The sequence below is a fragment of the Amycolatopsis sp. 3B14 genome, assembly GCF_050958625.1.
GTDB lineage: Bacteria > Actinomycetota > Actinomycetes > Mycobacteriales > Pseudonocardiaceae > Amycolatopsis_E > Amycolatopsis_E thermoflava.
The window spans coordinates 110,887-221,439 of sequence record NZ_JBHZEN010000003.1; the positions used below are offsets into that span (position 1 = coordinate 110,887).

The window sequence follows — 110,553 nt, forward strand, 5'->3', positions numbered from 1 at the left end:
TTCGTCACCCTCGTACTGGTCCAGGGCCCGCGCGGCCAGCTCGTCGCCGCGGTCCAGCTCGCGGGTGAAGTTCACCGCGTCCACCACGGTCACCATGGTGTCCAGCCGCGCCCGCGGCAGGAACGTGAACGTCGCCGCGACCGGCATCGGCTCGGAGATCCCGCTCGACTCGATCAGCACGTGGTCGAACCGGCCCTCGTCGCAGAGCCGGCGCACCTCCTCCAGCAGGTCGTCCCGCAGGGTGCAGCAGATGCACCCGTTGGTCATCTCGACCAGCCGCTCTCGCGTGCGGACGAGCGCGGCGTCGATGTTGACCTCGCTCATGTCGTTGACGATCACCGCGACCCGCGTGCCGTCGGTGTTGCCCAGCACGTGGTTGAGCACCGTCGTCTTGCCCGCGCCGAGGAACCCGGACAGGACGGTGACCGGGAGCGTCACCGCGCCAGCCGGTGAAAGTGGCCGAGCAGCCTGCGCGGCACCAGCTGCTCCTTGCCGTCGATCACCACCGGCACCAGATCCGGCTTCACGGCCTTCCACTGGGCGCGGCGGTGCCGGGTGTTGCTGCGCGAGGTCTTGCGCTTGGGAACGGCCATCACTTCCGCCTTCCGTAGCGGCGGTGGAACTTCTCCACCTGGCCCGCGGTGTCCATGATCCGGCGCGCGCCCGTCCAGAACGGGTGCGACCACGCGCTGACGTCGACGAGCACGAGCGGGTAGGTGTTGCCGTCGCTCCACTCGATCGTCTTGTCCGAGGTGATCGTCGAGCGCGTCAGGAACGCGTCGCCGGTCGCGGTGTCCTGGAACACCACCGGGTGGTAGTCGGGATGGATGCCCGGTTTCACTGCTTCTCCGTTCCGGACGTGACGTTCACGTCCTGCGTCTCGTCGGTGTCTTCGCACGGCTCCTCGTGCCAGGCGCCGAACGGGTCGTCGTAGGTCAGCCACTCCCGCTGCCCGGCCGCGAGCTCGGCGTCGGTGAGCAGCGCCCCGGACAGGGCGTCGTCGATCTCGGCCGGCGTGGCCTGATCCGTGACGACGAAGATCTCCGAGGCCCGGTCGCCGAACACCGGGTGCCAGCGCAGCGACGCCAGCGTCCGCCGCTCCGGGGACACGTCCGTCCACGCCGGACCGTCCGGCGCGTCCAGCCACGGCCCGGCGTGCCCGACGCCGAGGCCGCCGCCCGCCGACTCCAGCCACAGCGCCATGTCCGGCTGGCTGGCCACCCACACCCGGCCGCGGGTCCGCACCACCCCGTCGAGCAGCACGTCGAGCGCGTCGTGCAGGCGTTCCGGGTGGAACGGGCGCTGCGCGGTGAACAGCAGCGTCGCGACACCGCAGTCCGCGCCAAGCGGCGGCTCGCCGTGCAGGAGCGGGCCGTGCATGTCGGTCACCTCGCCGCGTCGCGCGTCCCGGGGAACCTCGGCCAGGCGCGAGGTCCGCAAGGCCGCGGGCGCGACCCGGTCCAGGACGGCCGCGGTCTTCGCGTCGGTCCAGGCGTCGGCCGTGCCGGTCAGCACGAGCACGTCGGCGAACTCGGCCTGGGACAACGCGACCTGCGCGACGGTCCGCTCGTCGTCCTGGCTCGCCTGCAGCCCGCGCTCCTCCAGGGTGTCGTCGCCGGTCGCGTCGGCCAGCCAGGAGCCGCGGTCCAGCACCGTGTGCACGCCGTCGATCGTCACGAAGTCGATCACCGGCCGGTCCCCGACGAGGACGTGCCGGATCGCCCAGCAGACCGGTTCCGGCTCCATCGCCTCGTCCAGCCGCACCACGATGTGCCGCACGCCGGGCGCGCCGGCGAGGCGGCGCAGCAGGGGGAGCAGGTCCTCCCGCAGCGTGCAGGACACGCAGCCGTGCGCGAGTTCCAGGACGGTCGTCTCGTCGCGGTCGCCCAGCCGGAGCCGCCGCCGCACGACGCCGCCGCGGATCTCGCGCAGGTCGTGGTGCACGACCGCGGTGCCGGGCCGGGCCGCGCGGGCCTGTTCGGCGAGGTCCGCGGTCGCCGCCGGGACGAGGCCGCTGATCAGGGTGAGGGGCACCCGGGTGGTGCCGGTCGTTTCGGGATCCACGCGTTGTAGAGTAGGTGATAATGAAAATCGATACCAACTAGGGAGGGTGGATGTCGGCGGTCTGCCAGGTCACCGGCCGCAAGCCGGGCTTCGGCAAGCAGGTGTCCCATTCGCACCGGCGGACGTCGCGGCGGTGGGACCCGAACGTCCAGCGACGGCGCTACTGGGTGCCGTCCGAGGGGCGCTGGGTCACGCTGCGGGTCTCGGCGAAGGGGATCAAGACGATCGACAAGCGCGGGATCGACGCCGTCGTGGCCGAACTGCGCGCGAAGGGGGTGAAGCTGTAGTGGCCCGCAACGACGTCCGGCCGATCATCAAGCTCCGCTCGACCGCGGGGACCGGCTACACGTACGTGACCAGGAAGAACCGGCGCAACGACCCGGACCGGATGGTGCTGCGCAAGTTCGACCCGGTGGTGCGCCGCCACGTCGAGTTCCGGGAGGAGCGCTGATGGCGAAGAAGTCGAAGATCGCCCGCGACGAGCAGCGGCGCGCCGTCGTGGCCCGCTACGCCGAGCGCCGGGCCGAACTGAAGGCGGTCGTGTCCTCACCGCGGTCCACTCCGGACGAGCGGGCGGCCGCGGTGGTGGCGCTGCAGAAGCTGCCCCGCGACGCCAGCCCCACGCGGCTGCGCAACCGCGACACCGCCGACGGCCGCCCGCGCGGCTACTTCCGCAAGTTCGGGCTGTCCCGGGTGCGGCTGCGCGAGATGGCCCACCGCGGCGAGCTGCCCGGCGTGTCGAAGTCGAGCTGGTGAGCGCCGTGCCCAAGTACGTCAAGGACCGGCCCGGCCGCCGTCGCCGCAACCTGCTCGCCGAGGCGGACGTGTCCGTTGTGGACTGGAAGGACGTGGACCTGCTGCGCAAGTTCATCTCCGACCGCGGCAAGATCCGCGCCCGGCGGGTGACGGGCTTGTCGCCGACGCAGCAGAAGCAGGTGGCCCAGGCCATCAAGAACGCGCGCGAAATGGCCTTGCTGCCGTACCCTTCGTCGGCGCGCTGACCCGGTGCGGGCCGTCCGGCCGGACGGCCCGCACTAGGGTCGACGTCATGAGCGAGCCGTCCGACGAGATGATCGAGCTGTGGAGCCGGGTCTTCCAGATGGCCAGGGAGGGGCAGACGGAGACGCTGGCCGCCTACGTCGACGCCGGCATCGCCGTCAACCTGACCAACGACCGCGGCGACACGCTCGTGATGCTGGCCGCCTACCACGGCCACGCCGGGACGGTCAAGGCGCTGCTCGACCGAGGCGCCGACCCGAACCGGCTCAACGACCGGGGCCAGAGCCCGCTGGCGGGCGCGGTGTTCAAGAACGACCCGGACGTGGTGAAGGCGCTGCTGGAGGGAGGCGCCGACCCGGCGGCGGGCACACCGTCGGCCGTGGACACCGCGCGCATGTTCGGCAACACGGAGATGCTGGGGCTTCTGGGGCTCGCCTAGAAGCTTGCCGAACGGTGCGGGACAAGGACCGAAGCCGTTGGGCTCATCGTTACTTCGGTAGCAGCGGCTCGACTCTGGCGGCCAGGTCCCGCGCCAGCGCCTTCCGGCCGTTCACGGTGGTGTCGGTAGCGTCCGGATCGGATCGCCGGAACTCCGCAAGTCCGTGCACGGGATCCAGGGTCAGGCCATTGCTGCCGAGGCCAGACTTCTGATCCGAATCCACGCCGGCCTGGAAGGGGCTCCCGCGAGCCGAGCAGGTCATCAAGCTGACCGGCTGGGGACGTTGCGGAACCACTCCGCTCGAGACCGGTGAGGAGCGCAGGCAATACGGAGTTGCTCACACTCCCGCAGCCCTGAGGTGTTTTCGCGCCACCGAGCAGGCATGCTTGTCCGCATGCCTGAAGACCAGCACTACCTCGTCGGCCTCGACCTCGCCGGGCGGCGCGTGGTGCTCGTCGGCGGCGGCACCGTCGCCCAGCGCCGGCTGCCCCGCCTGATCAGCGCCGGCGCCGCGGTCGAGCTGATCTCGCCGTCCACCACCCCGGCCGTCGGCGGCATGATCGACGCCGGCGAGGTCGTGTGGCACCAGCGCCGCTACGCCGACGGCGACCTCGACGGCGCGTGGTACGCCCTGGCCTGCACCGACGACCCCGAGGTCAACGCCGCGATCTGCGCGGAGGCCGAGCGGCGCCGCATCTTCTGCGTGCGCGCCGACGCCGGCATCGAGGGCACCGCCGTGACCGCCGCGGTCGGCCGCCACGAAGGCCTGGTCGTGGGCGTCCTCTCCGGCGGCCAGCCGCTGCGCTCGGCGGCGGTACGCGACAACATCGTCGAGGCCCTGCACACCGGCGCGATCGCCGACGACATCACCCCGCCGGACGCCGCCGAACTGCCCGGCGTCGCGCTCGTCGGCGGCGGCCCCGGCGATCCGGAGCTGATCACCGTCAAGGGCCGCAGGCTGCTGGCCCGCGCCGACGTCGTGGTGGCCGACCGGCTGGCCCCCCGCGAGCTGCTCGACGAGCTGCACCCGGACGTCGAGGTCGTGGACGCCGCCAAGATCCCCTACGGCCGCGCCGCCAGCCAGGACTTCATCAACGCCACCCTGATCGAACACGCCAAGGCGGGCAAGTTCGTGGTCCGGCTCAAGGGCGGCGACCCGTACGTGTTCGGCCGCGGGTTCGAGGAGCTGCTCGCGTGCGCCGAGGCGGGCGTGCCGGTGACCGTGGTGCCGGGCATCACCAGCTCGATCGCCGGCCCCGCGGCGGCCCGGGTGCCGGTCACCCACCGCGGGGTCGCCCACGAGGTCGTCGTCGTGTCCGGGCACGTCGCGCCGGACCACGAGAGCTCCCTGACCGACTGGTCGGCGCTGGCGAAGCTGCGCGGCACGATCGTGCTGATGATGGGCGTGGAACGGCTCGGCCAGTTCGCCGCCGCGCTGCTCGACGGCGGCCGCCCCGGCGACACCCCGGTCGCGGTCGTGGAGAACGGCACCATGCCCACCCAGCGCGTGCACCGCTTCACCCTGGCCACCGCGGCCGAGGACGCCAAGGCCGCCGGGGTGCGCCCGCCCGCGGTGATCGTGATCGGCCCGGTCGCCGGCCTGCTGCCGGACGACCTGCGCTGACCGCGGGCGCCGCGCCCGGGGCCGGAAGCCGTCAGGCGGCGTAGCAGCGCCGCACGAAGTCCAGGATCGCCGCGGTCAGCCGTTGCGGGTCGAACCGCAGCTCGACCGGGCTGCGCGCCTGCACGAACTCGGCCGCGGGCAGGTCGGCGGCCAGCGTGTCGGCGTCCCCGAACGGGTGAACCGGGTCGCGCTGGTGCCCGATCACCAGCGCGGGCACCTCGATCCGCTTGCGCACCGACCGGGGCGGCGCGATCCGGCCGAAGAACACGCCGTGCAGCAGCGCCGCCATCGACGCCGGCCGCTGGTCGAGCGTGTCGGTGACGACGTCCACCCACTGGCTGCCCTGCGGCACCAGGCCGGCCACCTTCGCCACCGCCTGCACCCCGAACGGCACGAACCGCGCCGCGAACAGCAGCGGCGTGAACGCCAGCAGGCCCGCGACGATCGCGTTGTCCAGCACCGGCATCTCCACCACGACCCCGCGCAGCCGCTCCGGCGCCTTGACCGCCGCCTCCAGCGCCACGTTCGCGCCGAGCGACGTCCCGCCGACCACGGCCCGGTCCACGTCCAGGTGGTCCAGCAGCGCCAGCACCTGGTCGCCGAAGGCCGGGATCGAGTAGTGCCACGACTCGCGCGGCCGGTCGGAGTCGCCGTGGCCGAGCAGGTCCAGCGTGACGACCCGGAACCCCTCGGCGGCGAGCCCGCGCGCCAGCGGCGCGTGCATCCGCCGGGTGAACATCAGGCCGTGGGCCAGCACGACCACGCGGTCGCCGGTGCCGAACTCGGTGTAGCAGAGCCGGTGGCCCTCGAAGGTGAACGCGGCGGCCAGTCCGGTGGTCTCCAGGGGACGGGTCAGCATGACGATCAGGAAACCACCCCCGGGGCGCCCCCGCACAGGCTTGTGCGCGGGATCGTGTCCGGATGCGTCAAGATGGCCGCATGACTGACACCGCCGACAAGCTCCCGGACCTGGTCTCGCTCGACGTCGAGCGGACCGGCCCGGTCGCCCGCGTGACCCTGCTCGGGCCGGGCAAGGGCAACGCGATGGGCCCGGACTTCTGGCGCGAGCTGCCGATCGTGTTCCGCACCCTGGACGCCGATCCCGCGGTCCGGGCGATCGTGCTGACCGGCAGCGGGAAGAACTTCTCCTACGGCCTCGACCTGCCCGCGATGATGGGTGGCTGGGCGCCGCTGCTCGCCGGCGACGCCCTGGCCGGCCCGCGCACCGAGTTCCTCCGCGAGATCCGGGTGCTGCAGGACAGCGTCACCGCGGTGGCGGAGTGCCGCACCCCGGTGATCGCCGCCGTGTCCGGCTGGTGCATCGGCGGCGGCGTCGACGTGATCGCGGCCGCCGACGTGCGGCTGGCCAGCGCGGACGCGAAGTTCAGCGTGCGCGAGGCGAAGGTCGCGATCGTGGCGGACCTGGGCAGCCTGCAGCGGCTGGCCGGGATCATCGGCGAGGGTCACCTGCGCGAGCTCGCCCTGACCGGCAAGGACATCGACGCGGCCCGCGCGGAGCGGATCGGCCTGGTCAACGACGTGTACGCCGACCAGGACGCGGTGCTGGCCGCGGCCGACGAGCTGGCTCGCGAGATCGCCGCCAACCCGCCGCTGGTCGTGCAGGGCGTCAAGGAGGTGCTGTCGCTCAACACCGAGCGGCAGGTCAGCGACGGGCTGCGTTACGTCTCCACCTGGAACGCGGCCTTCCTGCCCAGCAAGGACATCCAGGAAGCGGTGCGGGCGTTCATGGAGCGCCGGGCGCCCGAGTTCACCGGCGAGTGAGGAGCAACGCCATGAGCAGTGTCCATTCAGCCGCTCACCAGCGGTTCCGCGAGGCCCGCGACTTCCTGCTCGCGCACCGCGAGGACTACGACACCGCCTACCGCGACTTCGCCTGGCCGGAACTGGACGAGTTCAACTGGGCGCTGGACTGGTTCGACGTGGTCGCCGCCGATCCGGCCAACGCGGAGAAGTACGCGCTGTGGATCGTCGAGGAGGACGGCGGCGAGGGCCGCTGGACCTACCCCGAGATGGCGCGCCGCTCCAGCCAGGTCGCGAACTGGCTGCGCGGGCTCGGCGTCCGCCGCGGCGATCGCCTGATCCTCATGCTCGGCAACCAGGTCGAGCTGTGGGAGACGATCCTCGCCGCGATCAAGCTCGGCGCGGTGATCATCCCGGCGTCGACCCTGCTCGGCGCGGCCGACCTGCGGGACCGCGTGGACCGCGGCAACGCGCGGCACGTCGTGGTCCGGTCGGCGGACGTCGAGAAGTTCGCCGACGTCGCCGGCGACTACACGCGCATCGCGGTGGGGGAGCGGGCCGAGGGCTGGCACTCCTTCGCCGACGCCTATTCCGCGGAGGAATCGTTCACTCCGGACGGTCCCACCGCCGCCACCGACCCGCTGCTGCTGTACTTCACCTCCGGCACCACCGCCAAGCCGAAGCTGGTGCAGCACACGCACGTGTCCTACCCGGTCGGGCATCTGTCCACGATGTACTGGATCGGGCTCGAACCCGGCGACGTGCACCTGAACATCTCCTCGCCCGGCTGGGCGAAGCACGCGTGGAGCAACGTGTTCGCGCCGTGGAACGCCGAGGCGACGGTGTTCCTGTTCAACTACTCCCGCTTCGACGCCGGCGCGCTGATGACGCAGATGCAGCGGTGCGGGATCACCAGCTTCTGCGCGCCGCCGACGGTGTGGCGGATGCTGATCCAGGCCGACCTCGGCGCGCTGGAAACGCCGCCGGTCAAGGTGGTCGGCGCGGGCGAGCCGCTCAACCCGGAGGTGATCGACCAGGTCCGCAAGGCGTGGGGCGTCACGATCCGGGACGGGTTCGGCCAGACCGAGACCAGCGTGCAGATCGCCAACACGCCCGGCCAGGAGGTCAAGTCCGGGTCGATGGGCCGCCCCGTGCCCGGGTTCAAGGTGGTGCTGGTCGACCCGGTGAGCGGGCAGCCCGCCGAGGAGGGCGAGATCTGCCTCGACCTGACCGAGCGGCCGGTGGGGCTGATGGTCGGCTACGCCGACGACGAGGAGCGCACCGCGGAGGCGTTCCGCGGCGGCTACTACCACACCGGCGACGTCGGCTCGGTCGACGCGCGCGGCTACATCACCTACGTCGGCCGCACCGACGACGTGTTCAAGGCGTCGGACTATCGCATCTCGCCGTTCGAGCTGGAAAGCGTGCTGCTCGAACACGACGCGGTCGCCGAGGCGGCGGTGGTGCCCGCGCCGGACCCGATCCGGCTCGCCGTGCCCAAGGCCTACGTGGTGCTCGCGGCCGGGTACGAGCCGGATGCCGCCACGGCGGAGAGCATCCTGGCGTTCTGCCGCGATCATCTGGCGCCGTACAAGCGGATCCGGCGGCTGGAGTTCGCCGAGCTGCCGAAGACGATCTCGGGCAAGATCCGCCGCGTCGAGCTGCGCGGCAGGGAGCAGGCCGCGCCGGACTCCCGGCCGGCGGGCGAGTTCCGCGAGGACGACTTCCCGGGCTTGAAGGGGTGAGCGCGGGCCGCCCCCGGTCCCCGCCGGGGGCGGTTACTCCGCTTCGGTGACGCGAGCGAAGACGGTGTCCTCGCCGCGGCTGCACGTGGTGCCGCCCTGCGACGCGGGCGGGCCGGAGACGCACAGCCAGCCGTCGACGGTCTCGCTCACCGGGCGGCCCGACCCGGCAGGCTGCCGCCCGGCGATCGCCCGCTGGAACCGGGTCACCAGGTCGGTGGCCTGACCGCAGCTGAGGGTGCTCGTCGTGGTGTCCATGACCTGCAGGGTCAGGCCGCTCGCGGCCGGCACGGTGCCGCAGCCGTCCGCGCGTGCCCCGGTCGTGCCGGCCGAGGTGCTCGGCGCGGCGGTGGCCGTGCCCGCCGGGGTGCTCGCGGGCGCACTCGTCTGTGAGGCACTCGTCTGGGGTGCACTCGTCTGGGGTGTGACACCGGGCGTGGCGGAGCAGCCGGCCAGGACGCCGGCGGACAGGAGCAGCAGCGGCAGGACGCGGCGGGGTGCGGTCATCAGTGGTTGCCTCCTCGGCGGGAAAGTACCGTGACACCGGCGAAATCGCAGGCAGGACGCGCCCGCCGGAGCTCCACTGTGGACAATGATCCACCGGCCGGGTGAATAGTTGGCAGGCGGCTAACACTTCGCCCGCCTCGCGCGACACCACAGTCGTGTTGAGCACCGAGACCGCGACCGAGACGGATCCGCTTCCGACCGCCCCCTGCTCCGTCGTGTGGAGCCAGGGCCGCCCCTACGTCCTCGAGCCGGGGGCCGGGACCCTGCGCTGGGTGGGCACCGACCACCTGGGCCGCCCACTCATCCTCACCGGCGACGAACTCCGCCGCCGCGGCTGGACGCACCGCCGCGCGGGCTGACACCCCGCACACGAGGTCCCAGGACCGGCGGAGCCGGGTTCGGCGAGCGGTCGCGGGCCGAGCGCCTTGCCCGGCTGCCCGGCCTGCCGCGGAGGCGGGAGGCCGGGATCGCTCGGTTGCCGAGGCTGCATGCCGCCGGCCTGGTCGGGTTCCGCGAATGGCCGGGGCCGACGCCTCGCCCGGCGGCCCGCGGGCACAGGCCGCAAGCCCGCCGGTTCCACGGCGCTGCTCGGCCGCCGTCGGCCCGGCGGGCCGAGCCGCTTCCCGAACCGGCCGGCCCCGAGCCGCCGGGTCCGGCGGTCGCCACCACGGGACCGCCACTCCGAGGGTGAACCCGCCGCCGCCCCACCGATTAGGGTTACCCCGTGATCGAACCCCGCGCCGAGACGGCCGAGCCCAGCCTGCTGCGCCAGGCGTGGACCGTGCCGAACCTGCTGTCCCTGCTGCGGCTCGCGGGCGTCCCGGTGTTCCTGTGGCTCCTGCTCGGCCCGCGCGCCGACGGCTGGGCCCTGGCGCTACTGGTGTTCAGCGGCCTGTCCGACTGGCTGGACGGCAAGCTCGCGCGCTGGCTGGACCAGACGAGCCGCCTCGGGCAGTTGCTCGATCCGGCCGCTGACCGGCTCTACATCGTCGCGACGCTGATCGCCTTCCTGGTCCGCGGCATCGTGCCCTGGTGGCTCGTCGCGGTGCTCGTCGGGCGTGAGCTGCTGGTCGGGGTGGCCCTGCTGGTGCTGCGCCGCCACGACTACGCGCCGCCCGAGGTCACCTACATCGGCAAGGCCGCGACCTTCGTGCTGATGTACGCCTTCCCGTTCCTGCTGCTCACCCAGGGCGGCTCGACCGCGGCCGCGATCGCCCGGCCGATCGCCTACTCCTTCACCGCGTGGGGCACGGTGCTGTATGTGTGGTCGGGCGCGCTGTACCTGCTGCAGACCTTCTGGGCGGTCCGGCGTGCCAGAGCGGGCGGGCGGATGTAAGACTTCGCGCGAGCATCGCGACGCCACGCGCGAGCCGGGCAGGAAAGGGGACGTGGAGTGTCCGCGCCAGAAGAGTTGCGCTACACCGAGGAGCACGAGTGGGTGGCCACCCGTGACGGCGACGTGGTCCGGGTCGGGATCACCGAGTACGCGCAGGACCAGCTGGGTGACGTGGTGTTCGTCGACCTGCCCGAGGCCGGCAAGGCGGTGACCGCGGGGGAGCCGTTCGGCGAGGTCGAGTCGACCAAGAGCGTGTCCGAGCTGTTCGCCCCGGTCGACGGCGAGGTCGTCGCGGTCAACGACGCGGTGGGCGACTCGCCGGAGCTGATCAACAGCGACCCCTACGGCGAGGGGTGGCTCGTCGAGATCCGGGTGAGCGACGCCGACGCCGTGGCGGGGCTGCTCGACGCCGACGCCTACAACCGGCTGACCGCAGGCTAGGACCGCGTTTTGGGGGGAGCCGCGGGGGCCGAATCGATCAGGCACGGTACGTTGGCAGCCACAGGTTTTCAGCCAGCGACACATCAGTGGTGAGGAGAGCTCAGGTGAGCACCAACGACGGGCCCGGCGTTCCCCCGGAGCAGTCTCCGGAGCGGACCTCGGTCTTCCGGGCCGACTTCCTGGCGGACGTGGAGGGTCAGGAGGCGCCGACGCCGGAGCCTTCGGTCGCCGGTGTCGACGCGCTGCCGGCAGGCACGGCGTTGCTGGTGGTCAAGCGGGGCCCGAACGCCGGTTCGCGCTTCCTGCTCGACCGGGACACCACGAGCGCCGGGCGCCACCCGGACAGCGACATCTTCCTCGACGACGTCACGGTGTCCCGCCGTCACGCGGAGTTCCGCCGCGAGGGCGGGGAGTTCGTCGTCATCGACGTGGGCAGCCTGAACGGCACCTACGTCAACCGCGAGCCGGTCGACCAGGCGGTGCTCGCGGGCGGTGACGAGGTGCAGATCGGCAAGTTCCGCCTGGTCTTCCTGACCGGCCCGGGGCACGGGGGCCAGGGGGCGCGGTGACGGCTGCCGGGCGGCCACAGCGTGATGGACTGAGCATCGGGGCGGTGCTGGCGCAGCTGCGCCCGGACTTCCCCGATGTCACCATCTCCAAGATCCGGTTCCTCGAGTCCGAGGGGCTGGTCCGCCCGGGCCGGACCGCGTCCGGATACCGGCAGTTCTCCGCGGCGGACGTCGAGCGGCTGCGGTTCGTGCTGGCCGCGCAGCGGGACCACTACCTCCCGCTCAAGGTCATCAAGGAGCAGCTCGACGCCGCCGACCGCGGCCTGTCCGACGGCCAGGGCCTCGGCGGGAGGCTGCCGCGCAAGCTGGTCCCCATCCCGGCGACGCCGGGCCCAGGGGACGGGCTGCCCCGGCCCGACGACTTCGCGCCGGGCCGCGACGTCCGGCTGACCAGGGAGGACCTGCTCGCCGAGGCGGGCGTGGACAACTCCCTGCTCGCCGAGCTGGAGCAGTACGGCCTGATCCGCCCCGGCGCGGCCGGGTTCTACGACCCGGACGCGGTTCTGGTGGCCCGCACGGTCCGCGCCATGACGGAGTACGGCATCGAGCCGCGGCACCTGCGTGCCTTCCGCGCGTCGGCGGACCGCGAGGTCGGTCTGCTCGAGCAGATCGTCGCGCCCGTGTCACGGCAGCGTGACCCGGACGCCAAGGCGCGGGCGGACGAGCTGGCGCGGCAGCTGGCGGCACTGTCGGTGACGTTGCACACGCTGCTGGTCAAAGCGGGCATCCGGGACGTGACCGGCGGGTGAGCCCGGTGGTGCGGTTCTGGATCTCCGCTGGTCGTGGGTCGCGACGGTAATGACATGGTTTCGGGACTCCGCAGCGAGCCGCCGATGCCGTACCGTTGGTGATGGATTTGCCGGAACGGTCCACGCGACTGCCACACAGTCCCCGCGAACGAGCACGGTGCCGGGATGGCGGGTAGCGTCGGAGATGTCGATGCGGGGTCCTCGGACCAGCGCCGCGGCCCGCGCACACGAGAGGGAGGCGAAGCCCGATGAGCGAAATGCGCGTCGTCGGCGTGCGGGTCGAGTTGCCCGCGAACCAGCCGATCTTGTTGCTCCGGGAGGCGCAGGGTGAGCGGTACCTCCCCATCTGGATCGGGTCCGTGGAAGCCACCGCGATCGCACTCGAGCAGCAGGGCGTCCGCCCCGCGCGCCCGCTGACCCACGACCTCCTCAAGGAGGTCATCGGCGCGCTGGGCCGCGAGCTCGAACAGGTCGTGATCACGGACCTGCGCGAAGGCACGTTCTTCGCCGAACTGGTCTTCGACGGCAACGTGCGGGTGTCCGCGCGGCCGAGCGACTCGGTGGCGCTGGCCCTGCGCGTCGGGGTGCCGATCCACGCGGTGGACGCGGTGCTCGACGAGGCCGGGCTGATCATCCCGGACGAGCAGGAGGACGAGGTCGAGAAGTTCCGCGAATTTCTCGAATCCGTCTCGCCGGAGGACTTCCGCGGCGCGGACACCTGACCGCCCCGCCTCCGGCGGCGCCGAAGGGGTCTTCCCGGCTCGAGCACCGGCCGGGAGGGCCCCTTCGGCGCGTTCCGGGGTCTCCGCCGCCTTCGCGGCGAAAATTACCCGTCCGGGTAACCGTGGTCGGAGCGTCTTCACCGATCAACTCTCAAGACTGTGTGAAGGCGGGGCCGCGCGTCGCGTTGACCGGGCGCGCGCCCGCGCATACCGTCGATGGCGGTAAATCGCTTCGGTGTGATTCGGCCGCGGCGCGGTCACTGGGGCACCGGAGCGGTTCGCCACTGCCGCGGGTCCTACTCCAGGGCCCCGGGTGCTTGTTTCGACCGGCCGCACGGCCGGGCGAGGGGAGGCATGCGTGGTCGACGAAAGGCCGGTTCAGGTCGTGCCCGGGGAGCAGGGTGAGCTCTTCCCGGACTCGTCCCTGCCTGACGAGCTGGTCGGATACCGAGGTCCCGCGGCCTGTCAGATCGCCGGCATCACCTACCGGCAGCTGGACTACTGGGCGCGCACCGGGCTGGTCGCGCCGAGCATCCGCACGGCGCACGGTTCGGGTTCGCAACGGCTGTACTCGTTCAAGGACATCCTCGCCCTCAAGATCGTGAAGCGTTTACTCGACACGGGCGTCTCGCTGCAGAACATCCGTGTCGCCGTCGAGCACCTGCGCAAGCGCGGGGCACGCGACCTGGCGAAAGTCACCCTGGTCTCGGACGGCACCACCGTCTACGAGTGCACCTCGCCCGAGGAGATCGTGGATCTGCTCCAGGGCGGCCAGGGCGTGTTCGGCATCGCGGTGAAGGTCCCGATGCAGGAGATCAGCGGCACGATCCACGAGTTCCCGGCCGAGCGCGCCGACGGCGGCGAGATCGAACCGGTCGTTCCGGACGAACTCACGCAGCGCCGCAACGCACGCCGGACCGGATGATCGTCTCCCCGAACCGGGGAGTAGGGTACTGATCGCGGTCGCCGAAGCCGCGCGGGAGAGACCGGGCCACCACCAGCGCGCCCGGCGCCGAAGGAGCAAAGCCTCCCCGGAACCTCTCAGGCACCCTGGACCGCGCGGACGAGACGCCTCTGGAAAGCGGGCCGACGGGCACAACTACGTCCGGCCCCGCCGAAGGTGCAAACCCGGCTCAACACTCGGGTGAACCTCTCAGGCGCCCTCACGGGGCACGACAGAGTGGGGAGGGCCCGGAACTGGGGGTTCCGGGCCGGCCGGCGGATCCGCGTCAGCTGGGCACCTTGTCCAGGAAGCCCAGCACCCGAGCGATCCGGCCGTCCTCGACCACGACGACGTCGAAGCCGATCGCGAGCGGCTCGGCGGCGCCCGGCGCGCCCAGGTGCCACGTGAACCGGGCCTGGTCGTGGTGGCCGTCCACGGCGCCACCGAGGCTGAACTCCGGCCCCGCGAACTGTGCCTGCGCCGCGCCGATGAACTCGTCGATCGCGGCGGTGCCGCGCACCGAGCCGATCGGGTCGGTGAACAGCGCGTCCGGGGTGAACAGCTCCTCCACCAGCGCCCGGCGCTTGTCCGCGTCCGTCTCGTTCCAGACGTCGATGTAGCCCTGGGCGAGAGCGGTGTAGTCGGTCATCGGATTCCTCCTGATCGGTCGGTGTGACCTGATCACCATCGCCCGGATCGCGCGGCCCGTCGATTACGCGGGAGGTAATGGCGGCGCCGTGCGCGCGCCCCGTAACTTCGCACGGGTGACGACCATGCAGCGCCCCGTGGGCGAGCAGTTGCGGCAGTGGCGGGAACGCCGCAGGCTCAGCCAGCTCGACCTCGCCCTGTCCGCCGAGATCTCCACGCGCCACCTCAGCTTCCTGGAGAACGGCCGGTCCCAGCCGAGCCGGGAAATGGTGCTGCGCCTGGGAGAGCGGCTGGAGGTGCCGCTGCGGGAGCGCAACCGGCTGCTGCTGGCCGCCGGCTACGCGCCGGTGTTCCCGGAGACCCCGCTGCCCGACCTGGGCGCCGCGCTCGACGCCGTCCGGCACCTCCTCGCCGGGCACGAGCCGTACCCGGCCGTCGTCGTGGACCGCAACTGGGACCTCGTCGAGAGCAACAGCGGCATCACGCTGCTGACCGACCTCGTCGACCCCGCGCTGCTGGAACCGCCGGCGAACGTGCTGCGGATCGCGCTGCACCCCCGCGGCCTCGCCCCGCACGTGATCAACCTGGGGCAGTGGCGGGCCGAGCTGCTCGGCAGGCTGCGGCGGCAGGTGGAGATCACCGGCGACCCCGGTCTCGCGGACTTGCTGGCCGAGGTGAGCGGATACCCGTGCGACGACCCGGTGGACGAGGCCCCGGCCGGCTCGGTGTTCGTGCCGGTGCGGCTGCGTCGCGGCGACGCCGAGCTGACCCTGCTGTCCGTGGTGGCCACCTTCGGCACCGCGCTGGACGTCACGCTTGCCGAGCTGGTGATCGAGTCGTTCTACCCGGCCGACGCGGCCACCCGGGAGGTGCTCACCGGCCGACGGCCGGCGTGAGCGCGGCGCTGGTCACCCCGGTGTCCTGCGCCGCGCCCAGGCCCACCGCGCTGGCGAGCAGCCGGGCCGCGCCACCGGGCGCAGGGCGCAGCCGGACGAGCCCGCGTCCGGCGGCCACCACGAGCAGCGCGGTCCCGGCGGCGATGGCGACGACGGCGAGGCCCAGCCCCGCGGCGCCGAGGACGTCGAGGCGCGCGCCGGCGAGCGGGTCGCGGTACCAGCCGCCGATCGCTTCGCCGACCAGGTGGCTGCCGCCGCTGTTGATCAGCGTGCCGCCGCGCCGACCACTTGGCCGACTGGTCCACCACGCCGACGATCGCGAGCACGACGCGCCTGCCACCCATGAAGCTCCCTCGGCTCCGCTCCGGTCCGGGCGCGTCGAGTCAACCGGGGTGACCCGTGCGGTCACCGGTGCGCGAGCTGTGCGGCGACTGTGAGCCAGGATCGGCGGGGGCGTCCGTTGCGGGCAGTGGTTCGCCCCAGGGCGCGGTGCCCTAGGCGCCGGGGTTGAGCAGGCGGGTGAAGTCGGCCTGCTGCGCCGGTTCCTGGAGGTAGTTGCGGAACCTCTGGGAGGCGCGCTGCTGGACCTCGTCGACGTCCTCGGCGGTGAGCACCGCGCACGGGTAGTCGGCGCGGGCGTTGGCCGCGAGCGGCTCGGCCGGGGAGGTCAGCAGGGTGGGCCGGGCGGTGGTCAGCTCGGTGATCGTCGCCGTGGTCTCCGGGATCCAGACGGCGGGCTGGCCGCCGATCGAGTCGAGGTTGCCGCGGCCGGTGAGTGCCAGCAGGACGCGCTGGTCGTCGATGGCCTGGACCTGGACGTGGACGCAGTGCGCGTGCACCACGGTCCTCGCCTGGTTCCACCGCTCGGCGGCGGCGGTCACCGCGGGGGCCACCGACGGGGCGGCGACGACGTTCAGGTTGGAGTCGCCCTCGGCGCACGCGCTGGCCTGGGCCTCGGCCCGGTTGGCGACGATGCTGTCCGCCCAGCCCCAGCCGAGGATCCCGAGGACGAGGAGCACGACGAACACCCCGGCGACGATCGGCCACTTCGCGATGCCGCGCTTGGCCTCGCCGAGCACCCGGTGCGAGCCGGTGGCCTCGCCGGGCGCGACCCGGTGGGAGCCGGTGGATTCGCCGGCCCCGGCCCGGCGGCGGCCCAGTTGCGGGCGGCCGTCCACGGCGAGGATGCGGGTGCTGGTGCCCTCGCCCGCGCGCCGGTAGCCACTGGACTCACCCACCGCCCGGCGGCTGCCGGTGGTTTCGGTGGCGCTGACGGCGCGGCGGCTGCCGGTGGTTTCGGTGGCGCTGACGGCGCGGCGGCTGCCGGTGGTCTCGGTGGCGCCGACCGCCCGGCGGCTACCAGTGGCCTCGGAGGCGCTGACGGCGCGGCGGCTGCCGGTGGTTTCGGTGGCACCGACCGCCCGGCGGCTGCCGGTGGACTCAGAGGCACCCACGGCGCCCCTGCCAACCGTGGGCTCGGAAGCGCCCACGGCGCGGCGACTACCGGTCGCCTCGCCCGGGGCCGCCACCGAGCGGGCCCCTCGGAAGCCGGAGTTCACCGCACGGCGACTGCCTGTCGTCTCGCCGGGCGCGGCGAAACCGCGCGCGCGGCGACTGCCCGCCTCGACGGGAGGAGTCCGGCCGCCCGCGGGAACACCAGGGGCCACGCCGTGGGAAACACCGGGGGCCACGCCGCGGGATACACCGGGGGTCGCGCCGTGGGAAACACCGTGGGGAACACCGGGGGCCGCGCCGCGGGGAACGCCAGCGTCCGCGCCGTAGGGACCATCGCCAGGAGCACCGCCGGGCACGCGCTGGTACCCGCTCGCCGAGCCAGGATCCACCGGGAAGGCACCCACCGCCTCGCCCGGCCGCGGCGCCGCCTGCCGGTACCCCGTCGGCTCCCCAGCCTCAGGACGGCCGTGAGCGGGGTCGTCGCCCCTGCTGTGTCGCCCCATGCGTGCTCTTCCTCAACTCTCCGTGTGCTCCGACAAACGACGTTCACCCTAACAGGGGTTCGTCGTTAGCGAAACGTGATGAACCCACGAAAATCGCAGGACTGAGCGTTACTGCCCTTGTGCGAGGAGCGTCCGGCAGTGCTCGATCAGCCGAGCGCGCAGCGGCTCCGCCCGGGCGGCGAACGCCGCCTGGGCACGCGCGTACTCCGCCCGCCCTCGCGCGGTCTCGATCCGCACGGGGGAGTAGCCCAGTCCTGACAAATCGTACGGGCTCGCCCGCATGTCCAGTTCGCGGATCTCCACCGCCAGCTCGAAGCACTCCGCGACCAGCTCGGACGGCACGAACGGGTCGAGTTTGAACGCCGCCCGGTACAGGTCCATGTTCGCGTGCAGACAGCCCGGCTGCTCCAGCTCCACCTGCCGCTCCCGCGACGGCTCCAGCGCGTTGCGCGGCCGCGCGGGCGGGGTGAAGAACCGGAACGCGTCGTAGTGCCCGCAGCGCAGTTCCAGCGACTCGACGACGGTGTCGGTGCCGGACGCGCCCAGCCGCAGCGGCAGCTGGTTGTGCCGCACCTGCCCGGGCGCCTGCCGGTACACCATCGCCCATTCGTGCAGCCCGAAACAGCTCAGCCGCGGCGGGCGGGACGCGGTGGCCTCCAGCAGCACCAGCAACGCCCGCACCCTCGGCACCTGCTTGGCAGGGAGATCACCGAGCACCACGCCGCCCGCCGTCTCGCGGAACTCCGGCCGCGCCAGGAACTCCGAAGCGGCCCCCGCCAGCACCACACCCGGCCCCGGGCTCCACCGTTCCAGGTGCGCCGGGCGGTGCGGGTAGTACTGGAACAGGAAGTCGTGCACCGGGTGCTTCTCGCCCCGCGACCGGCGCTCCTGGTAGGGGCCGGTCCAGCGGCGGACCCGCGCGACGTGGTCGCGTTGCCGGGCCCGCCACTCGTCCTCGGCCAGAACCCGCATCACGCCGTCACGTGCGTCCCGTCGCGCACCGTGCCCACGTACTCCTCGACCAGGTCCTCCAGGGCGACCACGCCGATGATCGTGCCGTCCGCGCCGCGGGCGCGAGCCAGGTGGCTGCCCTCGCGGCGCATCGCGGACAGTGCCTCGTCGAGGCGGGCGTGTGCGGGCAGATCGGTCAGCGGCCGCGTCTTGTCCGCGGGCACCCGGCTCCCCGGGGCCTCGCCGATCTGGTCGAGCACGTCCTTGACGTGCAGGTACCCGATCAGCTCGCCGCCCGCCGACCGCAGCGGGTACCGCGAGAAGCCGGTCGACGAGACCGCTTCCTCGACGTCGCCCACCGTCGGCGTGCTCGGCAGCGTCGTCAGCTCGGCGGTGGGCACCAGGACGTCGGCGACGGTCTTCTCGACCGACGACAGCGTCTGGCTCAGCCGCTCGTGCTCGGACTGCTCCAGCAGGCCCTCGCGGCGCGATTCGGACAGCAGCTCGGCCAGCTCGTCGGAGGTGTAGGCGGTCTCCAGTTCGTCCTTCGGCTCCACCCGGACCAGCCGCAGCAGCGCGTTGGCCATCGCGTTGAGCAGCCAGATGAACGGGTTGGCGAGCTTGACCCACCCGACGTGGATCGGCACCAGCCACAGCGCCAGCCGCTCCGGCTCGGCGATGGCGAGGTTCTTCGGCACCATCTCGCCGATCAGCACGTGCAGGACGGTGATGAACGCCAGCGCGATCGCGAAGGACACCGTGTGCAGCACGACGTCCGGCAGGCCGAGCAGCCCGAACAACCCCTCGAGCTGGTGCGCCACCGCGGGTTCGCCGAGGCGGCCGAGGATCAGCGAGCAGATCGTGATGCCCAGCTGGGCGCCGGCGAGCATCTGCGACACGTGCTTGCTCGCGTTGATGACGATCCGCGCCCGGGTCTTGCCCTGTTCCAGCAGGGCCTCCAGCCGGTCGCGGCGCGAGGAGATCAGGGTGAACTCCGCGCCCACGAAGAACGCGTTCAGCAGCAGCAGGACGACGATCAGGAAGATCGCGAGCCAGTCGTTCACCGCGCCACCTCCGTCCGCCCGACCCGCGGCCGCAGGCTCACCTCGGCGATGCGCAGCCGGTCCATTTCGGACACCGTCAGGCACCAGCCGTCGACCTCGGTGGAGTCCCCGGGTTCGGGGATGCGGCCGAGCCGCTCCAGCATCAGGCCGGCGATGGTTTCGTAGTCGCCGTCGGGCATCCGGAAGCCGGTGACCTCGGTGACCTCGTCGGCGCGCAGCTGGCCGGAGACCAGCCAGGTGTCGGAGCCGACCTGCTGCGAGGACGGCGCCTCGCCGGTGTCGTGCTCGTCGCGGACGTCGCCGATGATCTCCTCGACCACGTCCTCCAGCGTCACCAGGCCGGCCGTGCCGCCGTACTCGTCGACGACCATCGCCACCTGGAAGCGCGAGTCCCGCAGCCGGGACAGCAGCGCGTCACCGGGCAGCGACTCCGGCACGGTGGGCACCGGCCGCATGATCGACGCGATCCGCGTGGTGCCCCGCTCGGCGGCGGGCACGGTGAACGCCTGCTTCACGTGCACCGCGCCCTGCACGTCGTCCAGGTCCTCGGTGTAGACCGGGAAACGGGAGTGGCCGGTGCGCCGGGACAGCTCGACGAGGTCGTTGATCGTGTCGCCGACCGTGAGCGACTCGACCTGCACGCGCGGGGTCATCAGCTCCTCCGCGGTGCGGTCGCCGAAGCGCAGCGACTTGTCCAGCAGCTGCGCCGTCGAAGTGTCGAGGGTGCCGCTTTCCGCGCTGGTGCGCACGATCGAGCCGAGCTCCTGCGGGGAGCGCGCCGAGCGCAGCTCCTCCTGCGGCTCGATGCCGAACTTGCGGACCAGCCAGTTCGCGCTGTTGTTCATGAGCGTGATCAGCCAGCGGAACAGCGCCGAGAACCGCGAGTGGTAGCCCATCACGGCCCGCGCGGTCTCCAGCGGCTTGGCCACCGCGAGGTTCTTGGGCGCCATCTCGCCCAGCACCATCGACAGGATGGTCGCCAGGAGCAGGGCGATGACGAGCGAGGCGCCCGCGGCGAAGCCGTCGGACATGCCGGCGGCGGTGAGCAGCGGGCGGACCAGGTTGCCGATCAGCGGCTCCGCGACGTACCCGGTGACCAGCGTGGTCAGCGTGATCGCGACCTGCGCGCCGGAGAGCTGGAACGACAGCGTCGAATGCGCCTTGCGGACGGTGCGCGCCCGCTTGTCACCGACCTGGCGGACGTGCGCCTCGACGGTGCTGCGCTCGAGCGCGGTGAGGGAGAACTCGGCGGCCACCGCGAGACCGGTGCCGACGGTGAGCAACACGAAGAAGAGGACTCCGAGAACGGAGAGGAGCACTTCCGTCATCGGCCGTCACGGTCCTGAACCGGGCCGGGGAGGTGCTCTGGCAAGCCGGGTCGATCACCCGGCTTCGTACTGTCACCAGGTGACTGCGCGTCGCGCACGAAAGAAGTCACTCCTTGGGAGTTGGCTGTGAATGTGTGCGCCATGATACCCGCCCGTGCGCGCGCACGAGGGCGTCGGCGCTGGTGAGCGTGTCAGGAGTCGGCCGAGGCGCGCACCCGGTGCCGCCGCACGCTTTCCTCCACGAGGTCGAGCACGGGGCCGAGGTCGTCGGCGGGCAGGCCCATCGCCAGGTGCGACACCAGGCCCTCCAGGACCAGTTCCAGGTAGGCGGTGAGGACGTCCACGTCGACGTCGTCGCGAAGGTTGCCGGCCTGGCGCTGCCACAGCAGGCGCTGCCGGGTGGCGGCGGTCAGCTGGTGCGAGCGCTCGGCCCAGCGGCCGCGGAACTCCGGGTCGGTGCGCAGCCGCCGGGAGACCTCCAGCCGCGTGCCCAGCCAGTCCGCGGGGTGGTCGCTGCCCTCGGCGAGCAGTTCGCGCATCACCTGCACCAGGCCCTGCTGGGCGACCACGTCGGCCATCCGGGCCGCGTCCTCCTCCGCGAGGGCGAGGAAGAGCGACTCCTTGTCACGGAAGTGGTGGAAGATCGCGCCGCGGGAGAGCCCGGTCGCTTCCTCCAGCCTGCGCACCGTGGCACCCTCGTAGCCGTACCGGGCGAAGCAGACGCGGGATCCGTCGAGGATCTGGCGCCTGCGCGCTTCGAGGTGGTCCTGGCTGACCCGGGGCATGGCTAGATCCTGACACCGCGGGCCCGGCTTTCGCAAACCGTACGTACTTACTGCAATTCTTACGGATGTGTTGCCGGCAGTCGCGAACGGCCCCGGTCAACCCTGAAAATTGTCGGTACCCGCGTGTAGCGTCCGAAAGCGAGTGATCCCCGGCGATTGGACACGACATGACAGCGGTCCGGCCCACGTCACCCGCCCCCGGTGGGGCGGTGGCGGCGAAGGTGGTCTCCGACCGCGCCGAGGGTGAGGCGTACGTGGCGTCCGTGTGCTTCAAGCACGGGCCACCCCGCCTGCTCGGCGTGGAGCTCGAGTACACCGTGCACTACGCGGACGACCTGCGAAGACCACTCGACCCTGCTGACCTCGCCCGTGCGCTCGGCCCGCACGCCCCGCGCACCCTCAGTCCCGGGAGCCCGGCCAGGCCGTTGCCCGCCGGCTCGCCCCTGACTCTCGAACCCGGCGGCCAGGTGGAGATCTCCGCCCTGCCACAGGCCTCGCTCCGCGAGCTCGCCGACGTGGTGGCCGCCGATCTGGCTCACCTCACCGAACTGCTCGCCCGCCACGGGTTCGTCCTGCGCGACGACGGCATCGACGCCCACCGCGCCCCGGCCCGGCTGCTCGACACGCCCCGCTATGCCGCGATGGAACGCCGGTTCGCCCCGATGGGCGACGGCGGTGTGACGATGATGTGCAGCACCGCCGGTCTGCAGATCTGCGTCGACGCCGGGGAGGCGGACACGTTCGCGGCCCGGTGGGCCGCCGTCCACGCCCTCGGCCCGCCGCTGCTCGCGTTGTTCGCCAACTCCCGGCGGCACGCCGGGCGGGACACGGGCGCGGCGTCGGCCCGCTGGCTGGCGGTGATGGGCACCGAAGCGTGCCGGACCTCCGCGGCCGCGTGCGGCCCGGACCCGGCGGCGAGCTGGTCGCGCCGCATCATGGACACCCCGCTGCTGGTGGTGCGGCGCGGCGACGGGCCGTGGGACGCGCCGGAGGGCCTCACCTTCGCCGATTGGGCCGCGGGCCGCGGCGCCGGACGGGTCTTGCGGCGGCCGACCACGGCCGATCTGGACTACCACCTGACCACGATGTTCACCCCGGTGCGGCCGCACGGCTACCTGGAGGTCCGCTACCTGGACGCCCAGCCGCGGCAGCGTTGGCTGCACCCGGTCGCGTTGCTGACCGCCCTGCTCGACCGTCCCTCCACAGTGGACCGGGTGCGCGAGGTGTGCGCGCCCGTCGACGGCGAGTGGGAGCGCGCCGCGCGCGCCGGGATGGCCGACCCGCGGATGGCGGCGGTGGCGCGCGAGGTCGCCGACCTCGGGTGCGCCGAGCTGGCCCGCACCGACCTGACCGAGGAGACCGTCAACCGGATCAGCGAAGGCGTGCAGCGGCTCGCGCACGCCGGGGAGGGGACGAGATGACCGACGTGTCGCCGTTGACCGAGGCGCCGAACCCGGTGCGTGAACTGTCCGAAGAGGCGCTGCGTTCCCGTGCGGCCGCCGCGCTGGAGCGGGCCCGCGCCCGCAGCACGGCGCTGACCGCGGCGGTGGACGACGACGACCTCGTCCGCCAGCACTCGAAGCTGATGTCGCCGCTGGTGTGGGACCTCGCGCACATCGGCAGCCAGGAAGAGCTGTGGCTGGTGCGGGACGTGGGCGGCCGGGAGCCGCTGCGGCCCGACATCGACGACCTTTACGACGCGTTCCAGCACCCGCGCGCCACCCGGCCGTCGCTGCCGCTGCTGGGGCCGGCCGAGGCGCGCGCCTACGTCGCCGAGGTGCGGGCCAAGGCGTTCGACGTGCTGGAGCGCGCGCCGATGACGGGCCGCCCCCTCACCGAGGCCGGGTTCGCCTTCGGCATGATCACCCAGCACGAGCAGCAGCACGACGAGACCATGCTGGCCACCCACCAGCTGCGCAAGGGCGATCCGGTGCTGCACGCGCCCGCGCCGCCGCCCGCGCGATCGGGGCCGCTGCCCGGCGAGGTCCTCGTCCCGGCCGGGCCGTTCGTCATGGGCACGTCGCTGGAGCCGTGGGCGCTGGACAACGAGCGCCCGGCCCACGAGGTCGAGGTGGACGCCTTCCACCTGGACACCGTGCCGGTGACCAACGGGGCGTACGTGGAGTTCCTCGAAGACGGCGGCTACGACCGGCGTGAGCTGTGGAGCGCGGCCGGCTGGGCGTACCGCACCGAGCACGACATCACCGCGCCGCGGTTCTGGCGCCGCGAGCCGGACGGCTGGTGGCGGGTCCGCTTCGGCGTGCACGAGCCGGTGCCGGCAGACCAGCCGGTGGTGCACGTGTCCTACTACGAGGCCGAGGCCTACGCCGCCTGGGCGGGCAAGCGGCTGCCCACCGAGGCGGAGTGGGAGAAGGCCGCCCGGTTCGACCCGGCGACGGGGGAGTCCCGGCGGTACCCGTGGGGCAACGACGATCCCACGCCCGAGCACGCGAACCTGGGCCAGCGGCACCTCTCGCCCGCGCCGGCAGGCGCCTACCCGAAGGGCGCCTCGGCGCTGGGCGTGCACCAGCTGATCGGCGACGTGTGGGAGTGGACGAGCACCGACTTCGCCGGTTACCCGGGCTTCCGCGCCTTCCCGTACCGGGAGTACTCGGAGGTGTTCTTCGGGCCCGAGTACAAGGTGCTGCGCGGCGGTTCGTTCGGCACCGACGCGGCGGCGGTCCGCGGCACGTTCCGCAACTGGGACTACCCGATCCGGCGGCAGATCTTCGCCGGGTTCCGCTGCGCGCGGGACGCCGCGCCGGGCGAGCGGGCCTGACGGTGTGCCGCCACCTGGGTTACCTCGGCCCGCCGCGCTCGCCGGCCGAGCCGGTGTTCGACGCGCCGCACTCGCTGCTGCGGCAGACCTACGCGCCGCGGGACATGCGCGGCGGCGGCGTGGTCAACGCCGACGGGTTCGGGCTGGGCTGGTTCGGCGACGGCCCGGAGCCGGTGCGGTACCGGCGTCCGGTTCCACTGTGGAGCGACCAGGACCTGCCCCGGCTGGCCCGTTCGGTCCACAGTGGAGCGTTCGTCGCCGCCGTGCGCAACGGCACCACCGGGATGCCGTCCGGGGAGGGCGCGTGCGCGCCGTTCACCGGCGGCCGGTGGCTGTTCAGCCACAACGGGATGGTGCGCGGCTGGCCGGACAGCCTCGCCGCGCTGGCCGGGAAGCTGCCGGTCACCGACCTGATGACCCTGGAGGCGCCCACCGACTCGGCGGTGCTGTGGGCGCTGCTGCGGGAGCGGCTCGAGGCGGGGGAGGACCCCGTCGGCGCGGTGGCCGACCTGATCACCCAGGTCGAGCGCGCCGCGCCGGGGTCGCGGCTGAACTTCCTGCTCACCGACGGCACCGTCCTCGTCGGCACCGCCTGGACCCACGCCCTGTCGGTGCGGGTCGAGGGCGAGGCCGTCCTCTTCGCGTCCGAACCGCTCGACGACGCGCCCGGCTGGTCGGAGGTGCCCGACCGGCACCTCGTGGCGGCCCGGCACGGCGCCGTCGAAGTCATCCCCCTCAACGCCGATCGGAGTGTTCCCTGATGACCGAGTCCGAACTGGACATCCACCGCGGCGCCACCGAGATCGCCGAGGCGCTGCGCGCGGACGTGCGGGAGGGGCTGTCGGCCGAGCAGAAGTGGCTGCCCTCCAAGTGGTTCTACGACGCGGCGGGCAGCCGGTTGTTCGAGGACATCACCGCGCTGCCCGAGTACTACCCGACCCGGGCCGAACGCGAGGTGCTGGCGCGGGAGGCCGCCGGCATCGCGAAGCTCACCGGCGCGCACACGCTGGTCGAACTCGGCTCGGGATCGAGCGAGAAGACCCGGCTGCTGCTCGACGGGCTGCGCGAGCACGGCAGCCTCCGCACGTTCGTGCCGCTGGACGTGTCGGAGGCCGCGCTGGCCGAGGCGGTGGAGGCGATCCAGGCCGACTACCCGGGGCTCGACGTGCGCGGCGTGGTCGGCGACTTCACCGAGCACCTCGGCCTGCTGCCCGGGGAGCCGCCGCGGCTGGTCGCGTTCCTCGGCGGCACGATCGGCAACTTCCTGCCCGCCGACCGGGGGAAGTTCCTGCGGTCGGTGCGGGACGTGCTGGGCGAAGGCGAGTGGTTCCTGCTGGGCACCGACCTGGTCAAGGACCCGGAGACGCTGGTCCGCGCCTACGACGACTCGGCCGGGGTGACGGCGGAGTTCAACCGCAACGTGCTGCGGGTGGTCAACGAGGTGCTGGGCGCGGACTTCGACCCGGACGCCTTCGAGCACGTCGCCCATTGGGACGCCGGGAACGAGTGGATCGAGATGCGGCTGCGCGCCCCGGAGGCGATGCGGGTGTCGATCCCGGGCGCCGGCCTGGAGGTCTCGTTCGAGGCGGGCGAGCACATCCGGACGGAGATTTCGGCGAAGTTCCGCCGCGAAGGTGTGACCGCGGAACTGGCCGACGCCGGCTTCGAGGTCGAGCAGTGGTGGACCGACGCCGGGGGACGGTTCGGGGTGTCCCTGGCCCGCGCGATGAGCTAGTGCGGGAATCGTGACCGGCGCCGCAGCGCGGGTCGACCGGTGGCGGGTGCGGGTGGGTGGTCCAATAGGGGTCGTGAAGAACCCGCTCCCGCTCCTGGCCCGCAGGCTGGGCACCCGCCCGTGGCTGATGCGGCTCGCGAAGGTCATCATCTGGGCGGACAAGCGGCTGCACCGCTGGTTCGGCGGCCGGGTGACCCTGGTCGGCATCGCGGGCCTGCCGTCGCTGCGGCTGACCACCCTGGGGCGCAAGAGCGGACTGCCGCGCAGCACGAACCTGCTGTACTTCCCGCACGAGGACGGTTTCGTGCTCGTCGGCTCCAACTGGGGCCGCCCGCGCGACCCCGGCTGGACCTTCAACCTGCGCGAGCACGCCGAGGCGACGGTGGCCATCCGCGGGAAGGAGATCCCGGTCACCGCGCAGCCGGTGAAGGGCGAGGACTACGACCGGATGTGGCAGCGCCTGCTCGACTTCTGGCCCGGCTACGAGATGGAACGCCTCGCCGCCGGCCGCGAGCTGCCGATCTTCCTGCTCACCCGCCGGTAGCTCCGCCGCAAAAAAATTCCGGGGGCGGTGTCGGATCCGGGTGGTGGTGTTCGTGGTCAGGGTGAGGCCGCCCGCGAACAGGGCGGCGCCGAGGTGGAGGAACCGCGACCATGAAACTGACGACCATGACCCAGATCACCGTCGACGGCGTGATGCAGGGCAACGGCGGCGCGTCGGAGGAGGACCGCCGCGGCGGGTTCGACCGTGGCGGCTGGGCGCTGGGCAAGGGCGACGCCGGCACCCACGCGCTGATCAAGCAGACCTACCAGCGCGCCGACGCGTTCCTGTTCGGCAGGCGGACCTACGAGCTGTTCGCCGCCTCGTGGGGACCCTGCGCGGACGCGGACGTCCCCGGCTGGGAGCCCGTCCGCCGGGCGCTGAACGCCCGGCCCAAGTACGTCGCCTCGACGACCCTGACCGACCCGGCGTGGCCGGGCACCACCGTCCTGGGCGGCGACCTGGCCGCCGCCGTCGCGGACCTGAAGGCCAAGCCGGGCGGCGAGCTGCAGGTGCACGGAAGCGGCGCCCTGACCCGGTGGCTGCTGGCCAACGACCTCGTCGACGAGATGACCCTGATCGTGATCCCGGTCGTCCTCGGCCAGGGCGCGCGGCTGTTCCCGGACGCCGGCCCCGATCTCGCGCTCGACCTGGCCGACTCGCGGACGGACTCGGAGGGCGTGACCATCCAGGTCTACCGGCCCGCCGGGCGCCCGCAGTACCCGGCCGCCTGAAAACCCGCCCACCGACACCACAGGAGTTGATCCTCGGATGCAGTACCTGGTTTCCGTCATCGACGACAAGGAAAACCCCGGCCGGACGGACCGGCAGCCGGCCATCAGCGAGTTCAACGAACGCCTGATCGCTGAGGGCCACTGGGTCTTCGCGGGCGGGCTCGCGGACACCGAGTCGGCCACGGTCGTCGACAACCGGGGCGAGCAGGCGGTGTTCAGCGACGGGCCCTTCGTCGAGTCGAAGGAGTACCTCGCCGGGGTCTGGATCTGGGAGGTGCCCGATCTCGACGTCGCGCTCAAGCTCGCCACCGAGGCCTCGAAGGTCTGCGACCGCAAGATCGAGGTGCGGCCGTTCCGGTGACGGACGCGCGCGAGGCGGTCACCCGGGCCCACCGCGAGGAGTGGGCCCGGGTGGTGGCCGCCCTGACCCGGCGCTTCGGCGATCTCGACATCGCCGAGGAGGCGGCCGCCGAGGCGTTCGCGACCGCGGTGGAACGGTGGCCTGCCGACGGGGTGCCGCCCAACCCCGGCGCCTGGCTGACCACCACCGCCACCCGCAAGGCCATCGACCGCATCCGGCGCGAGAACAAACGCGACGACAAGCAGAAGGAGGCCCGGATGGTGCACGACGACGAACCACCCGGGACCCTCGGCGTCATCGACGACGACCGGCTCCGGCTGATCTTCACCTGCTGCCACCCCGCGCTCGCGGTGGAGGCCCGCGTCGCGCTGACGCTGCGCATGGTCGGCGGTCTGACCGTGCGCGAGATCGCCCGCGCGTTCCTCGTGGCCGAGACCGCGATGGAGCGGCGGATCACCCGCGCGAAAGCCAAGATCAAGGCCGCCCGCATCCCGTACCGCGTGCCGTCGGCGGAGGACCTCCCGGCCCGTGTGTCCGGCGTGCTCGCGGTGCTGTTCCTGGTGTTCAACGAGGGCTACCTGGCCACCGGGTCCGCCGCCGATCCGGTGCGCGACGACCTGACCGCTGAGGCGATCCGGCTCACTCGCCTGATCCGCGCACTCCTGCCGGACGACGGCGAGGTGGCCGGGCTGCTGGCGCTGATGCTGCTCATCGAGGCGCGCCGCCCGGCCCGGATGTCGGTGGGCGGCGAGCTGGTACCCCTCCACGAGCAGGACCGCGGGGCCTGGGACGCGGCGCTCATCGCCGAGGGGCACCGGCTGGTGCGCGAGCGCCTCGCCGCCGCCGCGGCCGGGGTGGCGCCGGGCCGCTACCAGATCCTGGCCGCGATCAACGCCGTGCACACCTCCGCCCGCGACATCCGCGACACCGACTGGTCGCAGATCCTCGCCCTCTACGACCAGCTCGTCCGGCTCGACCCCTCGCCGATCATCGCGCTCAACCGGGCCGTCGCGGTCGCCGAACTCGACGGCCCGGAGGTGGCGCTCGCCGCCGTCGACCGCCTCGAACCCAGGCTGGCCGGCTACCACGCCTTCCACGCCACCCGCGCCGACCTGCTGCGCAGGCTCGGCCGCGGCCAGGAGTCCCGCGCGGCCTACGACAAGGCGATCGAGCTGGCGGGCAACACCGCCGAGACCGCCTACCTCACGCGCCGCCGCGACCAGTTGCGGTAGCGCCGGAGGCGGGCTCGGGCGCGGTGCGGGCGAGGCGCCGCCGGTAGAACGCCGGGGTCCACCAGTTCGCCCGGCCGGCCAGCCGCATGAACGCCGGGAGCAGCACGCCGCGCAGGAGTGTGGCGTCGACCAGCACCGTGACGAACATGCCCAGCCCCAGCATCTTCAGGTACACCACGCCGCCGGTCGTGTAGGTCGCGAACGACAGCGCGAGGATCGCGGCGGCGGTGGTGACCAGCGGAGCGCTGCGCTGCACCCCGGCGGCGACGGAGCCGTTCGTGTCGCCGGTGCGCAGGTACTCCTCCCGGATGCGCGAGGTCACGAACACCTCGTAGTCCATGGACAGGCCGTAGGCGACGCAGAACATCAGGATCGGGATGCTCGTCTCCAGCGTGCCCGTCGGGGTGAACCCGAGCGGCCCGGCGAGGTTGCCGTCCTGGAACACCCGCACCAGCGCGCCGAACATGACACCGAGGCTGAGCAGGTTGAGCACCGTGGCTTTCAGCGGCAGCAGCACGCTGCCGGTCATCAGGAAGAGGATCAGCAGCGTCAGCAGCACGATCACGGCGAGCACCAGGGGCACCCGGCTGGTGGCCCGTTCCCGCCAGTCCGTCATCTCGGCCGGGCTGCCGCCGACGAGTTTCGCGGCGGGCCCGGGCAGGTCGCGGACGCGCTGCACGAGATCGCCGATGTCGCCGGACAACGCCTGCGCGCTGGGGATGACGGTGAGGAACGTGCCGCCGCCCGCGGTGAACCGGGCGGCCTCCGGACCGGGGGTGCGGGCCAGGGTGCCGGAGACGAACGTGCCCGCCGCGGAGTCGACCTGGGCGACACCGTCCAGTTCGGACAGTGCCTCGGCGTACCCGGTGACCTCGCCTGCCCGTGGCAGGACCACGTAGAGCGCGTCGGTCTCTTCCTGGGCGAACCCGGCGCGCACGTGATCACTGGTGACCCGGCTCGGCGAGTCCGCGGGCAGCACCCGGTCGTCGGGCACGCCGAAGCGCACGCCGAGCAGCGGCGCGGACAGCGCGAGCACGACCAGGAGCGCGAGCCCGCCGGTCAGCACCGGGCGGCGCAGGACCTGGCTGGTGATCCGGAACCACGCGGCCGACCGCCGGGCCCGTGCGGGGCCGGCCGCGCGGTGCCCGAGCGCGGCCAGTGCGGCGGGGAGGACGACCAGCGCGCCGAGCATCGCGGTGAGCACGACGAGCACCCCGGCGTAGGCGAAGGCGCGCAGGAACGCCAGCGGGAACAGCAGGAGCGCGCACATCGAGACGGCGACGGTGAGCCCGCTGAACAGCACGGTCCGCCCGGCGGTCGCGACGGCGGTGGTGACCGCGTCGCCGATGTCCCGGCCCGCGGCGAGTTCCTCGCGATAGCGGGCGACGACGAACAGGCAGTAGTCCACGCCCAGCGCGAGTCCCATGACCAGGGTCAGGTTGGCGGCGAACGTGGACACCTCGGTGACCGCGGTCAGCGCGCGCAGCCCGGCGAGGGTGGTGACGATGGCGAACAGGCCGACGCCGAGCGTCACCAGCGCGACCGCGACCCGCCGGTAGACCAGCATCAGGAGCAGCAGCACCAGCGGGATCGCGATCGCCTCAGCGCGCAGGAAGTCGGCGCGGGCCTGGGCGCCGACCTCGCGGAACACCTCGTCCTGGCCGCCGGCTTCGAGGGTCACCGGCCCATGCGGCCCGGTGAAGGCGGCGGCGAGTTCGCCGACGCGCTCGCGGCTTTCGTTCACCCCGCCCGGCACGCGGGCCAGGATGATCGCCTGGCGCCCGTCCTCGCTGCGCAGCGCGGGGCTGCCGCCGCGGGACCAGTACGAGGCGACTTCCGCGACGCCGGGCCGTGCGGCCAGGTCTCCGGCGACGGCCTCGCCCGCGGCGCGGACGGCGGCGTCGTCGACGGTGCCCTCGGCGGCGGTTACCAGGAACAGCAGGTTGGGCGGGCCGGTGTCGAACTGTGCGCGCAGGACCTCCTTCGCCTGGTCGGACTCCGAGCCGGGCGCATCGATGCGGGACAGGGTGAGCGCGTTCATGGCGCCGGCGGCGAGCGCGCCCGCGAGCAGTGTGAGCAGGACGGCGGCGGCGAGGACCCAGCGTCTGCGGCGCACGGTGAACCGGCCGAGGCGGGACAGCGGTGAGGGCATGGCGGAACTCCGGGAGGGCGGTAGTCTGACAGGAACGCGAGTGATCGCTCGCGTTCGAAATTACGAGTGATCGCTCGCATTTGTCAACTCCGGAGGAGGACTGTGTCCGAAGAGGCCCCGGCCCGCCGCCGACAGGCACGCGGGCAGCGCCGCATGGAACAGCTGACCGACGCGGCGGCCGAGGTGTTCGCCGAGGCCGGGTACGCGCGCGCGACGACGAACGCGATCGCCGCCCGCGCCGGCGTCTCGCCCGGCACGCTGTACCAGTTCTTCAAGAACAAGGAGGCCCTGGCGGAGGCGCTGGCCACCCGGTACCGCGAACAGTTGCGGGCCGCGCACGAGAAGGCGTTCGACGTCGGGTACGCGCAACTGCCGCTGCCCGAGCTGATCGACCGCATGGCCGCGCCGATGATCCAGGTGAACCTGGACAACCCCGGCTTCAAGGCGCTGTTCGCCGACGCGGGCATGCCCGAACGGCTGGCCGCGCCGACCCGCGCGCTGCACCAGGCGGTCGTCGGCAAGATCGAGGAGGTGCTCGCGGCCAGGGCGCCGTCGCTGCCGGCGGCGGAGCGCCGGACGACCGCGGTGGTGGCGACCCAGATCTTCGGCGCGCTGCTGGGCACCGTGGTGAGCGCCGCGGAGGAGGAGCGGGAGATCTGGATTCGCGAGCTGAAGCGCGCTTTGCAGCGGTACCTCGAGCCCGTCATCGCGTGAGCGTCGTATAACGACCTATACGGCGCGACTTTGGGCGATCCGCCCGCGGAGCCGGTCGACCACCGCCCTCCGGCGTGGTGAACCGCACGGCCTCGGCGCCGGGCACCATCAGCGCCAACCGGGTGGACTGGCCGGCGGCCGGCCACGGCGGTCGCCAGGCCGGCGGCAGGGCACGGCTGCCCGTCCAGGGGAGTCGCGGACGGCGCGACGAAAAGAAGCGCCCGCGAGCGGGGCTCGCGGGCGCTTCTCGGAAGAGAAACCGTCAGGCGCGGGTCATCTTGCGCAGCACGTACTGCAGGATGCCGCCGTTGCGGTAGTAGTCCGCCTCACCCGGGGTGTCGATCCGCACCACGGCGTCGAACTCCACCTTGGTGCCGTCCTCCTTCGTGGCGGTCACCTTGATCGTCCGCGGCGTCTCGCCCTCGTTGAGCTTCGTGATGCCCTCGAAGTCGAACGTCTCGGTGCCGTCCAGGCCCAGCGACGAAGCCGACTCGCCCTCCGGGAACTGCAGCGGGATGACGCCCATGCCGATCAGGTTGGACCGGTGGATCCGCTCGAACGACTCGGCGATCACGGCGCGCACGCCGAGCAGCCGGGTGCCCTTGGCGGCCCAGTCGCGCGACGAACCCGAGCCGTACTCCTTGCCGCCCAGCACGACCAGCGGGATGCCGGCCTTGGCGTAGTTCTGCGCGGCGTCGTAGATGAACGCCTGCGGCGCGCCCTCCTGCGTGAAGTCGCGGGTGTAGCCGCCCTGCACGTCGTCCAGCAGCTGGTTGCGCAGCCGGATGTTGGCGAAGGTGCCGCGGATCATCACCTCGTGGTTCCCGCGCCGGGAGCCGTAGGAGTTGAAGTCCTTGCGGTCCACGCCGTGCTCGGCCAGGTACCGGCCGGCGGGCGAGTCCGCCTTGATGGCGCCGGCGGGGGAGATGTGGTCGGTGGTCACCGAGTCGCCCAGCTTCGCCAGCACGCGGGCGCCCTTGATGTCCGTGACCGGCTCCGGGTCGGCCTGCATGCCCTCGAAGTACGGGGGCTTGCGCACGTAGGTCGACTCCGGGTCCCACTGGAAGGTCTTGCCCTCCGGGGTGGGCAGCGACTTCCAGCGCTCACCACCGTCGAACACGTCGGCGTAGTCCTTGGAGAACATCTCCTGCGTGATCGCCGAGTCGATGGTCTCCTGGATCTCCTGCGGCGACGGCCAGATGTCGCGCAGGAACACGTCGTTGCCGTCGGTGTCCTGCCCGAGCGGCTGCTCCTCGAAGTCGAAGTCCATCGTGCCGGCCAGCGCGTAGGCGATGACCAGCGGCGGGGACGCCAGGTAGTTCATCTTGACGTCCGGGTTGATCCGGCCCTCGAAGTTCCGGTTGCCGGACAGCACCGACACCACGGTCAGGTCGTTCTCCTGCACCGCGGCCGAGATCTCCTCGGGCAGCGGGCCGGAGTTGCCGATACAGGTGGTGCAGCCGTAGCCGACCAGGTGGTAGCCCAGCTTCTCCAGGTACGGCCACAGGCCGGCCTTCTCGTAGTAGTCGGTGACGACCTGCGAGCCCGGCGCCATCGACGTCTTGACCCACGGCTTGACCGACAGGCCCTTCTCCACCGCGTTGCGGGCGAGCAGGGCGGCGCCCAACATGACCGACGGGTTGGAGGTGTTGGTGCAGGAGGTGATCGAGGCGATCACCACGGCGCCGTGGTCGAGCACGAACTCGCCGCGGTCCTCGGAGCGGACCGTGACCGGCTTCGACGGGCGGCCGGACGCGCCGTTCGCTGCAGTAGGAACGGCGACAGCAGCATCTTCGTCGGCGAAGGACAGGCTCGGCGCGTCACTGGCCGGGAAGGACTCCTCGACCTTCTCGTCGACCTTGGTGTGCGGCGTCGGGTGCTGCTCCTCGACGTAGTCGTGCACCGACTTGCGGAACGCCGACTTCGCGTCGGTCAGCTCGATGCGGTCCTGCGGGCGCTTCGGGCCGGCGATCGACGGCACCACCGTCGACAGGTCCAGCTCCAGGTACTCGGAGTAGGACGCCTCGCGGCTCGGGTCGTGCCACAGGCCCTGCTCCTTGGCGTAGGCCTCGACCAGCGCGACCTGCTCGGCCGAGCGGCCGGTCAGCTTGAGGTAGCGGATCGTCTCGTCGTCGATCGGGAAGATCGCCGCGGTCGAGCCGAACTCCGGGCTCATGTTGCCGATGGTGGCGCGGTTGGCCAGCGGCACCTGGGCGACGGACTCGCCGTAGAACTCGACGAACTTGCCGACCACGCCGTGGCGGCGCAGCATCTCGGTGATCGTCAGCACCACGTCGGTCGCGGTCACGCCGGCCGGGATCTCGCCGGTCAGCTTGAAGCCGACCACGCGCGGGATCAGCATCGACACCGGCTGGCCCAGCATCGCGGCCTCGGCCTCGATGCCGCCGACGCCCCAGCCCAGCACGCCGAGGCCGTTGACCATCGTGGTGTGCGAGTCGGTGCCGACGCACGAGTCGGGGTAGGCCTGGCCGTTGCGGGCCATCACCGTGCGGGCCAGGTGCTCGATGTTGACCTGGTGCACGATGCCGGTGCCCGGCGGGACGACCTTGAACTCGTCGAAGGCGCCCTGGCCCCAGCGCAGGAACTGGTAGCGCTCGCGGTTGCGCTCGTACTCGATCTCGACGTTGCGCTCGAAGGCGTCCGCGCGGCCGAACACGTCGATGATCACCGAGTGGTCGATGACCAGCTCGGCCGGGGCGAGCGGGTTCACCTTGTCCGGGTCGCCGCCGAGGTCGGTGACGGCCTCGCGCATGGTGGCCAGGTCGACCACGCAGGGGACACCGGTGAAGTCCTGCATGATCACGCGGGCCGGGGTGAACTGGATCTCGATCGACGGATCGGCGGTCGGGTCCCAGTTGCCCAGCGCGCGGATGTGGTCGGCGGTGATGTTCGCGCCGTCCTCGGTGCGCAGGAGGTTTTCGAGCAGGATCTTCAGGCTGTAGGGCAGCTTCTCGGACCCGGACACCTTGTCCAGGCGGAACACCTCGTACGAGGCGTCACCCACCTTCAAGGTGTCGCGGGCGCCGAAGCTGTCCTTGCTGGCTGGTGCGGTCACGTCTAACTCCCTGGGCAGGGTCGTCGCCGTCAGTTCGGTTCGGGTCTGTCTGTCGCGAGTCTGGCGCACGCGGCTCGCGTCCGCAGACGCGGGGACGGCGCAGGCTCCCACACGGCAAACAGTACGCTTGTCCTTTTTTGACTTCAACGCGACCCGCCCAGGCAGCGGTGTGATCTGCTTCGCGCTACTCCGCCAGGCGCAGCAGCGCGGTGATGTCCTCCGGCTGCAGGCTGCGCAGCACGGTCAGACCCAGTTCGTTGAACGTGCGCAGCGGGCTGACGTAGTGCTGCCCGGCCACCTCGGTGGTGATCACGCCGAGGCCCTGGCCGAGGATGCCGCTCGACAGGTGCTGCAGGACCTGGGTGACCTCCTCCGGCACCGACGAGCCGACCTCGTCCTCGAGCGTGTCCGCCAGGTAGTCGGCGCACAGCTCCTCGGTGCGGCCCTCGCCGGTCGCCTCGTAGCAGTCGCCCTTCTTCGTCACGGTGTAGGTCTCGCCGTCCGGGCTCTCGATCTGCACGTGGGTGACGGTGGCGCGGGTGCCGCCGGGCACCTCGGACGTCTCGGTCCGCAGGTCGAGCAGCTTCGCGCCGCTGGGCTCCGCGTCCTCGGCCGCGGCGGCGACGAGCGCGGGACCGGCGTCGTGCAGCACCGCCATCTCGTCCGGCGGCAGCAGTTCGATGACGCGCGTGACGTCGGCGTCGAGCGCGGCCTGCACGAGCTGCTTGACCGCCTCGTTCGGGCTGTTCGCGCCGCGCGCCGGGATCGAGGTGGACGGCCACGGCTCGTTCTCGTCGCGCAGCGCGTAGTCGGCCATCGTGTAGAGCAGGCTCGGGTACCACTCGCCGTCGACCTTGACCGTGGCGATGCGGATCGGCTCACCGGAGTCGGCGACCTCTTCGGCGATGTCGATCGTCTCGGTCTGCGGGCCCTCGCCGGCGGGCATCTGCTCCATCAGCTTGTCCGACAGCGGCAGCTTCGACGGGTCGGCGGTCACGGTGATCGTGCCGCCGGTGAGCTTGGTGATCGTCAGGTGGTCGTTGACCTGCTCGGCGCCGGCCTCGTCGAACGTCAGGTTCTCGGCCTTGACCTGCATCCCGGTCAGCGCCTCGGGGTTGGCGTCCGGCTTCAGGATGCCCAGGCGCTTGAGCTCGTCGGTGGTCTGCCCGATCGGTTCGGTCAGCAGCTTGGCCTCGGCGGGCGCGAGCGCGCCGACCATGCCGACCACGTCGTTGCCGCTCAGCGCGGTCGCCAGGTTCCGCGCCGCCTCGGTCGGGGTGGCCGCGCCGGAGGCGATCGAATCACGCTGCGACAGCGCGAACCACGTGCCGCCACCGCCGAGCAGCACCACCAGCGCGACGACGAGCCCGATGATCAGGCCGCGGCGGCCCCGCTTCGGCGGCTGCTGTGGCGGCAGCTGCTGGAACGGCTGCGTGTAGGGCTGCCCGTACGGCTGCTGCGGGTACCCCTGGCCGTACGGCTGCTGCGGGTACTGCTGCCCGGGGTACTGGTTCTGCTGGTACGGCCATTGACCGTCCTGGGGAGGCGTGCTCACCGTGTCCTACCTGCTCTCGCCGTGATGAAGGTGCCGACCGCGCCGGCCAGCGCGAGGGCGGATCCGCAGAGCGTGGTCACCGGCCCGGCCAGGGCGACGGAGACCACCCCCGTGGTTCCGCCCCCTTGGACGGTGGCGATCAGCGCGACGGTTCCCCCGGTAATCGCCAGCAGGGCCGTCAACGTTGCGCCGGTGCGCGCCAGACCGCAGACCAGCAGCACCAGGCACGCCGCCGCCAGCGCCGGGACCGCCACCCACGCCCGCAGCGCCGTGCCGGCGAGCGGGTCGTCGAGCAGCGCGAGCCGGTCGGCCAGCCCGGCCGCCGCGTAGCTGCTCCGGCTCACCGACCCCGACCGGAACCAGGGCAGGAACGTGCCCGCCATCACCAGGGCCAGGCCCAGCGTGGCGACGACGGGGCCGACTCGCGATCTCTGCACGCTCCTCCGACGCGCCGGAACGCCCGGAGGATCCCCGGTTGGGGTGAAAGTTTCAGCTGTGCCGCGTGTGACACCTGGTCTGCGAGTGACTCGGGTGGCACAGTTCGCGATGCAGTGGGGAAGTCTGTCCGCGGGAGGGAGTCGAGGGCGTGGTTGACCAGGGCCGGAGAGCGCGCCGCTGGCTGGGGGCCGGGGCGCTGGCGCTCGTGGTGGTGTCGATCGCGACCGGGCCGGCCGCCGCGGTGCCGCCCCCGCCGCCGAACCCGAGCGACTCCGAGATCAGCGCGAGCCAGCGGGACGCCAACGCCAAGGCAGGCGAGGTCGGGCAGCTGACCAACCAGCTCGCCGAGGCCGAGTCGCGGCTGGACGAGCTGCAGAGCACGGTCGAGCTGCGCATGGAAGAGGCCAACAAGGCGCTGGTCGACCTGCAGACCGCGCAGGAGGCGGCCGACCAGGCGCAGCGCGACGCGGACGCGGCCAAGCGCGAGGCCGACGCCGCCCAGGCCCAGATCGACGCGGCCCGCGCGAACCTCGACGCGTTCATCTCCAGCAGCTACCAGCAGGGCAGCACCATGGGGTCGATCTCGGCCTACCTGGGCGCGACCAGCCCGAAGGACCTGCTGGCCCGCGCCCAGCTGCTGGAAGCCGTCAGCGGCAGCCAGCTCAACGCGCTGGAGATGATGCAGCAGGCGCAGACGGACAAGTCCAACAAGGACGCCGCCGCGCGCCAGGCGCTGCAGCTCGCCCAGCAGGCGCAGGACCAGGCCGCGCAGGCGAAGATCACCGCCGATTCCGCGCAGGCCGTCGCCGTGCAGGCCCAGCAGAACCAGGCGGCGCAGAACGCGCAGCTGGTGGCGCAGAAGACCACGGTCGAGCAGCAGCTGTTCGAGGCTCAGCAGCGGGTCAGCGGGCTGCAGGGGCAGCGGCAGCGCTACGACGACTGGCTCGCGCAGAAGCAGCGCGAGGACGAGGAACAGGCGCGGCAGGCGGCGCTGGCCGCGGCGCAGGCGTCGAACTCGCAGCCCAGCGGCGGCGGGAACAACAGCAGGCCCTCCCCGCCGCCGGTCGCGTCGGGTTCGTCCTCCGCGACGATCGAGCGGGTCGTCGCGCGCGCGATGTCGCAGCTCGGCGTGCCGTACGCGTGGGGCGGCGGCAACGCCTACGGCCCCACGCGCGGCATCCGGGACGGCGGCGTGGCCGACGCCTACGGCGACTACCGCAAGGTCGGGTTCGACTGCTCCGGGCTGATGATCTACGCCTTCGCCGGGGTGAAGGCGCTGCCGCACTACAGCGGCTACCAGTACACCTCCGGGCGCCGGGTGCCGCTGGCGCAGATGCGGCGCGGGGACATGCTGTTCTGGGGCCGCAGCGGCATCCACCACGTGGCGCTGTACCTGGGCAACGGGATGATGATCGAGGCGCCGCAGTCCGGCCTGACGGTGCGGGTGACCCGGGTGCGCTACGGCGACATCATGCCGTTCGCGACGCGCCTGGTCGGTTAGCGCGCCCGGGGCGCGGTAGCCGACCAGGCGGGTGCCGTGGCGTTCAGCTGGCTGGTGCGGAACCCACCGGCCACCAGTTGACGTCTTTCGTCAGACGCGCCCTGGTGGCGGTGGCCATCGGCGGCGCCGCGGTGCCCGGCGGCCGCGGGGTGGCCCGCTGCGGGAGCCGTGGCGTTTGTGGTGGCTGGCGCAGAACGGTGGCACACCGGGTTACCGGACGGAACCTCTGTCAGACGCGCCCAGCGGTGTCGCGGCGCCCAGCGGCGGGCGGGGTAGTGCGCCCCGGCGGCCGCGGCGTTCGTGGTGGCTGGCGCGCAACGGCGGCGCACCGGTCACCCGCCGGAACCTCTGGCAGACACCCCGCGCCGGCGGGGCTAGCCTGGGCGGCGTGACCGACCTGGCCGCCGTGGTGCTCGCGGGAGGCTCCGCTCGCCGGATGTCCGGTGTGGACAAACCCATGCTGCCGGTCGGTGGGCGGCCCTTGCTGCACCGCGCGCTGGCCGCGGTGGCCGGCGCCGATCCGGTCGTCGTGGTGGGGCCGGCGCGGGGCGGGATCACCGGGGTGCGCTGGGCGCGCGAGGACCCGCCCGGCGGTGGGCCGGTCGCCGCCGTCGCCGCGGGCCTCCGGCACGTCTCCACGAGCCGGGTCGTGTTGCTCGCCGGGGACCTGGCCGGGATCACACCGTCCACAGTGGAGCGGCTCACCACGGCGCTCGGCGACGCCGACGGCGCGCTGCTCACCGACGACACCGGCCGCCGCCAGTGGCTCATCGGCGTGTGGCGCACCGAGAGCCTGCGCGCCGCCCTGCCTGCCGAACCGCACGGGGCGGCCCTGCGGCGCGTCCTCGACCACCTGGAGATCGTGGAGGTGCCTGCCGCGCCGGGGGAGTGCGCCGACGTCGACACGCCGCAGGACCTCGACCGCCTGGCCTGACGCCGGCCGGCAGTTCACAGTCGTCACACCGCTGAGCGAGTTGACTACCGTGGCGACCTCCCGTGCCCGGCCGGCTAGTACGGTCGCAGCGCAGAGGTGAACGTGAGCGAGGAGGGAACCGTGACCGAGCCCCGCTACCCGGAGGGCGCGAACGGGCAACAGCAGTCCGCGACCCCCGCGCGGGACGCGCAGCTGCTCGAGCGCACCGTGTTCGAGGTCAAGCGGGTGATCGTCGGGCAGGACCGGCTCGTCGAGCGGCTCCTGGTGGGCCTGCTGGCCAAGGGGCACCTGCTGCTGGAGGGCGTGCCGGGCGTGGCCAAGACCCTCGCGGTGGAGACCCTCGCCCGCGTCGTCGGCGGCTCGTTCTCCCGCGTCCAGTTCACGCCCGACCTGGTGCCCGCCGACATCCTCGGCACCCGCATCTACCGGCAGGGCAGCGAGAAGTTCGACGTCGAGCTCGGCCCGGTCGTCGCGAACTTCGTCCTCGCCGACGAGATCAACCGCGCGCCCGCCAAGGTGCAGTCCGCGATGCTCGAGGTGATGGCCGAACGGCACGTCTCCATCGGCGGCAAGACCTTCCCGATGCCCGACCCGTTCCTGGTGCTCGCGACCCAGAACCCGATCGAGAACGAGGGCGTCTACCCGCTGCCGGAGGCGCAGCGCGACCGGTTCCTGTTCAAGATCATCGTCGACTACCCCTCCGCCGAGGAGGAGCGCGAGATCATCTACCGGATGGGCGTCACGCCGCCGGAGCCGCACGAGGTCCTCAGCCCGGCCGAGCTGGTCCGGCTGCAGGACGTCGCCGCGAAGGTGTTCGTGCACCACTCGCTCGTCGACTACGTGGTGCGCCTGGTGCTGGCCACCCGCACCCCGGCCGAGCACGGCCTCACCGACGTCGCGGGCTGGGTGTCCTACGGCGCCTCGCCGCGCGCCAGCCTCGGCATCATCGCCGCCGCCCGCGCGCTCGCGCTCGTCCGCGGCCGCGACTACGTGCTGCCCCAGGACGTCGTCGACGTCGTGCCGGACGTGCTGCGCCACCGGCTCGTGCTGTCCTACGACGCGCTCGCCGATGCCGTGCCCCTGGACCACATCATCACCCGCGTGCTGCAGACCGTGCCGCTGCCGCAGGTCTCCGCCCGGCCACAGGGCGGCCCCGCTCAGCCGCTGCCGAACGGGACCCCGGGGCGGTAGTGGCCAGGGGAAACACCGGCGACGGCAGCGCCCGGCCCGCGTGGGCGCCGCCCGTGCTCCGCGGTGAACGGCTCGATGCCGGCCTGCGCATGCTCGAACTCGAGGTGCGCCGCCGGCTCGACGGCCTGCTGCAGGGCAACCACCTCGGCCTCGTGCCCGGCCCCGGCTCCGAGCCGGGCGAGGCGCGGCCCTACCAGCCGGGCGACGACGTGCGCCGCATGGACTGGGCCGTCACCGCCCGCACCACCGAGCCGCACATCCGCGAGACGGTCGCCGACCGCGAGCTGGAGACCTGGGTCGCCGCCGACCTGTCCGCGAGCCTGGACTTCGGCACCGCCCTGTCCGAGAAGCGCGACCTGGTGGTGTGCGCGGTCGCCGCGATCGCGCACCTGACCGGCGGCGGCGGCAACCGGCTCGGCGCGGTCTTCTCCAACGGGGACCAGACCGAACGCGTCCCGGCCCGCGGCGGCCGCGCGCACGCCCGGAACCTGCTCCGCAAGATCGCCGAGATGCCACGCGCGGCCGAGGGCACCCGGGGCGACCTCGCCGCCATGGTCGAGCAGCTGCGCCGCCCGCCGCGCCGCCGCGGCCTCGTCGTCGTGGTGTCCGACTTCCTCGGCGGCACCGGGTGGCAGCGCCCGCTGCGCGCGTTGTCCGCGCGGCACGACCTCATCGGCATCGAGGTGATCGACCCCCGCGACGTCGACCTGCCGGAGGTGGGCACGGTCGTGCTGGCCGACCCGGAGACCGGCAGACAACGCGAGGTGCGGGCCTCAGCGTTGCTGCGGCGCGAGTTCGCCGCCGCCGCGCAGGCCCACCGTGACCAGGTGGCGCGGGCGCTGCGGCAGGCCGGGGCGGCGCACCTGGTGCTGCGCACGGACTCCGACTGGATCGCCGACACCGTGCGGTTCGTGGTGGCGCGCAAGCGGCGGTGGAGCGGGGGCGTCGCATGAGCCTCTCCGGTTTCAGCGCGCCCTGGTGGTTCCTGCTGCTGTTCGTGGTCGCCGCGGTCGCGGTCGGCTACGTGCTGGCGCAGCGCGCCCGTCGGCGCCGCACCATGCGGTTCACCAACCTGGAACTGCTCGACCGCATCGCGCCCCGCTCGCAGGGCTGGCCGCGGCACGTGCCTGCCGCGCTGATCATCGTGTCGCTGCTGCTGCTGACCGTCGGGCTGGCCGGGCCCACCGCGGAGCAGAAGGTGCCGCGCAACCGCGCCACCGTGATGCTGGTAGTGGACGTGTCGCTGTCCATGGACGCCACCGACGTCAAGCCCTCCCGGATCAAGGCGGCCCAGGACGCGGCGACCCAGTTCGCGCAGGGCCTCACACCCGGCATCAACCTGGGCCTGGTGTCGTTCGCGGGCACCGCGACCGTCCTGGTGGCGCCGACGACGCAGCGGCAGAGCGTGGTCAGCGCGATCGACAACCTCAAGCTGGCCCAGTCGACCGCGACCGGCGAAGGCATCTACGCGGCGCTGCAGTCCATCCAGGGTTTCTCGGCGGTGGTCGGCGGCGCCGACGGGCCGCCGCCGGCGCGGATCGTGCTGATGAGCGACGGCAAGCAGACCGTGCCCGACGACCTGTACGCGCCGCGCGGCGCGTTCACCGCCGCGCAGGAGGCGCGCAAGCAGCAGGTGCCGATCTCCACGATCTCCTTCGGCACCAGCCACGGCACCGTCGAGATCGACGGCCGCGAGGTGCCGGTGGACGTCGACGACGGCTCGCTGCAGGAGGTCGCGCGCCTCTCGGACGGGCAGTTCTACCAGGCCGGCTCGGCCGAGCAGCTCAAGGAGGTCTACGCCGACCTCGGCGAGCAGATCGGTTACGAGATGAAGGAAGCCGACGCCAGCAGGCCGTGGGTCCTGCTCGGCACGCTGGCCCTCGTCGCCGCCGCGGGCACGTCGCTGTTCGTGGGGCAGCGCCTGCCGTAGGTGTGTTGTTCGGTGTGGGTGGTTCACGACCGGTTCTCGTCCGTGACACACCGGCCCAGCCACAGCCGGACCGTCGGGGCGTAGATCCGCCGAAACGCGGGCCGCCCGGGGCGTGCGCCGATACAGTGCTCGATCATGACCGCACTGCACGAGGCGTCCGCCGGGACACGGGGTGACACGGCGGACGCCCCGCCGGACGCGCTGGTCGCGGAACTGCGCGACCGCCTGCCGGACCTCGTCGACGAAGCGCTGGCCGACCCCTCGGTCGCCACCGAGCTCGGCCGTCGCGTGGCCGAGGCCGACCGGGCGGGCGTGCGGGCGCACGTGCGGTCGGCGGTGCTGCGCGGCAGCCAGGGCATCCTGCGGCACACCAACCCGGAGATCGCGGGGCTGCGGCTGGCCCGGCAGGCGCTGGCCGACCACGAGCAACGCGACGCCACGCCGGCCGCCCGAACGCCATCGGCCCGGGACCGGAAGGGCCACGCGCTGACCGGCGCCGCGATGTGGCCGGGCCTGGTGTTCCCGCTCGCGACCTGGCAGCTCGGCCAGACGTCGCTGAGCGGCGGCGCGCGGTTCTGGATCTTCGTGGCCGGGGCGGTGGCGGGCGGGTTCGCGCTGCGGTGGGCCCACCGGCTGATCGCCCGGGCCGGCACGAGGTTCACCGGCAAGCCCGCCCGGGCCGGCGCCGGCTGGCCGGTGACGACCGCCATCGCGACGACGTTCCTGCTGGTGCTGTGGCGGCTGTGGCCGTCGTCGAAGGCGGCGATGGGGCCGTTCTGGGCCACCGTGGTGTGGGTGCTGGCCGGGCTGGCCGCCGGGTTCGTGTTCCTGACGGCGTGCCTGGCGACCTTCAGCCCCGAGAAGGACGAGGAGCCGGGACGCCGCATCCCGCCGCCGGTCGTCGCGCGGACCGCGCTCGCCGCCGCGGTGGCCGCGGTGGCGGCCTGCCTGCTGTTGTCGCACGTGATCCCGTTGCCGTGGCCGGACTGGCAGGTGTGGTTGCTCGCCGACGGTGTCACCCTGCTGGTCCTCGTGCTGGGTGGCCCGCTGTCGCTGAGCCCCGGGCTGGTGCCCGCCCGGCTGTCGCAGGACCCGGAGCGGCGCGGCAGCGCGAAGTGGACCGCGACGCGGGACGCGTTGCGGGTCCGCGCCGGACAGGCCGAGCGGGACTGGCGGTCCGCGGCGATGCGCGCGGTGCTCCCGGCGGTCACCCGGCACCTGAACGAGGCGGTGAACCCGTCGTTCAGCACGGTGCTGCCGGAGCTCAACCGCGCCGGGCTCGGGCTGATGCGCGCGGGTGACCGAATCGTCGACACCGCCGCGTTCACCCGGCTGCGCCGGCTCACCAGCGGGATCAGCGGCGGGGCCATCGGCGTGGCCGGGCCGCGCGGCGCGGGCAAGTCCACCCTGCTGGAGGCTTACCAGGCCGGCCGGTTCCTCGAGGCGGGCAGGCAGCACATCGTGGTCCTGGAAAGCGTCCCGGTGCGCTACGACGCCCGCGAGTTCGTCCTCCACCTCTTCGCGCGCACTTGCGCCGAGGTGCTCGGGTTCTGCGCCGCGCGGATCAAGGACCGGCCCCCGCGGTGGACCGAGCGGCTCGCGCTGCTGCGGCCCGCCGCGCCGTTGCTGGCCGCCGTCGTCCTGTGGGTCGTGGTCGGGTTCGTCGGCGCGGCCGCGGTCAGCGGGCCGCGCCAGGACTTCGGCAGCTGGCTGTCGGCCATGTGGTGGCCGCTCGTCGTCGTGCTGGCCGGGGTGACCGTGCTGTACCTGGCGCGGCGTCGCCGGTTCGCGCGGGCGCCCGCGCCCGCCCTCACCCGCAGGCCGCGGGACCTGCCCGGACTGCGGGACCTGGCCAGGGAAACCCTGGACGGCATCGAATTCCAGCAGAAGCACACCTCGGGGTGGTCGGGCAAAGTGGGCCTGCTGTTCGGGGCGGAGACCGGGCTCAGCGACTCCCGCGAGCTGACCCGCCAGCCGCGCAGCTACCCGCAGATCGTGCACGAGTTCGGCGAGTTCCTCCGCACCACGATCGACTGCGTCTCCCGCCTGCCGGACATCGCCACGCCCTCGGTGGTGATCGTGCTCGACGAGCTGGACAAGATCCTCTCGCCGGAGGAGGCGCAGGACTTCGTCAACGAGGTCAAGGCCCTGTTCAACCTGGACGTGCCCGGGTTCCTGTTCCTGGTGTCGGTGTCCGAGGACGCGCTCGCGTCGTTCGAACGGCGGGGGCTGCCGGTGCGGGACGCGTTCGACAGCGCCTTCGACATGATCTTCCGGCTGGACCACCTGCGGCTGCCGGACGCCGGTGCCGTGCTCGGCGCCCGCGTGCTGGGCCTGCCCGAGCCGTTCGTCTGCCTCTGCCACTGCCTGGCCGGCGGGCTGCCGCGGGAGCTGATCCGCGTCGCGCGGCTGGTGACCGCCGAGCCCGGGTCACTCGACGCGGTGTGCCGCCGGGTGGTCGACGAGGACCTGAAGGGCAAGCTCGCCGGGTTGCGCACGGTCGTCGCGCGCGAGGCGTACGACCACGCGCGGGCCAGCGAGCTGGTCCGGCACGTCGAGGCGCACGCCGTGCCGGACGCGCCGGTCCTGCTGACGGCGGCGGCGCGACCGCCCGTCTCGCCCGGTGACGACGAGGGACTGCGCCGGGTCCAGCTCGAAACCCTCGGCTACCTCTACTACCTGGGCACCGTCCGGGAGGTCTTCGGCGACGGCTTCGGCGAGGCCGAGCTGGCGCGCGGCCGGGACAGCGAAGGTGATGCCTCCTTCGACACGCTCACCTCGGTGCGCCAGCTGTTCGCGGTGAACGCCCGGCTGGCGTGGCTGACGGTCAGCGCGTTCCGCGAGGCGTGGGGGCTGGACGCGGTGGCGCCCCCGGAGGCCGGGTGACGTGTCGGGCCTGGCCCGGCCGGGTATGCGCCTCCCGGAAGCGATCCACGGGAGGTGTGATGAAGGAACACGAAATCGTCGCTGCCGTGCGGAAGACCGCGGGCCTCGAGGACGCCGGGCACGCGGCGGACGCCACTCGCGCCACCCTGACCGTGCTGGGGCAGCGGCTCGCCGGCGGTGAGCCGGGTGACCTGGCCGGACAGCTGCCCGCCGGCATCAAGGAGGCGCTGCCCGCCACCGGCGAAGGCGCGTCCTTCGGTGTCGAGGAGTTCTACCGGCGCGTCATGGACGCCGAAGGCCACGGCTGCACACAGGACGGCGCCCGCGAGCACGCCCGGGCCGTCATCGCCGCGCTGAAGGCGGGCGTGAGCAAGGGCGAGTTCGACGACCTGGTCCAGCAGCTGCCCGGCGACTACCGCGACGACCTGCTGTCCACGGCGCCGGTGAACGAGCACCGCTAGACGCCGCCGGGGAAACCCTGTTGACGCCAGGCCTCGAACACCGCGATGGCGGCCGTGTTGGCCAGGTTGAGCGAGCGGACCCCCGGCTTCATCGGCACGCGCACGCGGTCGGTGACCTGCGGGGCGTCCTGCACGGCGGCGGGCAGCCCGGACGATTCGGGCCCGAACAGCAGCACGTCGCCCGGCTGGTACGCCACCTCGGTGTACCACCGGGTGGCGCCGGCGCTGAACGCGTACACGTTGGCCGGCAGCAGCGCCTTCCACGCGCTGTCCAGGTCCGGGTGCACGTGCACGTCGGCCAGGTCGTGGTAGTCCAGCCCGGCGCGGCGCAGGTGCTTGTCCTCGAACTGGAAGCCCAGCGGCTCGACGAGGTGCAGCTGGCAGCCCGAGTTGGCCGCGAGCCGGATCGCGTTGCCCGTGTTGGGCGGGATCTCCGGCTGGTAGAAGAGAATCCGGAACATTCGAGTTGATCGTTTCCGTTCACCTGTGGTTCGCCCGTCCGGACGCTGACGGTCATGTCGGGCCGTGAGCATCCTGGTGCTCCCATCCCACCACAGGAGGACCTCACATGGTCGTGCGCCCGAACCACCTGTCCCGCCGCCGGTTCCTCGGCTTCAGCGGGGCGGGCGCCGCGGCGGTGCTGCTCGGCACCGGCGCCTGGACGGCGGCGAATGCCTACGCCAGCCCCGTCAAGGGGACCAACCCGTTCACGCTCGGCGTCGCCTCCGGCGACCCGGCCCCCGACGGAGTCGTGCTGTGGACCCGGCTCGCCCCGGAGCCGTTCGCCGCCGACGGCGCGGGCGGCATGCCCGCGGTCCCGGTCCGGGTCGAGTACGAGGTGGCCCACGACGAGCGGTTCCGCGCCGTGGTTCGGCGGGGCAGCGCGATCGCCACCCCCGAGCTGGGCCACTCGGTGCACCCGGAGATCTCCGGCTTGGCGCCCGACCACGAGTACTTCTACCGCTTCCGCGTCGGCGGCGAGATCTCGATGGTCGGCCGCACCCGCACCGCGCCCGCGCTGTGGTCGTCGCCGCGGGAGCTGAACTTCGCGTTCGCCTCGTGCCAGGCCTGGCAGGACGGCTACTACACCGCCTACGAGCACATGGCCGCCGAGGACCTGGACTTCGTCGTGCACCTCGGCGACTACCTGTACGAGTCCGGCGTGGGCACCAACAAGCGCGGCGTGACCGTCGAGGACAAGTTCAAGACCGAGACCTTCGACCTCGCCCGCTACCGCCTGCAGTACGCGCTCTACAAGGCGGAGGCGCCGCTGCAGGCCGCGCACGCCCGCTTCCCCTGGATCCACACCATCGACGACCACGAGGTCGAGAACAACTGGGCCGGTGACATCTCGCAGGCCGACACCGAGCCCGACCAGGACCCGGCCGTGTTCCGGCAGCGCCGTGCCCAGGCGTTCCAGGCCAACTACGAGAACCTGCCCTACCGGCACACGCAGATGCCCGCCGGCCCGAACGTGCGGCTGCACCGCCGCCTGTCCTACGGGCAGCTGGCCGAGATCACCATGCTGGACACCCGCCAGTACCGCGACGACCAGCCCTGCGGCGACGGCAACTCGGCCACCTGCACCGAGCGGCTCGACCCGGAGCGCACCCTGCTCGGCCCGCAGCAGCGGGAGTGGCTCATCGACGGGTTCTCGCAGTCGAAGGCGCGCTGGCAGGTGCTGGGCAACCAGGCGCCGATGGGCCAGACCGACCGCGACCCGGGTGCGCCGGTCGACGTGTGGCTGGACCCGTGGGACGGCTACGTCGCCGAGCGCAACAAGGTGCTGGCCGCCGCCCAGGACCGGGACGTGCGCAACCTGGTCGTGATCACCGGCGACCGGCACCAGAACTACGCCTGGGACCTCAAGCGCGACTACGCCGACCCGGGCTCGGCCACCGTCGGCAGCGAGTTCGTCGGCACCTCGATCACCAGCGGCGGCGACGGCGCGGACATGAACACCGACGGCACGAACTTCCTGGCGGCCAACCCGCACATGAAGTTCTTCAACGCCCAGCGGGGCTACGTGCGGGTCAACGTGAACCGGCAGCGCTGGCGCAGCGACTTCCGGGTCGTGCCGTACGTGACGAAGCCGGGCGCCCCGATCAGCACGCGCGCCAGCTACGTCGTGGAGGACCGGCGGCCGGGCGTTCAGGAGGCCTGAGTGGGCCGCCGGGCCAGGACGAACGCCTGCGGGGCCGTTTCGGGGAACGGCCCCGCTTCGTCGGGTGCGCGCTCCAGCCGGGCGCGCACCTCGAACCCGGCCTCGGTGAGCAGGGCCGCCACCTCGTCCACGCGGCGCTGGTGGAAGTCCAGGCTCACCCGGTGCCCGCCGATCTCGTCGCGGTGCACGGGCTCGTCGCCGACGTCGAACGCCAATTGCAGCCAGCCGCCGGGCGCGAGGACCCGGCGGAACCCGGCGAGCACCGCGGGCAGGGTGCCCGGCGGGACGTGGATGATCGAGTACCAGGCCACCAGCCCGCCCAGGCTGCCGTCGGGGAGGTCGAGTGCGGTCATCGACCCGACCTCGAAGCGGACGCCCGGGTGGGTGCGCCGGGCCACGGCGACCATCTCGGGGGAGAGGTCGATGCCGAACGCGTCCACGCCGAGGCCCCGCAGGTGCGCCGTGATCCGGCCGGAGCCGCAGCCGACGTCCGCGACCGGCCCGTCCGCCAGTTCGGCGAACGCGGCCAGCACGGCGCGGTCGAGCGGTTTGACCGCCAGCTCGTCGCGGATCCACTCGGCGAACTCGCCGGCGATGGCGTCGTAGGCCGCGCGGGTGTGCCGCACGAAGGCGGGTTCGGTCATGTGTGGGCCAGCAGCTTGGCGCGCACGTCCTCCGGCGGCGCGGCCTTGGCCAGGGTCCGGGCGTCGACGAACACGTAGCGGTTCGTGCCGGTCGCGATCAGGTCGTCGCCGCGGCGGACGGTGAACGCCAGGATCATCGAGGTGGTGCCGAGGTGGTCGATCGCGACCTCGACGACCAGTTCGTCGTCGAACCGGCTCGGCGCGCGGTACCGCAGGTTCGACTCGGCCACCACGCAGTCGACGCCCTGGTCGCGCAGGGCGTCGTAGGAGCCGAAGATCGCCTTGAAGAACTCGAACGAGGCCATGTCGAAGTAGGCCAGGTAGTGGGCGTTGAAGACGATGCCCTGCGGATCGCATTCGTGGAAGCGGACGCGCAGCGGCATGGCCACGACCGGCGGACGGGACTGGGTCACCGGTGCTCCTTCCTCGCTCAGCCGTGCAACGCGCGGTAGGTCGCCACGGCTCCGGGGTGCAGGGGAACGGTACCGGTTCCGATCAGCGAACGTACATCGAGAAACTGGGTGGCCACGGCCTGCGCGGGCACCAGGTGGGCCGCCCGCTGCACGAGCACGCGGGTGACCGTGGCGGCCACGTCGGCGGGCAGGTCCGGGCGGCAGACGAGCAGGCTCGCCACGCCGATGGTGTCGACCTCGGGGGAGCGGTAGGCGCCTGCGGGCACGCGCACGGCTTCCTGGCCGGGGCCGCGCAACGCCGGGAGGTAGGGGGCCAGCGGCAGCAGGCGGATGCCGATCTCGTTGTCCAACGTGGACAGAACCGGCAACGGCACCCCGCCGGAGACGAGCATCGCGTCGATCCGGCCCTGGCGAAGGGCTTCGCCTGCCTCGAGCATCGGCAGGTGCCGGTCGACGATCGTGACCCCGGCCGCGGCGAAGAGCCGGTCGCCGAGGACGGCCGCGCCGGAGCGGGGCGCGCTGAGGGAAACGGTGCGCCCGGCGAGGTCGGCGACCGAGGTGATGGGGGAGTCGGCGCGGACGGCGAGCTGGAGGTAGTTCTCGTAGACGCGGCCGAGCGCGCACAGCTCGATGCGGCGGCCGAACGGGGCCGCGCCGTCGGTGGCGGCGCCCGCGATGTCGGCGAGGCTGAGGGCGAGCTCGGCCGCGCGGGCGTCGAGCATCTCCAGGTTGGCGACGCTGGCCTCGGTCGGCAGCGCGACGGTGTGCAGGCGGGGGTGGGCGGCGTTCAGCTCCGCGGCGAGGAGCTGACCGAAAGCGAGGTAGAACCCGGCTTCCTCCCCGGTGGCGATGCGCAACCGGCCCGCGGGCCCGTCCGGACGGGGCGGGGCGCCGGCCCCGAGGAGCGCGCCGGTGGCCGCGACGGCGATCCCGGCGCGGAGCAGACTGCGGCGGCTGGTCATGCGGCGCCTCCGCTCGGGTGGCGGCCGCCGGCTAGGCCGGAATCGCGCTGCGGCCGGCCCGCGCTCTCGCTGTCGCGCGCGGCAGTGCCATGACCCCCCGCCGCCTCCCCAGCGGGGGCAAACCATGACCAACCACCATACCCGTCTCCGCACTGGTGGCGGGTCTCGGCGGGCAGAGCGCTCACCGGGCACCCACCTCCACACGAGGAAGCAGCACCCGCACCACCAGGCCGTGCGGCTCCGCGGCCCGCAGTTCGATCCGGCCGCCCCGGCCCGCCGTCAAGCGCTCGGCGATCGCCAGGCCCAGGCCCGTTCCGGGCAGGTTCCGGTGCCGTTCGGCGCGCCAGAACCGCGCCTGCGCCTGCGCCAGCTCGTCCGCGGACAGCCCGGGCCCGGCATCCGCCACCGACACGACCACCCACGCGCCCTCGGCCCCGCATGAAACCTGGACCTCCGTGCCCGGCGCGTACTTCAGCGCGTTGTCCAGCAGCACGTCGAGCACCTGCGCCAGCTCGGCCTCCGTCGCCGCTGCCTGGGCCGGGCTCCCGGTGAAGCGCAACGAAACCCCGGCCCGTTCCGCGGCGGGCTGCCACAGGTGCACCTGCGCCTCCGCCACTGCCGCCGCGTCACAGGAGGCACCCTCGCCGGACACGGCCAGCTCGCCGGCCCGGTGCTCGGCCGTCGCCAAGGTCAGCAGGTCGTCCAGCAGGGCCTCCAGGCGGTCCAGCTCCCCGACCGCGCCCTCGTACGTGCGCGCGGCCGACGCGGGCAGCGACGAGCCGAGCGCGTCGACCCGCAACCGCAGCGCCGTCATGGGGTTGCGCATCTGGTGCGAGGTGTCCGCGACCAGCTGCCGCTGCTGGTCCAGCGCTGCCGTCACCGTGTCCGACATCCGGTTGAAACCCGCCGTGAGCTGCCGCAGCTCGGGCGGCCCGGCCAGGTCCGCGTGCACCGGCCGCAGCCCCGCGGTCAGGTCGCCCACCGCGCGGTCCAGACGCCGCATCGGGCCCAGCACCCACCGCGTCGCCCCGAGCGCGAGCCCGGCGCCGGCCAGCGTCACCAGCGCCGCCCCGGCCAGCACCGCGAACCAGCTGCGCCGCACGTCGTCGGCGGCCGCCGCCACCGAGGCCCGCAGCACCACCGCGCCGGAGACCTTCGTGCCCGTGCCGGCCGGCCGCGCCAGCAGCACCGGCGTGCGCGACCACGGCCGCACGGTCGCCGCGGGCTGGCTCGGCTGGTTCCGCAACGCCGCGTCGATCAGCTCGGCGACCACCGGATCCGACGCGCTCAGGCCACCGGTCTCGGCCACCGGCGCGCGCCGGGTGGTGACCACCACGATCCCCTCGCCGTACAGCTCGGTGTACCGCGTCACCTCGGCCCGCAGCGCCGACGCGTCACCCGCGGCGACCGCCTGGTCGGCCAGCGCCGCGAACCGGTCCAGGTCCGCCGTCCTGGCGAGCAGCAGCTGCTGGGTGCGCTCGGTGGCGGTCACGGTCAGCAGCGGCAGCGCGAATCCCGCGGTCGCGAGCACGACGAAGGCCAGCAGGACGGCCAGTACCCGGGTGCGCACCTACGCGCCCAGCCGGTAGCCGAACCCGCGGATCGTGGTCAACAGCTCCGGCCGCCGCAGCTTCGCCCGCAGCTGGGTCAGGTGCACGTCCAGCGACCGCGACACCGCCACGTACGCGTCGCCCCACACCTCGTCCATCAGCTGCTGCCTGCTCACCGCGGTGCCCGCCCGCCGCGCCAGCGCCGCCAGCACGGCGAACTCCTTCGCGGTCAGCTCGACCTCCGCGCCGCCCACCACGACCCGCCGGGCGCCGAGGTCCACCTCGATGTCCCCGACGACGACCACCTGCGGTTCCGGCCGGGCGGCCGCGGCGCGCCGGGTGACCGCCTCGATCCGGGCCAGCAGCTCGCTCAGCCGCACCGGCTTGACCAGGTAGTCGTCCGCCCCGAGCCGCAACCCGCGCACCACCGACCGTTCGTCGCCGCGCGCGGTGAGCACGATGACCGGCAGCGTGCTCACCGCCCGCAGCTTGCGCAGCACTTCCAGGCCGTCCAGGTCGGGCAGGCCGAGGTCGAGCAGGGCCAGGTCGGCGTCGCGGTGGGCGAGCAGCGCGTCCTCACCGCGCCGCACCCGGGTGGGCTGGTGGCCGTGCGCGCCGAGCGAGTCGACGAGGGCATCGGCCACCCCGTCGTCGTCCTCGACCAGCAACACGCGCACGGCGGTACACACTACGACCGGTCCATCGCCGAGTCCTTGCTGGTGTCCCGCATCCGCACGTAGATGACCAGCGAGACGAACACGACGGCCGTCACGTACCAGAAGAACAGCGACTCGTGCCCGGCCTGCTTGAACCACAGCGCGATGTACTCGGCGGTGCCGCCGAACACGGCGACCGCGACCGAGTAGGGCAGCCCGACGCCCAGCGCGCGGATGTTGGTCGGGAACAGCTCCGCCTTCACCACCGCGCTGATCGACGTGTAGAGCGCGCTGATCGCCAGCGGCACCACCATCAGCACGAACGCGAACACCGGGTTCTTCGTGTGCGACAGCAGCGTCAGCGACGGCACCGTCACGAGCGTGCCCAGCACCCCGAACCCGATCAGCAGCGGCCTGCGGCCCACCCGGTCGGACAGCGCGCCGTACAGCGGCTGCAGCAGCACGAACACCACCAGCGCGAAGAAGTTGATCCACGCCGCGTTGGGCTTGCTGATGCCGCTGGTGTTGACCATGAACTTCTGCAGGTAGGTCGTGTACGTGTAGAAGAACAGCGTGCCGCCCATGGTCAGGCCGACCACGAGGGCGACCTCCTTGGGGTGCTTGGCTAGCGCCTTAAGCGTGCCGTGCGCGGCGCGGTCGCGGTCGGCCTTGGCGGCCTCGAAGTCGGCCGACTCGTCCATGCCGCGGCGCAGCCAGAACACGATCAGCGCGCCGACCGCGCCGATGCCGAACGCGATCCGCCAGCCCCAGCTGTCCAGCTGCTGCGTGGTCAGGACCTGCTGCAGCAGGATCTGCACCGCGAGCGCGACCAGCTGACCCGCGATCAGCGTGACGTACTGGTAGCTGGAGTAGTAGCCGCGCTTGCCGCGCGTGGCGACCTCCGACATGTAGGTCGCCGAGGTGGAGTACTCGCCGCCGACCGAGATGCCCTGCAGCAGCCGGGCCAGCACGAGCAGCAGCGGCGCGGCGATGCCGATCGAGGAGTAGCCCGGCGTCAGCGCGATCAGCAGCGAGCCCGCAGCCATCAGGCTGACCGACAGCGTCAGCGCCGCGCGCCGCCCGAACCGGTCGGCGTAGCGGCCGAGCAGCCAGCCGCCGAGCGGCCGCATCAGGAACCCGACCGCGAACACGCCCGCGGTGTTGAGCAGCTGCGCGGTCGAGTCGCCCTTCGGGAAGAAGGTGGCGGCGAAGTACACGCTGAACGCGGTGTAGGCGTACCAGTCGTACCACTCGATCAGGTTGCCGACCGAGCCGCGGAGGATGTTGCTCACCACGCGGCGCCCGGCGCGCCGGTCCGCCCCGGCGTCGATGCCAGTCGTCATCAGGAACTCCCTTGTCTCATGACCGCGGACCACGTTCGGTGGCAGGGGCCGCCGCGGACAACGGAGTGCGCCGGAAGCTAACAATTCCTTAGGACGAAGACCCTCGTGACCGGGCTCACCGGGTTACTTCCAGGTAGTGGGCCGGGCGGTGCTGCCCCGCCTCCGGGCCGCCGGATAACCTCACCGGGCAACTGCGGGAAATCGAACGAGGAGTGTCACGTGGGACGGTCCGTACTGGTCACCGGCGGCAACCGCGGCATCGGCCTGGCCATCGCCCGGGGCCTCGCCGAGGCCGGGCACCAGGTGGCGGTGACGCACCGCGGGTCCGGCGCGCCGGAGGGCCTGTTCGGCGTGCAGGCCGACGTCACCGACAGCGAGCAGGTCGACGCGGCGTTCAAGCAGGTCGAGGAGCACCAGGGCCCGGTCGAGGTGGTCGTGTCCAACGCCGGCATCACCGACGACACGCTGCTGATGCGGATGAGCGAGGACCAGTTCACCCGGGTCGTCGACGCCAACCTCACCGGCGCCTACCGGGTCGCGAAGCGGGCCTCGCGGGGCATGCTGCGCGGCAAGTGGGGCCGGTTCATCTTCATCTCGTCCGTGGTGGGGCTCTCCGGCGGCGCCGGGCAGGTCAACTACGCCGCGAGCAAGGCGGGCCTGGTCGGCATGGCCCGGTCGCTGGCCCGCGAGCTGGGGTCGCGCAACATCACCGCGAACGTGGTCGCGCCCGGGTTCATCGTCACCGACATGACGAACGCGCTGACCGACGACCAGCGCAACGCGGCGCTGAACCAGATCCCGGCGGGGCGCTACGGCGACACCGCCGACATCGCCGCCGCGGTGCGCTTCCTGGCCTCCGACGAGGCGGGCTACATCAACGGCGCCGTGCTGCCGGTCGACGGCGGCCTCGGCATGGGCCACTGACCCTCTTCTCCCGAACCGACACCGAAAGGACTGGCGTGGCCGGACTTCTGGAAGGTAAGCGACTGCTGATCACCGGGGTGATCACCGACGGCTCGATCGCGTTCCACGCGGCGAAGGCCGCGCAGGAGCAGGGCGCGAAGGTCGTGCTCACCGGTTTCGGCCGGCTTTCGCTGGTGGAGCGCATCGCCAAGCGCCTGCCGGAGGAGGCGCCGGTGATCGAGCTGGACGTGCAGAACACCGAGCACCTGGACACGCTGGCCGACCGCGTGCGGGAGCACGTCGACGGCCTGGACGGGGTGCTGCACTCGATCGGCTTCGCGCCGCAGTCCTGCCTGGGCGCGCCGTTCCTGGACGCCCCGAAGGAGGACGTCTCGGTCGCGGTCGAGGTCTCGGCGTACTCGTTCATGTCGCTGACGAAGGCGCTGCTGCCGCTGCTGTCCCGGGGTTCCTCCGTGGTCGGCATGGACTTCGACGCGCGGGTGGCGTGGCCGGCCTACAACTGGATGGGCGTGGCGAAGGCGGCGCTGGAGTCGGTCAACCGGTACCTGGCGCGCGACCTGGGCCCGCAGGGCATCCGGGTGAACCTCGTCGCGGCAGGCCCGGTCAAGACCATGGCCGCCAAGTCCATCCCGGGCTTCGGCGAGCTGGAGGGCGGCTGGGGCGACCGCGCCCCGCTGGGCTGGGACGCCGAGGACCCGACGCCGGTCGCGAAGACCATCTGCGCCGTGCTGTCGGACTGGCTGCCCGCCACGACGGGTTCGATGATCTGGGTCGACGGCGGGGTGCACGCGCTCGGACTCTGACCCCTGAGCGGGCGTGGGGGCGGCCACAGCGGCAGAATCGTCTACCGTGAGTTACGACGCGCTGCTGTGGCTGTCCTTCGGCGGTCCCGAGGGACCGGACGACGTCATGCCGTTCCTGGAGAACGTGACGCGGGGCCGGGGGGTGCCGCGCGAACGCCTGCTCGAGGTCGCCGAGCACTACCAGCACTTCGGTGGCGTGTCGCCGATCAACCGGCTCAACCGCGAGGCGATCGCCGCGGTGGAGAAGGAACTCGCGGCGCAGGGGATCGACCTGCCGGTGTACTTCGGCAACCGTAACTGGGAACCGATGGTCGAGGACACCGTCGCCCGGATGAAGGCCGACGGGGTGCGCCGCGCGCTGGTGTTCCCGACCAGTGCCTACGGCGGCTACTCGGCGTGCCGCCAGTACGACGAGGACATCGAGCGGGCGCGCGCCGCGGTCGGTGACAGCGCGCCGGAACTGGTGAAGCTGCGGCACTTCTTCGACCACCCGCTGTTCGTCGGCGCCTTCGCCGACGCGGTGCGCGCCGGGCTGGAGCAGGTGCCCGGCGCGCGGGTCGTGTTCACCGCGCATTCGGTGCCGGAGAGCGCGGACAAGGCCGCCGGGCCGCCGGAGGAGGGCGGGCGCCGCTACTCGCGGCAGATCCACGAAGCCGCGCGCCTGGTGGCCGCGCAGGCCGGAGTCGCCGAGTACGACGTGGTGTGGCAGTCGCGGTCCGGGCCGCCGCAGGTGCCGTGGCTGGAGCCGGACATCGTCGACCACCTCGACGCGCTGCACGCCGCCGGGGTCCAGGGGGTTGTCGTCTGCCCGGTCGGGTTCGTCTCCGACCACCTCGAAGTGATCTGGGACCTGGACAACGAGGCCGCCGAGCGCGCCGCGGAGCACGGCATGGGCTTCGCCCGCGCGGCGACGCCGAACGGCGACCCGCGGTTCGCGGAGCTGGTGGTGGAGCTGGTGCGCGAGCACCTGGCGCAGGCGCCGGTGCGGAAGCTGTCGGAGTTCCCGCTCGCCGGGTGCACCGTGAACGGCGCGCCGTGCGCGGTGGGGTGCTGCGAGCCGGTGAAGCGCCCGGCCCGCTGAGCGTCAGCCCGCGGCCACCTCGTCGAGGACTTCCCGCGCCCGGTCCAGGGCGGTGTGCCAGCCGCCCGGATCGGGCCGGGGGAAGACGTACTCCAGCTCGACGTCGCCGAAGGTGCGCGTGAGGTAGCGCTCGTCCCAGTGCGCGGGCTGCCAGTAGGCCTCGATGCGGGTCACCTCGCCCGCCTCGACGCCGTGGTCGGCCGAGACCCGCTCCCACGCCTGGCGGAAGGCGTCGACGGCCTGCGCGGGCGCGGACTCCGCGAACACCGCGCCGCCGCCGGTGGTGAACGAGATGAGGTTGCGGGCCGGGTCCACGTAGTCCATGAGGTTCCCCCTGCGGTCCGGACTGGAGACGCGGTGATCAAACCATGGACCGCTCCGGCGCGCCCGTCGGACCGGCGCATGGTGAGCGAAGCAGCTGGGCGAGCGGAACCGCGCGGGGCGCTGACCAACGGCACCCGGACGGGGACGAAGGACACTGGCCGGGCGGCCGGAGCGTCACGCATGCTCGGCCCACTCGGCCGGGAGGAACTGCTGTGTGGGTGTGCGTGGTGCTGGCGGTGCTGGCCGCGGCGGCCAACGCCGCCGGGTCGGTCCTGCAGCGGCGCGCCGCCCGGAACGAGCCCGCGGGCGGGCGCCTGAGCGTCGGCCTGTTGTGGGACCTGGCGAAACAGCCGGCGTGGGGGTTCGGCGTCACCTCGATGGTGGCCGGGTCCGTGCTCCAGGCACTGGCGCTGGCTGCCGGCCCGATCGTGCTCGTGCAGCCGATCCTCATCGGCGAGCTGGCGTTCGTCCTGGTCCTGACCGCCGTCTTCCGGCGCCATCGCCTCGGTTTCGGCGAATGGCTGCCCGTCGTCGGCGTGGGCTGCGGCGTCGCGGTCCTGCTCGCCGCCCTGCGGCCGGCGGGCGGGGATCCGCTCACGGCGTCCGCCGTCGGCTGGCTGGTGGGGTGCCTGGCGACCACCACGCTGGTCGCCGTCCTGGTGCACCGCGGCGCCGCCGTGGCCGCCGGCGGCCGCCGCGCGCTGCTGCTCGGCAGCGCGGCCGGGGCGTGGTTCGGGTTCACCGCCGTCCTGGTGTCGGCGGTCATGGCCGCGGCGCGCGACCCGTCCGCCACCGTGCTGTCGACCTGGCAGTTCTACCCGGTGGTGGTGGCCGCGCCACTGGGGTTCTTCCTGCTGCAGAACACCTTGCGCGCGGGGAGCCTGACCGCGTCCCAGCCGGGCCTGACCCTGGTCAACCCGCTCGTGGCGCTGCTGTGGGGCGTGACCGTGTTCGGGGAGAACGTGCGCGGCGGCGCCTGGGTGTTCCTCGAGCTGGCCGCGGGCGCGGTGGTCGTGGCCGGCACGATCGGCCTGGCCCGCTCACCGCTGCTCGCCGCGCACGAGAGGGCCGGAAGTCCCTCCTCCTGATGACCATGGCCCGCTGTGCGGCCGGACCTGGCTCCCTAGCGTCGGACACATGCGAGCACAGGACATCATGAGCGGGCCCGTCACGACCGTGACGCCGCGGACCTCGGCGAAGGATGCGGCGCGGATCCTGTCGTCCCACGGGTTCACCGCACTGCCGGTCGTGGACGACGACGAACGGCTGATCGGCATCGTCACCGAGGCCGACCTGGTCGCGGGCCGGCTGCCACGAGACCCGCGGACCCGCGAGGAGCGGACGGACCGCGCGCCGGGCGCCACCGTGGGCGAGGTGATGACCAGCCCGGCCACCGCGATGTCCCCCGGCACCGACCTGGCCACGCTCAGCCGCGTCCTGCTGGACGCCCGGATCCGCGCCATGCCCATCGTCGAGGGCGGCCGGGTCGTCGGCATCGTCACGCGCGGCGACATCGTGCGGGTCTTCGCCCGCAGCGACAGCGAGATCGCCGGCGACGTGCGCCGGCACCTGAGCATCTACGGCGGCCCCGGCCGGTGGCACGTGGAGGTGCGCGACGGCGTCGTGCACATCGCCGACGAGTTCGACTCCGAAACCGACCGCCACGTGGCGACCGTGCTGGCCGAGGCCGTGCCCGGTGTCGTCAGCGCCCGCGCGGTGGCGGCGCACCCGGGAGGGAACTGATGCACGGCAACGCGATCGTCGTCGGCGTGGACGGCTCCGCGGAGGCCACGCGCGCCCTGCGGTGGGCCGCCGAGGCGGCCCGGCAGCGCCGCGAACCCCTGCACATCGTCCACGGCTTCGCGCCGATCACCGGCTTCGACGGCGCCGGTCTCGCGGTACTGCAGCAGGCCCACGACGAGCTGGTCGACGCCGCCGACGACCTGGTCGCCGACGCCGTCCGGACCGCCCGCGAGGCCGGCGGACCGGATCTGACGATCACCACCGACCGGCCGACCGAGAGCGGAGCGCCGGCCCTGATCGAAGCTTCCCGCGCCGCGCGGACCGTCGTGCTCGGCTGTTCCGGCACCGGCGGGTTCACCGGGATGCTGGTCGGCTCGACGACCGTCGAGGTCGCCGCGCACGCGCGGTGCCCGGTGGTAATCGTCCGCGGGCGCGAGAACGCGGACGGCCCGGTGGTCGTCGGCGTCGACGGCAGCCCGGTCGGCGAGCGCGCGCTCGCCGCCGCGTTCGAGGAGGCGTCGTGGCGCGGCGCGGGGCTGGTCGCGGTGCACGTGTGGTCCGATGTGGACTCCGGGGGCTACCCGTCGATGGTGCCGATCGCGCTGGACTGGGAGGAGATCGCCGCCGACGAGCGGCGGCTGCTGGCCGAGCGTCTCGCCGGGTGGCAGGAGAAGTACCCGGACGTGGTCGTGGAGCGGGTCGTCGCGCGGGACCGGCCGCGGCGCCAGTTGCTGAGCTGGAGCGCCAAGGCCCAGCTGGTCGTGGTGGGCAGCCGCGGCCGGGGCGGGTTCCGCGGCCTGCTGCTCGGCTCGACCAGCCAGGCGCTGATCCACCACGCGCAGTGCCCGGTGATGGTCGTCCGGCCGGGGTCCGGCTCGTGAGCACCGCCGAGGCGCCGGCGCGCGCCGCACTGAGCGGCCGGGAACTGTCCCAGGTGGACCGTCAGTGGCGCGCCGCGAACTACCTCGCGGCGGGCCAGATCTATCTGATGGACAACCCGCTGCTGCGCGAGCCGCTGGCGCCGGCGCACGTCAAGCCGCGGCTGCTCGGCCACTGGGGCACCTCGCCCGGCCTGACCTTCGTCTACGCGCACCTCAACCGGGCCATCGTGACGCACGACCTGGACGCGATCTTCGTGACCGGGCCGGGGCACGGCGGGCCCGCGCTGCTGGCGCACACCTGGCTGGAGGGCAGCTATCCCGAGCTGACGCCGGACGTCACGCAGGACGCGGCGGGCATGCGGACCCTGTTCCGCGAGTTCTCGTTCCCCGGCGGGGTGCCCAGCCACGTCGCCCCGGTGGTGCCCGGCTCGATCCACGAGGGCGGCGAGCTGGGCTACTCGCTGGCGCACGCGTTCGGCGCCGCGTTCGACAACCCGGACCTGCTGGTCGCCTGTGTGATCGGCGACGGCGAAGCCGAGACGGGGCCGTTGGCCACGAGCTGGCACGCGAACAAGTTCCTCGACCCGGTGCACGACGGCGCGGTGCTGCCGGTCCTGCACCTCAACGGCTACAAGATCGCCAACCCGACGGTCCTGTCCCGGATTCCTCGCGACGAGCTGGACGACCTCCTGCGGGGTTACGGCTACCAGCCTTACCACGTCGAAGGCTCCGAGCCGGCGGCGATGCACCAGGCGATGGCCGCGACGCTCGACGACGTCGTCGCCGAGATCCGGGGCATCCAGGCGGCGGCGCGGTCCGGCGCCGCGACCGGACGGCCGCGGTGGCCGGTGATCGTGCTGCGCAGCCCGAAGGGCTGGACCGGGCCGTCCGAAGTGGACGGTGTGCCCGTCGAGGGCACGTGGCGCGCGCACCAGGTGCCGCTGCCCGCGGTGCGGGAGAACCCGGACCACCTGGCGGCGCTGGAGCGCTGGCTGCGGTCCTACCGGCCGGAGGAGCTGTTCGACGCCGACGGGCGCCCCACGCCGGAGGTGACCGCGCTGATCCCGTCCGGCGTCCGTCGCATGGGCGCGAACCCGCACGCCAACGGCGGCGCGCTGCTGCGGCCGCTCGACCTGCCCGAGCCGCGCGATTACGCGCCGCGGGTCGCCGAACCGGGCACGACCGTGCACGAACCGACCCGCGTGCTGGGCCGCTACCTGCGGGAGGTGACCGAGCGCAGCGCGGGCAGGCGGAACTTCCGGCTGTTCGGCCCGGACGAGACGGCGTCCAATCGGCTCGACGCGGTCTACCAGGCCACCGGCAAGGGCTGGCAGGCCGCGATCGAGCCGGCCGACGAGCACCTGTCCCGCGACGGGCGGGTGCTGGAGGTGCTGTCGGAGCACCTGTGCCAGGGCTGGCTGGAGGGCTACCTGCTCACCGGGCGGCACGGGCTGTTCTCCTGCTACGAGGCGTTCGTGCACATCGTCGACTCGATGGTCAACCAGCACATCAAATGGCTGCGCAGCTCGCGGGACATCCCGTGGCGGCGCCCGGTGGCCTCGCTGAACTACCTGCTCACCTCCCATGTGTGGCGGCAGGACCACAACGGCTTCTCGCACCAGGACCCCGGCTTCATCGACCACGTGGCCAACAAGAGCAGCGAGGTCGTGCGGGTGTACCTGCCCCCGGACACGAACACGCTGCTGACCGTCGCCGACCACTGCCTGCGCAGCCGGGACTACGTCAACGTCGTCGTGGCCGGCAAGAACGACACCCCGGACTGGCTCGACGCCGAGGAGGCGGCGCTGCACTGCGCCCGCGGCGCCGGGATCTGGGAATGGGCCGGCACCCATCCCGGCCACGAGCCCGACGTCGTGCTGGCCTGCGCGGGCGACGCCCCGACGCTGGAGGTGCTGGCCGCCGTCACGCTGCTGCGGGAGCACCTGCCGGAGCTGGCGGTGCGGGTGGTGAACGTGGTCGACCTGATGCGGCTGCAACCGGACACCGAGCACCCGCACGGCATGACCGACCGCGAGTTCGACGCGTTGTTCACCCGGGACCGGCCGGTGATCTTCGCCTACCACGGCTACCCGTGGCTGATCCACCGGCTGGCCTACCGTCGCGCCAACCACGCGGGGCTGCACGTGCGCGGCTACACGGAGCGCGGGACGACCACGACGCCGTTCGACATGCTGGTGCTCAACGACATGGACCGGTTCCAGCTGGTGATCGACGTGATCGACCGGGTGCCCGGGCTGCTGCGGACGGCGGGCACGACCCGGCAGGCGATGGCCGACGCGCGCGCCCGGCACCGCCGGTGGATCCGCGAGCACGGCGAGGACCTGCCGGAGGTCCGCGAGTGGCGCTGGACCCGGTGAGCGCGATGCGGGTGCTGACGCTCAACCCGGGGTCGTCGTCGCTCAAGGCCGCCCTGCACGACGGCGACGTGGTGGATACGCGCACGTGGCAGGCGGCGGACGCCCGCGCCGACGAGCGGGCCGTGTCCGAGGCGCTGGCGGAGTGGGGGCCGCCCGGCTGCGTGGCGGTCCGGTTCGTGCACGGCGGGTCCCGGCCGGGACCGGTCGTGCTCGACGACGCGGTGTTGCGCGAACTGGAACGGCTGAGCCCGCTGGCGCCGCTGCACCAGCCGTTGTCCGTCGACGTCGCCCGCGTGGTGCGCAAGCTGCTGCCGGGCACGCCGGTGGTCGGCTGCTTCGACACGTCCTTCCACACCGGACTGCCCGCGGCCGCCGCGCGTTACCCGCTGCCGCGGGCGTGGACGAGTCAGAACCGGTTGCGCCGCTACGGTTTCCATGGGCTGTCGTGCCGACACGCGCTGCGCCGGGCCGCGGAACTGCTCGACCGCGCCGAAGACGAGCTGCGGCTGGTGGTCGCGCACATCGGGGCCGGCGTGTCGGTCACCGCGATCCGCGGTGGCGCGAGCGTGGACACCTCGATGGGGTTCACGGCCCTGGAGGGCGCGGCGATGGCGACCCGGTCCGGGTCGGTGGATCCCGGGTTGCTGCTGCACGTGCTGGAAACCGGCGAGGTCACCGTGCCGCAGCTGGCGCACGTGCTCCACCGGGAGTCGGGGCTGGCCGGGATGACCGGCACGTCGGGCGACCTGCGGGACGTGCTCGCGGCGCGGGACGCGGGGGACCACAACGCCCGCGAGGCCCTGGAGGTGTACGTGCACCGGCTGCGGCGGGAGATCGGCGCGGCGGCGATGAGCCTGGACCGCCTCGACGCGGTCGTGTTCACCGGTGGCGTGGCCGAACACCAGCCCGGCGTGGTCGGGGAGATCCTCGCCGGGTGCGGGGTCCTCGGCCTGCGTGCCGCCCTTCCCGCGGGAAACGGAGACCGGGTGGTGAGGCCCGGCGACGGCCCGGCGGTGCTGGTGGTGACGGCGCGCGAGGACCTGGAACTGTGCCGCGGCGCGCTGTCGCTGGTGGGTGCTCGGTCCGGGTAGGCCATTGCGGAGGTGGCCAGCCGGTCCTGGGTGCCCGGGGTGAAGCTGAAATCGCGGGCTGCCGGCCCGCCCGCCACCTGCGCCGCGCCGGCCGAGGTGGGTGTTTCAGTCCAGGTAGGCCAGCGCCTGCGCGAGCGAGTCCTCGGTGGTGCCGGCCGTCAGCACGGTGTGCGCCTCCGGCCAGGGGTGCACGTCGGTGGCCATGTGCTGCAGGATTTCCGGCGTCGCGTCCGAGAGCGAGCCGGTCCGGGTGGCCAGCCGGTGGGCGGTGACCGTTTCCGGCGCCCAGCAGCGGAGCTGCGCCAGCGGGCTGCCCGCGCGCTCGGCGGCCTTCGCCGCGGCGAGCCGGTGATGCGCCTCCGACCAGGAGGCGTCCAGCACGACGGTCTCGCCGAGCGCGAGCAGTTCGCCGGCGCGGTGCAGCATCTCGTCGTAGGTCAGTCTCGTCGTTTCCGGACCGTAGAGGCCTTCGCGGTAGCCCGCGGCCGCGCTGTCCTCCGGAGTGATGCCGGCCAGCTCCTTGCGGATGCGGTCGCTGCGCAGCACCGCGGCGCCCAGCCGGTCGGCGACCGCTCCGGCCAGGGTCGACTTGCCGGACGCGGGCAACCCGCCGACGAGGATCATCCGCGGCCGTCCGAGCCGCAGGTGGCTCAGCGCGATGTCGGCGTAGGCGCGGGCGAGTCCGGCGGCGCTGTCGTCGCCCTGGGCGAACCGCAGGCAGGCGACCTTGACGCGCACGAACGCGCGGTAGGCGGTGTAGTGGTGGCGCAGCGCCGGGGGAGCGGGGTCGCCGGAGAACTCGGCGTAGTCGTCGAGGAGCTGCCCGGCGAGCCCGGCCGCGCCGAGGCGTTCGAGGTCCATGGCGAGGAAGGCGACGTCGTCGAGGCCGTCGACCCAGCGCAGCCGGTCGTCGAACTCCAGGCAGTCCAGCACGCGCGGACCGTCGTCGAGGCAGAAGATGTCGTCGGCGAGGAGGTCGCCGTGACCGTCCACAACGCGCCCCTCGCTCAGCCGCCGCTCGAACAACGCGTCCCGCCCGTCGAGGAACTCGCGGGTCAGCCACTCGATCTCGCCGGCGGTCTCCTGGTGCAGCACGACGCCGTGGAACGGGCGGACCTGCGCGAAGCTGTCCTCCCAGCGCCGCCGGATCGCCTCCCGCGAGCCCTGCTCGCTGATGCGCGGCCCGCGTTCGGCGGCGGCGTGGAAGCGCGCCACCGTCCGGGCGAGCACGCGAACCGTGTGTTCCAGCGGCGCCCCGGCGCGGACCAGGGTCGACAGCCTGCGGTCCTCGGGCATGCGGCGCATCACCACCAGGTGCTCGCACACCCGGTGGTCCGGGCCGTGCAGGTCGGCCACGCCGAGGTACACGTCGGGCGACAGGCGCCGGTTGAGCTCGACCTCCCGGTGGCACAACCGTTCCCGCGTGGCGCGGTCGGTGAAGTCGAGGAACCCGAGGTCCACCGGCTTCTTGAGCTTGTAGGCGCGGTCACCCACGAGGAACACCGCCCCGATGTGGGTCTCGCGGACGTCGATCCCGGTCTCCGGCATGCCTCCAGGCTCGCCGCCGCTGATCGGCGGCGGGAAGGGCAGGAAGTCCCAAGCCGAGCGGCTCGAAGTCCCTTGCACCGCGGGGCGGTCGTGCCCTGACCAGCGTCCTCAGTGGACGAAGGGCGCGAGCAGGACCGTCAGCAGCGCAGCGCGGCGGCCAGCGTGGGGCGGACGTCGAGCACCTCGGTGAGCCCGGTGATCTCCATCGGCCGCAGCACGCGCTGGTCGGAGGCGACCACCCGGACGCGCGTGGCGCCGCCGCAGCGCTGCTGCAACCCGACCAGCACCCGCATCTCGGCGGAGCCGAAGTACGCCACACCGGTCAGGTCGACGACCAGCACCGGCGGCAGCCGTTCGGCCGACTCGGTCAGGGCCTGCTCCAGGTGCGTGGCGCTGTCCAGGTCGACGTCGCCCGCGACCCGCACCACGAGCTCGCGGTCCAGGACGTCGACGCCGACGCGCAGCTGGTCGCGCCCCGGCCCGCCCCCGGGAGCACCTTGCTCAGCCATCACCGCACCAGTCTGGCAAACGGCACGCGGGCAGCACCAGTGCGCCGGCGCCGGTTTTCACCGCACGGCCCGTGCGTTCAGCAGGTGCGTCAGCAGGTCGCGCCAGCTGACGATGCCGACCACCTTGCCGTGGTCGACCACGGGCAGGCAGCGCTGGTGCGAATCGACCAGACCGGTCGCCACCTCCGCGACGTCCGCGTCGGCAGGCACGGCCAGCGCCGCGACCCGCATCACCGACCCGACCGTGATCGCGTCGACGCCGAGCATGACACCGCCGTCCGGTCCGGTCCGGCCCCGCAGCTCCGGGGCGTACCGGGCGGCGGCGAGGTCGCCCTCGGTGACCAGGCCGACGAGTTCGCCTGCCGCGGTCAGCACCGGCAGCGTGGTGTAGCCGCGGTCGAGCATCAGCGCGGCCGCCTCCTCCAGCGTCGCCCCGGTGGTGACGCCGACGACCGGCGAGCTCATCAGTTCCCGTATCCGCATGCCCCGATCCTCGGCCGGCCGCGGCGGCGCGGGAAGGGACGTAGGGCCGCGACAGCGGAGACCAACGGCCCTTCGCCGCGCGCCCGCCGGTGACGACCCTGGTGGTCAGGCGACACGAGGAGGATCCGGTGGAGACTTGGCGACCGCCGCGCCTGCGCGGCAACCCGCTGACGCGGGATTCCGATCGCCGCGAACGGCTGGCGCTGCTCGTGGCCGTCACGGTCGTGGTGCTCACGGCACCGTTCGCGGCCCTGCTGGGCGACCGCGTGCACCAGTGGCAGGAGCGGCTGGCGGTGAGCCAGCAGGACACCCGCACCGCGGTGACCGCGACGCTGCTCGCCGACGCGCCCCCGCCTGCGGGTTACCCGGAGAGCGGCACCGCCCGCGTCGAGGCGGAATGGCCGCTTCCCGGCGGCGGCACCGCCACCGGCGAGGTCACCGCCCAGCGTGGCGCGGTCGCCGGCGACGCGGCGCCCATCTGGATCGACGAGAACGGCGCACCCGCGGCGCCCCCGGTGACCGCGGAGACCGCGGTCGTGAACGGGGTGACCACCGGCGCGCTGAGCTGGGCGGCCGTGATGGGCCTGTGCGGCCTCGGTTTCTGGCTCTACCGCCGGATGCTCGACCGGCGCAGGCGGGACGACTGGTCCGACGCGTGGGACCGGTTCGACAGCAGGCACACGCCGTTCTGAGGAAGGGGAGGCATGGACAGGCTCGGGGACCGGCTGGGGTGGCGCCGCGACGAGCGCCTGGCGCGGCGCAGGCCGTGGCTGGCGTCGCTGACCGCGCTGATCGCCGTATCCGCGTGGGTGGGGGCGGTGGGCCTCGTGATCGGCGCCGTCGACCTCGGCGACACCGTGACCGCGCGGCTTCCCTTCCACAGCACGGTGTTCGCCGGGATCAGCCTCGGCCTGGTCATCGCCGTGCCGATGACCGTGGTCACCTGGTTCGCCGCGCGGCGGGACCCGCGCACGAGCCCGGCCGCCGTCGTCGCGGGGACGGTGCTGATCGGGTGGATCGCCGTCGAGGTCGGCATCGTCCGGACGTTCCACGTCCTGCAGCCGGTGTGCGTGCTGGCCGGGCTGGTGGTGCTGGTGGCCGGGCTGCGGGACTTCGGGCGCGTGCGTGAGCGGTGAGGTCGTCGCGGGCGTCAGCACCTCGCCCGCGTCGTGGTGCGCCGCGCGGTGGGCCGCGGACCTGGCGGCGAGCCGCCACCTCCCGCTGCGCCTCGTGCACGCCGGCGACGCGGACCTGGACGTGCGACTGGCCGACGGCACCGCGCTCCCGGTGGAGCGGCTTCCCGGACCACCGGCCGACACGCTGCTCGCGTTGTCCGCGGCCGCCGCGTTCCTGGTGCTCGGACCCTCGGCGCGGGCCCGCACGGCCGACCGGCACCTGCGGTCGCCGGCGCTGGCACTCGCCACCCGCAGTGCCTGCCCGGTGGTCGTGGTGCGGGGCCGTGCGGCGCCGTCCGGCCCGGTGGTCGCCGGGGTCGACGGGTCCGGGGCGGCCGACCGGGCGATCGCGGTGGCGTTCCAGGAGGCCGCGCACCGGGGCGTGCCGCTCATCGCGCTGCACACCCGCAGCGACGCGGAGTACGTGACCGCCCCGGGGGACCGGCTTCGCCTGGAGTGGGAGCGCGCCGCGGGCGACGAGCACCGCACGATCGCCGAGCGGCTGGCCGGCTGGCAGGAGCGGTACCCCGACGTGGTCCTGCACCGGATCGTGCGGCGGGACCGGCCGCGGCACCACCTCCTGGAGCTCAGCCGGCGGGCGCAGCTGGTGGTGGTGGGCAGCCGGGGCCGCGGCGGGGTGGGCGGCCTGGTGCTCGGTTCGACCGGGCGGGCGCTGGCGCAGCGGGCGGGCTGCCCGGTCGTCGTCGTGCCGCCCGGCGGGTCCTGAGGTCCCCGCTTTCGAGGACCTTCGCACCTGTCCGGACGCACCGGTCCGGTCGCAGGGTTGGGGAACCGGAAGGAGGAGGCCATGCGAGCACTGGTCGTCTACGAGTCGATGTTCGGCAGCACCGAGGAGGTCGCGCGGTCCGTCGCGAAAGGACTGTCCGGCCGGATGCACGTGGACGTGATCAACGTCGACGACGCCCCCGACGAGGTGACGGGTGTCGACCTGGTCGTGGCGGGCGGCCCGACCCACCTGCACGGGCTCACCGGCAAGCGGTCCCGCGACGCGGCCGCGCAGCAGGCGGGGGAGCAGCCCCTGCACTCGCACAAGCGCGGGCTGCGGGAGTGGCTGGAGGGACTGGCCACCGCGTCGCCGGGGACGCAGGCCGTCACCTTCGACACGCGGATCGAAAAACCGGCGTGGCTCACCGGATCCGCCGCCCGCGCGGCGGCGAAGCGCCTGCGCCGCAAGGGTTACCGGGTGAGCGCGGCCCCGGAGAGCTTCTTCGTGACCGGCAAGGAGGCCGGTGACCTGCACCCGGGCGAGCTCGAGCGCGCCCGCATGTGGGGGGAGTCCCTCGGTGACCGCGCCGATGGCTGACGGGTTCGCCCGCGCGCTGGCCGCCGCGGTGAAAGCGCCTTCGCCGCACAACACGCAGCCGTGGCGGTTCGAGGTCCGCGGGTCCCGCATCGACGTCCTGCTCGATCCCGAGCGGGTGCTCCCGGTGAGCGATCCCGGCGCGCGGCAGGCCAGGCTCGCCTGCGGCGCGGCCGCGTTCAACCTGGTGACCACCCTGCGCGGCGAGGGGCGCCGGGTGTCGGTGCGGTTCCTGCCCGGGCCGCGGCGGCTGGTCACCGTGGAGGTGCTGGGCAGGCATGAGCCCACCGAGGCGGAGCGCCGCCTGGCGGCCGCCGTGCACGCGCGTCACACCAACCGCAGGCCGTTCCAGGACCGGCCGGTGCCCGAGCGCGCCCGCTCGGCTCTGGTCGCCGCGGCCCGGGACGGCGGGGCGGAGCTGCACCTGCTCGACCGCGGCGCCCGGTACGACGCCGTCGCCGCGCTGGTGCGGCGCGCGGAACGCCTGCAGGAGACCGACGAGCGCTACCTCGGCGAGACCCGCCGGTGGACCGGGCGTCCCCGCGGCGAGACCTCCGGCGTGCCGGCGGCCGCGGCGGGACCGCCGGCCAGCCCGGCGCCTGCGCTGGCGCTGCGCGAGTTCGCGGGCAGCCAGGACCTGCCTGCGCGGGAGTACGAGCAGCAGCCCCTGCTCGGGGTCGTGACCACCCGCCACCCGGGGCAGGACACCAGGGCCGGGTTCGCGGTCGAGCGGGTCCTGCTCACGGCGACCGTGCACGGGCTGAGCGCCTCGTTCCTGTCCCAGCCGTTCGAGGTGCCCGGTCCGCGCGCCGAGCTGGCCGCGCTGTTCCGGCGCGAGGGCGAGCCGCACACGTTGCTGCGCCTGGGTTTCGGCTTCACCACGCCGGGCGCGCCGCGGCGGCCCGCGGACGAGGTGACCACGGTGGTCGGCGAGTCCGGAAGGGCCGAAGGGCTCCACGGGTGAGGCCGCCCGGCCCTGGCCGCCACCGGGTCCGGGACGCGAGAGTCGGAGCATGGCGCGTGAACAGAAGGCGGTGCTCGCCGGTGTCGACGGTTCGGCACGGGCACTGGACGCGGTGCGCTGGGCGGCGCGGGACGCCGCGTTGCGGAAGCGGCCGTTGCGGCTGATCCACGTCGGGGAGGACGCGGACTGCCTCGCCGCGGCCGAGGACGCGGCGGCGGTTCCGGGCGTGGAGATCCGGCGTGGGGCGCGAACCGGCCACCCCGCGCAACGCCTGATCGAGGAATCGGCCACCGCCTCGGTGGTGGTGCTCGGCTCGCACGGGCTCGGCGGGTTCCCCGGCATGCTGCTCGGGTCCGTCGCGGGCGCGCTCGCGGCGCACGCGCACTGTCCGGTCGTCGTGGTGCGCGGCGCCCCGTCGGAGGACGCTCCCGTGGTCGCCGGGATCGACGCCTCGCCGGGCGGTGACGCGGCGCTGGCGTTCGCGCTCGACGAAGCGAACCTGCGCCGCGTGCCGCTGCTCGCGGTGCACACCTGGACCGACATGACGATGGGGGAGACCTGGTCGGTGCTGCCGATCGACGCCGACTACGGCGCCGTCGCCGAGGACGAGCGCCGTCTGCTGGCCGAGCGGCTCGCCGGGTGGCGGGAGAAGTACCCGGACGTGGACGTGCGCCCGGTGGTGGTGCGTGACCGTCCGGTGCGCGGGCTGCTCACGGCAGGCCGGGACGCCCAGCTCATCGTGGTGGGCTCGCGCGGGCGCGCCGATTTCGGCGGCGTGGGGCTGGGTTCGACGAGCCAAGCGCTACTGCACCACAGCCCGTGCCCGGTGGCGGTCGTCCGGTGAGCCTGCGCAAGGACGCCTACCGGCGCGAGCTGGTTCGGCTGCAGGGCGAACTGGTGAAGATCCAGGAGTGGGTCCGCGCCGAGCGCAGGCGGCTCGTGGTGATCTTCGAGGGCCGGGACGGCGCGGGCAAGGGCAGCACCGTCAAGCGGGTCACCGAGTACCTCAACCCGCGGGTGGCGCGCATCGTCGCCCTGCCCCGGCCGGACGAGCGGGAACGCGGCGAGTGGTACTTCCAGCGCTACGTCGCGCAGCTGCCCGCCGCCGGGGAGATCGTGCTGATGGACCGCAGCTGGTACAACCGCGCCGGCGTGGAACGGGTCATGGGCTTTTGCACGACGCCGCAGTACCAGCTGTTCCTGCGGCAGTGCCCGATCTTCGAGCGGATGCTCGTCGAGGACGGCGTGCTGCTGCGCAAGTACTGGTTCTCGGTGAGCCAGGACGAACAGGAGCGCCGAATCCGCGCCCGGCTGGACGACCCGATGCGCCGGTGGAAGCTGTCCCCGGTGGACCTGGACTCGCTGACCCGGTGGGACGACTACTCGCGCGCCAAGGACGACATGCTGGTGCACACCGACATCGCGGAAGCGCCGTGGCACCTGGTGGACAGCGACGACAAGCGCGCGGCCCGGATCAACATGATCCACCACCTGGTCACCAGCATCCCGTACACGGAGGTGCCGCCGCCCGCGCTGGAGGTCCCGCCGCGGCCGCCGTCGAACTACGTGCGGCCCGCGGCGAACCCGGGCAGCCACGTCCCGGACCACGCGAGCACGCTGTGAACCCCCGCTACTGCGCGGCGTGGGCCGTCATGACGACGACCGGGCACTGGGCGTGCCGCACCACCTGGGTGGCGACGCTGCCCACCAGCAGTTCGGTCAGCGGCCGCGCGCCGTGCGAGCCGACCACGAGCAGGTCGGCGTCGGCGGAGGCCTTGTTCAGCTCGGTGGCCGGGTCGCCGCTGAGGACGACCTCCTCCACCTCCGGCGCGCCCGGTCCACGGGTCTCCTGGACCGTCGAGCTCAGCAGGCCGGCGTAGGCGCTGTCGTCCCCGACGGGGATCCGCCCGTGCGGCTGGATGGCGTAGGACGTCCCCGGCAGCAGTTCGTCGCGGACGCGCACCAGCATCGCGCGCACCCGGTCCCCCGGCCGGGCCTCCGCCAGCGCCCACCGCAGGGCGGCGCGGCTCTGCGCCGAACCGTCCACGCCAACCACGATCGTGCGGGATTCGCTCATCGGACTTCCTCTCTGTCAGCTGAAAGCGTCGCGCGCGGCAGCGCCGCTCCGGCAGGGCAGAACGGACCGGCCGGCGGGGACTTCCGGCCCTCCCTGCCGGCCGCGTGGCGGCGACCGAGGAGGACTGCGGCTCACCGGCTGCTGAGCCTCGCTGTTCCCGCCGGTCGCCTACCGAGCGGGCCGGCATTGCGTTCACGGCCGACCGGCGCACCGGCGCCCGGCGCGCGATCGCCTCCGTCGAGCGGCGGGCCTGGTCCTGACCGCCGCCCGGCGGGGCCGGAATGCCCCCGGACCCGGGACCTTCGCGCCTGGTGACCACGCCACCCCCGCGCGCAGCGTGGGCTTTCGACCGATTCTTCTGCCGGAGGTGTCCGATGGACGTCCGCATGACCTACCCGGTCCGGGTCGAGGGGAACCTCGCCACCGGGCTGTCCCGGTGGCTGTGGCTGGTGAAGTGGCTGCTGGTCATCCCGCACCTGGTGGTGCTTTCGTTCCTGTGGCTCGGTTTCTTCGTGCTCACCGTGGCCGCGTTCTTCGCGATCCTGGTGACCGGCCGCTACCCCCGCGCGATCTTCGAGTTCAACGTCGGCGTGCTGCGCTGGTCGTGGCGGGTGCAGTTCTACTCCTACAGCGCGCTCGGCACGGACGCCTACCCGCCGTTCACGCTCGCCGACGTGCCCGCCTACCCGGCGCGGCTGGAGATCGACTACCCGGAGCGGCTGTCCCGTGGGCTGGTGCTGGTGAAGTGGTGGCTGCTGGCCATCCCGCACTACATCATCGCCGCGTTGTTCGTCGGCGGCGGCACCTGGCTGCTCGGGTACACCGACGACCGCGGGTTCACCTGGGCGGCCGGCGGCCTGGTCGGCATCCTGGTGCTGGTGGCCGGGATCGTGCTGCTGTTCACCGGCCGCTACCCGAAGCCGGTCTTCGACTTCGTGCTCGGGATGGACCGCTGGGTGCTGCGGGTCGCCGCGTACGCCGCGCTCATGACCGACGCCTACCCGCCGTTCCGCCTCGACCTGGGCGCGCACGACCCGGCGGGGCCGGTCACCGAGCCGTCCTCGCCCGAGCACTGGCAGCCGGCGAACCACCGCTGGACCGGCGGCAAGATCACGTCGGTGGTCGCGGGCGCGGTGCTCGCCCTGACCGCGATGGGCCTGCTCACCGGCGGCAGCACGCTGCTGTGGGCGGACCGCGCGGAGCGGGACGCCGACGGCTACCTGTCGGCGTCGAACAGCCTCAGCGCCACCGGCTACGCCATCGCCACGGAGGACATCGAGCTGGCGGGCGAGGCCGCCGACTGGAGCGGCATCCAGCGCCTGGTCGGCGACGTGCGGGTGCGGGCGACCGCGGCCGACCCGGCGACGCCGGTGTTCATCGGCGTCGCGCCGTCCCCCGCCGCGGCGGGGTTCCTCGCGGGCGCCCAGTACGCCACGGTGACCGACTGGTCCAGCGACCGGTACGTCGTGCACCAGGGCAACCGCACCCTGCCGGCGCCGGAAGCCGCGGGCATCTGGACGGCGCAGGCGAGCGGCGGCGGAACCCAGACGGTGGTGTGGCCGATGCGCAGCGGCGACTGGACGGTCGTGGTGATGAACGCCGACGGCTCACCCGGGGTGAACGTGGTGGCCGAGATCGGCGCGACGGTGCCCGCGCTCGACGAGATCGCCTGGATCGTGATCGGGGTCGGCCTGGTGCTGCTGGCCGGCGGTGTGGCCCTGATCGCGGTGCCGGTGCACCGGGCCGCGCAGCGCCCCGTCGGCGCGCAGCCGGAGTCCTGACGCGCCATGGAGCGACTGTCCCCGCTGGATCTCGGCATGCTGTGGCCGGACGACTTCGGCTGGCCGGAGGACATCGGTGTGCTGGCCGTCCTGGACGGGAACCGGACGGCGGGGCACTTCTCCCTCGACCTGGCACGCGAGGTCGTCGCGAAGCGTCTCCCGCTGGTCCGGCGGATGCGCCAGGTCCTGCGGGTGCCGCGAACCGGGCTGGGCCCGCCGTACTGGACCGATGCGTCCACAGTGGACGTCGATGACCACGTGCGGGCAGCCGAGGTGCCCGCTCCGGGTGACGACGAGCAGCTCCTTGGCGTGGTCGAGCGGATCCGGCGGCGCCGGCTGGACCGGTCCCGTCCACTGTGGGAGATGTGGGTGCTGACCGGGCTGGCCGGCGGCCGCACCGGGCTGTTCGTCCGGCTCCACCACACGATCGCCGACGGGGTCGCCGCGGTCGCGCTGCTCGGCGCGTTCTTCGACCCTGGGCCCGAGGTGCGCGCCCTCGCGCCGCCCTGGCCGGCGGCTGAGCCGGAGCCGACGGCGCCGCAGTTGCTGGCGGACAACGCGCGGCGCCGGTGGCGGGAGGTGCGCCGGGGCGTGTCCGCGCTGACCCGCCTGCCGGAAGCCGTCGCCGCGATGCGCCAGGCGTGGCCGGCGTTCCGGGAGTTCGCCGCCGAGGGACGGGCGCCGCGGACGAGCCTGAACACGCCGATCGGGCCGGGGCGGCGGTTCGCGCTCGTCCGGGGCGACCTGCCGCTCGCGAAGCGGATCGCGGCCGCGCACGGCGCGAAGGTCAACGACGTGCTGATGGCGGCGATGTCCGGCGGGCTGCGCGAACTCCTGCGCGCCCGGGGCGAGCCGGTGGACGCGCTGGTGCTCCGCGCCTACGTGCCGGTGTCCCTGCACCAGGAGCCGCCGGACCGGCTCCGCGGCAACTTCGACGGCATGATGCTGGTGCCGTTGCCGCTCGGGGTGGCCGATCCGGTGCGGCGGCTCGAGATGATCGCCGCCGAGACCGCGAAGCGCAAGAAGCACAAGCGTTCCGCGGGCGGCGGCGCGCTCTTCCGCGTCAGCGCCTTGCAGCGCGCGGTCATGCGCCGGATGGACCGGCAGCGGTGGGCGAACGTCTACGCCGCCAACGTGCCGGGCCCGCCGGAGCCCCTTCACTTCGCGGGCGCGCGCGTGCTGGAGTTGTTCCCGATCGTGCCGCTGATCGGCAACATCACCCTCGGCCTCGGCGCGCTGTCCTACGCCGGGCAGCTGGCGATCACCGTCGTGGGCGACGCGGACGCCTGTCCGGACGTCGAGGTGTTCACCCGCGGCGCCGCGCACGCGCTGGACACGCTCGCGGGCTCCCGCGGCAGGGACTTCGGTCCGGTCGGCCGGTGACGCTCGGCCGCGTCGCGGATGGGCTGTAGGCCGGCGCCACTGCGGTTGCCCTGGTGCGCATGCCGGTCTGGGTCGCGGCGGACCCGCGGGCCCGCGCCGGGCGGCTCGACACGGGGAACCGCAGATTTCCTCACCCGCAACGGAAAGCGCGCCGGCCGCCCGCCTGGCTGGTTCCTCAGGGGGCGGACTGCGTGCTGAGCGGGGTGACGACCTCCGCCGGCGGGCGGCGCGGCGTGGCGGGTAGCGGGTCGGCGTTGACGGGCGCCCAGCCGACCCGCAGGACCATCTGCGGCATGGTGCCGCCGGTGACGCGGTCGCGCACCTGCTGCCGGGTGCCGGCGAGTTCCAGCGGTTCGGTCAGCGGACACGAGGCCAGTCCGAGGGTCGTCGCGGTCAGCAGGACCGCGCTGGTCGCCTCGCCGGCGCGCAGCCGGGACAGCGGGTCGTCCGAGGCGGTGCCCAGCACCAGCAGCACCGTCTCGTCGTCCTCGCCGGTCGCGCCGGGCGGTTGCGGGAGCCGGGGATCGGCGAACGGGCGGCCGGGCAGCGCGCCCGGGGTGGGATCGGGCACCGGGGCGTTGACCGCGGGCACGCCCTCGGTGGAGAAGTGCCTGCCGCTCCACGCGGCCAGCTCCATCCGGTACGCGGGGTCGGCCGCGTGGCGGCGCGCCGCTTCGAAGACCGCCTCAGCCAGGTGGTAGCGAGCGGAACCAGTGGCCTCGCGCAGGATGACGCCCTCGTCGGCGGCGCGCGCGGCCATGGTTTCGATGTGGCTGCCGGGCACCGGCCAGGAGCTGTGCCGCCGCCGGTCGGTGCGTCGCCGCGGAATGGCCGCGGCCAGGGCGATCTCCTCCTGCCCCGGTTCGTGGCGGTGCAGTTCGACGGCGGCCAGGTGGCGGGGCTCGGCCGGGTTGGGCAGCCGGTGCACCTCGGCGCGCCAGCCCAGCGCCGCGAAACCCACCCGCAGATGGTGCAGCGCCGCGCCGCAGCTGAGCAGCAGGTCACGGCCGTCCGGGTCGGTCTCCGGCAGCTGCCGGGCGGGGTCGGCGTAGAGGTGGACGGTCCGGTCGCCGATCCGCCACCGCCAGGGCTGGGTGTTGTGCACCGACGGCGCGCGCACGGCCAGCGCCAGTGCCGCGTCCACGGTGTGGTCGTCGGGAAATGTCATGCCTCCAGTGCAGCCGAAACCGGGGTGGTGGAGCAGGGCCGGGATGCCCGGGCGGCGGGGACCAACGGCCCTTCCTGCCGTCCCCGGCGCCGCTCGCCGTTGTCGCGAGTGGACCACCGGCCAGGTCCTCCGGGCTCGTCGACCCCGGGCGGGGAGCAACGTCACTTGTCCCCTGATGATCGATCCGGTGACCTTCGGCCCTGTCCGGGTGCGCGGAGCCGGGCGACGATGACGGGGTGATGGATCCGACTCCGCCGGGGGCCGGGCGCGAACTGGGCCGCGCCGAGTCGCTGAACCTGCTCGGCAGTGTCAGCGTCGGCCGCGTGGTGTTCACCCACCAGGCGCTGCCCACCATCCGGCCGGTGAACCACGTGCTCCACGACGGCTGCGTCATCGTGCGGACCCATCCCGGCGCGGCGCTGCTGTCCGCGATCGGCACTGTGGTCGCTTACGAGGCCGACGTCATCCACGAAGGCGACCGGATCGGGTGGAGCGTGATCGCGGTCGGGTTCGCGCGCCGCGTCGGAGCTCGCGAGCTGACCCGGTTCCGGACGCTGCCGTGCCCGTCGGTGGCGGGGGAGATGACCGAGGTGATCCGGATCGACCCGGAACTCGTCACCGGCTTCGCCCTCGACGGCGAGCTCCCGGCCGAGCAGGCCGTCTGAAACGCGGGAAGCGTTCTCAGCACCCACCGGAAGGCCCGCCGTCGGCGGCCGCGGCCGGGTGGGTGGAGCAGTGCCGTCTTTCCAGCCGATGAACGTGCGCCCGGCGCGCGGCAGGGACGGAATTCCCACCGGCCGGTCACCACGCCCCAGTGCCCGGTGACGGTCGTCCATCCCGGACAAGACCGTTGAACTGTCAGGACTTCCGCCGTCGCCGCCGGGCGGGTGCGGTGACGGCGGGCCGGCTGAAGATCGAGCTCATCAGGGCGATGCCGAAGACGAAGCCGAAGTTGTACCAGTTGCCGTTGTTGTGCACCTCGTAGATGCCGACGCTGTCGTTGAACAGCGAGACGATGAACGCGATCGGGCAGATGATCCCGTGCCACAGGCCGAGCCAGAACCCGGCCGGGTCGGGCGTGCCCGCCGCGGCGTCGTTCGGCCCCGCCGCGCACGAGGCGACGAGCAGGGCGGTGACCAGGACCAGCCCGGCGATCCGGGCGCGGCGCGTCACGGGTGCGCCGGTTCCGGCTCGACGACCGGCTTGCGGCCGAAGCGCCGGTAGGCCAGCGGTCCGAGGAAGTTCACGGCGATCGCCAGCGCCCAGGCGCCTTTCGGGCCGCGCACCGAGCCGGCCGGGCGGCGGGACAGGTCCCACCACGCGTCGGCGGCCATGGCCACCTGCAGGGCCGCCGCCGCGACGATGGCTCCCTGCTCGGTCCGGCTCAGTTCGCGCCAGTGCCGGTGGGTGTGTCGCATGGTGGTTCCTCCTCGTCGGCGCTCCGGATCCCAGGGTGTGCGGGCGGCGCCGCCGCGGGAAACGGACGTAAGGCACCGGTGGCGAGGACCTTGGTCAGCACGTGCGCGGCTGCTGGCAGACTGCCGCGGTGACGCTGTTGTTCGAAGGTGAGCTGCACGTGCACTACGGGCAGTTCTACGTGGAGAGCCGGACCGGGGAGTTCTTCGACGGGTTGACCGACGCCCGCGGCGGGCAGTCGAACGGTCTGTGCGGCGCCGCGGTGCCCGGTCTGCTGTTCCTCACCACCGGTTTGCACACCGGGAACGTCGACCTGACCGTGGAGGTTCTCGACGGCCCCGCGCCGGTCGGGGAGGACTGGGAGGAGGTCGTCGAGGTGTCCTTCCGGCCGCAGACCGTGGCGGTGCGGCTGGTGCAGTGGGCGGGGGAAGCGAGCTGGCCCCTCGATCTCGAACCCGTCGACTACCGCGTGCGGTACTGCGCCTCGGGGCTGGACCGGGCGCGGGCGAAGGACACCCGGCTGTCCGGGGAACCCCCACTGGACCGGTACCTGCTGCAGCTGTGGCCGGCACCCCCGGCGGCCGACGAGGTCGTCCGGGAGACCAGCGCGACCGCCGCCTACTGGCACGAGCACGCCCGGACGCTGCCGCCGCCACCCACGCCGGAACAGCGGGCGGAGGCCCGGCGGCGGGAGCGTCTCGAACGCGACCGGGCCCACCGGGAGGCCGCGCGTGCCGCCGAAGCGCAGCGGTGGGGCGGCCGGCCCCCGGGCGAACGGCTCAAGCGCGTGAACGGCGGCCTCGTCCTGGCGCGGCTGGACCGGGATCTCACCGACGCGATCGAGCAGCTCGACGAGGCCACCCAGCGCGCCGTCGCGGTGTGGCTGGCTCGCCGGGCCTGTGACGAGGCCGGCCTGAGCGGTCTCGACTGGGTCGCCCCGGCGCTCGCCGCACTCGGGGACGGCGTCGCGGCGCCCCCGTTCGACGACCACGCCGCCGTTTTCGATCGGCTGCACCGCGACGCCCGCGTGGTCTTCACCACGGTGCCGTCCTTCGACGGCCGTCACGACCGGATTTCGCAGCAGCACGCGGCCCTGCCCGCGGTCCGGTCGGCCGCCGCCGCTGACCCGCTGGCGGCGGCGCTGGAGACCCTGTTCCACGCCACGGTGGCGTTCGGCAGCGGGTTCCCCCGCCTCCACGCCGAGGTGCGCCGCGCGTTCCCTGCCCTGCGCGGTTGACAGCGCCACTGCTCGCCGTGTGCGCCGTCGCCGGGGCGGCGGTGCTGGCCGCGACGCGGGCGGAGTCGCAGGTCCGCCGGGTCGGCTTGCTGAAGGCGGTCGGCGCCATGCCCGGTGCGGTGGCCGGTGTGCTGCTCGCCGAGTACCTCGTCCTCGGTCTCGCCGCGGCCGGTCTCGGCGTGGTCGCCGGCCGGTTCGTCACCCCCGCGCTCGCCGGGCCCACCGCGGGCCTGCTCGACGCCGACATCCCGGTCACGGCCGCGGCCGTGCTCCCGGTCCTGGTCCTGGCCGTGCTGGTGGCGCTGGCGAGCGCCGCCGGGCCGTCGCTGCGCGCGGCGCGCACCGCCACCGTGCCCGCCCTGTCCGCGTCGCCCCGGCCCGCCGACCACGCGGCCGGGCTGACCGCGCTGGCCGGGCGGTTGCCGGTGCCGCTGCTGCTCGGGCTCCGCCTGGTCGCGCGCTGGCCCTGCCGGGCGGTCCTCAGTGCCGCCGGCATCGCCACGGTCGGCATCGCGCTCGGCGCGGCGCTGGCGTTGCGGGCGCAGCCCCAGGAGGTCTACGACCTGGGCGGCACCACCCTGGCGAACCTCCGCGCCGGCCAGACGGACCGCACGGTCGTGGCCGTCAACGTCGCGCTGGTCGTGCTGGCGGTGGTGAACACGCTGATCATCACCTGGTCCACGGCCCTCGACGCGCGGCGGTCGCTGGCGGTGGCAAGGACGTTCGGCGCCACGCCGGGCCAGGTCACGGCCGCGCTGGCGGTCGCGCAGGTCCCGGCCGCCCTGCACACGCGCCGCCCGGTCGCGCCGGTGCTCCGGCCCGTCTAGCTGAGTAATTCCGATCTTGGTTAGTGGTCGTAGGCGATCAGGGATCCGGTTGTGGGTTGGCCGGTGGCGCGGTTGTGCCAGATGGCGGCGGTGAGGTTGAGGGTGGCGTTGACCGATTGACGAGGTTGCGGTCGGAGGGGCGCAGCAGATGCACCCCGTGGTCGGTCAGGTAGGTGTCCAGCTCTCGGGAGAGGTAGCCCTTGTCTGCCAGGATCAGCAGCCCGGGCCGCTCGTGGAGCAGGCCGCGGTCCTGATCCAGCACAGCTATCAGAGCCTGACGCTCGTCGATCTTGGTCTCCACACCCCACCCAAAGTTAGGACTTACTCATCTAGGCGCCCAGGATCAGGCGCCCAGCGCGCTGAGCACCAGCGCCGACACGGCGGCGCGGTGCGCGGGGCTGTCCTCCCACCGCAACCGGCGCCCGGACTCGACCACCACGCCGAAACCGGCGTGCACCAGCACCCGCGCCTGCCGCGAGTCCAGGTCCGGCCGCACCGTCCGCAGGTGCTGCTCCCACACCGCGATGTGGTCCCGTTGCGCGGCGACCAGTGGCCGCCGCAGGTTGTCCGGCAGCCCGACGATCTCGGCGTTCGCGACGGTGGTGAGCGCGTTGTACTCGAAGCTGTATGCCACGTAGGTGGCCGTCAGCGCGGCGAGCGCGTCACGCGGATCCGTCACCCCCCGCAGGTTGTGGTCCACCGCCTGGGTCAGGAGCGCCGCGGCCTGCAGGCACGCCGCCGCGAGGATGTCGGCCTTGCCGGGGAAGTAGCGGTACAGCGCGGACGGGACCAGGCCGACGGCCTCGGCGATCCGGCCGTTGGTGACGGCCGCGAACCCGTCCCGTTCGAACAGCGGCACGGCGGCCGCGAGGATTTCCGAACGCCGGGTCCGCGCCACGGGTTGCGCGGGGAGTTCGACCGCGTGTGCGGTGCTCGCCTCCGGATCGGCCGCCGCCACGCGCAGCGCGCAGCTCTGCAACTCGTCCTCCAGCCGCCGCTGCGCGATCGACGTGTGGTGCATCGTGATCGACCCGATCGCGCCGAGCGCCGCCACGGCCCGCAGGTGCTCGCCGGGCCGCGGGTGCTCGCGCCGCACCGCGTCCGCCACCCGCTCGACGACGCGCGCGAACTTGCCCCGCAGCACCTGCCGGTCCGCGCGGTCGAGGTAGCGGGACTCCCACCGGTAGAGGCCGCCGGACGCGCGGTGGGCGACGGTGACGCGGGTGGCGGCCGCCAGCACGTCGGCCAGGGGCGCGCCGTCCGGCACCTCGTCCAGCGCGGCGAGGAGACCGTCGACCATGACGTCCGCGCACTCGGCGAACAACGCGTACTTGTTCGGGAAGTGCCGGTACAGGGCGGCGGCGGTGATGCCGACGCCGGCGGCGATCTCCTCCATCGACGCCGCGTGGTAGCCGCGCTCGCTGAACACGCGCCCGGCCGCGTCGACGATGAGCTGCCTGCGGTTGCGGGGCCGGACGGCCGCGGCCGGCTCTGCGGTCACCGTGCGGCGGACGTACGCGGGAACTGGGCCATACGCGCCAGTCAACCACGCCGCACGCAGCTCCTCTTGCCGACCGGCCTGCGTGCTCGATATGTTAATGAGAAATCTCCCTCCGAACTGGCAACGAACGCCGCACGAAACCTACCAAGGAAGCTGGGTAAGTAAATGACCAATCTCAATCGACGGAAAGCACTGTCGCTCGGCGTCGCCCTGGGTCTGGTCGGCTCGGCGAGCGCCACGCCGGCGTGGGCGTGGTCCCCGGCCGGCTCGGTGGCCGGCACCGGGACGGGCGCGGATCCGTGGTGGGTCTGGGACGACGAGGTGGACGCCGTGGTGGCCCGGCTCTTCGCCGAGGGCCGGATCCCGGCGGTCAACACCGCGATGGCGTCGTGGGTGAACAACAGCGACCCACTGCCCGCGGGCCTGCCCGCCGAACTGTCGGCCTGGCTGCAGAAGGCCAACAAGCTGCCCGCCTGGGCCGACCCGGTCAAGCTGCGCCGCGCCGCGGACTTCAACCGGCGCAAGGACACCTACCTGTTCATGCTGTACGGGCTCGGCAGCGGCATCATGAGCACGGTCATCCCGCGGGAGGCCAAGTCGGTCTACTGGTCCGCGGGCGGCGCGGACATGCAGGACCGCGCGGCGAAGACGTTCACCTTCGGCTACGACCTGAGCGACCTCAACGCGTTCGAGCCGTCGGGCCAGTTCGTGGTCACCGCCAACAAGACGCGCCTGGTGCACGCCGCGGTGCGGCACCTGCTGCCGCAGTCGCCGCACTGGCGGGCGGTGGCCGACGAGCAGAAGCAGATCCCGATCAGCAACGGCGACATCCTGATCACCTTCCACAGCCTGGGCACCTTCGTGCACCGCAAGCTGATCGAGTGGAAGGTCCCGATGTCGGCCGCGGACGAGGAGGCCTTCCTGCACTCGTGGCAGGTCGCCATCCACCTGCTCGGCGTGCGGGAGGAGTTCATCCCGAAGACGTGGGCCGAGGCGGACGCGCAGTCCGCGTCGGTGCTCACCCCGCTGCTCGCGCCGACGTTCGAGGGCCACGAGCTGGCCGAGGACCTGCTCGGGCTGACCGCGCAGATCGACCTGGGCGTCACGCGCGGGTTCCTGAACGAGTTCGTGCGCTACGTGCTGAGCGACGAGATCGGCGACTGGCTCGGGCTGAAGCGCGACTACGCGGCGGCCGGACTGATCCGCGCCGGTTGGCCCGCCTACATCGCCTTCCGGGAGGGCCTGCTGCCCGTCGCGCCCGCCGGGTTCTACATGTTCGACCAGTTCATCCGGGCGATCGCGATGCTGTTCCTGAACAAGGGCGGGTCGTCGACGACCACGCCGATCACCATCCCCACCGGGAACCGCCCCGGAGCCTGATCCGCGCGCGACAGGACCGGCCGGTGAAGTGCACCGGCCGGCCCGCGCTCATCGAAACCGGGTGGGTCAGTCCAGCAGGTCCTCGATCCGGATCGGGATGTGGCGGACCCGGATGCCGGTCGCGTTGTAAATCGCGTTGGCGACCGCCGCCGCCACGCCCACCGTGCCGATCTCGCCGAGGCCCCGCGCGCCGAGGTCGTTGTGCAGCGTGTCCGGGTACTCCACGAACTCGATCTCGATGTCCGGGATGTCGGCGTTGACGGGGATCAGGTAGCCGGCGAGGTCGGCGTTGGCGAACCGGCCGCTGCGCTCCACCTCGAAACCCTCGTGCAGCGCCGCCGACACGCCCCAGATCATGCCGCCGCTGAGCTGGCTGCGCGCGGCTTTGTCGTTGATGATCCGGCCGCCGTCGAAGACCCCGAGCATCCGCGACACCCGGGCCTCGCGGGTGAGGCGGTGCACCCGGACCTCGACGAACTGCGCGCCGAACGAGCTGAACGAGTGCTTGGTCAGCTCCTCGCCCGGCGCCGACGACCCGACCGCGCTGAGGTTCGGCCTGCCCACCGCGCGCAGCACCTCGCCGAAGGTCATCGACCGGCCGTCGCCGTGGACGCGGCCGTCGGCGTAGGTGACCTCCTCACCGGCGAACGGCGCCCCGGGAGCCGAGGCCAGCGCGAGGAGTTCGTCGATCACCTGCGCGGCGCCCGCCATGATCGCCGTGCCCGCGCTCGCGGTGGCGGTGGACCCGCCGGACATCCCGCCCGGCGGCAGCGCCGAGTCGCCGAGGCGCGGGGTGATCCGGTCGGCCGGGATGTCCAGCGATTCGGCGCCCACCAAGGACAGCACGGTCAGCAGGCCGGTGCCCGGGTCCGCGCCGCTGGTCGCGATGTCGGCCGTGTCGTCCGCGTTGAGCGTGATCCCGACCGACGCGGGGAACCGGAGGGCGGGGAACATCGCCACGGCCACACCCATGCCGACCAGCCAGTCCCCGTCGGTGCGGCCGCCCGGCCTGCGGTCGGCCCACCCGAACCGCTGCGCGCCGATGCGGAAGCACTCGTCGAGGTGCTTGCTCGACCACTGCAGGTCCTTGCCGGGCGGGGCGAGCGAGTTGTTCCGCTGCCGCAGCTCGATCGGGTCCATGCCGAGCGCGTCGGCCAGCTCGTCGATCGCGCTCTCCAGCGCGAAGGAGCCGGGCGCCTCGCCGGGCGCGCGCATGAACGTGGTCGGCGGCAGGTTCAGCGGCACGATCCGCTGGCTGATCTGCAGGTTGCGCGTCGCGTACCACTCGCGGGACGTGCCGTGCGAGGTCGGCTCGATGAACGAGCGCGCGGTGTCCGTGCTGCACCACGAGTCGTGCCGCAGCGCGACGAGCGTGCCGTCCCGTTCCGCGCCCAGGGTGATCCGCTGCACGGTCGCCGCGCGGCCCGCCGTCACCGTGAACACCTGCTCGCGGGTCAGCGACGCCTTGACCGGCCTGCCCAGCGCGCGGGACGCGGCCGCCGCCAGGAACGCGGGTGCCGAGGTGCGGCCCTTGCCGCCGAACGCGCCGCCCACGAACGGGTTCACCGCCCGCACCGCCGCCGGGTCCAGCCCCAGCGCCATCCCCAGCTCCATGGCCTGCAGGTGGGCGCCCTGGTTTCCACTGTAGACGGTGAGGGTGTCGTCGGCCCAGACCGCGACGGCCGAGTGCGGCTCCATCGGCGTGTGGTTCTGCGACGCCGTGCGGTAGGTCGCGTCGACGACCACCGGGCTGGCGGCGATCGCGTCCTCGATGGACTCGACGCCGTCTTCGAGCACGCTGAGCGTCGGCGGCGCGTCCACGTGCCCTGGCGACGCCTCGATGGCCGTGGCCAGCCCGTCCTCCAGCGAGGTCAGCGCGGGCAGTTCCCGGTAGGTGACCTCGACCAGCATGGCCGCGTCCCGCGCCTGCTCGAACGTCTCCGCCACGACGAACCCGATGGGCTGGCCGACGTAGGTGACCTGCCGGTCGCGCAGCGGAACCCACGTCTCGCCGAACATCGGCATCGTGACCTGGTTCAGCACCAGCGGGTCGAAGGGGGAGTACACGCCGAGCACACCCGGCGCGCTCTTCGCGGCGGTGACGTCCATGCTTTCGATCTCGCCGTGCGCGATCGTGCTGACCACGATGTAGCCGTAGACCATGTCCGGGAAGTTGTGGTCCACCCCGTACTTCGCGCCGCCGGTGACCTTCAGTGGCGCGTCCAGGCGTGCCGGCATCAGCGGCTCCCCTCGGTGACTTCGAGCAGGGCGCGGACGATCGTCCGCGGCAGCAGGGACAGCTTGAAAGCGTTTTCCGACAGCGGCCGCGCGCCGTCGGTGGCGAGCGCGGCGGCGGCCGTGAACGACTCCTCGGTCGCCGGCTTCCCGCGCAGGGCGGCCTCGACGGCGGTGAGCCGCCACGGCACGGTGGCCACGCCGCCGGCCGCGACCCGCGCGTCGGCGACGACCCCGTCCCGCACGTCGAGTGCGACCGCGGCCGAGCAGAGCGCGAACTCGTAGGACTGCCGGTCCCGCACCTTGACGTACGTCGAGCGCGTGGCCCAGTCCAGCCGCGGCACGACCACCTCGGTGATCAGCTCGCCGGGCCGCAGGTCGTGCTCGACGTGCGGGGTATCGCCCGGCGTGCGGTAGAAGTCGGTCATCCGGACGGTGCGCTCGCCGTCCGGGCCGGCGAGCCGGACCTCGGCGTCGAGCGCGACGAGGGCGACCGCCACGTCGCTGGGATGGGTGGCGACGCACCTGTCGCTCGTGCCGAGCACCGCGTGCATCCGGTTCGCGCCGTCGAGCGCGGGGCAGCCGCTGCCCGGCTCGCGCCGGTTGCACGGCGTGGTCACGTCGCGGAAGTACGTGCACCGCGTGCGCTGCATCAGGTTGCCGCCGATGCTCGCCATGTTGCGCAGCTGCTGGGACGCGCTGAGCAGCAGGGCGCGCGAGATCGCCGGGTACACGCCGGGGTGCGCGGCGATGTCGGCCATCCGCTCCAGCGCGCCGATCCGCAGCCCGTCACCGGTGTCGATGCCGCGCAGCGGCAGCCCGTTGATGTCCAGGACGCGCTGCGGGGTCAGGACGTCGAGCTTCATCAGGTCGACGAGCGTGGTGCCGCCGGCCAGGAAGGTGCCGGACGGGTCCAGTGCCTCGGCGACGGTGGCCGGGGCGGTCAGCTCAAAGGCTCGCATCGGCCCTCCTCGCCTGCTCCACGGCCCGGACGATGTTCGGGTAGGCCGAGCAGCGGCACAGGTTGCCCGACATGAACTCGCGGACGTCCGCGACGTCCTGTTCGATGGCGGCCACCGCGGACATGACCTGCCCCGGCGTGCAGAAGCCGCACTGCAGGGCGTCCTGGTCGGCGAAGGCCTGCTGCACGGGGTGCAGCTCGTCCCCTGTGGACAGACCTTCGACGGTGGTGACCGGCTCGGTCACGGTGGCGGCGAGGGTGAGGCAGGACAGCACGGGCCGTCCGCCGACGTGCACGGTGCAGGCGCCGCACTGGCCGCGGTCGCAGCCCTTCTTGGGGCCGGTGATCCCGAGCCGTTCGCGCAGCGCGTCGAGCAGCGTGACGCCGGGATCGACGCTCAGCTGTTCGGGGTGGCCGTTCACTTCGAGTGAGATGTCCACTGGGTCTCTTCCCTGACGGCGTGGTGGGTCCGGAAACGGAGCGGATAGTTATCCGCTTGCTCTCGACGGTATCGGATTACAATCCGCTTCGCAACGAAGAGTACGCCCGGAGCAGCTCCAGGTGGGCGGGTTACGGTGAAGCGGCACCGGAACGGCGAGGGAGGGACCAATGACGACGGGTTCGGTCAGCCCACGGCGTGCCGACACCCGCCGCAACCACGAGCGCATCCTCGCCGTCGCGGCGCAGACCCTCGCCGAGTCGGGGGAGGTGTCGTTCAACGCGATCGCCAAGCGCGCCGGGGTCGGCGTCGGCACGGTGTACCGCCACTTCCCGGCGGCCGCGGACCTCATCCTGGCCGTCTACGAGCGGGAGGTCCGGCACCTGCTGGAGGTGGTGCCGGAGCTGCTGGAGCACGCCGGCCCGGCCGGGGCGTTCCGGACCTGGGTGACGGACCACCTCGCGCCGTACATGATGACCAAGCGCGGGCTGGCGAAGGCGCTGGCCGAGGCGACGGCGCAGCGCGGGACGCTGCCGGCCAGCGCCGTCCAGTCCATCCGGGAGGCGATGCAAGCGCTGCTGGAGGCCGGCGCCGAGGCGGGCCTGGTGCGGCCCGGGGTCGACGTCGAGACCGTGATGCGCAGCCTGCTGGGCCTGCTCCACCTCGACCCCGAGGACGACTGGCAGCGCCAGACGGCGGACCTGGTGGACCTCGTGTGGCGCGGTCTCCGCGCGGACTGAGCATCGCGGGCGAGGACGAAGGTCACTTCGCTGGGGTAGCGCGCTGTACTCGCGGGTAGCCGTCTGGCAGGGTCGGTGGCTCCGGCCGCGTTCGCGGGTCGTGTGGAGAAGGGGTGAGCACGTGCCCGGGACACTGGAGAAGATCGCCCACGGGCGCCGGGGTGAGCAGGAGATCCGGCGGCTGGAAGGGCTTCTGCGCCTGGAACGGCCGCAGTTCGCGCCCGGTGTGGTGCACGAGTGGGTGGCGCGCGAGTTCGCCCGGTTCGACGACGCCCCGGTGCGGGCCTACGTCCCGATTCTGGTGGAACGCGCGGTCCGGGCGCGGCTGCGCGCGACGCCTGTGGCGCCCTACTCACCGACCGTGGATCTCGTGGACTGGGCGCGCGGCACGGCCGAGATTCTGCTGGCCGGGGAGTTGCCGCGCCGCTGGCAGCACACCCGGGGAGTGGCCGGACGCGCCGGCGAGGTGTCCCGGTCCTGCCGCCTGCCGAGCGAGCGGTGCTGGTCGCGGCCGCGTGGCTGCACGACATCGGGTACGCGAGTCCGGTGTCGGCCACCGGGCTGCACTCGCTGGACGGCGCCCGGTTCCTGGCCCGGCTCGGCGTCCCGTCGCGGGTGTGCGCGCTGGTCGCTCACCACTCGGGCGCGGCGGCCGTCGCCTCGTTGAGCGGGCTGGCCAGCGAGCTCGCCGAGTTCCCGGACGAGCGCGGGCCGATGCGGGACGCGTTGTGGTACTGCGACATGAGCACCAGTCCGTGGGGCGAGCCGGTCTCGTTCGAGGACCGGATGGCCGAGATCGAGGCTCGTCGCGGCCCGGACGATCCGGTGGTCCGGGCGCTGGCGATCAACCGCGGCGAGCGCGCGGCGGCGGTCGCGCGGACCGCGGAGCTCCTCCGCGGGCGTTCCCGCTGATCAGCTGCTCACCAATACCGTGAGCAGCGCCCGGACGCGCCGGTCGATCTCGTCCCGGATGTGTCGCACGGCGTCTACGCCCTTGCCGGCCGGGTCCTCGAGCTGCCAGTCGAGGTAGCGCTTGCCGGGGAACACCGGGCAGGCGTCGCCGCAGCCCATGGTGATCACCACGTCGGCGGCCTGCACGGCATCCGTGGTCAGCGGCTTGGGGAATTCCTTCGACAGGTCGAGGCCGATTTCGCGCATGGCTTCGACGACGGCCGGATTGATGGTGTCGGCGGGGGCGGAGCCGGCGGAGCGCACGGTGACCCGCCCGGCGGCGTGGTGGTCGAGCAGCGCGGCGGCCATCTGGGAGCGGCCGGCGTTGTGGACGCAGACGAAGAGGACTTCGGGTGTGGTCATCGGGCGATCTCCGTTGTGGTGAACCGGCGGCGCAGGGCGAGCGAGACGTAGACGAGCGCGACGAGCACCGGCACCTCGATCAGCGGGCCGACGACCCCGGCGAGGGCCTGGCCGCTGGTGGCGCCGAAGGTCGCGATGGCGACGGCGATGGCGAGCTCGAAGTTGTTGCCCGCCGCGGTGAAGGCGAGCGTGGTGGTGCGCTCGTAGTTCAGGCCGATCGCCGTGCCCAGCGCGTAGGACCCGGCCCACATGAGTCCGAAGTAGACCAACAGCGGCAGCGCGATGCGGGCGACGTCGAGCGGCCGGCTGGTGATCTGGTTGCCCTGCAGGGCGAACAGCACGACGATGGTGAACAGCAGCCCGTACAGGGCGATCGGCCCGATGCGCGGCAGGAACCGGGATTCGTACCAGTCGCGCCCCCGGGCGCGTTCGCCGAAACGGCGGGTGAGGTATCCGGCCACGAGCGGGATGCCGAGGAAGATCAGCGTGCTCTTCGCGATCTGCCGGCCGGACACGCTCAGCGTCGTGGTGTCCAAACCGAGCCACCCGGGCAGCACCGACAGGTAGAACCAGCCCAGCACGCCGAACATGATCACCTGGAACACCGAGTTGAGCGCGACGAGCACGGCGGCGGCCTCGCGGTCGCCGCAGGCGAGGTCGTTCCAGATGACGACCATGGCGATGCAGCGGGCCAGGCCGACGATGATCAGGCCGGTGCGGTACTCGGGCAGATCCGGCAGCAGCAGCCAGGCCAGCGCGAACATCAGCGCCGGGCCGATCAGCCAGTTCAGCACGAGCGAGGGCCACAGCAGTTTCCGGTCGCGGGTGACCGAGCCCAGCCGGTCGTAGCGGACCTTGGCCAGCACCGGGTACATCATCACCAGCAGACCGAGCGCGATCGGCAGCGAAATCCCGTCGACGGCCACGGCGTCGAGCCCGGTCTCCAGGCCGGGGATCCAGCGCCCGGCCAGCAACCCGAGGACCATCGCGGCGCCGATCCACACCGGCAGGTAGCGGTCCAGGGTGGACAGTCTGCCGGCGACGCCGGTGGTGGTCACGCGGTCACCGCCGCCGGTGTGAGGACGGCGGACAGGCGGGCCAGCGTCTCCGGCTGGACCCGGTAGTAGATCCAGGTGCCCCGCCGCTCGCCGGTGATCAGCCCGGACTCACGCAGCACCTTGAGGTGGTGCGAGATGGTCGGGCCGGTCAGCTCGAACGCCCCGGTCAGGTCGCACACGCACGCCTCACCGCCGTCGTGCGAGGCGATCAGCGACAGCAGCCGCAACCGCACCGGGTCGCCGACCGCCTTGAACACCCGGGCGAGCTCCGCGGCCTGCGGCTCGGACAGGGGCTCGCGCACGAGCGGCGAGCAACAGGCGGCGTCCTCCGCGAGCGGCAACTGCTTCGACATTCCTCTATCTAAACAAACCTCTATCTTGACGTCCATCGATTCAGAGGAGCACGGTTTTCATCGACAGGCATCGATCCTCGGGTGTGGAGGTGTTCGGGATGGGTGAGCAGGCACGGGAGCTGCGTGAACAGGTGCGCGAGCGCTATGCGGAGGCCGCGGTGCGGGCGAGCGCGGGAGCGGTGGCGTCGTGTTGCGGCGGCGGATGCTCCAGCGAGATGCCCGATCTGACCGGCGGCTGGTACGACGAAGCGGAGCGGTCGTCGTTGCCGACGGAAGCGGTGCTGGCGAGCCTGGGCTGCGGCAATCCGCTGGCCGTGGCCGAGCTGCGGGCGGGGGAGACGGTGCTCGACCTGGGCTCCGGCGGCGGTATCGACGTCCTCCTGTCCGCGCGGCGGGTGGGGCCGGGCGGCAAGGTCTACGGGCTGGACATGACCGAGGAGATGCTGGCTCTGGCGCTGGCCAACGCCGAGAAGGCCGGGGCGGCCAACGTCGACTTCCTCAAGGGGCACATCGAGGCGATCCCGCTCCCGGCGAACCGGGTCGACGTGATCATCTCCAACTGTGTGATCAACCTGTCGGTCGACAAGCCCGCGGTGTTCGCCGAGATGTTCCGCGTGCTCAAGCCCGGCGGGCGGCTCGGCATCTCCGATGTCGTCGCCGAAGACCAGTTGACGGCCGGCGAGCGAGCAGAGCGCGGCGAGTACACCGCCTGCATCGCGGGGGCGCTGTCGTTCGCGGAGTACCGGGAGGGGCTGGCCGAGGCCGGGTTCACCGGCGTCGAGATCACGCCGACGCACGAAGCGGCCGAGAACATGCACTCCGCGATCGTCCGCGCCACCAAACCCCACGAGGCGGTGGCGAGGCGGGAGCTGCCGCTGGTCATCAACTCTGCCGACGGTGGCTGCTGCGGCTGAGACCCGGCGGTGTCACGCTGGGCCGGGAAGGGACGGACGATGGATCGGCGAGCGGTGCACGAGCAGTGGGAACGCGACCGCGCCGCCTTCCACGCGCTGCTGGCCGCCGCGACGGCCGCCGACATGCGCCGGCCGTCGCGCGGCACCCGCTGGACCAACCGGCAACTGTTGTTCCACATGCTGTTCGGCTACCAGGTCGTGCGGGCTCTGCAGCTGCTGGTGCGTGTGGTCGGGCGCCTGCCGGATCCGGTGAGCCGCGGGTTCGCCCGGGCGCTCGATGCCGCGGCGGCGCCGTTCGACGTCGTGAACTACCTGGGCTCGTGCGGCGGCGGCCTGCTCGGGCCGCGGTGGATGGGCTGGTGGTTCGACCGCATCGTCGCTTCCCTGCACCGCAGCCTCGACCGCGCCGCCGAAGCCGACCTCGCGCGCGGTATGCACTACCCGGTGCGCTGGGATCCGTTCTTCACGCCTCGCATGACCCTGGCCGACGTCTACCGGTATCCGGCCCGGCATTTCGCCTTCCACCGGCGGCAGCTCACTTTCACCGCGTGAGCAGCCGCCGGGCCAGGTACGCCGAAGTAGTGCGGCCAGGACCCGACCGGTTCGTCACCGGCCTCGAGCAGGACGGGCTCGAGCCCACGGGCACGGCGTGGACCGAGGCGAGACCGGCCTGGCCGCCGCCGATCACAACGGCGTCAGGCATGACAGGAAAACCCTTTCACTGCACCGAGTCGGGCTGCGCGGAGACCGCGACCGTCACCGGTTCGCCGGCGGCGCGGACAGCGAAATCAGCTCCGGCTCGGCCGGGGCGCCGCAGCACCCGCCCGCCGAGGCGTCAGCCGCGGGCTCGTCGAACAGGCCCGCCCCGCCGCACACCCCGGTCTCGGCCAGCACCAGCTCCACGCGCGCGGCCGCCTCGTGGTCCCCGGCCAGTGCGGCGGCGATCGAGCGCACCTGCTCGTAGCCGGTCATGGCGAGGAACGTGGGTGCGCGGCCGTAGCTCTTCATCCCGGCCAGGTACACGTTCGGCTCGGGGTGCGCGAGTTCCTTCGCGCCGTGCGGGTAAACGGTGCCGCAGGAGTGCACGTTGGGGTCGATCAGCGGCGCGAGCGCGACCGGCGCCTGCAGCGTCGCGTCCAGCTCCAGCCGTAGCTCCGACAGCCAGGACAGGTCCGGCCGGAACCCGGTCGCCACGACGACCTCATCCACGCCCTCCACGGTTCCCCCGTCCAGTGAGCGCAACACCAGCAGCCCCTGCTCGTCACGCTCCACCGCCTCGGTGCGGAACCCCGCGACCACCCGCACGAGCCCCGACTCCACGGCCTCCTTGGCGCGCAGCCCGAGCGCGCCGCGAGCGGGCAGCTGGTCGGCCTCGCCGCCGCCGAAGGTGTTGCCCACCGAGCCGCGGCGCAGGATCCAGCTGATCCGCGTCCCCTCCACACCGGTGAGCGCGACCAGCGCCGTGAGCGCGGAGTGCCCGCTGCCCGCGACAGCGACGTGCTTGCCGGCGAACCGGACGCGCACGGCCGGGTCCTGCAGATCCGGCACCTGGTAGGTGATGCGGTCCGTGGCGGCCCGCTCGCCCAGGGCCGGGAGGCCGTCGCCGCCCAGCGGGTTCGGCTGGGTCCACGTGCCCGATGCGTCGACCACCGCCCGCGCGGTGATCAGCTCCTCGCGGCCGTCAGTGTGCCGGACGTGCACCGTCAGCGGCTCGGTGTCGCGCCCGTGGTCGACCACCCGGTCCCGGCCGCGGCGGGCCACGCCCACCACCTCGGCGCCGAGCCGGACGCGATCGCCCAGCGCGGCCGCCAATGGGGCGAGGTAACGCGCGACCCATTCCTGCCCCGTCGGGTAGCCGTCGGCGGCGGGGCGTTCCCAGCCGGTGGTCTCCAGCAGCCGACCCGCCGCCGGGGCCACCAGTTCCGACCACGGCGAGAACAAGCGCACGTGGTTCCACTGCGCCACCGACGCCCCCGCCTGCGGCCCGCGTTCGAGCACCAGCGGCTCCAGGTCCCGCTCCAGCAACTCGGCGGCGGCCGCGAGCCCGATCGGCCCGGCCCCCACCACCACGACGGGCAGCTCGCTCATCCCGACCCCTTTCATCGATCCAGCTCGATTGAGCACCGTTGCGGCAGACTCTATCGACCGGCGTCGATCGAAGCAACCATCGATTCAGGTCGATACACTCGGGGGCATGACGACGACTGTGGACCCCCAGGCCCAGGTCCTGCCGGACGGGGAAGCCGCCACCTACGCCGACTGGTTCGCCTGCCTGGCCGAGCCGACCCGGGTGCGGCTGCTGCACGCGGTGGCCACCGCGCCCCGCGGGATCACCGTCGGCGCCCTGACCGAGCTGCTCGGGATCAGCCAGTCCACGTGCTCGCACCACGTGCGCAAGCTCGCCGACGTCGGGTTCGTGCAGGTCCGCAAGGAGGGCACCGCCACCATCGTCACGGTCAACGCGGCCTGCTGCGCCGGCCTCCCGCACGCCGCCGACGCGGTCATGGGGCTGCTCGCGCCGCGTCCGTGCTGCCCGGAAGACGTGCCCGCAGACGTCACCGTCCGGGCCCTGCGCGACGACGACTGGCCCGCGGTCCGCCGCATCTACGGCGAAGGCATGGACACCGCCATCGCCACCTTCGAGACCACCGTCCCCAGCCGCGCCACCCTCGACGCGAAATGGATCGCGGGGCAGCGGTGGGTGGCCGAGATCGACGGCGCTGTGGTCGGCTGGGCCGCCGCCACACCGGTCTCCACCCGCGAGTGCTACTCGGGCGTCGCCGAGACGTCGATCTACGTCGCGGACGGCCACCGCGGCCGGGGTATCGGCAAAGCCCTCATCCGCCGGCAAGTCATCGCACTCGACGAAGCCGGCTACTGGACCCTGCAAACCTCGGTCTTCACGGAGAACCGCGCCAGCCTCGCCCTGCACCACTCCGCCGGCTACCGCACCATCGGCATCCGCGAACGCATCGCCCAGCGCGACGGCGCCTGGCACGACACCGTTCTTCTCGAACGCCGCAACAACATCAGCTGACGACCGCCGGCCGAGGCGGCCTCGAAGTCACAGCAAGAACGTCAGCGCCACCGGCTTCGAGGTGGACGAGCGGTCGTCGCCACCTCGATCACTGCACCGCGCTGCTCGCCGAAACCCAGGACGCGATCTGCGTGCGTGAGGTGAAGTCCAGCTTGCGCAGCATCCGCTCCACGTGACCGTCCACTGTGCGCGGTGAGATCGTCAGCCGGGCCGCGATCGCCTTGTTGCTCAAGCCCTGCGCGATCAGTGTGGCGATCTCCCGCTCCCGGGCGGTCAACGGCGAGTCGGGCACGCGCGGCGCCGGGCGGCTCCGCCCGCTCTGGGACACCACCAGGTCCAGGCCGAGCCGGACCGCCTCCGGCAGCGTCACGCCGGCGTGCTCCTCCCTGATCGCCGCCGCGGCCGGGCCGAGCGCGGAGTCCACCGCCGCGTAGTGCCGCCGCCCCTCGCGGGCGGCGTGCGGTCCGAACGCCTCCAGCGACGTGCCGATCCGGTGCCACACCGACGCGGCCATCCCTTCCAGCGCCGCGGCGTCGGCCACATCACCCGAGGACGCCGCCACCCACGAGCACACCTCCGTGCACAGGGCAGTGCAGACGCCGTCGCGGAAATCCTGTTCGATGCGCATCGCCGCGGCGATCGCCGTGCGCGCCGCCGCCACCTCGCCCAGGTGCAGGTGGCTGATCGCCGACGCCCAGTGCGCGTACGCGCGGTTCCAGCGTTCCCCGACGGCCGAGGCCTCCTCGATCACCGCCGAGCAGGTCGCCAGCGCCTCGCGTGGACGGCCGGCGTAGGCCTGCGCCATCGCGAGCTGGAAGGACGCGGTGAGCGCCAGCCCGGTGTCCCCGCCGCGCCGGTGGATCGCGATCGCCTGCCGGTACAGGCCCATCGCGGCCTGCAGATCGCCCTCGAACAGGTTCAGCAGTGCCCGCCACAACCGCACGTGCCCCCGCAGCCCCGGCATCTCGAGTGCGTCCGCGATGACCGCGCACTCCTTCAGGTAGGTCCGGGCCACCCCGCGATCGCCCTGGATCAGCGCGACCCACGCGGCCGCCCACAACGCTTCGCCCCGTTCCGGGCTGCCGGGTTCGAGCTGGGGGAGCAGGCGTTCCAGCCACCGGCGGCCGTCGCTGAGGAAGCCGCCCGCGATCCAGTGGTAGCGCAGCAGTGACGCCAGCCGTGCCCCGGCCGCCGCCTCGCCCGGCGTGTCGGCCGACCACGCCAGGGCGGCCAGCAGGTTCGGGTGATCCTCCCGCAGCCGCGCCAGGTCGCCCGCCTGGTGCGGGCCGCACCAGCGGCCGACGCACTCCGCGGCGCGCCAGGCGAAGTGGTCGCGGTGCCGCCGCCGCAGCAGGTCCGCCTCGCCCGAGGCGGCCAGCAGTTCGGCGCCGTACTCGCGCAGCGTCACGAACTGGCGATAGCGCACCTGCTCGCCGTTGCGGTCGGCCACCACGACGGACTTGCCGACCAGACCGTCGAGTGCGTCGAACAGCCGGTCCCCGGTCAGGTCGCCGAACCCGCACACCCGCTCCAGCGTCTCCAGGTCCACCGAGGCCGGGAACACCGCCATCCGCGCCCACAGCAGGCGCTCGTCCGGGGCGCACAGGTCGTGGCTCCAGTCGATCAGCGCGCGCAGCGACCGCTGCCGCGGATCGGCGGCCGGGTCGGTGCCTGCGAGCAGGTGGAACCGCCGGTCCAGCCGCTGCACCACCTGCGACACCGACAGCGACCGCAGCCGCACCGCGGCCAGCTCGATCGCCAGCGGCAGACCGTCGAGCCGGCGGCACAGCGCCACCACCGCCGCGCGGTTCTCCGGCGTCACCGCGAAGTCCGGCAGCACCGCGCGTGCCCGGTCGACCAGCAACTGGACCGCGGGCACGTGGTCGAGGGCGCCGGTGCCCGCCGCGTCGCTCTCCTCCGGCACGGCCAGCGGCGCGAGCAGGTGGACCCGTTCCCCACCGATCCCCAGCGGCTCGCGGCTGGTGGCGAGCACCCGCAGCCCCGGCAGCTCGGCCAGCAGGCGCAGCACCAGCCGGGCGGTGGCGTGCAGGACGTGCTCGCAGTTGTCCAGGACCAGCAGCACGGCGGCGCCGGCGAGGTGGTCGGCGATCCGGTCGACGGCGTCCCGGTTGGACTGGTCGGGCACGCCGAGCGCGGTGGCCACGGCGGGCGCGACCTGCGTGCCGTCGGTGACGCTGGCCAGTTCCACGATGCGCACACCGCCGTGGCGGCCGGCGACGGTGATCGCGGTGCGCGTCTTGCCCACCCCGCCCGGCCCGGTGACCGTGACCAACCGGTGCGCGCGCAGCTCCGACTCCAGCTGCGCCAGGGTCTGCCTGCGGCCGACGAAGCTGGTCAGCGCCGCCGCCGGTTGCCGCGGCCCCCCAGGGGCACCGTCGCCCATGACGCCTCCGATCTCGCCGCCCGCCGCTGGACACCGCGTGACAACGGTAGGACACGCGGGTGCCTCCCGGGCAGTGATGGGGTGGCGAATGGGGTGGTTTCACCCTGTCCCGTCCGCTCCGGCCGGCCGCAGCCTGTAGCGGCGATCACACCCGAACCATCGAGGAGGCTGGATCAGTGGTGTCAACCGAGCCGACCACCCACGACGCCATCGTCGTCGGCGCCGGATTCGCCGGGCTGTACGCCGTGCACGTCCTGCGCGACCGGCGGCACATGCAGGTCATCGGCTTCGACGCGGCCGGCGACGTCGGCGGGACCTGGTACTGGAACCGCTACCCCGGCGCCCGCGTCGACATCGAGAGCGTGCACTACTCCTACTCGTTCGACGACGAGCTGCAGCAGGAGTGGCACTGGACCGAGCGGTTCCCCGCCCAGGCGGAGATCCTGTCCTACCTGGAGCACGTCGCCGACCGTTACGACCTGCGCCGCAGCTTCCGCTTCAACACCCGGGTGGTGTCCCTGACCTGGGACGACACCGACGCGATGTGGACCGCGACCACCAGCGCCGGGACGACCCACCGGGCCCGCTTCGTCATCTCCGGCGCCGGCACCCTGTCCGTGCCCAAGGAACCCGAGTTCCCGGGTGTCGAGGACTTCGCCGGCGAGGTCCTGATGACCGGCAACTGGCCGCACCACGAGGTGTCGTTCGAGGGCAAGCGGGTCGGCATCATCGGCGTCGGCTCGTCCGGCATCCAGGCGATCAGCGAGATCGCCAAGACCGCCGGCCACCTCACCGTCCTGCAGCGGACCCCCAACTACGCCACCCCGATCGGCAACTACCCGACCCGGCCGGATGAGGAGGCCGCCGAGAAGGCCGACTACCGCGCCATCCGGGACGCCTCGCGCAACCACTTCCTCGGCGTGCCCTACTCCGAGGTGCAGCCCTCGGCGCTGGCCGTGTCGCCGGAGGAGCGGCGGCGGGTGTTCGACGACCGCTGGAACCGCGGCGGGTTTCGGCTGTTCATCGACTCCTTCGGCGACATCCTGTTCGACAAGGCCGCCAACGACACCGTCGCCTCCTACATCCGCGAGCGGATCCGGGAGCGCGTGCACGACCCCGCCAAGGCCGAGCTGCTGGCGCCGGAGGGCTACCCGTACGGCACCAAGCGGCCGCCGCTGGAGACCGACTACTACGAGGCCTACAACCGGCCGAACGTCGATCTGGTCGACGTGAAGGGCAACCCGATCGCCGCGGTGACCCCGACCGGGGTGCGGCTGGCCGACGGCACCGAGCACGACTTCGACATGCTGATCCTGGCCACCGGCTTCGACGCGTGCACCGGGCCGCTGCTGGCCATGAACATCACCGGCCGCGGCGGGCTGCGGCTGGCCGACCACTGGGCCGACGGGCCGCAGACCTACCTGGGTCTGATGGCCGCCGGGTTCCCCAACCTGTTCATGATCACCGGCCCGCAGAGCCCGTCGGTGCTCTACAACATGCCGCTCGCCATCGAGGACCACGTCGACTTCACCGTGGCGGCCCTGGACCACCTGCGGGAGCGGGGCCTGGACGTCATCGAGCCGGAGCCGTCGGCGGAGGCCGCGTGGGTGGCGCACACCAACGAGCTGGCCGAGGCGACGCTGCTGCCGGACTCGCCGACGTCCTGGTACATGGGCAACAACATCCCCGGCAAACCGCGCCGCGTGCTGGTCTACCTCGGCGGCGCCCCGGCCTACCGGGCCAAGTGCGACGAGGTCGTCGCCGCCGGCTACGAGGGCTTCACCCTGTCGTCCGCTTCCCGCGTCTTCGCCTGAAGGAGAGCAGTCATGCCACTCGATCCCGCTGTCCGCGCTCTGCTCGACGGCTTGGCGCAGCAGGGTTTCCAGTCGTTCGAAAAGATCGGCCTCGAGGCCACCCGGGAGACGATCGCGTCGTTCACCGGGCTGCAGAAACCCAAGCGCGGCTTCTCCCGGACGAGCGAGGTGTCCTACGGGCCGGACCCGGCCCACCGCGCGCGGATCTACGTGCCACCGGGGGACGGGCCGTTCCCGGTCGTGCTGTACGTCCACGGTGGAGGGTTCGTCGCGGGCGGTCTCGACGTCGTCGACGAACCCGTGCGCGCCCTCGCGCTCGACGCCGAAGCCGTCGTCGTGTCGGTCACCTACCGGCTCGCGCCCGAGGCGAAGTTCCCCGCCGCGCACGACGACGTGTTCGCCGCGCTTCGCTGGACCGCCAAGGAGATCTCCGCGCACGGCGGCGACCCGGGGCGGATCGCGGTCGTCGGGGACAGCGCCGGCGGCAACCTGGCCGCGTCGGCGGTCATCCGGGCCCGCGACGAGGGCGAGCCGGCCGTGCGCGCCCAAGCGCTGGTCTACCCGCTGGTGAACCCGGTGGCCGACACCGCGTCACGCCGCGAGTACGCCGAGGGGTACCTGCTGCACCTGGACGCGTTGCGGTGGTTCGGCGCGCAGTACTGCGTCAGCCCGGAGGACGCCGTGGACCCGCGGCTGGCGCTGGATCGCAACGAGTTGAGCGGTCTCCCGCCGACCCTGGTGGTCACCACGGAGTACGACACACTCCGCGACGAGGGCGAGGCCTTCGCGGACGCCCTGAGCGCGGCCGGCACGGACGCCCGCGCGGTGCGCATGGACGGCCTGGTCCACGCCGCGTACTGGGCCACGGCCGCGATCCCGCGCGGCGCGGATATCCACCGGGCGGTGGTCGAGCACCTGCGCGCGGTGCTCTGACCGTGGCGCTGCGCGGAGGTCCCGCACTCGCGGGGCCTCCGCGCAGCGAGAGGACCCGACGTCCGCGCGTGTGCCCGGCCCGAATGTCGACGTGCGCGGCCGCGGCGTCGGCGAGCGAGCACTTGCCGCACCGGAACTCGACGCTGCCCGACGGGTCCGAAACGGAACCGTCGGTGAATCCCGCGCCGAGTGCGCGCCGCACGATTCCGCCGGGGCGGGCCACGACCGCCGGCCGCGGTCGTGCTCGACCTGCGTGAGCTGACGTTCCTGTCGGCCTGGCCTCACAGCGGCAGCGGGCTGACGTGGTAGGCCAAGCCCGCCACGAGACCACCCAGGAACGGCCCCGCCACGGGGACCCACGCGTACGCCCAGTCCGATCCGGTCTTGCGGCCGAGCCGCAGGAGGGCGTGGACGATGCGCGGGCCGAGGTCGCGCGCGGGGTTGAGCGCGTAGCCGGTCGGGCCGCCGAGGGAGGCGCCGATCCCGACGACCAGGAGGGCGACGGCGAGCGGGCCGAGGCCGGACGGTGTTCCGCCGAGGAGCAGGACCACGTAGACCAGGACGAAGGTGGCGATCGTTTCGGTGACGACGTTCCAGGCGGGGGTGCGGATCGCCGGCCCGGTCACGAACACGCCCAGTACCGCGCCGGCGTCGGTCTCGGCGTCGAAGTGCTTCTTGTAGCACAGGTAGACGAGGACGGCGCCGGCCATCGCGCCGGTGAGCTGCCCGGCCGCGTAGACGGCGGCGTGCGGGAGGTCGGCGGCGACACCGGGGGCGAAGTCCTGCCCGGCGATCCACAGCCCGAGCGTGACGGCGGGGTTGAGGTGGGCCCCGGACCGGGCGGCGGTGTAGACGCCCGCGAACACGGCGAGACCCCAGCCGAAGCTGACCAGCAGCCAGCCCCCGCCGTATCCCTTCGATCCGGTGAGGGCGACGTTGGCGACAACCCCGCAGCCGAGCAGCACGAGCAGCGCCGTGCCGATCAGCTCGGAAAGGAAGATGCTCCCCATCGAGTTCTCCTGAAGTGGTTTCGTGCCCGTTTCCGGGCAGGGCGCAACGCCGCCCGGCGGACGTGCCGCCGGGCGGGTGGCGCGGACTGGATCAGTGGCGGGTCACCAGACGGTGTAGCCGCCGTCGACGACGAGGTCGGTGCCGGTGCAGAAGGCGGCCGCGTCGGAGGCCAGGAAGACGACCGCCGGGGCGATCTCGGCGGGCGTGGCGACCCGGTTCATCGGGGTGCCCGCGAGCCAGGCGCGGCGCCACTCCTCGTTGTCCATCCCGCGCTGGGTCAGTTCGGTGCCGACGTAGCCGGGGGAGACGGAGTTGACCCGGACGCCGCGGCCGGCCCATTCGCCCGCCAGTGACTTCGTGAGGTGGATGACGCCCGCCTTCGCCGCGTTGTAGGCGGCCTGCGGCTGCGGGAAGTTGCTGATGTGCCCGCTCATGCTGCCGGTGTTGACGATGCTCCCGCCGCCCTGGGCGAGCATCCGGGAACCGGCGGCGCGGCAGCAGTGGAACACCCCGTCGAGGTTGACGGCGAGCACCTTGCGCCAGTCGCCGTCGGACAGCGACTCGCTGGGGTGGTTGTGCACGATGCCGGCGTTGTTCACGGCGATGTCGATCCGCCCGGCGGCGCTGACGACGTGGTCGAACGCGGCTTCCACGGCGGCGGAGTCGGTGACGTCGGCGGCGACGAACTCGACGCCGAGCCGCTCGGCGGTGGCCTTGCCGGCTTCGTCGTTGATGTCGCAGATGAACACCCGGGCGCCGGAGTCGCGCAGCCCGGTGACGATGGCTTCGCCGATGCCCTGGGCGCCGCCGGTCACGATCGCCGTGCGGCCGGCCAGGGAGAACACCGGCAGGGTCGGGCTGGTCATCGGTCACCTCGCGGGGTCGTGGACGGGCGTGCGGTGGGTGCGGTCCCGCAGTCGCGGACGTCGTAGGTGCCGTCGGCGCGGCCGACGACCATCTCGTCCGCGATTCCGGTGAACAGGCCGTTCTCCACCACGCCGGGGATCCAGTTCAGCTGCGCGTCGATCGCCAGCGGGTCGGCGATGGACTTCAGGTGGGCGTCGATGAGGTAGTTGCCGCTGTCGGTGACGACCGGCGCCCCGTCACGGGTGCGCAGCGCCAGTTCGGCGGCGGGAAGGCCGAGTTTGTCCAGCAACCGGGCGATCGAGCGTTTCGTGGACTCCCACTCGTACGGGATGACCTCGATCGGCAGCGGGAACGCGCCCAGCGCCGGGACGACCTTGCTGTCGTCCACCACCGCGACCATCCGGTCCGACGCGTCGGCCACGATGCGTTCCCACAGCAGGCAAGCGCCGCCGCCCTTGATCATGGCGCCGTCGTGGTCGATCTCGTCGGCACCGTCGATCGTGAGGTCCAGCCGGACCGCCTCGGCGAGCGTGGTCAGCGGCACGCCGACCTCCATCGCGAGATCCCGGGTGGCGGTGGAGGTGGGCACCCCGACGACGTCGAGGCCGTCGGCCACCGCCTTGCCGAGCGCGCGCACGAACCAGTGCGAAGTGGTTCCCGAACCCAGGCCCAGCTTCATCCCGTCGTGCACGTAGGTTTCGATGGCGCCGACACCGGCCGCCCATTTCGCCCGGTCCTGGTCACTGCTCGGTTGCATGGAACTCCTTGTCCGCCAAGCCCTCGGCCAGTGCGCCGAAGGTGTCGATGGTGGTCACGCCCGGGAGCGGGTGCCCCCAGGACACGTGCCGGTAGGGCACTCCGGCGCGTTGTGCGGTGAGCGCGTCGATGCCGGTGTCGCCCACGTAGAGCGCGTCGGCGGGGGCGACGTCCAGCGCGGTGAGCGCGGCTGCGAGGTGCCCTGGGTCGGGTTTGCCCGCGGGCACCGCGTCGATGCCGACGACGACGTCGACCAGCGGGGCGAGCCCGGTGGCGGCGAGGACGTCGTGGGACAGGCCGGTGCGCTTGTTGGTGCACACCCCCACGCGGATTCCCTTGTCCCGCAACGCCTGGAGTGCTTCGTGGGCGTCGGCGTGCACGGTGGTCGCCGCGGCCGGTTCGGCCCGGTAGGCACTGGAGTAGGCCGCCAGCACCGGACCCGCGAGCGCGGGATCACCGCCGACGGCGTCGAGCGCGCCGCGGACGAGCTCCGCGGCGCCGCCGCCCAGCAGGCCGCGGACCCGATCGGCGTCGATCCCGGGCAGGCCGTGCGCGGTCAGGGCGGAGGTGAGTGCCCTGGCGATGTCCGGGGCGCTGTCGACCAGAGTGCCGTCCAGGTCGAGCACCACCGCCCGCGTCACGCCGGCACCGTTTCGGCGAACAGCGGGCGCAGGCCCTCGTACAGGTGCCGGTGCCGCTGGAAGATCTGGTCGTAGACGGCGACGGTGGCGGGATCCGGCGTGAAGGTCTGCTCCACGGCCAGCATGCCGACGGCCTCGGTGAGGTCCCGCCACCAGCCGATCCCCACCCCGGCGGCGAGCGCGGCACCGTAGGCGCCGCCTTCGGCCACCCCGGTGACGGTGACGGTTTCCCGGTTGAGGACGTCGGCGAGGATCTGCAGCCACAGCGGTTCCTTGGTCGCGCCCCCGGAGGCCACGACCCGGTCGCACGGCAGCCCGGCCTGCCGGTAGACCTCGAGGATCTCCCGCATGTTCAGCACGACGCCTTCCATCACGCTGCGCGCGATGTGGCCCAGGTGGTGCATCGGGGTGAGTCCCACCCAGCTCGCCGACGCTTCGGGGGCGACGTGCGGGGACCGTTCGCCGAGCAGGTACGGCAGGAACAACAGGCCTTCCGAGCCAGGCCCGATTTCGCGGGCGAGCTCGGACAGCCGTTCCAGGGTGACCGGGTCGGCGGCGGTGGCGGGGGCCAGCGCGTCGCGCAGCCACTGGAGGGCGCCGCCCGCGCTGAGCGACACCCCCATCACGTGCCAGCGTCCCGGTTCGTTGCCGCAGGAGACCTGCACCCGTCCACCGGGGTTGTCCGGGCACCGGGACGCGCCGCCGGCGACGATGCCCGCGGTGCCGATCGTGAACCCGACCGGTCCGGTGTCCAGCAGGCCCATCGCGGTGGTCTGGATGACCGCGTCGCCGCCGCCCCCGAACACCGGTGTGCCTTCGGGGATGTTCCACCGGGTGGCGAGGCCGGGCAGCACGGTGCCGGTGGCCTCGACGGATTCGACGACGTCGGGCAGCAGTGCGCGGTCGATGCCGAGGAGCCCCAGGAGCTCGTCGGACCAGCGGCGGTTCGCGACGTCGAACAGGCCGGTGCCGGAGGCGTCGGACACGTCGGTGGCGTACTCGCCGGTGAGCCGGAGCCGCAGGTAGTCCTTGGGGTTGAGGATGCGGCGGGTCCGGGCGAACAGTTCCGGTTCGTGCTCGCGGAACCACACGATCTTGCAGCCGGTGAAGCCGGGCAGCATCCGGTTGCGGGTCATGCGCAGCAGCTCGTCCAGACCGCCGGCGCGTTCGGTGATCCACTCGCACTCCCGCGCGGCGCGCTGGTCGTTCCACAGGATGGCCCGCCGGAGCGGTTCGCCGGTCTCGTCCAGCGCGGTCAGCCCGTGCATCTGGCCGCACAGGCCGATCCCGGTCACTTCCCGGCCGCGGTCGGGCAGGCTCGCGGTGACGGCGGCGAGCGCGTCGTCGGTGGCCGCCCACCAGTCGGTGGGGTCCTGCTCGGCCCAGCCGGGATTGGTGGTGTGCACCGGGTAGTGGCGCAGCACCTTGGCGACCACCTCACCCGACCGTGACACCGCGATGACCTTGCACGCCGAGGTACCCAGGTCGATGCCGATCAGCATGTTGTTGTCCTTTCCCGCGCGTCGTTGCGCTGTCCGGCGCGTCATCGCGCGCCGTGGCGGAGTCTCACGTGCTTGAGCTGGAGGTAGGACTCGAGGCCTTCGGGCCCGTGCTCGGAACCGAACCCGCTCTCGCGGCGGCCTCCGTAGGGCGCGTTGATGATCCCGGCGTCCACGTTGTTGATGGCGACGTTGCCGAAGTCCAGGTCGCCCGCGAGCGTGAAGGTTTCGCGGGTGTCGTTGGTGTAGGCGTACGCGGCGAGGCCGCCGGGGACGCGGTTGGCGCGGTCGATCGCGTCGGCCAGGTCGGTGAAGCGGGCGACGCCGACGGCGGGACCGAACGTTTCCTCGGTCATGACGAGCGCGTCGTCGGGCGCGTCGGCGATCACCGTGGGGCGCACGAACAATCCGGGACCGGCCAGCGGGCCGCCGCCCGCCACGATCCGCGCGCCGCGCTTGTCCGCGTCCGCGATGTGGTCGAGGGTGCGCCGGTAGGTCTCGTCCATCGTCAGCGAGCCGACGTCGGCGGACGGGTGGGCCAGCCCGTCGGCGACGGTGAGCGCGTCCGCCGCGGCCGCGAGCCCGTCGACGAACTCGTCGTAGACCGAGTCGTGCACGTAGATCCGGTTGATCGCGATGCAGATCTGGCCGGCGTTGCGGAACGCGCGGCGGGTGGCACCGCGCACCGCGTCGGGCACGTCGGCCGTGCCGGTGACGATCATGGGGCAGCTTCCGCCGAGTTCCAGGGACAGCCCGGTGATTCCGGTGACCGCCCGGTACAGCGCCTGCCCGGTGGACATCGAGCCGGTGAAGGCCACCTTCGCGATCTGGGGGTGCGCCACGAGCGCCTGCCCGGTGGAGCCGTCGCCGAACACGATGTTGGCCACGCCCGGGGGCAGCGTCCCGGCGAGACACTCCGACAGCACCTGGGCACAACCGGGGGTGTACTCCGACGGCTTGAGCACGATCGTGCAGCCGGCCGCGACGGCGCCGGCGAGCTTCCAGCCGATGAGTTCGATCGGGTAGTTCCACGGCACGATCCCCGCGACGACGCCGAGGGGTTCCTTCTCCACGATGCTGGTGAACCCGGGCGCGTCGTTCGGGATGGTGCGGCCGTAGACGCGGGTGGCCTCTTCGGCGTAGTAGTGCAGCGCGGCGATGAACTTGCGGACTTCGCCGCGCGCCTCGTCCAGGGGCTTGCCCTGCTCGCGCGTGATCGCGGTGGCGAGGTCGTCCACCCGGCCGGCGCAGGCTTCCGCGAGCCGGTGCAGGCACGCGGCGCGCTCGGCCGGGACGGTGCGGCGCCAGCCGCGGAAGGCGTCGGCGGCGGCGCGGACTGCCGCGTCGACCTCGGCGGCGGTGGAGCGCGGGGCTACCGCGACCACCTCGCCGGTGGCGGGGTTGGTCCGGTCGATTCCCGGTCCCGTGGTGTCCCGCCAGGTTCCCGCGACGAAGTTCCGGCAGACGAGCACGGGCTCATCGGGCTGCATTGCCTCAACTCCCTGATGCGCGCGGACTCTCGCCGCGCAGGCGGTGCGATCTTTGTATGATAATCGGACCTTAGAGCGGGAGTCGCGTGTCGCGCAAGAGGGTGATCGCGCCGGTTCAGGTGCGGGTGGGGATCGGCTGCTTCTCCGCCAGCAGGCGGTCCCGGTGCCGCATGACGCGGCGCAGGTGGTTCTCGGTGGCGAAGCGGGCACGGGAGGGGTCGCCGGCGGCGATGGCCTCGGCGATCTGGACGTGCTCCTCCAGCGTGTTGGCCGCTTCGGAGGGGTAACCGGGCCCGGTGCGGTAGGTGTCCCGCAGGAACCCGTTGAGCGGGCCGATCACCAGTGAGAAGAACGGGTTTCCGCTCGCCTGCGCCACGATTTCGTGGAACCGCAGGTCGGCGTCCAGGAATTCGTCGCGGGCCTCGGGCCGGTCCAGTGCGTCGGCCAGTCGCCGGTTCGCGTCCTCGAGGTCGGCGAGGTGCTGCTCGGTCCGCCGGGCCGCGGCCAGCTGCGCCATCTCGACCTCGAGCACCAGGCGCAGTTCGAGGAGCTGGGCGAACGAGCCCTCGCTGCGCCGCATCAGCAGGCCGTACTGCTCCGCGATCAGCCGTCCGTCCAGCTCGGCGACCGTCATGCCGCGTCCGGGCTTCACCGTGACCAGTCCACGCTGGATCAACAGCCGGGCCGTTTCCCGCACCACGGTGCGCGAGACGTCGAAGCGGCGGGCGAGCTCGGCTTCCGTCGGGAGGCGCTCGCCCGGCGCCAGCCGCACGATCTCGTCCTGCAGCTTGTCCGCGAGCGTTTCCGACAGGCGCTTGTGGAGTGCTTCGGCCATTCGGCGATCGTACGACAAAGCAGGCGGGTTGCGGCGCGCCGCGCCGCCTGTGTGGCGATGGAACCGGTGCGTTGACGGCATCTTTGTACGATGATAGGACATTGATGGCGCCCGTGTGGGCGCGACGAGGAGGGCTGTCAATCCATGAACCTGCACGCCTACGCCGGGGCCGTGCTCCCCGCCGACGCCGAGCGGGCCACCCTGGTGGCCCGCGTGTTCGACCCCGCGGTCGGCGGGCCGTGCGTCGCGGCGATCCGGGGTGACCGCGCCGTGGACCTCACCCACGTCGTTCCGACGGTCTCCGAGCTGCTGGACCGGCCCGACGCGGTCTCGATAGTCCGCGGGCACGAGGGCGGCGGTCACTGGGAGCTGTCCGCGCTGATCGACGCCACCCTGCGGCGCGACCGGACCGCCCCGCACCTGCTGGCCCCGGTCGACCTGCAGGTCGTCAAGGCGGCCGGCGTGACGTTCGTCCGCAGCATGCTCGAGCGCGTGATCGAAGAGCGCGCGAAGGGAGACCCCGCCCGGGCCGAGGAGATCAGGTCCCGCATCGCCGAGGTGGTCCGCGGCCGGATCGCCCAGCTGCGGCCCGGATCGCCGGAGGCGGCCCGGGTCAAGGAGGTGCTGGCCGAGGAGGGCCTGTGGTCCCAGTACCTCGAGGTCGGCATCGGTCCGGACCCGGAGATCTTCACCAAGGCGCCCGTCCTGTCCGCGGTCGGCACCGGCGCCGAGATCGGCGTGCTGGCCCGCTCGACCTGGAACAACCCGGAGCCCGAGCTGGTGCTCGCGGTCAGCTCGTCCGGCACGCCGGTGGCCGCGACCCTGGGCAACGACGTGAACCTGCGCGACTTCGAGGGGCGCAGCGCGCTGTTGCTCACCGAGGCGAAGGACAACAACGCCTCCTGCGCGATCGGCCCGTTCCTGCGGCTGTTCGACGACGGCTTCACGCTGGACGACGCGCGAGCCACCGAGGTGGCGCTGGACATCACCGGCGGCGACGGGTTCACCCTGCACGGCGTGAACCCGGTGAGCGAGATCAGCCGGGACCTCACCGACCTGATCCGGCACGCGCACGGCGCCCACCACAGCTACCCCGACGGGTTCGTCCTGTTCACCGGCACGATGTTCGCGCCGACCGAGGACCGCGGCGAGCCGGGGCAGGGCTTCACCCACCGGCAGGGCGATGTCGTCGCGATAAGCTCGCCCGCGCTGGGCACGCTGGTCAACGTCGTCACCACCGCGGAAGCGGCCGAGGACTGGACCTTCGGCATCCGGGCGCTGATGGCCAACCTCGCCGGGCGCGGCCTGCTGCGGAGCGCGGCGGAGGTGGTCTCGTGACCCGGGTGGTCGTCACCGATCACGCCTTCGGCGGGGTGGCGGACGAGGCGGCCGTGGCCGAGCGCTTCGGCGCGGAGTTCACGGTGCACGCCTGCCGCAGCGAGGACGAGACGATCCAGGCGGTGGCCGGCGCCGACGTGGCGTTCGTGAACTTCGCCCCGGTGACCGACGCGGTGCTCGCGGCGATGGCGCCCGGCGCGACGGTGATCCGCTACGGCATCGGCTACGACAACGTGGACGTCGCCGCGGCCGAGGCGCGCGGGATCTCGGTGGCCACGGTGCCGGACTACGGCAGCGACACCGTCGCCGACCACACCGTCGCCCTGCTGCTGACCCTGCTCCGCAAGATCCCGGCCTACGACCGGCGGATCCGCGAGACCGGCTGGTGCGCCCCGAGTGATCTCGGCTCGATTCCCGGCTTCGCCGACACCACGGTCGGACTGGTCGGCCTGGGCCGGATCGGGCTCGCCGTGCACCGCAGGCTCGCCGCGTTCGGGTTCCGCGTGCTCGCCCACGACCCCTACGCCGAGCCCGCCGACGGGCTCACCGTCACCGACCTGGACACGCTGCTGCGCGAGTCGCACGCCGTCTCGCTGCACGCACCGCTGACCCCGCGGACGCGGCACCTGCTCGGCTCCGCGGCGTTCGCCCGGATGCGCGAGGGTGCGGTGCTGGTCAACACCTCGCGTGGCGGGCTGGTCGACCACGAAGCGCTCGCCGGGGCGGTGCGGGCGGGCCGGGTCGCCGCGGCCGCGCTGGACGTCTTCGACCCCGAACCGCTCGCCGCGGACTCGCCGCTGCGCGAGCTGCCGCAGATCCTGTTCACCCCGCACGCCGCGTTCTATTCGGACAGTTCGCTGGCCGCGCTGCAACGGCTGGCCGCGGAGGAGGCCGAACGGGCGCTGGCCGGGAAACCGTTGCGCTGTCCCGTGACCGGAGGAGGTGGCCGATGAGCCGCGCTGTCGATCCCCGCACCGGAGCCGCGATCGGCCCGGAAATCGCCGACACCACACCGGAGGAGATCCGCGAGGTGTGTTCGCGGGCGGCGCAGGCCGCGCCGTGGCTGGGCGGGCTCTCCTTCCCGGAGCGCGCCGCGCTGCTCGCGGATCTCGGCCAGGCCCTGCGCGACCACTCCGGCGAGCTGGTGGCGCTGGCCGATGCCGAGACCGCGCTCGGCGTGCCGCGCCTGACCGGCGAGCTCGCCCGCACCGCCGCGCAGTTCGACCTGTTCGCGGAGGTGCTCCGGGACGGCGCGTTCTGCGAGGCCACCCTCGACAGCCCGAACCCGGAGGCGGTGCCCCCGCACACCGACCTGCGCCGCATGCTCGTCCCGCTGGGGCCGGTGGCGGTCTTCGCCGCGTCCAACTTCCCGTTCGCCTTCTCGGTGGCAGGCGGTGACACGGCGAGCGCACTCGCCGCCGGCTGCCCGGTCGTCGTCAAGGCGCACCCCGGGCATCCGGGGCTGTCGGTGCGCACCGCGGAGATCCTGGCCGGCGCCCTGTCCGCGGTCGGCGCCCCCGAGGGCGTGCTGACCCTGGTGCACGGCGAGGCGGCGGGCCGGGCCCTGGTGGCGGATCCGGCGGTCACCGCCGTCGCGTTCACCGGCTCACCCGGCGGTGGCCGGGCCCTGTTCGACGTCGCCATGTCGCGTCCCGACCCGATCCCGTTCTACGGCGAGCTGGGCAGCATCAACCCGGTCGTCGTCACGGCCGCCGCGGCCGCGGCCCGGCCGGACGAGATCGCGGACGGTCTGGCGGGCAGCGCGATGCTCGGCAGCGGGCAGTTCTGCACCAAGCCCGGTCTGGTGTTCGTGCCCGAGGCGGCCGGTCTGCCCGGCCGGGTGGCGGAGCGGGTGGCCGCGGCGGAGGTCGGCCCGCTGCTCACGGCACGGATCGAGGGCGGATTCCGCGAAGGCCTGCGACGACTGCTGAAGGTTCCGGGAGTGCGCGCCCTGCTGGACGGGCCGGAGCAGGACGGCGGCGGGCACCGGGTGGCCCCGCAGGTGGTGACCGCCGACGCCCGGACGTTCCTGGCCAACGCCGCCGTCCTGACCGAGGAGTGCTTCGGCCCGGTGACGGTGCTCGTCACCTACTCGACGGAGGAGGAACTCGCGGCCGCGCTCGGCAGGGTCCCGGGGTCGCTGGCGGGCACGGTGCACGCCGAGCCGGACGACCCCGCTGCCGCTTCCGTGGTGGCGGCGCTCGGAGCCAGGGTGGGACGCCTCATCCACAACGGCTGGCCCACGGGGGTGGCGGTGACGTGGTCGCAGCACCACGGCGGCCCGTGGCCCGCGACGACGGCGGTCCTGCACACGTCGGTGGGCGCCACGGCGATCCGGCGGTTCCTGCGCCCCATCACCTACCAGGACGTGCCCGAGCAGCTGCTGCCCGCCGCACTCCGCGACGGCAACCCGCTCGGCATCCCGCGCCGGGTCGACGGCGTGCTGACCACCGACGGGCGGGCCGGGCGGAGGGGCTGACTTGCTGAGCACCCCCGGACCGTCAACTACCGCAAGGCGACGTCGTGGCTGCGCCGATCGCACTTCGGTGGCGCGGCTGGCTCTCGGGCGGGGGAGCGGAGGTCGGCGGACCACGAGGCAATGAGAAACCGAGCGGCCGATGCTGAGACCCGGTTGAGAGGTCTTCAGGTCGGGGTGGAGGCGGGCGTTTGATCCCGTGGCGTTTTGGTGGACGGGTTTGGTAGGGCGGTCGGGCTGCGGTTGTTTCGTAGGTTGCTGGGCTTTGGTAGTTGAGGCTGGAGTGGCGGCGGTTCGGGTGGGCCAGGTGTGGTGGTGGAGTAGTTCGGTTTTGAGGGTGGCGAAGAAGGACTCGGCGGTCGCCGAGGACCTGCGGTTCCAGTTCGACGACCCGCAGGTTCGCCACAACGGACTGGTACTCGAATCCGAAGTGGACGGTGCCGGGCCGGTCAAGTTCGCCGCGCGTCCCCCCGCCCGTCGTTCGTCCGTCCAGGGCGCGGCCTACGTCGAATCGACCTTCAGTACTGGATCACTGCGGGCGTCACCCTCTTCGCCGTGGCGCTGATGCCCGTTCACCGGACGGCTCGCCGACCGCGTCGGCACGTTCAAGGTCGCCGCGATCGGGCTCGCCGGGTACGCGATCGTCACCTACCCCGCGTTCCTGCTGATGGACATCGGCAACCTCGGGCTGGCCGCTCTCGGCTACGTCGCGATCATGGTGAACATGCCCTCCGGCAGGTCGCCTCGTTCACCCTGACGCCCCGCCTGTTCCCCGACGAGGTCCGCTACACCGGCACCGCGCTGGCCACCAACATCTCCGTCGTCATCGCCGGCGGCACCGCGCCCGCGGTAGGCGTCAGCGTGCACCAGGCGCACCGCGCCTGACTGCCGCAGCGCGTACTCCAGTTCGCGAGCCCGGTGGGCGGGGTTGGCCGTGACCAGCACCATCCCGTCCAGGCTGATCCCCTGCTCCCGGATTGACTCAACGCCGCGCGTTTCATAGACCCGGACCGACTCGGGCTGGCGCATCGTTCCGGCCGGTGCCTATGAGTCCCGCGGGCGGCGCGAGGCGAGACCCTTGCAACTTTGGTCCGACAATTCTAAAGTCGGACCCAATTAGGCGAGGGGGCACTCCCGCGGAGGCGAGCACATGTCAACGGTGACCGTGCAGGACCGCTACGGCGATGACGACATCCGGGCCTTCTATCAGGCGGGCTACTGGCAGGAGGGCGGCCTGGCCCAGCTGGCCGACGAACGTGCCCGCTCCCACGGCGACAAGGTTTTCGTGTCGGACGGGACGTCGGCGCGAACCTACGCGGCCGTCCGTGACCAGGCGGCCGGCCTCGCGGCGGGGCTGCGCCGGCTGGGTGTCGGACGGGGTGATCGCGTCGCGGTGCAGCTGCCGAACTGGACCGAGTTCGCGGTCATCGCACTGGCCGTGAGCAGGCTCGGGGCGATTCTCGTGCCGATCATGCCGATCTACCGGGGCGCCGAGGTCGGCTACGTCCTTCGCCACGCCGGCGTGAAGGTCGCGATCACCTGTGCGGAGTTCAAGGGGTTCGACCACCTCGGGATGTTCCGCGGGCTCCGGGCCGAGCTGCCGGACCTGGAGGAACTGGTCGTCGTCCGCGGTGCGGGCGCCGTCGCCCTCGACGAGTTGATGGACGTGCCGGACGCCGACGTGACGGCGCCGCCCTCGCCGGACGAGCCGTTCCTCATCGTCTACACCTCCGGCACGACCTCCCGGCCGAAGGGCTGCCTGCACACGGTCAACACCCTGCGCGCGAGCGCCGCGGCGATCGCGAGGAGCGTGCGTTACACCGAGGACGACGTCCAATTCGGACCGTCGCCGATCACCCACAGCACCGGGCTCGTCACCAGCGTCGTGCTGCCGATGCTGGCCGGGGCGTCGTCGCACCTCATGGAGGCGTGGGAACCCGAGGAAGGCTTGCAGCGCATCGCCAA

Annotated in this window: 116 protein-coding genes, 1 pseudogene and 1 riboswitch (2 of these 118 cut by a window edge); of the genes and pseudogenes, 66 read left to right on the plus strand and 51 right to left on the minus strand. The window is 73.0% G+C overall.

Annotated elements, in window-relative coordinates:
* The 4 genes in view from ACCP09_RS01850 to mrf are tightly spaced (each overlapping or abutting the next) and all read right to left on the minus strand, a layout consistent with a single transcriptional unit that may run on beyond the window.
* Positions 1-438, minus strand: the 5' portion of a protein-coding gene (locus tag ACCP09_RS01850; protein WP_433742737.1) for a GTP-binding protein. 618 nt of this gene lie to the left of the window's left edge; only the first 438 of its 1,056 coding nucleotides appear in the window; the start codon lies at positions 436-438; the stop codon falls past the left edge of the window.
* A complete protein-coding gene (rpmF, locus tag ACCP09_RS01855; protein ID WP_017988073.1) occupies positions 435-593 on the minus strand; it encodes a 50S ribosomal protein L32 in 159 nt (52 codons plus the stop codon). The genes ACCP09_RS01850 and rpmF overlap by 4 nt, the downstream gene beginning before the upstream one ends.
* Complete coding sequence (locus ACCP09_RS01860; protein ID WP_017988074.1) at positions 593-841, minus strand: type B 50S ribosomal protein L31; 249 nt, start codon at positions 839-841, stop codon at positions 593-595. The genes rpmF and ACCP09_RS01860 overlap by 1 nt, the downstream gene beginning before the upstream one ends.
* The gene (gene mrf / locus ACCP09_RS01865) at positions 838-2,064 is read right to left on the minus strand and encodes a ribosome hibernation factor-recruiting GTPase MRF (protein WP_433742740.1); all 1,227 of its coding nucleotides are present in this window, start codon (positions 2,062-2,064) and stop codon (positions 838-840) included. Before mrf ends, ACCP09_RS01860 begins: the two co-directional genes overlap by 4 nt.
* Before the next feature lie 50 nt (positions 2,065-2,114).
* Here mrf and rpmB point away from each other — a divergent pair, with 50 nt between their 5' ends.
* From rpmB to cobA, 6 genes are all read left to right on the plus strand, one after another.
* Positions 2,115-2,351: a 50S ribosomal protein L28 gene (rpmB, locus tag ACCP09_RS01870; protein ID WP_020418487.1), complete on the plus strand. Its 237-nt coding sequence runs from the start codon at positions 2,115-2,117 to the stop codon at positions 2,349-2,351.
* Positions 2,351-2,515, plus strand: coding sequence for a 50S ribosomal protein L33 (rpmG, locus tag ACCP09_RS01875; RefSeq protein ID WP_017988077.1), 165 nt, complete (start codon positions 2,351-2,353; stop codon positions 2,513-2,515). The genes rpmB and rpmG overlap by 1 nt, the downstream gene beginning before the upstream one ends.
* Complete coding sequence (gene rpsN / locus ACCP09_RS01880; protein WP_123682398.1) at positions 2,515-2,820, plus strand: 30S ribosomal protein S14; 306 nt, start codon at positions 2,515-2,517, stop codon at positions 2,818-2,820. The genes rpmG and rpsN overlap by 1 nt, the downstream gene beginning before the upstream one ends.
* Positions 2,817-3,065, plus strand: coding sequence for a 30S ribosomal protein S18 (gene rpsR, locus ACCP09_RS01885; protein ID WP_017988079.1), 249 nt, complete (start codon positions 2,817-2,819; stop codon positions 3,063-3,065). The genes rpsN and rpsR overlap by 4 nt, the downstream gene beginning before the upstream one ends.
* A 47-nt stretch (positions 3,066-3,112) precedes the next feature.
* Positions 3,113-3,502 (plus strand): ankyrin repeat domain-containing protein, encoded by a 390-nt coding sequence (locus ACCP09_RS01890; protein WP_433742744.1) that lies wholly within the window; start codon positions 3,113-3,115, stop codon positions 3,500-3,502.
* Between the two features lie 394 nt (positions 3,503-3,896).
* Positions 3,897-5,126: a uroporphyrinogen-III C-methyltransferase gene (gene cobA / locus ACCP09_RS01895; protein WP_433742746.1), complete on the plus strand. Its 1,230-nt coding sequence runs from the start codon at positions 3,897-3,899 to the stop codon at positions 5,124-5,126.
* Between the two features lie 31 nt (positions 5,127-5,157).
* On the opposite strand, the gene ACCP09_RS01900 is transcribed toward cobA, so the two are convergent.
* Positions 5,158-5,985 carry an alpha/beta fold hydrolase gene (locus ACCP09_RS01900; RefSeq protein ID WP_157360576.1) on the minus strand — a complete coding sequence of 276 codons (828 nt, stop codon included), beginning with the start codon at positions 5,983-5,985 and terminating at the stop codon, positions 5,158-5,160.
* An 80-nt stretch (positions 5,986-6,065) separates the two neighbouring features.
* Between ACCP09_RS01900 and ACCP09_RS01905 the strand changes: the two genes are divergently transcribed.
* Together ACCP09_RS01905 and ACCP09_RS01910 are read left to right on the plus strand one after the other, a co-directional pair.
* Positions 6,066-6,908 carry a crotonase/enoyl-CoA hydratase family protein gene (locus tag ACCP09_RS01905; protein ID WP_433742748.1) on the plus strand — a complete coding sequence of 281 codons (843 nt, stop codon included), beginning with the start codon at positions 6,066-6,068 and terminating at the stop codon, positions 6,906-6,908.
* Between the two features lie 11 nt (positions 6,909-6,919).
* Positions 6,920-8,632, plus strand: coding sequence for an AMP-binding protein (locus ACCP09_RS01910; RefSeq protein ID WP_433742749.1), 1,713 nt, complete (start codon positions 6,920-6,922; stop codon positions 8,630-8,632).
* 33 nt (positions 8,633-8,665) lie between these two features.
* On the opposite strand, the gene ACCP09_RS01915 is transcribed toward ACCP09_RS01910, so the two are convergent.
* Positions 8,666-9,136: a hypothetical protein gene (locus ACCP09_RS01915; RefSeq protein WP_433742751.1), complete on the minus strand. Its 471-nt coding sequence runs from the start codon at positions 9,134-9,136 to the stop codon at positions 8,666-8,668.
* 155 nt (positions 9,137-9,291) lie between these two features.
* Between ACCP09_RS01915 and ACCP09_RS01920 the strand changes: the two genes are divergently transcribed.
* From ACCP09_RS01920 to ACCP09_RS01950, 7 genes are all read left to right on the plus strand, one after another.
* Positions 9,292-9,495, plus strand: coding sequence for a hypothetical protein (locus tag ACCP09_RS01920; protein ID WP_433742753.1), 204 nt, complete (start codon positions 9,292-9,294; stop codon positions 9,493-9,495).
* A 365-nt stretch (positions 9,496-9,860) separates the two neighbouring features.
* Entirely contained in the window at positions 9,861-10,472 is a 612-nt protein-coding gene (locus tag ACCP09_RS01925; protein WP_027930358.1) for a CDP-alcohol phosphatidyltransferase family protein, read from the plus strand.
* A gap of 57 nt (positions 10,473-10,529) precedes the next feature.
* Positions 10,530-10,913, plus strand: coding sequence for a glycine cleavage system protein GcvH (gcvH, locus tag ACCP09_RS01930; RefSeq protein WP_027930357.1), 384 nt, complete (start codon positions 10,530-10,532; stop codon positions 10,911-10,913).
* 104 nt (positions 10,914-11,017) lie between these two features.
* Complete coding sequence (gene garA, locus ACCP09_RS01935) at positions 11,018-11,482, plus strand: glycogen accumulation regulator GarA (protein ID WP_017988089.1); 465 nt, start codon at positions 11,018-11,020, stop codon at positions 11,480-11,482.
* Complete coding sequence (gene ftsR / locus ACCP09_RS01940) at positions 11,479-12,231, plus strand: transcriptional regulator FtsR (protein WP_037322497.1); 753 nt, start codon at positions 11,479-11,481, stop codon at positions 12,229-12,231. Before garA ends, ftsR begins: the two co-directional genes overlap by 4 nt.
* A 248-nt stretch (positions 12,232-12,479) precedes the next feature.
* Positions 12,480-12,953: a bifunctional nuclease family protein gene (locus ACCP09_RS01945; protein ID WP_017988091.1), complete on the plus strand. Its 474-nt coding sequence runs from the start codon at positions 12,480-12,482 to the stop codon at positions 12,951-12,953.
* Positions 12,954-13,311: 358 nt separating this feature from the next.
* A complete protein-coding gene (locus ACCP09_RS01950; protein ID WP_027930355.1) occupies positions 13,312-13,878 on the plus strand; it encodes a MerR family transcriptional regulator in 567 nt (188 codons plus the stop codon).
* A gap of 42 nt (positions 13,879-13,920) precedes the next feature.
* Positions 13,921-14,021: riboswitch (glycine riboswitch) on the plus strand.
* A 161-nt stretch (positions 14,022-14,182) separates the two neighbouring features.
* Here the strand turns inward: ACCP09_RS01950 and ACCP09_RS01955 are convergent.
* Positions 14,183-14,545: a nuclear transport factor 2 family protein gene (locus ACCP09_RS01955; RefSeq protein ID WP_433742757.1), complete on the minus strand. Its 363-nt coding sequence runs from the start codon at positions 14,543-14,545 to the stop codon at positions 14,183-14,185.
* Between the two features lie 124 nt (positions 14,546-14,669).
* Here ACCP09_RS01955 and ACCP09_RS01960 point away from each other — a divergent pair, with 124 nt between their 5' ends.
* Complete coding sequence (locus ACCP09_RS01960) at positions 14,670-15,440, plus strand: helix-turn-helix transcriptional regulator (protein ID WP_027930353.1); 771 nt, start codon at positions 14,670-14,672, stop codon at positions 15,438-15,440.
* Here the strand turns inward: ACCP09_RS01960 and ACCP09_RS01965 are convergent.
* The 6 genes from ACCP09_RS01965 to ACCP09_RS01990 all read right to left on the minus strand — a co-directional run bounded on the left by ACCP09_RS01965 (position 15,418) and on the right by ACCP09_RS01990 (position 21,526).
* Positions 15,418-15,780 (minus strand): hypothetical protein, encoded by a 363-nt coding sequence (locus ACCP09_RS01965; RefSeq protein ID WP_433742759.1) that lies wholly within the window; start codon positions 15,778-15,780, stop codon positions 15,418-15,420. The genes ACCP09_RS01960 and ACCP09_RS01965 overlap by 23 nt on opposite strands.
* Before the next feature lie 154 nt (positions 15,781-15,934).
* A complete protein-coding gene (locus ACCP09_RS01970) occupies positions 15,935-16,894 on the minus strand; it encodes a hypothetical protein (protein WP_433742761.1) in 960 nt (319 codons plus the stop codon).
* A gap of 612 nt (positions 16,895-17,506) precedes the next feature.
* Complete coding sequence (locus tag ACCP09_RS01975) at positions 17,507-18,370, minus strand: 3-methyladenine DNA glycosylase (RefSeq protein WP_433742917.1); 864 nt, start codon at positions 18,368-18,370, stop codon at positions 17,507-17,509.
* Positions 18,370-19,413, minus strand: coding sequence for a hemolysin family protein (locus tag ACCP09_RS01980; RefSeq protein WP_027930349.1), 1,044 nt, complete (start codon positions 19,411-19,413; stop codon positions 18,370-18,372). The genes ACCP09_RS01975 and ACCP09_RS01980 overlap by 1 nt, the downstream gene beginning before the upstream one ends.
* Complete coding sequence (locus ACCP09_RS01985) at positions 19,410-20,741, minus strand: hemolysin family protein (RefSeq protein WP_433742763.1); 1,332 nt, start codon at positions 20,739-20,741, stop codon at positions 19,410-19,412. The genes ACCP09_RS01980 and ACCP09_RS01985 overlap by 4 nt, the downstream gene beginning before the upstream one ends.
* A gap of 191 nt (positions 20,742-20,932) precedes the next feature.
* Positions 20,933-21,526 carry a TetR/AcrR family transcriptional regulator gene (locus ACCP09_RS01990; RefSeq protein ID WP_017988099.1) on the minus strand — a complete coding sequence of 198 codons (594 nt, stop codon included), beginning with the start codon at positions 21,524-21,526 and terminating at the stop codon, positions 20,933-20,935.
* 167 nt (positions 21,527-21,693) lie between these two features.
* On the opposite strand from ACCP09_RS01990, the gene ACCP09_RS01995 reads away from it, so the two are divergent.
* The 8 genes from ACCP09_RS01995 to ACCP09_RS02030 all read left to right on the plus strand — a co-directional run bounded on the left by ACCP09_RS01995 (position 21,694) and on the right by ACCP09_RS02030 (position 28,908).
* Positions 21,694-22,947 (plus strand): glutamate-cysteine ligase family protein, encoded by a 1,254-nt coding sequence (locus tag ACCP09_RS01995; protein ID WP_378332139.1) that lies wholly within the window; start codon positions 21,694-21,696, stop codon positions 22,945-22,947.
* The gene (gene egtB, locus ACCP09_RS02000; RefSeq protein WP_051362638.1) at positions 22,944-24,305 is read left to right on the plus strand and encodes an ergothioneine biosynthesis protein EgtB; all 1,362 of its coding nucleotides are present in this window, start codon (positions 22,944-22,946) and stop codon (positions 24,303-24,305) included. Before ACCP09_RS01995 ends, egtB begins: the two co-directional genes overlap by 4 nt.
* A gap of 2 nt (positions 24,306-24,307) precedes the next feature.
* Positions 24,308-25,066, plus strand: coding sequence for an ergothioneine biosynthesis protein EgtC (egtC, locus tag ACCP09_RS02005; protein ID WP_027930345.1), 759 nt, complete (start codon positions 24,308-24,310; stop codon positions 25,064-25,066).
* Positions 25,066-26,040 (plus strand): L-histidine N(alpha)-methyltransferase, encoded by a 975-nt coding sequence (gene egtD / locus ACCP09_RS02010; RefSeq protein WP_123682389.1) that lies wholly within the window; start codon positions 25,066-25,068, stop codon positions 26,038-26,040. Before egtC ends, egtD begins: the two co-directional genes overlap by 1 nt.
* A 73-nt stretch (positions 26,041-26,113) precedes the next feature.
* Positions 26,114-26,584, plus strand: a complete 471-nt coding sequence (locus ACCP09_RS02015) for a nitroreductase family deazaflavin-dependent oxidoreductase (RefSeq protein WP_020418462.1) — start codon at positions 26,114-26,116, stop codon at positions 26,582-26,584.
* Positions 26,585-26,694: 110 nt separating this feature from the next.
* Positions 26,695-27,315 carry a dihydrofolate reductase family protein gene (locus ACCP09_RS02020; RefSeq protein WP_433742768.1) on the plus strand — a complete coding sequence of 207 codons (621 nt, stop codon included), beginning with the start codon at positions 26,695-26,697 and terminating at the stop codon, positions 27,313-27,315.
* A gap of 37 nt (positions 27,316-27,352) precedes the next feature.
* Positions 27,353-27,676, plus strand: a complete 324-nt coding sequence (locus ACCP09_RS02025; protein ID WP_017988106.1) for a YciI family protein — start codon at positions 27,353-27,355, stop codon at positions 27,674-27,676.
* Positions 27,673-28,908, plus strand: a complete 1,236-nt coding sequence (locus ACCP09_RS02030) for an RNA polymerase sigma factor (RefSeq protein WP_433742770.1) — start codon at positions 27,673-27,675, stop codon at positions 28,906-28,908. The genes ACCP09_RS02025 and ACCP09_RS02030 overlap by 4 nt, the downstream gene beginning before the upstream one ends.
* Here ACCP09_RS02030 and ACCP09_RS02035 read toward each other — a convergent pair.
* Complete coding sequence (locus tag ACCP09_RS02035; protein WP_433742772.1) at positions 28,880-31,060, minus strand: MMPL family transporter; 2,181 nt, start codon at positions 31,058-31,060, stop codon at positions 28,880-28,882. The two genes, ACCP09_RS02030 and ACCP09_RS02035, sit on opposite strands and share 29 nt — an antisense overlap.
* 153 nt (positions 31,061-31,213) lie before the next feature.
* On the opposite strand from ACCP09_RS02035, the gene ACCP09_RS02040 reads away from it, so the two are divergent.
* Positions 31,214-31,774 (plus strand): TetR/AcrR family transcriptional regulator, encoded by a 561-nt coding sequence (locus tag ACCP09_RS02040; protein WP_051362637.1) that lies wholly within the window; start codon positions 31,214-31,216, stop codon positions 31,772-31,774.
* A gap of 262 nt (positions 31,775-32,036) precedes the next feature.
* On the opposite strand, the gene ACCP09_RS02045 is transcribed toward ACCP09_RS02040, so the two are convergent.
* From ACCP09_RS02045 to ACCP09_RS02055, 3 genes are all read right to left on the minus strand, one after another.
* Complete coding sequence (locus ACCP09_RS02045; protein ID WP_027930340.1) at positions 32,037-34,850, minus strand: aconitate hydratase; 2,814 nt, start codon at positions 34,848-34,850, stop codon at positions 32,037-32,039.
* Between the two features lie 184 nt (positions 34,851-35,034).
* Entirely contained in the window at positions 35,035-36,405 is a 1,371-nt protein-coding gene (locus ACCP09_RS02050; protein ID WP_433742775.1) for a flagellar basal body protein FliL, read from the minus strand.
* Complete coding sequence (locus tag ACCP09_RS02055; protein WP_433742777.1) at positions 36,402-36,842, minus strand: hypothetical protein; 441 nt, start codon at positions 36,840-36,842, stop codon at positions 36,402-36,404. The genes ACCP09_RS02050 and ACCP09_RS02055 overlap by 4 nt, the downstream gene beginning before the upstream one ends.
* A 149-nt stretch (positions 36,843-36,991) precedes the next feature.
* Here ACCP09_RS02055 and ACCP09_RS02060 point away from each other — a divergent pair, with 149 nt between their 5' ends.
* From ACCP09_RS02060 to ACCP09_RS02090, 7 genes are all read left to right on the plus strand, one after another.
* Complete coding sequence (locus ACCP09_RS02060) at positions 36,992-38,344, plus strand: NlpC/P60 family protein (RefSeq protein ID WP_400985712.1); 1,353 nt, start codon at positions 36,992-36,994, stop codon at positions 38,342-38,344.
* A gap of 388 nt (positions 38,345-38,732) precedes the next feature.
* Entirely contained in the window at positions 38,733-39,278 is a 546-nt protein-coding gene (mobA, locus tag ACCP09_RS02065) for a molybdenum cofactor guanylyltransferase (RefSeq protein ID WP_433742780.1), read from the plus strand.
* A gap of 120 nt (positions 39,279-39,398) precedes the next feature.
* Positions 39,399-40,469 (plus strand): AAA family ATPase, encoded by a 1,071-nt coding sequence (locus ACCP09_RS02070; RefSeq protein ID WP_020418450.1) that lies wholly within the window; start codon positions 39,399-39,401, stop codon positions 40,467-40,469.
* The gene (locus tag ACCP09_RS02075) at positions 40,469-41,422 is read left to right on the plus strand and encodes a DUF58 domain-containing protein (RefSeq protein ID WP_123687391.1); all 954 of its coding nucleotides are present in this window, start codon (positions 40,469-40,471) and stop codon (positions 41,420-41,422) included. The genes ACCP09_RS02070 and ACCP09_RS02075 overlap by 1 nt, the downstream gene beginning before the upstream one ends.
* The gene (locus ACCP09_RS02080) at positions 41,419-42,399 is read left to right on the plus strand and encodes a VWA domain-containing protein (RefSeq protein ID WP_017988116.1); all 981 of its coding nucleotides are present in this window, start codon (positions 41,419-41,421) and stop codon (positions 42,397-42,399) included. The genes ACCP09_RS02075 and ACCP09_RS02080 overlap by 4 nt, the downstream gene beginning before the upstream one ends.
* Positions 42,400-42,534: 135 nt before the next feature.
* The gene (locus ACCP09_RS02085) at positions 42,535-45,285 is read left to right on the plus strand and encodes a transcriptional regulator (RefSeq protein ID WP_433742783.1); all 2,751 of its coding nucleotides are present in this window, start codon (positions 42,535-42,537) and stop codon (positions 45,283-45,285) included.
* A gap of 59 nt (positions 45,286-45,344) precedes the next feature.
* Complete coding sequence (locus ACCP09_RS02090) at positions 45,345-45,746, plus strand: DUF2267 domain-containing protein (protein ID WP_123687393.1); 402 nt, start codon at positions 45,345-45,347, stop codon at positions 45,744-45,746.
* Here ACCP09_RS02090 and ACCP09_RS02095 read toward each other — a convergent pair.
* Positions 45,743-46,207: a tRNA (cytidine(34)-2'-O)-methyltransferase gene (locus ACCP09_RS02095; RefSeq protein WP_027930332.1), complete on the minus strand. Its 465-nt coding sequence runs from the start codon at positions 46,205-46,207 to the stop codon at positions 45,743-45,745. The two genes, ACCP09_RS02090 and ACCP09_RS02095, sit on opposite strands and share 4 nt — an antisense overlap.
* 107 nt (positions 46,208-46,314) lie before the next feature.
* Between ACCP09_RS02095 and ACCP09_RS02100 the strand changes: the two genes are divergently transcribed.
* The gene (locus ACCP09_RS02100) at positions 46,315-47,910 is read left to right on the plus strand and encodes an alkaline phosphatase D family protein (RefSeq protein WP_027930331.1); all 1,596 of its coding nucleotides are present in this window, start codon (positions 46,315-46,317) and stop codon (positions 47,908-47,910) included.
* On the opposite strand, the gene ACCP09_RS02105 is transcribed toward ACCP09_RS02100, so the two are convergent.
* From ACCP09_RS02105 to ACCP09_RS02130, 6 genes are all read right to left on the minus strand, one after another.
* Positions 47,898-48,554 carry a class I SAM-dependent DNA methyltransferase gene (locus ACCP09_RS02105; RefSeq protein ID WP_433742786.1) on the minus strand — a complete coding sequence of 219 codons (657 nt, stop codon included), beginning with the start codon at positions 48,552-48,554 and terminating at the stop codon, positions 47,898-47,900. The two genes, ACCP09_RS02100 and ACCP09_RS02105, sit on opposite strands and share 13 nt — an antisense overlap.
* Positions 48,551-48,967: an acyl-CoA thioesterase gene (locus tag ACCP09_RS02110; protein ID WP_020418443.1), complete on the minus strand. Its 417-nt coding sequence runs from the start codon at positions 48,965-48,967 to the stop codon at positions 48,551-48,553. Before ACCP09_RS02110 ends, ACCP09_RS02105 begins: the two co-directional genes overlap by 4 nt.
* Positions 48,968-48,984: 17 nt before the next feature.
* The gene (locus tag ACCP09_RS02115; protein ID WP_433742789.1) at positions 48,985-49,929 is read right to left on the minus strand and encodes a TAXI family TRAP transporter solute-binding subunit; all 945 of its coding nucleotides are present in this window, start codon (positions 49,927-49,929) and stop codon (positions 48,985-48,987) included.
* Positions 49,930-50,110: 181 nt separating this feature from the next.
* Complete coding sequence (locus ACCP09_RS02120) at positions 50,111-51,499, minus strand: sensor histidine kinase (protein WP_433742791.1); 1,389 nt, start codon at positions 51,497-51,499, stop codon at positions 50,111-50,113.
* Positions 51,500-52,156, minus strand: coding sequence for a response regulator transcription factor (locus tag ACCP09_RS02125; RefSeq protein WP_020418440.1), 657 nt, complete (start codon positions 52,154-52,156; stop codon positions 51,500-51,502).
* Positions 52,157-52,167: 11 nt separating this feature from the next.
* The gene (locus tag ACCP09_RS02130; protein ID WP_027930327.1) at positions 52,168-53,478 is read right to left on the minus strand and encodes an MFS transporter; all 1,311 of its coding nucleotides are present in this window, start codon (positions 53,476-53,478) and stop codon (positions 52,168-52,170) included.
* A gap of 219 nt (positions 53,479-53,697) precedes the next feature.
* Here ACCP09_RS02130 and fabG point away from each other — a divergent pair, with 219 nt between their 5' ends.
* From fabG to ACCP09_RS02145, 3 genes are read left to right on the plus strand one after another with little or no spacing between them, the layout of a single operon-like run.
* Entirely contained in the window at positions 53,698-54,402 is a 705-nt protein-coding gene (gene fabG / locus ACCP09_RS02135; protein ID WP_020418438.1) for a beta-ketoacyl-ACP reductase, read from the plus strand.
* Positions 54,403-54,437: 35 nt separating this feature from the next.
* On the plus strand, positions 54,438-55,205 hold the full coding sequence (gene fabI, locus ACCP09_RS02140; RefSeq protein WP_020418437.1) for an enoyl-ACP reductase FabI: 768 nt from the start codon (positions 54,438-54,440) through the stop codon (positions 55,203-55,205).
* A 46-nt stretch (positions 55,206-55,251) separates the two neighbouring features.
* Complete coding sequence (locus tag ACCP09_RS02145) at positions 55,252-56,286, plus strand: ferrochelatase (protein WP_378332125.1); 1,035 nt, start codon at positions 55,252-55,254, stop codon at positions 56,284-56,286.
* 3 nt (positions 56,287-56,289) lie between these two features.
* Here ACCP09_RS02145 and ACCP09_RS02150 read toward each other — a convergent pair whose 3' ends face one another.
* On the minus strand, positions 56,290-56,610 hold the full coding sequence (locus ACCP09_RS02150; RefSeq protein ID WP_027930326.1) for a hypothetical protein: 321 nt from the start codon (positions 56,608-56,610) through the stop codon (positions 56,290-56,292).
* Positions 56,611-56,828: 218 nt separating this feature from the next.
* Between ACCP09_RS02150 and ACCP09_RS02155 the strand changes: the two genes are divergently transcribed.
* The 5 genes from ACCP09_RS02155 to ACCP09_RS02175 are packed head-to-tail and all read left to right on the plus strand — an operon-like array spanning position 56,829 to position 62,703.
* Complete coding sequence (locus tag ACCP09_RS02155) at positions 56,829-57,698, plus strand: DMT family transporter (RefSeq protein ID WP_228684707.1); 870 nt, start codon at positions 56,829-56,831, stop codon at positions 57,696-57,698.
* Positions 57,699-57,747: 49 nt separating this feature from the next.
* Positions 57,748-58,353: a CBS domain-containing protein gene (locus ACCP09_RS02160; protein ID WP_027930324.1), complete on the plus strand. Its 606-nt coding sequence runs from the start codon at positions 57,748-57,750 to the stop codon at positions 58,351-58,353.
* Positions 58,353-59,234: a universal stress protein gene (locus tag ACCP09_RS02165; protein WP_027930323.1), complete on the plus strand. Its 882-nt coding sequence runs from the start codon at positions 58,353-58,355 to the stop codon at positions 59,232-59,234. The genes ACCP09_RS02160 and ACCP09_RS02165 overlap by 1 nt, the downstream gene beginning before the upstream one ends.
* Positions 59,231-61,612 carry a phosphoketolase family protein gene (locus tag ACCP09_RS02170; RefSeq protein ID WP_433742797.1) on the plus strand — a complete coding sequence of 794 codons (2,382 nt, stop codon included), beginning with the start codon at positions 59,231-59,233 and terminating at the stop codon, positions 61,610-61,612. Before ACCP09_RS02165 ends, ACCP09_RS02170 begins: the two co-directional genes overlap by 4 nt.
* 5 nt (positions 61,613-61,617) lie before the next feature.
* Complete coding sequence (locus tag ACCP09_RS02175) at positions 61,618-62,703, plus strand: acetate/propionate family kinase (RefSeq protein WP_433742919.1); 1,086 nt, start codon at positions 61,618-61,620, stop codon at positions 62,701-62,703.
* A gap of 105 nt (positions 62,704-62,808) precedes the next feature.
* On the opposite strand, the gene ACCP09_RS02180 is transcribed toward ACCP09_RS02175, so the two are convergent.
* From ACCP09_RS02180 to ACCP09_RS02190, 3 genes are all read right to left on the minus strand, one after another.
* Entirely contained in the window at positions 62,809-64,251 is a 1,443-nt protein-coding gene (locus ACCP09_RS02180; protein WP_433742799.1) for an AAA family ATPase, read from the minus strand.
* A gap of 137 nt (positions 64,252-64,388) precedes the next feature.
* On the minus strand, positions 64,389-64,760 hold the full coding sequence (locus ACCP09_RS02185; protein ID WP_433742801.1) for an STAS domain-containing protein: 372 nt from the start codon (positions 64,758-64,760) through the stop codon (positions 64,389-64,391).
* A gap of 57 nt (positions 64,761-64,817) precedes the next feature.
* A complete protein-coding gene (locus ACCP09_RS02190; RefSeq protein ID WP_378366165.1) occupies positions 64,818-65,243 on the minus strand; it encodes a CBS domain-containing protein in 426 nt (141 codons plus the stop codon).
* Positions 65,244-65,371: 128 nt separating this feature from the next.
* On the opposite strand from ACCP09_RS02190, the gene ACCP09_RS02195 reads away from it, so the two are divergent.
* The 7 genes from ACCP09_RS02195 to ppk2 all read left to right on the plus strand — a co-directional run bounded on the left by ACCP09_RS02195 (position 65,372) and on the right by ppk2 (position 70,326).
* Positions 65,372-65,935 (plus strand): Rv1733c family protein, encoded by a 564-nt coding sequence (locus ACCP09_RS02195; protein ID WP_231961009.1) that lies wholly within the window; start codon positions 65,372-65,374, stop codon positions 65,933-65,935.
* A 12-nt stretch (positions 65,936-65,947) separates the two neighbouring features.
* Complete coding sequence (locus ACCP09_RS02200; RefSeq protein ID WP_123687408.1) at positions 65,948-66,379, plus strand: hypothetical protein; 432 nt, start codon at positions 65,948-65,950, stop codon at positions 66,377-66,379.
* Positions 66,369-67,145 (plus strand): universal stress protein, encoded by a 777-nt coding sequence (locus tag ACCP09_RS02205; RefSeq protein ID WP_027930315.1) that lies wholly within the window; start codon positions 66,369-66,371, stop codon positions 67,143-67,145. The genes ACCP09_RS02200 and ACCP09_RS02205 overlap by 11 nt, the downstream gene beginning before the upstream one ends.
* Positions 67,146-67,226: 81 nt before the next feature.
* On the plus strand, positions 67,227-67,742 hold the full coding sequence (locus tag ACCP09_RS02210; protein ID WP_433742804.1) for a flavodoxin domain-containing protein: 516 nt from the start codon (positions 67,227-67,229) through the stop codon (positions 67,740-67,742).
* Positions 67,723-68,703 (plus strand): Acg family FMN-binding oxidoreductase, encoded by a 981-nt coding sequence (locus ACCP09_RS02215; RefSeq protein ID WP_433742806.1) that lies wholly within the window; start codon positions 67,723-67,725, stop codon positions 68,701-68,703. The genes ACCP09_RS02210 and ACCP09_RS02215 overlap by 20 nt, the downstream gene beginning before the upstream one ends.
* Positions 68,704-68,752: 49 nt before the next feature.
* Positions 68,753-69,547, plus strand: coding sequence for a universal stress protein (locus ACCP09_RS02220; protein ID WP_433742808.1), 795 nt, complete (start codon positions 68,753-68,755; stop codon positions 69,545-69,547).
* The gene (ppk2, locus tag ACCP09_RS02225; RefSeq protein WP_378332112.1) at positions 69,544-70,326 is read left to right on the plus strand and encodes a polyphosphate kinase 2; all 783 of its coding nucleotides are present in this window, start codon (positions 69,544-69,546) and stop codon (positions 70,324-70,326) included. Before ACCP09_RS02220 ends, ppk2 begins: the two co-directional genes overlap by 4 nt.
* A 7-nt stretch (positions 70,327-70,333) precedes the next feature.
* On the opposite strand, the gene ACCP09_RS02230 is transcribed toward ppk2, so the two are convergent.
* Complete coding sequence (locus ACCP09_RS02230; protein ID WP_123687410.1) at positions 70,334-70,780, minus strand: universal stress protein; 447 nt, start codon at positions 70,778-70,780, stop codon at positions 70,334-70,336.
* Between the two features lie 374 nt (positions 70,781-71,154).
* On the opposite strand from ACCP09_RS02230, the gene ACCP09_RS02235 reads away from it, so the two are divergent.
* A complete protein-coding gene (locus ACCP09_RS02235) occupies positions 71,155-72,561 on the plus strand; it encodes a DUF4389 domain-containing protein (protein WP_433742811.1) in 1,407 nt (468 codons plus the stop codon).
* A gap of 6 nt (positions 72,562-72,567) precedes the next feature.
* Positions 72,568-73,944, plus strand: coding sequence for a wax ester/triacylglycerol synthase family O-acyltransferase (locus ACCP09_RS02240; protein WP_433742813.1), 1,377 nt, complete (start codon positions 72,568-72,570; stop codon positions 73,942-73,944).
* A 175-nt stretch (positions 73,945-74,119) separates the two neighbouring features.
* Here the strand turns inward: ACCP09_RS02240 and ACCP09_RS02245 are convergent, their stop codons facing one another.
* Positions 74,120-75,112 carry an Acg family FMN-binding oxidoreductase gene (locus ACCP09_RS02245; RefSeq protein ID WP_433742815.1) on the minus strand — a complete coding sequence of 331 codons (993 nt, stop codon included), beginning with the start codon at positions 75,110-75,112 and terminating at the stop codon, positions 74,120-74,122.
* A gap of 239 nt (positions 75,113-75,351) precedes the next feature.
* Between ACCP09_RS02245 and ACCP09_RS02250 the strand changes: the two genes are divergently transcribed.
* Positions 75,352-75,777, plus strand: a complete 426-nt coding sequence (locus ACCP09_RS02250) for a pyridoxamine 5'-phosphate oxidase family protein (protein ID WP_123687414.1) — start codon at positions 75,352-75,354, stop codon at positions 75,775-75,777.
* 193 nt (positions 75,778-75,970) lie between these two features.
* On the opposite strand, the gene ACCP09_RS02255 is transcribed toward ACCP09_RS02250, so the two are convergent.
* The gene (locus tag ACCP09_RS02255) at positions 75,971-76,285 is read right to left on the minus strand and encodes a hypothetical protein (protein ID WP_433742817.1); all 315 of its coding nucleotides are present in this window, start codon (positions 76,283-76,285) and stop codon (positions 75,971-75,973) included.
* Complete coding sequence (locus tag ACCP09_RS02260) at positions 76,282-76,530, minus strand: PLDc N-terminal domain-containing protein (RefSeq protein ID WP_123687416.1); 249 nt, start codon at positions 76,528-76,530, stop codon at positions 76,282-76,284. The genes ACCP09_RS02255 and ACCP09_RS02260 overlap by 4 nt, the downstream gene beginning before the upstream one ends.
* Positions 76,531-76,658: 128 nt before the next feature.
* Between ACCP09_RS02260 and ACCP09_RS02265 the strand changes: the two genes are divergently transcribed.
* Positions 76,659-77,765, plus strand: coding sequence for a hypothetical protein (locus ACCP09_RS02265; protein ID WP_433742820.1), 1,107 nt, complete (start codon positions 76,659-76,661; stop codon positions 77,763-77,765).
* Positions 77,762-78,592, plus strand: a complete 831-nt coding sequence (locus ACCP09_RS02270) for an FtsX-like permease family protein (RefSeq protein WP_433742822.1) — start codon at positions 77,762-77,764, stop codon at positions 78,590-78,592. The genes ACCP09_RS02265 and ACCP09_RS02270 overlap by 4 nt, the downstream gene beginning before the upstream one ends.
* A 20-nt stretch (positions 78,593-78,612) precedes the next feature.
* Here ACCP09_RS02270 and ACCP09_RS02275 read toward each other — a convergent pair.
* Positions 78,613-78,890 (minus strand): annotated as a pseudogene (locus tag ACCP09_RS02275) (IS982 family transposase); the annotation flags it as partial.
* Between the two features lie 45 nt (positions 78,891-78,935).
* Positions 78,936-80,093: a TetR/AcrR family transcriptional regulator gene (locus ACCP09_RS02280; RefSeq protein WP_433742824.1), complete on the minus strand. Its 1,158-nt coding sequence runs from the start codon at positions 80,091-80,093 to the stop codon at positions 78,936-78,938.
* A gap of 165 nt (positions 80,094-80,258) precedes the next feature.
* Between ACCP09_RS02280 and ACCP09_RS02285 the strand changes: the two genes are divergently transcribed.
* On the plus strand, positions 80,259-81,473 hold the full coding sequence (locus ACCP09_RS02285) for an oxygenase MpaB family protein (RefSeq protein WP_433742826.1): 1,215 nt from the start codon (positions 80,259-80,261) through the stop codon (positions 81,471-81,473).
* A gap of 66 nt (positions 81,474-81,539) precedes the next feature.
* Here ACCP09_RS02285 and ACCP09_RS02290 read toward each other — a convergent pair whose 3' ends face one another.
* The 3 genes from ACCP09_RS02290 to ACCP09_RS02300 are packed head-to-tail and all read right to left on the minus strand — an operon-like array spanning position 81,540 to position 85,109.
* On the minus strand, positions 81,540-83,711 hold the full coding sequence (locus ACCP09_RS02290; protein ID WP_400988438.1) for a xanthine dehydrogenase family protein molybdopterin-binding subunit: 2,172 nt from the start codon (positions 83,709-83,711) through the stop codon (positions 81,540-81,542).
* Positions 83,711-84,670 carry an FAD binding domain-containing protein gene (locus tag ACCP09_RS02295; RefSeq protein ID WP_433742828.1) on the minus strand — a complete coding sequence of 320 codons (960 nt, stop codon included), beginning with the start codon at positions 84,668-84,670 and terminating at the stop codon, positions 83,711-83,713. The genes ACCP09_RS02290 and ACCP09_RS02295 overlap by 1 nt, the downstream gene beginning before the upstream one ends.
* Positions 84,657-85,109: a (2Fe-2S)-binding protein gene (locus ACCP09_RS02300; RefSeq protein WP_433742830.1), complete on the minus strand. Its 453-nt coding sequence runs from the start codon at positions 85,107-85,109 to the stop codon at positions 84,657-84,659. Before ACCP09_RS02300 ends, ACCP09_RS02295 begins: the two co-directional genes overlap by 14 nt.
* A gap of 169 nt (positions 85,110-85,278) precedes the next feature.
* Here ACCP09_RS02300 and ACCP09_RS02305 point away from each other — a divergent pair, with 169 nt between their 5' ends.
* Positions 85,279-85,848 carry a TetR/AcrR family transcriptional regulator gene (locus ACCP09_RS02305; RefSeq protein WP_378332059.1) on the plus strand — a complete coding sequence of 190 codons (570 nt, stop codon included), beginning with the start codon at positions 85,279-85,281 and terminating at the stop codon, positions 85,846-85,848.
* Positions 85,849-86,346: 498 nt separating this feature from the next.
* On the plus strand, positions 86,347-86,760 hold the full coding sequence (locus ACCP09_RS02310) for an HD domain-containing protein (RefSeq protein WP_433742832.1): 414 nt from the start codon (positions 86,347-86,349) through the stop codon (positions 86,758-86,760).
* Here the strand turns inward: ACCP09_RS02310 and ACCP09_RS02315 are convergent, their stop codons facing one another.
* From ACCP09_RS02315 to ACCP09_RS02325, 3 genes are read right to left on the minus strand one after another with little or no spacing between them, the layout of a single operon-like run.
* Positions 86,761-87,162, minus strand: a complete 402-nt coding sequence (locus ACCP09_RS02315) for an arsenate reductase ArsC (RefSeq protein ID WP_433742834.1) — start codon at positions 87,160-87,162, stop codon at positions 86,761-86,763.
* Positions 87,159-88,220, minus strand: a complete 1,062-nt coding sequence (gene arsB, locus ACCP09_RS02320; protein ID WP_433742836.1) for an ACR3 family arsenite efflux transporter — start codon at positions 88,218-88,220, stop codon at positions 87,159-87,161. Before arsB ends, ACCP09_RS02315 begins: the two co-directional genes overlap by 4 nt.
* Complete coding sequence (locus tag ACCP09_RS02325; RefSeq protein WP_433742922.1) at positions 88,217-88,573, minus strand: ArsR/SmtB family transcription factor; 357 nt, start codon at positions 88,571-88,573, stop codon at positions 88,217-88,219. Before ACCP09_RS02325 ends, arsB begins: the two co-directional genes overlap by 4 nt.
* A gap of 98 nt (positions 88,574-88,671) precedes the next feature.
* Between ACCP09_RS02325 and arsM the strand changes: the two genes are divergently transcribed.
* Both arsM and ACCP09_RS02335 read left to right on the plus strand, forming a co-directional pair.
* Entirely contained in the window at positions 88,672-89,487 is an 816-nt protein-coding gene (arsM, locus tag ACCP09_RS02330) for an arsenite methyltransferase (RefSeq protein ID WP_433742838.1), read from the plus strand.
* A gap of 39 nt (positions 89,488-89,526) precedes the next feature.
* Positions 89,527-90,039, plus strand: a complete 513-nt coding sequence (locus ACCP09_RS02335) for a DinB family protein (protein WP_433742840.1) — start codon at positions 89,527-89,529, stop codon at positions 90,037-90,039.
* Here the strand turns inward: ACCP09_RS02335 and ACCP09_RS02340 are convergent.
* Positions 90,029-90,190: a hypothetical protein gene (locus ACCP09_RS02340; RefSeq protein WP_410468314.1), complete on the minus strand. Its 162-nt coding sequence runs from the start codon at positions 90,188-90,190 to the stop codon at positions 90,029-90,031. The two genes, ACCP09_RS02335 and ACCP09_RS02340, sit on opposite strands and share 11 nt — an antisense overlap.
* A 53-nt stretch (positions 90,191-90,243) precedes the next feature.
* Entirely contained in the window at positions 90,244-91,575 is a 1,332-nt protein-coding gene (locus tag ACCP09_RS02345) for an FAD-dependent oxidoreductase (protein ID WP_433742842.1), read from the minus strand.
* 106 nt (positions 91,576-91,681) lie between these two features.
* Between ACCP09_RS02345 and ACCP09_RS02350 the strand changes: the two genes are divergently transcribed.
* Positions 91,682-92,524 carry a helix-turn-helix domain-containing GNAT family N-acetyltransferase gene (locus tag ACCP09_RS02350; RefSeq protein ID WP_433742844.1) on the plus strand — a complete coding sequence of 281 codons (843 nt, stop codon included), beginning with the start codon at positions 91,682-91,684 and terminating at the stop codon, positions 92,522-92,524.
* An 88-nt stretch (positions 92,525-92,612) separates the two neighbouring features.
* Here the strand turns inward: ACCP09_RS02350 and ACCP09_RS02355 are convergent, their stop codons facing one another.
* The gene (locus ACCP09_RS02355) at positions 92,613-94,928 is read right to left on the minus strand and encodes an ATP-binding protein (RefSeq protein ID WP_433742846.1); all 2,316 of its coding nucleotides are present in this window, start codon (positions 94,926-94,928) and stop codon (positions 92,613-92,615) included.
* A gap of 176 nt (positions 94,929-95,104) precedes the next feature.
* On the opposite strand from ACCP09_RS02355, the gene ACCP09_RS02360 reads away from it, so the two are divergent.
* A complete protein-coding gene (locus tag ACCP09_RS02360) occupies positions 95,105-96,742 on the plus strand; it encodes a flavin-containing monooxygenase (RefSeq protein WP_027930288.1) in 1,638 nt (545 codons plus the stop codon).
* Positions 96,743-96,754: 12 nt separating this feature from the next.
* Positions 96,755-97,675 (plus strand): alpha/beta hydrolase, encoded by a 921-nt coding sequence (locus ACCP09_RS02365; RefSeq protein ID WP_433742849.1) that lies wholly within the window; start codon positions 96,755-96,757, stop codon positions 97,673-97,675.
* A 281-nt stretch (positions 97,676-97,956) separates the two neighbouring features.
* Here the strand turns inward: ACCP09_RS02365 and ACCP09_RS02370 are convergent, their stop codons facing one another.
* The 7 genes from ACCP09_RS02370 to ACCP09_RS02400 all read right to left on the minus strand — a co-directional run bounded on the left by ACCP09_RS02370 (position 97,957) and on the right by ACCP09_RS02400 (position 104,774).
* Complete coding sequence (locus ACCP09_RS02370; RefSeq protein ID WP_433742851.1) at positions 97,957-98,685, minus strand: MIP/aquaporin family protein; 729 nt, start codon at positions 98,683-98,685, stop codon at positions 97,957-97,959.
* Between the two features lie 102 nt (positions 98,686-98,787).
* On the minus strand, positions 98,788-99,552 hold the full coding sequence (locus tag ACCP09_RS02375; protein WP_400988463.1) for an SDR family NAD(P)-dependent oxidoreductase: 765 nt from the start codon (positions 99,550-99,552) through the stop codon (positions 98,788-98,790).
* Positions 99,549-100,310 (minus strand): ribose-5-phosphate isomerase RpiA, encoded by a 762-nt coding sequence (rpiA, locus tag ACCP09_RS02380; RefSeq protein ID WP_433742853.1) that lies wholly within the window; start codon positions 100,308-100,310, stop codon positions 99,549-99,551. The genes ACCP09_RS02375 and rpiA overlap by 4 nt, the downstream gene beginning before the upstream one ends.
* A complete protein-coding gene (locus ACCP09_RS02385) occupies positions 100,294-100,950 on the minus strand; it encodes an HAD family hydrolase (RefSeq protein ID WP_433742855.1) in 657 nt (218 codons plus the stop codon). Before ACCP09_RS02385 ends, rpiA begins: the two co-directional genes overlap by 17 nt.
* Positions 100,947-102,452, minus strand: a complete 1,506-nt coding sequence (gene xylB / locus ACCP09_RS02390; protein WP_433742857.1) for a xylulokinase — start codon at positions 102,450-102,452, stop codon at positions 100,947-100,949. The genes ACCP09_RS02385 and xylB overlap by 4 nt, the downstream gene beginning before the upstream one ends.
* Before the next feature lie 41 nt (positions 102,453-102,493).
* A complete protein-coding gene (locus ACCP09_RS02395; RefSeq protein WP_433742859.1) occupies positions 102,494-103,939 on the minus strand; it encodes an aldehyde dehydrogenase family protein in 1,446 nt (481 codons plus the stop codon).
* Between the two features lie 115 nt (positions 103,940-104,054).
* Positions 104,055-104,774, minus strand: a complete 720-nt coding sequence (locus tag ACCP09_RS02400) for a FadR/GntR family transcriptional regulator (protein ID WP_123687440.1) — start codon at positions 104,772-104,774, stop codon at positions 104,055-104,057.
* 144 nt (positions 104,775-104,918) lie between these two features.
* Here ACCP09_RS02400 and ACCP09_RS02405 point away from each other — a divergent pair, with 144 nt between their 5' ends.
* The 4 genes from ACCP09_RS02405 (at position 104,919) to ACCP09_RS02420 (ending at position 109,153) form a co-directional block, all read left to right on the plus strand.
* Positions 104,919-106,112 carry a fumarylacetoacetate hydrolase family protein gene (locus ACCP09_RS02405; RefSeq protein ID WP_433742861.1) on the plus strand — a complete coding sequence of 398 codons (1,194 nt, stop codon included), beginning with the start codon at positions 104,919-104,921 and terminating at the stop codon, positions 106,110-106,112.
* Positions 106,109-107,065 (plus strand): C-terminal binding protein, encoded by a 957-nt coding sequence (locus ACCP09_RS02410; protein ID WP_400988471.1) that lies wholly within the window; start codon positions 106,109-106,111, stop codon positions 107,063-107,065. The genes ACCP09_RS02405 and ACCP09_RS02410 overlap by 4 nt, the downstream gene beginning before the upstream one ends.
* Positions 107,062-108,591: an aldehyde dehydrogenase (NADP(+)) gene (locus tag ACCP09_RS02415; RefSeq protein ID WP_433742864.1), complete on the plus strand. Its 1,530-nt coding sequence runs from the start codon at positions 107,062-107,064 to the stop codon at positions 108,589-108,591. The genes ACCP09_RS02410 and ACCP09_RS02415 overlap by 4 nt, the downstream gene beginning before the upstream one ends.
* 334 nt (positions 108,592-108,925) lie before the next feature.
* Positions 108,926-109,153 carry a hypothetical protein gene (locus ACCP09_RS02420; RefSeq protein ID WP_433742866.1) on the plus strand — a complete coding sequence of 76 codons (228 nt, stop codon included), beginning with the start codon at positions 108,926-108,928 and terminating at the stop codon, positions 109,151-109,153.
* A gap of 137 nt (positions 109,154-109,290) precedes the next feature.
* On the opposite strand, the gene ACCP09_RS02425 is transcribed toward ACCP09_RS02420, so the two are convergent.
* Positions 109,291-109,617, minus strand: a complete 327-nt coding sequence (locus tag ACCP09_RS02425) for a hypothetical protein (protein ID WP_433742868.1) — start codon at positions 109,615-109,617, stop codon at positions 109,291-109,293.
* 121 nt (positions 109,618-109,738) lie between these two features.
* On the opposite strand from ACCP09_RS02425, the gene ACCP09_RS02430 reads away from it, so the two are divergent.
* Positions 109,739-110,553, plus strand: partial view of an AMP-binding protein gene (locus ACCP09_RS02430; protein WP_433742870.1) — the 5' portion only. 814 nt of this gene lie beyond the right edge of the window; the window shows 815 of its 1,629 coding nt (coding positions 1-815); the start codon lies at positions 109,739-109,741; the stop codon falls past the right edge of the window.

Excerpts from the sequence above, each read along its gene's own strand:
- rpmF (WP_017988073.1), bottom strand. The coding sequence starts at position 593 with ATGGCCGTTCCCAAGCGCAAGACCTCGCGCAGCAACACCCGGCACCGC.
- rpmB (WP_020418487.1), top strand. The coding sequence starts at position 2,115 with ATGTCGGCGGTCTGCCAGGTCACCGGCCGCAAGCCGGGCTTCGGCAAG.
- rpsN (WP_123682398.1), top strand. The coding sequence starts at position 2,515 with ATGGCGAAGAAGTCGAAGATCGCCCGCGACGAGCAGCGGCGCGCCGTC.
- ACCP09_RS01890 (WP_433742744.1), top strand. The coding sequence starts at position 3,113 with ATGAGCGAGCCGTCCGACGAGATGATCGAGCTGTGGAGCCGGGTCTTC.
- cobA (WP_433742746.1), top strand. The coding sequence starts at position 3,897 with ATGCCTGAAGACCAGCACTACCTCGTCGGCCTCGACCTCGCCGGGCGG.
- ACCP09_RS01900 (WP_157360576.1), bottom strand. The coding sequence starts at position 5,985 with ATGCTGACCCGTCCCCTGGAGACCACCGGACTGGCCGCCGCGTTCACC.
- ACCP09_RS01905 (WP_433742748.1), top strand. The coding sequence starts at position 6,066 with ATGACTGACACCGCCGACAAGCTCCCGGACCTGGTCTCGCTCGACGTC.
- ACCP09_RS01910 (WP_433742749.1), top strand. The coding sequence starts at position 6,920 with ATGAGCAGTGTCCATTCAGCCGCTCACCAGCGGTTCCGCGAGGCCCGC.
- ACCP09_RS01915 (WP_433742751.1), bottom strand. The coding sequence starts at position 9,136 with ATGACCGCACCCCGCCGCGTCCTGCCGCTGCTGCTCCTGTCCGCCGGC.
- ACCP09_RS01945 (WP_017988091.1), top strand. The coding sequence starts at position 12,480 with ATGAGCGAAATGCGCGTCGTCGGCGTGCGGGTCGAGTTGCCCGCGAAC.
- ACCP09_RS01955 (WP_433742757.1), bottom strand. The coding sequence starts at position 14,545 with ATGACCGACTACACCGCTCTCGCCCAGGGCTACATCGACGTCTGGAAC.
- ACCP09_RS01960 (WP_027930353.1), top strand. The coding sequence starts at position 14,670 with ATGCAGCGCCCCGTGGGCGAGCAGTTGCGGCAGTGGCGGGAACGCCGC.
- ACCP09_RS01975 (WP_433742917.1), bottom strand. The coding sequence starts at position 18,370 with ATGCGGGTTCTGGCCGAGGACGAGTGGCGGGCCCGGCAACGCGACCAC.
- ACCP09_RS01985 (WP_433742763.1), bottom strand. The coding sequence starts at position 20,741 with ATGACGGAAGTGCTCCTCTCCGTTCTCGGAGTCCTCTTCTTCGTGTTG.
- ACCP09_RS01990 (WP_017988099.1), bottom strand. The coding sequence starts at position 21,526 with ATGCCCCGGGTCAGCCAGGACCACCTCGAAGCGCGCAGGCGCCAGATC.
- ACCP09_RS01995 (WP_378332139.1), top strand. The coding sequence starts at position 21,694 with ATGACAGCGGTCCGGCCCACGTCACCCGCCCCCGGTGGGGCGGTGGCG.
- egtB (WP_051362638.1), top strand. The coding sequence starts at position 22,944 with ATGACCGACGTGTCGCCGTTGACCGAGGCGCCGAACCCGGTGCGTGAA.
- egtD (WP_123682389.1), top strand. The coding sequence starts at position 25,066 with ATGACCGAGTCCGAACTGGACATCCACCGCGGCGCCACCGAGATCGCC.
- ACCP09_RS02020 (WP_433742768.1), top strand. The coding sequence starts at position 26,695 with ATGAAACTGACGACCATGACCCAGATCACCGTCGACGGCGTGATGCAG.
- ACCP09_RS02025 (WP_017988106.1), top strand. The coding sequence starts at position 27,353 with ATGCAGTACCTGGTTTCCGTCATCGACGACAAGGAAAACCCCGGCCGG.
- ACCP09_RS02035 (WP_433742772.1), bottom strand. The coding sequence starts at position 31,060 with ATGCCCTCACCGCTGTCCCGCCTCGGCCGGTTCACCGTGCGCCGCAGA.
- ACCP09_RS02040 (WP_051362637.1), top strand. The coding sequence starts at position 31,214 with ATGGAACAGCTGACCGACGCGGCGGCCGAGGTGTTCGCCGAGGCCGGG.
- ACCP09_RS02080 (WP_017988116.1), top strand. The coding sequence starts at position 41,419 with ATGAGCCTCTCCGGTTTCAGCGCGCCCTGGTGGTTCCTGCTGCTGTTC.
- ACCP09_RS02085 (WP_433742783.1), top strand. The coding sequence starts at position 42,535 with ATGACCGCACTGCACGAGGCGTCCGCCGGGACACGGGGTGACACGGCG.
- ACCP09_RS02090 (WP_123687393.1), top strand. The coding sequence starts at position 45,345 with ATGAAGGAACACGAAATCGTCGCTGCCGTGCGGAAGACCGCGGGCCTC.
- ACCP09_RS02095 (WP_027930332.1), bottom strand. The coding sequence starts at position 46,207 with ATGTTCCGGATTCTCTTCTACCAGCCGGAGATCCCGCCCAACACGGGC.
- ACCP09_RS02100 (WP_027930331.1), top strand. The coding sequence starts at position 46,315 with ATGGTCGTGCGCCCGAACCACCTGTCCCGCCGCCGGTTCCTCGGCTTC.
- ACCP09_RS02105 (WP_433742786.1), bottom strand. The coding sequence starts at position 48,554 with ATGACCGAACCCGCCTTCGTGCGGCACACCCGCGCGGCCTACGACGCC.
- ACCP09_RS02115 (WP_433742789.1), bottom strand. The coding sequence starts at position 49,929 with ATGACCAGCCGCCGCAGTCTGCTCCGCGCCGGGATCGCCGTCGCGGCC.
- ACCP09_RS02130 (WP_027930327.1), bottom strand. The coding sequence starts at position 53,478 with ATGACGACTGGCATCGACGCCGGGGCGGACCGGCGCGCCGGGCGCCGC.
- ACCP09_RS02150 (WP_027930326.1), bottom strand. The coding sequence starts at position 56,610 with ATGGACTACGTGGACCCGGCCCGCAACCTCATCTCGTTCACCACCGGC.
- ACCP09_RS02160 (WP_027930324.1), top strand. The coding sequence starts at position 57,748 with ATGCGAGCACAGGACATCATGAGCGGGCCCGTCACGACCGTGACGCCG.
- ACCP09_RS02165 (WP_027930323.1), top strand. The coding sequence starts at position 58,353 with ATGCACGGCAACGCGATCGTCGTCGGCGTGGACGGCTCCGCGGAGGCC.
- ACCP09_RS02175 (WP_433742919.1), top strand. The coding sequence starts at position 61,618 with ATGCGGGTGCTGACGCTCAACCCGGGGTCGTCGTCGCTCAAGGCCGCC.
- ACCP09_RS02180 (WP_433742799.1), bottom strand. The coding sequence starts at position 64,251 with ATGCCGGAGACCGGGATCGACGTCCGCGAGACCCACATCGGGGCGGTG.
- ACCP09_RS02185 (WP_433742801.1), bottom strand. The coding sequence starts at position 64,760 with ATGGCTGAGCAAGGTGCTCCCGGGGGCGGGCCGGGGCGCGACCAGCTG.
- ACCP09_RS02190 (WP_378366165.1), bottom strand. The coding sequence starts at position 65,243 with ATGCGGATACGGGAACTGATGAGCTCGCCGGTCGTCGGCGTCACCACC.
- ACCP09_RS02200 (WP_123687408.1), top strand. The coding sequence starts at position 65,948 with ATGGACAGGCTCGGGGACCGGCTGGGGTGGCGCCGCGACGAGCGCCTG.
- ACCP09_RS02210 (WP_433742804.1), top strand. The coding sequence starts at position 67,227 with ATGCGAGCACTGGTCGTCTACGAGTCGATGTTCGGCAGCACCGAGGAG.
- ACCP09_RS02220 (WP_433742808.1), top strand. The coding sequence starts at position 68,753 with ATGGCGCGTGAACAGAAGGCGGTGCTCGCCGGTGTCGACGGTTCGGCA.
- ACCP09_RS02230 (WP_123687410.1), bottom strand. The coding sequence starts at position 70,780 with ATGAGCGAATCCCGCACGATCGTGGTTGGCGTGGACGGTTCGGCGCAG.
- ACCP09_RS02235 (WP_433742811.1), top strand. The coding sequence starts at position 71,155 with ATGGACGTCCGCATGACCTACCCGGTCCGGGTCGAGGGGAACCTCGCC.
- ACCP09_RS02240 (WP_433742813.1), top strand. The coding sequence starts at position 72,568 with ATGGAGCGACTGTCCCCGCTGGATCTCGGCATGCTGTGGCCGGACGAC.
- ACCP09_RS02245 (WP_433742815.1), bottom strand. The coding sequence starts at position 75,112 with ATGACATTTCCCGACGACCACACCGTGGACGCGGCACTGGCGCTGGCC.
- ACCP09_RS02250 (WP_123687414.1), top strand. The coding sequence starts at position 75,352 with ATGGATCCGACTCCGCCGGGGGCCGGGCGCGAACTGGGCCGCGCCGAG.
- ACCP09_RS02260 (WP_123687416.1), bottom strand. The coding sequence starts at position 76,530 with ATGCGACACACCCACCGGCACTGGCGCGAACTGAGCCGGACCGAGCAG.
- ACCP09_RS02285 (WP_433742826.1), top strand. The coding sequence starts at position 80,259 with ATGACCAATCTCAATCGACGGAAAGCACTGTCGCTCGGCGTCGCCCTG.
- ACCP09_RS02290 (WP_400988438.1), bottom strand. The coding sequence starts at position 83,711 with ATGCCGGCACGCCTGGACGCGCCACTGAAGGTCACCGGCGGCGCGAAG.
- ACCP09_RS02295 (WP_433742828.1), bottom strand. The coding sequence starts at position 84,670 with ATGCGAGCCTTTGAGCTGACCGCCCCGGCCACCGTCGCCGAGGCACTG.
- ACCP09_RS02305 (WP_378332059.1), top strand. The coding sequence starts at position 85,279 with ATGACGACGGGTTCGGTCAGCCCACGGCGTGCCGACACCCGCCGCAAC.
- ACCP09_RS02315 (WP_433742834.1), bottom strand. The coding sequence starts at position 87,162 with ATGACCACACCCGAAGTCCTCTTCGTCTGCGTCCACAACGCCGGCCGC.
- ACCP09_RS02325 (WP_433742922.1), bottom strand. The coding sequence starts at position 88,573 with ATGTCGAAGCAGTTGCCGCTCGCGGAGGACGCCGCCTGTTGCTCGCCG.
- arsM (WP_433742838.1), top strand. The coding sequence starts at position 88,672 with ATGGGTGAGCAGGCACGGGAGCTGCGTGAACAGGTGCGCGAGCGCTAT.
- ACCP09_RS02335 (WP_433742840.1), top strand. The coding sequence starts at position 89,527 with ATGGATCGGCGAGCGGTGCACGAGCAGTGGGAACGCGACCGCGCCGCC.
- ACCP09_RS02340 (WP_410468314.1), bottom strand. The coding sequence starts at position 90,190 with ATGCCTGACGCCGTTGTGATCGGCGGCGGCCAGGCCGGTCTCGCCTCG.
- ACCP09_RS02345 (WP_433742842.1), bottom strand. The coding sequence starts at position 91,575 with ATGAGCGAGCTGCCCGTCGTGGTGGTGGGGGCCGGGCCGATCGGGCTC.
- ACCP09_RS02350 (WP_433742844.1), top strand. The coding sequence starts at position 91,682 with ATGACGACGACTGTGGACCCCCAGGCCCAGGTCCTGCCGGACGGGGAA.
- ACCP09_RS02355 (WP_433742846.1), bottom strand. The coding sequence starts at position 94,928 with ATGGGCGACGGTGCCCCTGGGGGGCCGCGGCAACCGGCGGCGGCGCTG.
- ACCP09_RS02365 (WP_433742849.1), top strand. The coding sequence starts at position 96,755 with ATGCCACTCGATCCCGCTGTCCGCGCTCTGCTCGACGGCTTGGCGCAG.
- ACCP09_RS02370 (WP_433742851.1), bottom strand. The coding sequence starts at position 98,685 with ATGGGGAGCATCTTCCTTTCCGAGCTGATCGGCACGGCGCTGCTCGTG.
- ACCP09_RS02375 (WP_400988463.1), bottom strand. The coding sequence starts at position 99,552 with ATGACCAGCCCGACCCTGCCGGTGTTCTCCCTGGCCGGCCGCACGGCG.
- rpiA (WP_433742853.1), bottom strand. The coding sequence starts at position 100,310 with ATGCAACCGAGCAGTGACCAGGACCGGGCGAAATGGGCGGCCGGTGTC.
- xylB (WP_433742857.1), bottom strand. The coding sequence starts at position 102,452 with ATGCTGATCGGCATCGACCTGGGTACCTCGGCGTGCAAGGTCATCGCG.
- ACCP09_RS02395 (WP_433742859.1), bottom strand. The coding sequence starts at position 103,939 with ATGCAGCCCGATGAGCCCGTGCTCGTCTGCCGGAACTTCGTCGCGGGA.
- ACCP09_RS02400 (WP_123687440.1), bottom strand. The coding sequence starts at position 104,774 with ATGGCCGAAGCACTCCACAAGCGCCTGTCGGAAACGCTCGCGGACAAG.
- ACCP09_RS02405 (WP_433742861.1), top strand. The coding sequence starts at position 104,919 with ATGAACCTGCACGCCTACGCCGGGGCCGTGCTCCCCGCCGACGCCGAG.
- ACCP09_RS02415 (WP_433742864.1), top strand. The coding sequence starts at position 107,062 with ATGAGCCGCGCTGTCGATCCCCGCACCGGAGCCGCGATCGGCCCGGAA.
- ACCP09_RS02425 (WP_433742868.1), bottom strand. The coding sequence starts at position 109,617 with ATGCGCCAGCCCGAGTCGGTCCGGGTCTATGAAACGCGCGGCGTTGAG.